Genomic DNA, 112483 nt, shown 5'->3' with positions numbered 1-112483 from the left:
CATGACACCGCAGGAATTGGCCAACCTGGCCCATCTGCGGCGCGCCCGCGACTTCATAGACCGCGAGTACGCGCGTCCTTTGGACGTGCCCACCATGGCAGCCGGCGCCCTAATGTCACCGGCGCACTTCTCCCGCCAGTTCAAGGCCGCATACGGCGAATCGCCCTACAACTACCTGATGACCCGGCGGATAGAACGGGCCATGGCCCTCCTTCGTGCCGGGACCAGCGTTACGGATGCCTGCATGGAAGTCGGCTGTACCTCCCTGGGCTCCTTCAGCAGCCGCTTCACTGAAATCGTAGGGATCACGCCCAGCGAGTACCGCTCCCGGGAGCACCACGCCGTGAAAGCCATGCCGAACTGCATCGCCAAACAGCACACTCGTCCCGACAGGAAGGGCAACACCAACCTGAGCAGGATTGAAGAAGCGCAGGCTCCCAAGCTGCAATAGCGTGTGGTTCATGAACATTTCATTGAAGTACGCACACGTCACTGTCAACGATGTCGATGAGTCGCTCGCCTTCTACCGCGACGCGCTCGGCCTGGAGGTCCGCAACGACGTCGGCTCGGATGGCCAGCGCTGGGTGACCTTGGGCAGCGACGCCCAGCCCGACCTCGAACTGGTCCTCTCCCCGCCGCACGCCGGCCGCTCCCAGGCTGACGGTGACGCCATCCAGGAACTCCTCACCAAGGGCGTCATGCCGATGCTCGTCTTCAGCACGGACGACCTCGACGCCACCTTCGAGAAACTCCGGGCGTCCGGCGCAGAGGTCCTCCAGGAACCGATCGACCAGCCGTGGGGACCTCGCGACTGCGCCTTCCGCGACCCCTCCGGCAACATGATCCGCATCAACCAGGGCTGACCGTCCGGGCACTTCATCGGAGGCTACGGCCCGCACAAGGCGCGACGACGGCGGCTCACCGGCCCGCCGTCGTCGGGCCTTCGACTGCTAGTGGCTGAGCAGCCCGGCGTCCGAAAGTTCCCCGTACTCGTGCGTGGAGGCGATGGCTGCGGTCACGACGTCGGACAGCCGCCGCCGGCGCGCGTACGCCTGGCGCTGCAGCCGCTCGCCTGAACCGCGGCGGAGGATGCCGGTCACCCCGGCCCGCGCCAGCGACAGGTCTCCGGCCCTGCCCAGGGCAGGCTTGATGTGGCGCAGCAAGGCGCCGGCAACTTCCGGAGCAGCAACCGGGCTCTGGTCCTGCGGGTGAAGCAGCTCGCGGTTGATGCCAAAGCGGCTCGCCTTCCAGTTGGCCATGCGGATGACCTGGGTCAAAGCACTCGACGGCGGATCGCCCCGCCGCCATTCAGCGGCCGAGGTTTCCACCAGGGCACGCGCGATCACCGCCAGGGTGAGCGCGTCTTCTGCGTAGAGGCAAACATCCGCGATCCGGAGTTCGACAGTTGGATGGCCCCTGGAAAGGCGGGCGTCGAAGTAGATCATGCCCTCGTCCATGGGAACTCCGGTGCCCAGCAGCGCCCCCAGGACTGCGCGGTATCCATCGGCCGAACCAAATACGTCCATGGGACCGGCAGTAGGCCACCGGTTCCAGATCTGTGTTCGATAGCTCGCGAAGCCGGTGTCGGCCCCCATCCAGAAGGGAGAGTTGGCGCTGAGGGCAAGCAGCACGGGGAGCCAGTGCCGCATGCGGTCCAGGACTCCAACGCCTTCCTCAGGCGACTCGATGGATACGTGGACATGAAAACCGCATGTGAGTTGCTCACGCGAAATCAAGCCGAATTCCGTGCCCATGGCAGCGTAGCGCTGATTGCCCAAGGTGGGCGTCGCATGGAATACCGGCGGGGTAGCCAGCGCGGCCACCCGCGCACCCACGGCTCTGGCCGCCTTGTCGGACAAGGCCCGGCCGGCACGGATTTCAGCCCTGAGCTCAGCAGCCGTCCGGCAAGGGCGGGAGTTGACCTCGATCTGCTCCTGCTTGAATTCGGACTTCAGGGAAGCGGCGTCACCGTCAACATCCCCGCCGTGGGCAGCCGCCACGTCCAGAATGTCTGTGGCGAGGGCCAATGGCATGCCGTCCGAAGGATCGGCAATCAGAAGTTCCTCCTCAACACCAAACGTGCGCACAGACCCACCCCTCCCGCTATGGACTATTCAGAGACGGTGGTTACCCAACGTGGCGCGGAACCTCCATTTGGAAACCACAACGGCAATGCAGGACCTGGGTCTGCAAGTAGACCTCAAGGAGATTGGGGCTTTCAGGATCTTCTGTGCTCCGGGGGGCCGCAATCACGCGTTCAGTAGGACGTCCCAGCGTCATGGGGTCGCCGCAATGCGTGCAGCTGAACCACAGTCCTGCTGCTGCAGTGGAAAGGAATTCCTGTTGGATCTCCGGCACCAGCGTTGCCAGGCGGACGGGGTGGGCGTAGAAGGTATCGCATTCGCTGCAGGTGTAGCTGACGTCGACCACTTCCGTCTGGTGTGGTTCGGCTTCCACCACGGTCTCAACAAAAATGTAGGAATCGGTGCCGCAGACAGTGCACCATGGCCGTACTTCGGCCTGGGCAGGTTCGGGCCCTTGTGAAGGTTTCGGGACAGGAAGGGAACCAAGCGTCATTGCCATTCTCCTTTTACAACTCCAAGGAGCCGCATGCATTGACGCTGCGAGCCGGCCGATGATGGCCACGGCTGAAAGTGCAGTTCTTGGACCATCCGGGATGGCACCACGTCATGAGGCTCCAAGGGCTATCTGCTTAACCCACCTAAAATGTAGTTCACCAGTGGCTTGCGTCACAAGTCATCGGCTGGCCGCAGACCCTCGGGGCGCTGTCCCTCAGGGTTCGAAATGAGCCACGGGTGACTCTTTCGCAACGCTCTTGATCAGCGACTCGGCGACGTCACGCAGCTTCTGGTTCCGGGCGCTTGAGGCCTTTTTGAGGATCTGGAAGGCGTCGTCCTGGCTGCACCTGTTCTGCCCCATGATGATGCCGCACGCGAGGTCGATCACGGTGCGGGACTGCATCGCATCCTGGAGGTCATCGGCGTGCTGCTGCTTTACTCCGATCCGGACTGCCAGGCGCAAAGAGCGTTCGGCCTGGCTGGCATAGAGCTCACAGTCCCGGATGGTGGCCGCGTCAAAAGCGTCGATCCGCGGAGCGAAGAAGTTAAGGGCCGCGGTTGCACCTTCGTCCAGCTCCAAAGGGACACAGAGTGCCGAAAGATGGCCACGGTCCGCGATGACCTTGCAGTAGTCGGGCCAGCGCCCCTCGGTGGAGGTGTCGGGCACATGCACGGTGGCATGGCTACGCATTGCTTCCAGGCATGGGCCGTCCCCGTACGCCTGCTGTACTTCGTCAATCAATCTGGCTTCCGGGGTGCTTCCGGCCACCGTGGCCGTCCGCCTCCGCCTGCTCAATGTGATGCCACAATGCACGTTCACACCCACCGCGTTGGACACTGCCGCCGCGGAAAACACAGCAAGCTCTCCGAGGAATCCACCGACGTCTTCGCTATCGATAACGAGGTCCTGAAGCTGCTCGGGCACCGAAACTTCGTCGGGCGCCGAGGCGGCATCAGGCAGCGCCAATTCAACGTTCATTTCGTCCATGCCTTAGTTTACGATCGCCGGGTCACTGCCTGTCACCCCTTTGGGGAATGACAACAGAATCCTTGCATATGCCGTGCACCTATGTGCACAATCTAGCTACAGTCCCGCATTTTCAGGACCAGGCTTTACAGCTCATGCAGACGGGCGACCCGCATTTTTTGATGTCGAGGTAGACACCCATGCCGGCCCAGCCAGCGTCCAGAGTCCCGGACGAAGCCCACCAACCGCCCGATGAGCGTCTTTGGTGTACCCGGTGCAATACGGACAAGCACCTCTTGGTGAATTCGATCCAGTCCCACTATCCGCCCGCGCCCAACTTGGTGGACGTGGCGTACGAGTGCCATGTCTGCAGGTATTCCTACCAGCAGATCGCGTCCGTCCAGAGGGTTGCCGCGGTACTCAACCGACCCGGTATTTCCCAGGGGGTACTTCAGTTCGGCGGTCAGTATCTTCACTGCGGCGAACCCATGAAGACCAGCAGCTGCGAGCTCCGGAGGATTCAAACTCCCCTCGTCCTGAAACCGGGTGGGCAGCTGCGGATGTACGAGGTTCTCATCAACACGAGGATTCTTGGATGCCGCTGCGGCTTCCGGATGGAAATTCCGGACTGAACGTGACGGGCGCAGCCATGAGGAGCAGCACCAATTCTGAAGCTACAGGAAGGGACAGCATGCACGCAGAATCACAGAAAAGAGAGTCTTCCACTGCCACCCGGGGGCTTGGCCAGCATAACCAGCATGGTCAACCCGGCAAGCACAAGCTGCCGGATCCACCTGACCCGGACAACCTGCCCATCGACTACATGGGGTCCGGATGGGATTCCAGCCGGTACCCTTCCAGCACGCCGCAAAGCCTCCGCCCGACGCATTCGTCCCGGAGAAGGAGCGCTTGATGATGAGCGGTTTCCCCACGGATCCCTCACACCCCGATCCAACCCGGGAACCCGGGCCTACGCCTGAGCCCGTACCGTTGCCGGAACCGGGCCCGCCGCCCGTCCCGGAACCCACCCCGGGACCGGCAGTCCCACCGCCCCCGGGACCAGGGGACCCCCCTTCGCTTTAGGGCTGTTCCGCACCCAACAAGACCGGATCCCGGCATATCCCCCAGTCAGGATCCGATAGAAGGGCATGTCGCGCTACAGGGAGCGCGACATGCCCTTTCGTCGTCTCCGGAGCCCTCCCGGTCCGCGCCCGGACCACCTCGGACGCAGCAGTGATCTTTGTTTATGTTGGTTTCTATTGACTTACCAACATAAACAAAGATAGAGTCAAGCAATTCCACATCGTTGTGACAGCAGTCACGGAAGTGGCCGCAACGAACTTGGCTTTACCGCAATGGAGGGTAAGTGTTCGCAGAAGAACGCCAGCAACTGATCTCCGCACTCGTCGCAGAGCGCGGACGCGTGAGCGTCACGGACCTCGCAGACCGTTTCAGCATCACCACCGAAACCATCCGCCGCGACCTCGCGGCCCTTGAAGTTTCCGGAAATCTCCGCCGCGTCCACGGCGGCGCAGTCCCCTCCGACCGCCTGAGCACCCGCGAGGAAAGCATCCTGGAGCGGGCAGTGCAGCGCCAGGCCGAAAAACTCCGTATCGCGAACGCCGCTCTTGCACTGATCCCGGAACCCACCACCGGCAGCATCCTGCTCGACGCCGGTTCCACCACTGAAACCCTGGCGGACCTGCTGGCCCAGCGGACTCCGTCCACCAATGGGAACGACGAGCTCGTGGTCATCACCCACGCGATTCCGATTGCCGGCAAGCTCTCCTCCACGCAGGGCGTCGCACTCCAGATCCTCGGCGGCCGTGTCCGCGGACTCACGCAGGCCGCCGTCGGGCAGTCCACCGTGGAGGCCGCTTACAGGCTTCGTCCGGACATCGCCTTCGTGGGCGCCAACGGGATCCACGCCGTCTTCGGGCTGAGCACGCCGGATCCCGAGGAAGCCGCGGTGAAAGCCGCTTTCGTCCAGTCTGCCCGCCGCGTTGTAGCCCTGGCCGACTCGTCCAAGCTGGATGCCGAAACACTGGTCCAGTTCGCCACCCTGAAGGATGTTGACACCTTGATTACTGACCAGCAGCCCTCGGCTGAACTTGCGGCGGCTTTGGCCGACGCCGGCGTCGACGTAGTGATCGCATGATCGTCACGCTCACCGCCAACCCCAGCCTGGACCGCACGGTGGAACTCCCGGGCGCCCTGGCCCGCGGCGAAGTTCAGCGCGCGGTGGCCGTCCACCAGGAATCCGGCGGAAAGGGCGTCAACGTTTCCCGGGCGCTCGTGGCCTCCGGCCTCGAAACGTTGGCAGTCCTTCCCGGCGCGGATTCAGACCCCGTCCTGTCCGGACTGCACGACGGCGGCGTGCCCTTTGCGGCGCTGCCAATCGGTCAGGCGCTACGCAGCAACGTCACGCTCACCGAACCGGATGGGGTCACCACCAAGATCAACGAACCCGGCCCGGAGCTGAGTGGCGAACAGCAGGAAGCCCTGATCGGGCTGCTGCTGGAGCGCTCCCGTGGCGCCAGCTGGGTGGTTCTCGCAGGCTCGCTCCCACCAGGAGTACCCGCGGATTTCTACGCCACAATCGCGCGTCGGCTCCGGTCGAACGCTGATGGAACGGCCGCCCCCGGCATCGCCATCGACTCCTCCGGAGCTCCGCTTGCGGCGGCCCTGGTGGGCGATGCCGCAGGAAAGCCCGACCTCCTCAAGCCGAATGCGGAAGAGCTTGCCGAGCTCGCCGCCGCAGCCGGTTTCACCAACGTCTACACAGCTGACGAACTGGAAGCGGACCCGGCCAAAGCCGCCCAAGCCGCTGCCGCCGTCGTCGCCAGCGGTGTAGGCGCCGTTCTCGCAACACTCGGGTCCAAGGGCGCAGTCCTGGTGACCGCAGACGGAGCGTGGTTCGCCACGCATCCGCCGATCAAGGCAGTCAGCACAGTGGGCGCAGGGGATTCTTCCCTTGCCGGCTACCTGCTGGCCGCAACCCAGGGCGGTTCCGCGCAGGACTGCCTCCGTCAAGCCGTGGCACATGGTGCCGCAGCTGCTTCGCTACCGGGCTCCACTGTCCCGGCAGTCCACCAGACAACCCCCGACGCCGTATCCATCACGGCCCTCCAGAAGGAATCACAGTGACCCAGCTGATCACCCCACAATTGGTCACCCTCGACCAAAACCTGGGCGACTCCCCCGCCGACGTCATCCGCGTCCTGGCAGGCAAAGTTGCCGCCTCCGGCCGAGCTTCCGAGGTTGAAGGGCTCTTCGCCGACGCCTTCGCCCGCGAGCAGAAGACGGCGACCGGCGTCCCCGGCGGCATCGCCATCCCGCACTGCCGCTCGGCCGCCGTCTCGGAGCCTGCCCTCGCTATGGCCCGCCTCTCCCACAAGGTGGACTTCGGCGCCAAGGACGGCCCGGCTGACCTCATCTTCTTTATCGCAGCCCCGGACGGCGCAGACCAGGAACACCTGAAGCTGCTCTCCAAGCTGGCACGTTCACTGATTAAGAAGGACTTCACCGCAGCACTCAGGGCGGCAGCCACCGAGCAGGACATTGTGGACCTCGTCGATGGAGCGCTGGCAGACAAGCCGGCTGCTGCGCCCGCCGCTGCGGCTGCTCCCGCAGAAAACACGACGACGACTGCCGCACCCAAGCGCATCGTCGCAGTGACCGCCTGCCCAACCGGCATCGCACACACGTACATGGCGGCTGATTCGCTGGTTGCCGCTGCCAAGGAAATGGGCGTTGACCTGCAGGTTGAGACCCAGGGCTCCTCAGGCGCCAAGCCGCTGGATCCGGCAGTGATTGCTGCGGCCGACGCCGTGATCTTCGCCGTCGACGTCGACGTCCGCGGCAAGGAGCGCTTCGCCGGCAAGCCGGTCATCAACGCTCCGGTCAAGCGTGGCATCGATGAGCCCACCAGGATGGTCGAGGAAGCCCTGGCTGCCGCCATCGACCCCCACGCACGCCGTGTTCCGCACTTCGGTGCCGAAGAGCAGGCTGAGCGTGCCGAGGAGGAAAAGGGCGAGCACATCGGCCAGAAGCTGAAGCGCGCACTCCTCACCGGCGTCAGCTACATGATTCCGTTCGTTGCGGGTGGCGGCCTTTTGATCGCCCTTGGCTTCCTCATGGGCGGTTATCTCATCACCAACTTCGCCGACAAGATCGTTGTTGAAAACAGCATCTTCAACCTTCCCACCGATTTCCCCGAGAACGCCTGGGGTCCGCTGGGTGCCTACATCGGCGCAGTCCTGTTCAAGATCGGCGCCCTGTCCCTCGGGTTCCTGGTTCCCGCACTGGCCGGTTACATTGCCTACGCCATCGCTGACCGCCCGGGTATCGCCCCCGGCTTTGTAGCCGGTGCTGTGTCCGGCTTCATGGGCGCCGGCTTCCTGGGAGGCATCGTTGGTGGTCTCCTGGCCGGCTACGTGGCCTACCAGATCGGCAAGCTGGACGTCCCGCGCTGGCTTCGCGGCCTGATGCCCGTGGTGATCATCCCTCTGCTCGCGTCCCTGGTGGCGTCCGGTTTGATGTTCCTGATCCTCGGCCGTCCGATCGTGGATCTGACCAACGCCCTCAATGCCGGACTTTCCAGCCTCACGGGAGCCGGAGCTGTGGTCCTCGGCATCATCCTGGGCCTCATGATGTGCTTCGACCTCGGTGGTCCCGTCAACAAGGTTGCGTACGCATTTGCCGTTGCGGGCCTCGGTGCTGCGAGTGTCAGCAACCAGGCTCCCTGGCAGATCATGGCAGCCGTCATGGCTGCAGGCATGGTTCCGCCGCTGGCCATGGCCCTCGCCACTGTGCTCGACAAGAAGCTGTTCTCCCTGGCAGAGCGTGAAAACGGCAAGGCAGCCTGGCTCCTCGGTGCATCCTTCATCTCCGAAGGCGCCATCCCGTTCGCCGCAGCCGACCCCCTGCGCGTCATCCCGGCCAGCATGGTGGGCGGCGCCGTCACCGGTGCCCTGTCGATGGCCTTCGGTGTCACCTCCAAGGCTCCACACGGCGGTTTGTTCGTCTTCTTCGCCATCGACAACTTCCTGCTGTTCTTCCTCTCGATCGCCGTCGGCGTGGTCATCACTGCGCTGCTGGTCATCGCCCTCAAGCGTTGGGCCGTGAAGAAGCCGGTAGAGGCAGAAACCACCCCGGCAACCGTCAGCGTTTAGACTTCCCACAAAGCCACCCACCACCACAAAGGAGCACCAATGCCTGAACGTACAGCCACCATCGCTAGCCGCGTCGGCCTCCACGCCCGCCCGGCAGCCATCTTCGCCGAGGCTGCGGGAGACCTGGATATCGATGTCACCATCGCCCGCCCGGGAGAGCCAGCCGACGACGCCATGGACGCCGCCAGCATCCTTTCCCTGATGAGCCTGGGCGCTGCCCACGGTGACGTGGTGGTGCTGCGTGCCGAAGGTGAAGGTGCGGACGCAGCACTGGACAGCCTGGTGAAGATCCTCGAAACGGACCACGACGCCGAGTAGGGACACCCAAACCCCTCAGCGACACGCAAAGAGCCTGGTGCCACCCGGATATGGGTGGCGCCAGGCTCTTTGCATGTCCGAAGTACTTTTGCGCGTCCGGGGTGCTCTGCTTGCCTAAGGTGCTAGGGACCCGCGAGCTCGTCGAGATGGCGCGAGAGCACCCGGAGCATCGGACCCGCCTCCGGGAGTTCACCGCTCCACAATCCGTGCATCGCGATCCCGTCAAGGAGCGCACGCAAGCGCTGGGCTTCATAGCCGGGGTCGCGCCCCGGGTTGAACTGTCCCGCTTCGGCCAGGAGCTGGAGGGCAACGTGACACACGCGGTCCACTCCCTCGCTGAGCCTGATCGCGGCAGGACGTAGTGCACTATCCGTCAGTGAGAGGACACCAAGCTGGACCTGCGCCACGAGTTCCAGCCGCCGTTCCTTGTCGAGAGGAAGCAACTGCAGGAGCAAGCCATCAACCAACGCCCGGCCAGTGAGCTCAAGGGCGGCGATTCGGGCGGTGACCCGGTCCTCAATGAGTTGCAGGCAGAACTCCCGCAGGGCATGTTGCGTGGCAAACGCACGCCGTAGCGAAGCGGCTGCGATGCCCGCTTCCGCTGCCACCCCGCGCACTGAAAGGCCCGAAAGGCCATCACGTTCGAGGACACGCAGGGAAGCTTCCGCAATTGCTGCACTGCGTGCCTCTGCATCGATTCTCCGGGGCATGGAATCAGCGCGACGGCGTAGCAGCGGGCAAGGCGCGGGCAGCCTTCTTCGGCCAGATCGTGTAGCTCAAAGCCCAGAGGAAGTCGATGGCGAAGATGATGCCCAGGATGCGGAAGAAGTCCGAGAGCGCTGCGGTTCTTTCGGCGTCGTTGACGAGGAAGATAATCGCGCCAAGGGTCGCCGCTGCGATGGCAACCGCCAACCCGGTAAGGAGCACATCCCGCCAGCATTTGATGGTGTAGCGGGTTCCAGTGAGACGTTCCGGCGCAGGTCCGCCCGCGAACCGGTGCTGGAAGTGCGCATCGGCCCAAGCCACCATGCGCTTGCCGTACGAGACAGAAACACCGATGTAGACCGCGGCGAGTCCGTGGTGCCATGAGGCTGTACCGCCGCCCAGCAAATCGACGGCGACCAAGGCAAGCAGGATGGCATCAATAACCGGAGCAAGGATCAGGAGGGCTCCGCCCAGGCGGGGACGACGCAGCAGATACCGTGCTGCGAGCCCGGCAAGGATCGCCACCCAGAACGCAACTTCACACACCACGATTGCCAACAGAATCACTTACGGCCCCCAGACGCCACGTCCCATCAATCTTTATTAGTACGAGTGTACTCACAAAAACGACAGGCCTTCTCGAGAGGCACGGTTTAACTCGATGTTTCGCCGTTCAAGTAGGCGGCAACCGACGCTTCCGTTGGCTTGACGTCCTTGAGCTCCTCCGAGAGGTAGCCCTCGATAATCCGCGGATCCACATAGGAGGAACGCGCCACAGAGGGCGTGTTGCCCAAGAGTTCGGACGCCTCTTTGATGGCCCGCACAATGGCTTGCCTGGGGGTTCCCTTATGCCCGGACTTGATGAGGCAGAGGGCGGCGGCCGCAGTGCCTTTCCAGGTCCGGAAATCCTTGGAGGTGTACGCCTCCCCTGAGATGCCCCTGAGGTATTCATTGATCATGGACGCATCCACCGACACCCAGGTGCCGTTGGCCTGGTAAGCAAGCAGCCGCTCCTTGCCGGGACGGTCCGCCAGCGGCTCCAAGAAGGCCGCCAAAGCGGGATCGTGGATGGAGGTATCCCAGAGCTGGCCGCTCTTGCCGGGGAACTTAAGGAAGACGTCAGGGCCCTCCACCCGCGCGTGGCGGCATCGGAGGGTGGTGAGTCCGTAGGAACCGTTCTGCTTCATGTAGACCTCGGAACCTACGCGCAGCGCGCCAAGGTCCATGAACCGTACAGCTGCTGCGAGCGTCTGCTGCCGGGGATCCGCGGCGTCCTGGAGATGGACCGTCACGTTGCGGCGGACCGTTGGCAGCACCAGGCCAAGTTTGGCTGCACGGATGAACTTCTCGGTGTCCTTACGTTCCCGCCACCCAGGGTGATAGATGTACTGGCTCCGTCCGGCAGCATCCACTCCCGTGGCCAGGATGTGGCCATGCTCGTAGGGACTGATCCACACATCGGTCCATGCAGGCGGGATCGCCAGCGCGTTGATGCGCTGGCGATCCTCCTTGCTGACCAGACTGCCGTCAGGGTGGCGGTAGCTGAACCCCGTACCAACCTTCCGGCGGACGATGCCGGGCTTGGAAAGGTCGCTTCTCTTCAGCCGCGGCATGGTCGGCGGGTCTCTCTGTCTTCAGCCGGTCCGGTTGATGCTCAGGCTTCGTCCGGATCGGTAACGGCAGCGCCGGCGTTCATGATCTCTGCGTTGATCATCCAGACCAGCTGCTCAAGGCGGGCGATAAACGCGTGCAGCAGGTCCGCCGTCGTGGGATCTTCCTCGTCCACCTCGTCATGGACGTCGCGCATGGTCTGGACAGCGCGTTCCACGCGGTCGGTAACCAGCTTGACGGCGTTCTTGGTGTTGACCAGGCCTGCCGGGAATTCCTCCAGGCGGGTGCCCTTGGCGATGGTCGCGCTGCGGCCGTCCGGCAGGGCATGGAGGGCACGCATGCGCTCGGCGGTGTCGTCAGCGAACTGGCGGGTGGCCAGGACGAGTTCGTCCAGCTGGAGGTGAAGATCGCGGAAGTTCGGTCCCACGATGTTCCAGTGTGCCTGCTTTCCCTGGAGCTGCAGCTCGATGAGGTCTGTCAGGACGATTTGAAGGTTGTCTGCAAGCTGCTGTGACGCTTTCATGTGTTCCTCTCATGGACTTTCATGTGAGCCAAAAACGCGCCGCAAGATTTCTGCGGCGACTGCCCAATCATCAGGTGACGACTGCAATAAGCCTTTCATAAGGGTGCTTAGTAGTACAATGAGGAGTGTTACTGTTCACAGCTGGCGAACTTCATCATCCGATGAAACCCCGGCTGACAGGGGCAAAGGCACTTCGAGGCGGCGGAACGCCTCCAAGTACCGGCATAACTAAATCGAAGTAAAACCGGAATGCATAGTTGGGAATCGGCGATTATTCAATGATTTCCCCGGAAAGGAATGTGCTGACCATGAATACGCTTCTGATCATTGCTGGTGTAGTAGCAATTGTTCTTCTTCTTGTGGGCGGCTTCTCGCAGGCCCTGAACTGGTTGCTGTGGGTAGGCGTTGTCCTTCTCGTCATCGCGGCCATCGGGTGGCTGCTGAGCTTCATGTCGGGACGCCGGGGCCATACGGTATAACCACCACCGAGGACTTCCGACAGGTCAACGAGGGCTGTACCTGCGCCCATCATTTGCACGCAGGGACGGCCCTCAGGCGCCCTTACCCTCCCTCAGGCTCCTGCCCTGTAGCCTCTGACGGCGGCGCAGCATCCGGATCCTTGGGCGTGGGGAACTCGTCACCCGGCACTTCGGGAACTCCTTCAGCCGGCCGCTCCGGCGTTTCGCGCCCGTCGCCGCTGCCGGGCATCTCCTGTTCGGGAGTCGGCGTACCGTAGCCGCCGGGCTCGCTGTCCGGGTCCACGCGGTGCTCGTCCTGACTCATTTTCTTCCTCCTTGGAAATCCGTTGAGGCCCCGATAAGAGTTCGAGGAATGCTGACAGTCCGACCGTAGTCCGGCACATCCCCGGCGTCCACCACACAGCTGCGGAGGCATGCGAATGGCAGAACAGGAACAAGTTCCCAGAATCGGCAGGAACGAGTCCACGGAAGAACGCATGGACCGCAACTGGATGGAACTCATCCAGGAGCTGCGGGTACTGCAAACGGGCGTCCAGATCCTGGGTGGCTTCCTGTTGACACTGCCGTTCCAGTCACGCTTCGGGGAACTGGACGACTGGCAGCGCGGCCTTTACCTGTTCAACGTGATGGTGGCTGCCCTCACTACAGTGCTCATCGTCATTCCGGTCAGCGTTCATCGGCGGCTCTTCCGCCGCGGGCTCAAGGCCACACTCGTCTCCAGCGCCGACATTGTCACCAAATGGGCCTTGGGAGGCGTCGCGCTACTGATCGTGGGGTCCGCCACGCTGGTCTTCGATTTCACAGCCGGAAGGACCGCAGGCATTGTGGCCGGCGGCTTCATCGTCCTGACGTTGCTGTTGCTGGTGGTCGGCATGCCCCTGTGGCTCTACCGCCGGGGAATGAGCAGCAACGGACACAACAAGGAGGAGTGAGTCGCCCTGGAAGCTGCCACGAACTCCGAAGTATCACATGACCACAAACTCAGGGAAAGGAACCTGAACATGCCGGAAAAGAAGAACCCAAGCATCAAAGACCCTGAACTCTATGAGGAACTGCGCGACGACGGAGCCTCCAAGGAAAAAGCAGCCCGGATCTCCAACGCAGCGGCAGCCCGGGGACGCAAGGACGTGGGTCGTAAGGGAGGCAAATCAGGGGACTATGACGATTGGACCGTCGACAAACTGAAAGCCCGCGCCAAAGAACTCGGCCTGAAGGGTTACTCGGACAAGAAGAAGTCCGAACTCATTTCAATGCTGCGGAACCACTGACCCCGTCGCCCAGCCCCGGCCATGGCAACGTCAGAGCCGGGGCTCCGGCCTTAGTTTCCTGAGCCAGGTCTCCGTCTGGGCGATATGTGCGGCCGTCGCTGTCGCCGCCATGGTGGGATCACGCCGGGCGATCGCAGCCACGATCGCACTATGGCCTGCAGTGCTGTCCCTGCGCACGGCCGCGCCGTCCTCGCCGTCGAAAATGTGGAAATGCCCGCCTCGGGAGCGGAAAAGCCTGACCAGCGCATTCAGCGTCGAGTTGCCGCCCGCACGGCAGATTTCCTCATGGAACTCTGAATCCAGCTCGGAGTATTCGCCGGGGTCGACCGTGGCCTCCATGCTCTCCACAAGCGCGGTCAACTTCGCCAGGACTTCAGGAGTGGCATTGGCAGCCGCCGCCGCAGCGGCATGGGATTCCATGAGACGGCGGATCTCGAAGAGTTCCAGCAGACCGTCCAACGGCAACAGGTCCACCAGCAGGGCAAAGTTCTGAAGGATCACCGTGGGCTCCAGGGACGAGACGTACGTTCCCGAGCCATGCCTGGATTCCATGACGCCCAGTGCCGACATCGCCCTCACTGCCTCCCTGAGGGAACTCCGCGATACGCCCAGCTGCGCCGCCAACTCCGCTTCCGGAGGACATTTCTGACCAGCCGCGAGTTCACCCGAGGCAATTTTGTTCCTCAGGCCCTGCATCGCCGTTTCGACAGCACCCAATACGTCGCCTCCTCCAGATTCCGGTATCACGCTACCGCACCGGGGCGTCCGGGCAGCTGAGTGAGGGCATTGTCATGCCTTCTGTTCAAGACATCGTACCTTTAGACTCAAACATGGGCTGATGAGGCAGGAATATCACCAGAAAACGACAGAGTCATCTTATGACTATTTTGGATTGTCCGTTGTCTTGGTCAAAGCTGTGATGTAACTTACAGAGCGTTGACCCATTCCTCCGACGAAGGACGCCGTGTTCCCAGCACCCCTCACAGTCCCCCGCCCGATGTTGACCCCAGAGGGCCAGCCCGCAATGGCCGACTGGAGCCTTACACCGTCCAAGGTCCACCTCAACCACGGTTCATATGGGTCCGTTCCCCGCGCTGCCCAGGCACATCAGTTGAAGCTCAAGGAGCTTATGGACCAGAACCCCTGTCCGTGGTTCATGGGCCAATTCGAGCTGGTAGCCACGGCGCGACGGGAGATTGCAGAGTTCCTCAGGGTCGATCCGCAACACGTGGCGCTGGTCCACAACGCCAGCGCGGGCGTCAGTGCCGTCTACAACTCACTGGACTTCGCTCCCGGCGCCGAAATCGTGACCACCAACCACGCCTACGGAGCGGTGCTGCAGGGCGCGGAGCGGGTAGCCCGCAGGTGCGGCGGCCAGGTCCGGATTGCAGAGATACCCCTCAAGGCGGATGCGGAGGCAGTTTGCGCCCTGGTCATGGCGGAAGTAACTCCCAGGACAGCTCTGATCGTGGTGGACCACATCACCTCCGCAACTGCCCGGGCCTTCCCCGTCGAGGGAATCGCCCGCGCGGCTTCCCGTCTGGGTGTACCTGTGCTGGTGGACGCCGCCCACGCTCCGGGAGTTCTGGAGTTCCCGGTCCCCGATTTTGAGGGCTTTTGGGTTGGTAACCTGCACAAATTCGCTTGTGCGCCACGAGGCACCGCAGCGTTGGTGGCGCGCGGACCAGAAGCACAGGCACTGGAACCGTTGATCGATTCGTGGGGGTTCCCGTACAGCTTCCCGGAGAACTTCGACCACGTGGGAACCCAGGACGTGACCTCGTGGATGGCGGCCCGGACCGCCTTCGACACCATAGAGGAGCGATACGGCTGGGCAGCTTTCCGCAGCTACGCCAAGGAGTTGTGCGACTATGGCCAATCACTGATCAGCGAGGCATTTGCCAGTGCCACAGGGCAGAACCCGGCAGTGGACGTCGGCATGCCGGTGGGACCCCTGCGCCTGATCCGCCTGCCGGAGGGGCTCGCCACTACCCACGAGGATTCCCACGCGGTCCGCGGCTACATCTCAGACCACCTGGACATCGAAACTGCCATCACCACGTTCAACGGACAAGGTTTCCTGCGGCTTTCGGCCCATTTGTACAACTCCCCCAAGGACTACGAGATATTCGCGGAAAAGGCAGTCCCGGAACTCGTCCGGCTTGCCCGTTCCCTCTAGACCCCACCCGCACCCGCTCAGCCGGTGCAAATCACTTAACCAATCAACGGAGGACCCACGTGAAATCCAGAATTATGGCGTCTGCGGCAGCAGGCCTGGCGGCAGTTCTTGCACTTGCCGGGTGTGGAGGCGGCCAGTCAGCGGCCGATGGCAAGGTCACCTTGAAGATGGTGGAAAGCCTGACGAACCCCACCCGGACGGAAACCCTGAAGAAGCTCATTTCCGGTTTCGAACAGGCCAACCCCGACATCAAGGTGGAGCTCATTTCGCCTCCCACCGATCAGGCGGACCAGAAAATCCAGCAGATGCTCCAGTCCGGCAAGGGCATCGATGTGGTGGAGGCCCGTGACATCACAGTGGGTTCCTTCGGCGCCAACAACTGGCTCTACGACATGACCAAGGACCTCGATGGCTGGGACGGCTGGAACAACCTGACAGACAACGCGGTCACGTACTCGAAGCAAAACGGCAAGACGTACTACATCCCGTACGGTTTCTACGGCCTTTCCCTTTTCTACCGTTCGGACCTGGTCAAGGAGGCCGGATTCGACGGCCCTCCGAACAGTTGGGAAGAGATGGCGAAGCAGGCCGAGGCACTCAACAAACCGGCCGAAAACAAGTTCGGTTACGCCTTCCGTGGCGGCACCAATGCCAACTCCAACGCCGTCGCCATCATCGAGGCATACGTGGCAGACGAGATCGACCGGGAAAACGCCTTCAAGCTGACGAACGGCATGACGATCTTCTCCTCCCCCAAGGCCCAGCAAGCCATGGATCTGTACATTGACCTGTTCAAGAAGGGTTCCCCGCCGTCGTCGGTAGCCTGGGGCTACCCCGAAATGGTGCAGGGCTTCAGCAACGGCTCCACGGCTTTCCTGCTCCAGGACCCCGAAGTCATTGCCACCGTCAAAGAGTCACAGTCCATCAAGCAGGACCAATGGAACGTCGCACCCTTGCTGGTAGGACCAGGCGGCAAGGCAATCCAGCCCGTGGCTTCGGCGGGTTGGGGCATCGCTGAGTCATCCAAGTCCAAGCCCGAGGCAGTCAAGCTCATCAAGTACCTGGCACAGGGAGATGCTGCCACTACGTTCAGCAAGGACAACAGCCTGGTGCCCACACTGAAGTCCGCAGCGCAGGACACCTTCTACAGCACCGGACCATGGGCTGCCTACGTCAAGATGACTGAGAACCCTGATACGTACGTCTCGGCGATCCAGCCCCGCAGCGTCTCCTGGTGGACTGAATGGATCAAGAAGTCCGACGGTGAACTTCAGCGCGTCCTCACGGGCCAGATGTCCACGTCTGACCTGCTGTCCAGTTGGGACAGTTACTGGACCGAAAAGATGAAGGGATAGCTTCCGGTGACTCTCGACGTCAAGCAGGCCGCACCGCCCCCTTCCGGGCGGAAAGCCGCGCGGTCGGAACCGGGCAGGGGCAACCCGTCCAAGCGACGGTTCAGCGGCCGGACAGCGCTGACCCTGCTGGCTTTCCTGGCTCCGGCTGCGGTCTTCGTGGGGATCTTCACGTACTACCCCATGATTGCCGGCAGCCAGATGGCGTTCCGGAACTGGAACCTGAACGACCTTTCCGATACCTCCTGGGTAGGTTTGGGGAACTTCCAGAGCCTGTTCGATGCCCCCGAGTTCGGGACGATTGTCCGCAATACGGTGGTGTGGGTTGTTGGCTCCCTGGTTCCGCAGGTGGTCATTGGCTTCGCGGTGGCACTGTTCCTGAAGCGCCGGTTCCGGATGCGCGGGGCGTACCAGGCCATGATCTTCTTCCCGTGGGCGGTGTCGGGTTTCCTGATCGGCATGCTGTTCCGGTGGATGTTCAATGCGGAGTTCGGGGTGGTCAACGACCTCCTGATGAAGGCGGGGCTCATCAGTTCGCCTATTCCGTGGCTGTCCGACCCCGGCTTCGCGATGACAGCGATCATCATTGCCAACATCTGGTACGGCGTGACGTTCTTCGCCATCATGATCCTCGCGGCGCTGCAGTCGGTGTCCGACGAAATGTATGAGGCAGCCGCTTTGGATGGTGCGGGCAAGGTACGGACGTTCTTCAGCATCACGCTGCCAAGCATTTCGACGACACTGGCGCTGACCATCCTGTTGCGGGTGATCTGGATCTTCAACTTCCCGGACATCATCTTCGCCATGACAGGCGGCGGACCGGCCGACCAGACCCACATCATCACCACGTACATGATCAAAATTACCCAGGAGGGCGACTACGGAAAGGCGTCCGCCCTGGGGTTGATCGTGATGGTCACCCTCATGCTGTTTGCAGCCTTCTACCTCATGGCTGTCCGTTTCCGAAAGGCAGACCGATGATCAACACTCCCTCGCTCTTCGGCCGGGTTTCAAAGGTCGTCTTTTTGGGCCTGTGCCTGATCGTCACCGTCTTTCCGCTGTATTGGATCGTGGTGACATCCCTCAAGGAGCCGGGGGCCATCTATTCGCTGCCCTTGGATTATTGGCCACGGCAGTTGTCGCTGGACAACTACATCGGTCTTTTCACGAAGTCCGACTTTGGCCAGTACATGCTGAACAGCCTGGTGGTAGCACTGGTGGCGTCGTCGGTGGCCACGCTCATCTCGTTGCTCTCCGCGTATGTCCTGGCGAGGTTCCAGTTCTCCGGACGAGGGGCTGTGCTTGGCGCGTTCCTCATCACGCAGATGATTCCCGGGTTCATTGCCTTGGGCCCGCTGTACCTGATGATGACCGACTTCGGGCTGGTGGATTCCAAGACCGGCCTGATCCTGATCTACATCGCCATCTGCATCCCGTTCTGCACCATCATGCTCCGCGGCTTCTTCGAGAACGTCCCCGACGCTTTGGAAGAGGCCGCCATGATTGATGGCTGTTCGCGGCTGAGTGCGCTCTTCAGGGTGATCGTTCCGGTGATGCTTCCGGGCATTGCGGCAAGTTTCGTCTTCAACTTCGTCAACTGCTGGAACGAGTTGTTCCTGTCCGTGACACTCATGAACAGCGACAGCAACAAGACCATCCCGACGGCGTTGGCCGGCTTTATCTCCAGCTTCAACATTGACTGGGGTTCCATGTCCGCTGCCGCGGTTTTGACAGTGGTACCCACGCTGGTGATTTTCGCGTTCGCCAGCAAGTTCATTGTCCAGGGGCTCACTGCGGGCTCAGTCAAGGGCTGAGCCAGGCACGCAAGAAGAAAGCAGCGCCGGTACCTTCCGGCGCTGCTTTCCTCTTGCGTATCAAGCGATTAAATGCCCGACGCCGGACTCACGCCTTTTTCTTCGCCCGCGCCTTTGGCTTGCCGGCAGTTTTGCTGGCGGCAGCGTCGTCGTCGGACGCTTTTTCCTTGCCGCGTTTCTTGTCGAGGCTGCGTTTCAGGGCCTCCATGAGGTCGATGACGTCGCCGCCTTCTCCTTCGCCTTCGACGTTGCCGAAGGTGGCCTCCGTGTCCAGGGCCTCACCCTTTTCGAGCTTGGCTTCGATGAGTGTCTTCAACTGGGCCTGGTAGTCGTCGGTGTATTCATCCGGGTCGAAGTCGTGGGCCATGGATTCCACCAGTGCGGAGGACATTTCCAGTTCCTTGTCGGAAATCTTGATGTCTGTTTCCAAGGACGGGAACTTGGCTTCGCGGACTTCGTCACCCCATAGGAGCGCCTGCAGCAGCAGCACGTCTCCACGCACGCGAAGGGCCCCCAATCGGGTCTTTTGGCGCAGCGCATACTGGACGATCGCGATCCTGTCGGTGTCCTCCAGCGTCTGCCGCAGCAGCATGTAGGCCTTGGGCGATTTGGAATCAGGCTCCAGGAAATAGCTGCGCTCGTACATGATCGGGTCCAGCTGCTCGGCGGGGATGAACTCCACCACCTCTATTTCGCGGCTGTTCTCCTCCGGCAGGGACTTCAACTCGGCGGCGGTGAGGACCACGGTGCGGCCCTCTTCCTCGTAGGCCTTGTCGATGTCCTCGTAAGCTACGACTTCGCTGCAAATTTCGCATTTACGCTGGTACCTGATGCGTCCGCCGTCCTTATTGTGGACTTGGTGCAGGCCAATGTCGTGATCCTCCGTGGCACTGTAGAGCTTCACTGGTACGTTGACCAGACCGAACGCGATAGATCCCTTCCATATAGCCCTCATGCACCCAGTCAACAGCACAACACAGCGGAGGAGAAGAGGTGGCAGGCAAGCAGCAGGAGCGGGTGACCGTGGAAGGCCACGAACTCACCCTCACCAACCTGGGCAAAATCATTTACCCGGAAACCGGGACCACCAAGGCTGAGGTCCTTGAGTACTACGCCACCGTGGCCCCCTTCCTCATCCCCGCCGCGGCCAACCGGCCCGTCACGCGCAAACGCTGGGTCAACGGCGTGGGCACGGCCGAACATCCCGGTGAGGTGTTCTTCCAGAAGAACCTGGAGGACTCAGCGCCACGCTGGATCCCCCGGGCCGCCATCCAGCATTCGGACCACACCAACGTCTATCCGATGGTGAACAACCTGGCCACGCTCACGTGGATGGCCCAGATCGCGTCCCTGGAAATCCACGTTCCGCAATGGCAGGTGGATGCTGCGGGCAAGCCCCTCAGGCCGGACCGCTTCGTCCTGGATCTGGACCCCGGTCCCGGCGCCGGACTGCCCGAGTGCGTGGAAGTGGCCACCCTGGCCCGTTCCATCCTGCAGGACATGGGCATGGAACCTGTCCCCGTCACCAGCGGAAGCAAAGGCATCCATCTCTATGCAGGGCTCGACGGCACGTTGAAATCCGAGCAAGTGTCCGCGTTCGCCCATGAGCTCGCGCGCGCCCTGGAAGCCGATCACCCTGGCCTCGTGGTCAGCGATATGAAGAAGTCCCTGCGCAAGGGCAAGGTCCTGGTGGACTGGAGCCAGAACAGCGGGAACAAGACAACGATCGTGCCGTACTCCTTGCGTGGCAGGGCCCAACCAACGGTGGCGGCTCCCCGGACGTGGCAGGAGCTGGCCTCTCCTTCCCTTGACCAGTTGGACTACACGGAAGTGATGGAACGAGTCAGTTCGGGCAAGGACCACTTCGCGCCCATCTCGGACCGGCACCTGCCGCCCCATGGCGAGGACGACAATGACGACGCCGGCGCGTCCGCTGTGTCGGGCGGTGGCCGCGAGAGCGTGGTGACGGTCGGGAATCGTCTCGCCAAATACGTCGGGATGCGCGATCCGGGCAAAACCCCGGAGCCGTTTCCGTCGTCGTCGGCTGCTTCTGCGGTGTCGCAGGGCCCCGCTTCCTCCGCGCAGCCCAAGCCGGGCGATCCTGCGCCGGCCGGCGGAATCTTCGTGATCCAGGAGCACCACGCCCGCCGCTACCATCTTGACCTGCGCCTGGAGCACAACGGCGTCCTGGCTTCCTGGGCGCTGCCCCGCGGTGTCCCGGAAACGTCCGAGCGGAACAACCTGGCCGTGCACACCGAGGACCACCCCATGGAGTACGCAACGTTCGCCGGGGTCATTCCGAAGGGCGAGTACGGGGCGGGAACCATGACCATTTGGGACCGCGGCGAGTTCACGTGCGAGAAGTGGCGCGATGGCAAGGAAGTCATCGCGACGCTCACGGGCGAGCCGGGTGGTGGGCTGGGCGGCACCAAACGCCTGGCCCTGATCAATACGGGCGACCGCTGGCTGATCCACCTGATGAAGGAACAGCCGGGCGCCAGGCGGACCGCCGCAACCGCGCCCGCAGCGAAGCGCCAGGCCCCGCCGGAACCGGAGTCAGCGCCCGAGCCCAAGCAGGAGCCACAGCCCTTGCGCGACTACGCTCCGATGCTTGCCACGTCCGGGACCACCGCTGATCTTCGCGGCGACAACTGGCTGTATGAGCTCAAGTGGGACGGTATCCGGGCCATCATCACCGGATCCGAGGGCCGGATCCGCCTGATGAGCCGCAACGGGAACGACCTCACTGCGGCCTACCCTGAACTGACGGACCGCGCGTGCTGGCCCGAAGGTGACTTCGTGGCGGACGGCGAAATCGTGGCACTCGGCAAGGGGGCCAGGCCGGATTTCGGCCGGCTGCAGCTCCGTATGAACCTGGTGAAGACGGCCGACATCGAGCGTGCCCGGGTCTCGGTGCCGGTACAGCTCATGCTCTTTGATTTGCTGTACGACGCCGGCGCGGACTTGAGCGGGCTGCCTTTCGTCGAGCGTCGCGAAAGGCTGGACGCGTTCGCCGGACGCATGCCCGGCGGCTGCCCGGTTCACGTTTCCGCCGTGTTGGATCACGACGTCGACGACCTCATGACCAGCGCCGCGGATCTGGGCCTGGAGGGCGTGATGGCCAAGAAAGCCGACAGCCGCTATGTGGTCGGCCGCCGCAGTGCTTCATGGATCAAGCTCAAGCTGGAGCAGAGCCAGGAAATAGTGGTGGGCGGCTGGCGGCCCGGCGCGGGCGCCCGAAGCGGAACTTTCGGGGCGTTGCTGCTGGGCATTCCCGACGGCGACACCTTGCACTACGTGGGAAGGGTGGGCACGGGGTTCAAGGACTGGCAGCTGCGGGACATCATGGAGCAGTTGGAGCCCTTGATGGTGGACGACTCCCCGTTCAAAGACATTCCGAGGGAGGACGCAGCCGGAGCGCACTGGGTGAAGCCGGTGCTGGTGGCCGAGGTGACTTTCGGCAACTGGACAGGCCCTGGCAGGCTTCGTCATCCGGTGTGGCGGGGCTGGCGTCCGGACAAGTCCCCCTCAGACGTCAGCCAGCCCAACCAGGGGGATCGATAACGCTGTACTGACGGGTCAATACGACGTTTGTTGTCCTCCGGTTGGGCTGGCTGTGCTGCTTGGTGCGGCTAGGAGGAGTGTGGCATCTGCGGGCGGCTGGTCCGGTGGATCGCCGTCACGGCTGCTCCCTGGCCCATGCGTCCGTGGGCCTGGTCGCGTTCCTTCGGGTGGCGGCGTTTGCCGTTTCCGTCAGGCCACTGCTTGCTTTGGTCCGCGCCCAAGGCCACGGCAATGGTTGTTGGCTCGGGCATGGGAGCCATGTCCATGGACTCCACCAAGTGGCTTGCAACCTCAGGATCGATGCTCTCAGTATTGTGATTCGCAGTCATGGTTCTTCCTTTCCAGTGCGCCTGTCCGCTGGACTTACCAGCGGACCTTTTTCTCGGTCTTGGCCTGCTTACCGCTCGCGGCCGTGGGTTTGTGCCCCTTACCGGTGCTTTGCCAGCCGGCTGGTGCGCCACCGCCGGACTTACTGGCCAGCATCGCCCTCTGGGCGTCGGTCAGCTTGGATTTGATACCGCCGGCAGCGGGGGTTTTGTTGTTATCTGTCGGGTTGGCAGTCATATGGACTCCTGGAAGTAAGTGAGTCCTGAAGAGACACGTATCCCGTGGCGTTCGGTTCGAGAAAAGGCGTCGACAACGGGAACGGCATGGAGGCAAGCCTCAACAGGCGTGGATTTTTGTCTTCTGTCAGGCAGGGCGTGCTCACAGCAGAGCACGGGCCTGTCTACTCAAAAATCAGTGTTCCCATGCGTCATACCCTAACCGCGATCCTCCATATTTGTGAACCCCTCGGCTAGCATGACTCTCGTGATCCGGACTACGTCGATCGTCGCTGCCCTTCGCGATGCCGGTTGTGTTTTTGCCGAGGACGAGGCCCGTCTCCTGATCGATGCCGCCACCCATCCGGAGGAGCTCAACCGGATGGTGGACCTGCGCGTCGCCGGACTGCCACTGGAGCACATTCTCGGATGGGTGGATTTCTGCGGGACCCGGATAGCTGTTGATCCGGGGGTGTTCGTGCCCCGGCGTCGCACCGGGTTCCTGGTGCGGCAAGCGGCTCTCAAAGCCTGTCGGTCAATCGTTGGGCGCCGTGCCGTCGTCGTGGATCTCTGCTGCGGGTCCGGAGCGATAGGTGCCGCCCTCAACGACATCCTGGGCGGCTGCGAACTGCACGCCGCGGATATCGATCCTGCCGCGGTGGCGTGCGCCAGGCGCAACCTGGAGCCTCGTGGCGGCACTGCTTATCTGGGCGATCTCTTCGATCCGCTCCCCCGCCGGCTGCTGGGCCGGGTTGACGTGCTCCTGGTCAATGCTCCCTATGTCCCCACGGAGTCGATCAGCCTGATGCCTCCGGAAGCGCGGCTGCACGAGCCCGCTGTGGCGCTCGACGGCGGCGCTGACGGTTTGGATGTGCAGCGTCGGGTGGCGCTTGGGGCGCCTGGGTGGTTGGCGCCGGGCGGGTGGCTCCTGATCGAGACGTCGCGGCAGCAGTCCGTCGATACGGCCGCCCTTCTGAGCGCCTCGGGGTTGGTGGCCGACGTGGTGACGGATGAGGATCTCGATGCCACACTGGTGGTGGGGGCTGCACTCGGCCAGGGATGATTCGTCACTTTTAGGGCCGGAAATGGCCCTGTTAAGTGGGCATAGCTAAACAATTTGGTAACAACGCGCCTCGCGGGGCAAAAACCACCCGACTTCCGCGTCCTTACAGGGCAAAAGCCGGTAATGAGATGCAACACACCTAGGCAATTTGCACCCTCTCAGGGGCCAAAAATGGGATCTCAACTCGGGTTTTGGGGCTGAACCGCGTAAAATTGAAACCCTGCCCAGAGCGGGGCAGCAGAAGTCGCAAGCAAATGACCTCCCTAGGAGAAGCCCAAATGCCCACAGACCAAAGCAACACCGTCTCTCCGGATGGCGCAAGGAACGCCACCGGGAACCAGGTATCGGCAGGCCACACCCCGGCCGCCACGAACGCAGCAAACGCAGTAAAGAACGCCGTCAAGAAGACCAAACTTCGCCCGAAGCGCCGACTCAAAGAGTCCGACGTCAACGTGGTAGATAAGCCGATGCTGCGCAAAGCACTCGGCGGCACCATCGTCGGCAACACCATGGAATGGTACGACGTCGGCGTCTTCGGCTACCTCATCACCACCATGGGCCCTGTCTTCCTGCCCGAAGCAGACCCGTCGGTCCAAACACTCTTCCTTCTGGGCACCTTCGCCGCAACCTTCATCGCCCGCCCCCTCGGCGGCATCGTGTTTGGTTGGCTTGGCGACAAGGTGGGCCGTCAGAAGGTCCTCGCAGCAACACTGATGCTCATGGCGGCTAGTACGTTCGCCGTCGGCCTCCTTCCCGGCTACGCGCAGATCGGCATCTGGGCCGCCGCGTTGCTGGTCATCCTGAAGCTGATCCAGGGCTTCTCCACCGGTGGCGAGTACGCCGGTGCCACAACCTTCGTCAGTGAGTACGCTCCGGATAAGCGCCGCGGATTCTTCGCCAGCTTCCTTGATATGGGCAGCTACATCGGCTTCGCCTTGGGCGCCGCCCTGGTTTCGGTCCTGCAGCTCACGCTGGGACAGGCAGCCATGGAGGAATGGGGCTGGAGGATTCCGTTCCTGATTGCCGGCCCTCTGGGCCTCATCGCGGTGTACTTCCGCAGCAAGATCGAGGAGTCCCCCCAGTTCCAGGCCACCCTTGATGCCCAGGAGGCATCGGCCAAGGACGCAACAGCGCAGGATGCCGCTGCTGCCAAGGGCCCCATCGGCATCGTCAAGGCTTACTGGCGCCAGATCCTCCTGGCCATGATCCTGGCTGCTGCAGCAAACATCGTCGGCTACGCGCTGACGTCCTACATGCCGACGTACCTGACGGACTCCAAGGGCTACGACCCCGTCCACGGCACCCTGCTGACCATCCCGGTCCTGGTGGTCATGGCCATCTGCATTCCGCTCACCGGCCGCCTCTCGGACCGTATTGGCCGGCGACCGGTCCTGTGGGTCGGCGCGGGCAGCACCGTGGTGTTCTCCATTCCGGCCTTCATGCTCATTGGCATCGGCGAGATCTGGTCCACGCTTGCCGGCCTCGCACTGATCGCTTTCCCGGTGACGTTCTACGTGGCAAACCTGGCCTCGGCACTGCCGGCCCTGTTCCCCACCTCCAGCCGCTACGGCGGAATGGGCATTGCGTACAACTTCTCCGTTGCGATCTTCGGTGGCACCACCCCGTTCATTGTTCAGGGACTCATTGAAGGCACCGGCAACGACATGATGCCCGCCTACTACCTGATGGGTACCTCGATCATCGGCGCCATTGCCATCTTCTTCCTGCCGGAATCCGCCCGACGCCCGCTGCCGGGCTCCATGCCCAGCGTGGACACCCAAGCAGAAGCCCGCGAACTGGTGGAAACCCAGGACACCAACCCGCTCATCAACCTGGATCAGATGCCGTTCGACGGCCAGCCGACCGATGATGCAGCGTTTGGTAAAGGCAAGTCGGATCTGACCCCCGCGTAGGCCCACTTTGCCTGCAACTTCTGCATAGCGACGCTCACTCCAAGCGTCACGGATAGTTCGCGGCAGCTGCCGCCCACCGCAGCCACCAGCCCCAAGGCGCTCTCCTTGAGGTTGGTGGCTGCGGCTGTTAAAGCCCCGATTGTGCAGCCACTGCCTCGCCGATAATCCGTGCCCCCTCAGGGAATCGACCGGGATTCGGACCGGCGTAGTTGAGCCGGATGTAGGGGCCTTCCGGTTCTGCCGGGAACCACTCGGTCCCGGCCGCAATCAGGACGCCGGCCGCTTCGCAATCCTTGGTGAGCTGCTCGACGTCGAACCCGTCCGGCATCCGCAGCCACAGGTTCAAACCGCCCTTGGGAAGGTGGCTCAGGTGCGCCTGCGGTACGTGCTCGCGGAGGCTGGTGACCAGGAGGTCGCGTCGCGACTGCAGCTGATGACTGAGTCCGCGAAGGTGCGTTTGCCACGCGGGCTGGGTGACGACGTCGAGCGCTGCCGCCTGCAGCAGCCCGCTGACGTACATCGACTCGGCGGCCTGGACGCCCATGATCCGTTCACGGGCGGGGCCGCGGGCGATGATCGCAGCCACCCGGATGGATGGCGAGACGCTTTTGGTCAGGGAGCGGATGTAGACGACGTGCCCGGAGTCGTCCTTTGCCGCGACGGGCACCGACGGCGCCGTGATGCCAAAATCGTGGGCCCAGTCGTCCTCCACAAGGAAAGCCCCGTGGCGCTGAACGATCCGCAGCACTTCCTCGCCGCGTTCCGCGGACCACTGGGCGCCCGTGGGATTGGCGAAGTTGGGCTGCGCATAGAAGAGCCTCGCCCCGGATTCCTCGAAAGCCCTGTCCAGTTCGTCCGGGTCCGGCCCCTCCGGGCCACTGGGGACAGGAATGACGTTCACGCCCGCCTGCCCGGCGGCAAGCAGCGCTCCCCAGTAGCTTGGCGACTCCACCAGCAGCGGCTGCCCATGGCCCACCAGGCCGCGGAAAATCGAGCTCAGTCCGCTTTGGCTCCCGGGAAGAATGACGACGTCGCTCGGCTGGGGAGGCGTGACGCCCACCGGCGTTGAGGTACTGAGCTCCTGCGCGAACCAGGATTGGAGTTCCGGAAAACCCTGCGCCGGGGGCCGCGACAACGCGGCATCGCCCCGGGCTGCGCGGGTCAGCGCGGCGCGGACCTGCCGCTCCGGGAGGAGTTCCCGAGCGGGATAGCCGGAATGGAAAGCGATGACGTCGTTGGAGGCGCTGCGCATGGCGGCGGAGTTCAATGGCCTGGCGGTTTGGGCCGATCGCAGGGCGGCTGTCTGCCAGCCGTAGTCGGAGGGCCTGGCCGTGCGGTAGGCGCGAACGAACGTCCCCACGCCCGGCCGGCTCTCGATCAGGCCTTGCGCAGTGAGGGTTCGCAGCGCTTTTTGCACCGTTACGGGGCTCGCCTGGTACTCCGCGACGAGCTGCCTGGTAGATGGCAGTTTTGCTCCCGGAGCGGCTCCGGCGATCCACTCTTTTACTCGCGAGACGATCCGGGAACTGCTATCGTTGTTCATGAGTCACAATAGTAGCGCTACTACACTTTCGCGGCCAGTGATATCCACCAAGACCTCGACCGGCATCTGGTGGGGGCTGCTCGGCGTCTTGGCATTTTCCTTCACGGTCCCACTGACCCGCGTGGCTGTAGAGGGCATGTCTCCCCTCTTCATCGGAGCCGGAAGGGCAGTGGTTGCGGCCCTCCTTGCCGCGCTGGCACTGGGCTTGACCCGTCAACGCTTCCCCCGCGTCCGTCAATGGTTCCGCTTGGCCGTAGTAGCGGGCGGGATCGTGGCAGGTTTCCCCTTGCTGACGACCTTCGCCCTCACCAGCACCTCCGCAAGCCACGGCGCTGTCGTGATCGCGCTACTGCCCGCCGCCACCGCCACGATAGCGGTGATCCGCGGCCGGGAACGCCCCCGTCCATTGTTCTGGATCCTCACGGCAGTAGGTGTCGTAGCCGCCCTGGTTTTCGCCCTGGTCCAGTCCGGCGGATTCGGCTCCCTGCACTGGGCTGATCTCCTGCTGCTCGGTGCTGTCCTGGCTGCAGCCATCGGCTACGCAGAGGGCGGACTGCTGGCCCGTGAATTGGGCGCCTGGCAGACCATCTCCTGGGCATTGGTGGTGGCCTCCCCCGTCATGATCGTGCTGACACTGGTCTCGCTGGGTTCCGGAATGCCCGCCGCGTCACCCGTCCAGTGGTTGTGTTTCGCCTACCTGGGGGTCGTGAGCATGTTCCTGGGCTTCTTCGCCTGGTACCACGGACTCGCGATCGGCCCCATGGCCCAGGTCAGCCAGATCCAACTGGTCCAACCCGTCATGAGCATCGCGTGGGCCGGGCTGTTGCTGGGCGAGCCGATGACGTGGACCACCGTTGTGGGCGGACTGGCGGTGGTCCTCTGCGCAGGAGCCGCTGTCCGCGTAAGGCTCAACCCGCCGTCGAAATCCTGAACGCACTGAAAGGAAGAAAACATGTACACCCCAGCGCATTTCGCGGCATCCGATGAGGCCATGGCCCATCTGCTCAACCACAGCGGGGCCGCCAACCTTGTCACCATGACGCCGCACGGGCTGCTCGCCACCCTCCTGCCCTTCGTGTACGAACCGGTGGTCGGTGAGCTCGGGGCGCTGCAGGCCCACATGGCCCGGAACAACACCCAATGGTCCTCCCCCGTTACCGGTGAAGCCCTGATGATCGTCCAAGGCGCGGACGCGTACATTTCGCCCTCGTGGTACGCGTCGAAGGCCGAGCACGGCCGTGTGGTGCCAACCTGGAACTACTCCACAGCGCACGTCTACGGTGAGCTTGTTGTTCATGACGACGCCGAATGGCTGGGCCGGCATGTCCGTCGCCTCTCCGGGCAGCACGAGGCCGGCATGCCCCGGCCGTGGACGGTGGATGAAGCACCCGAGCGGTTCATTGCCGGACAACTGAGGGCGATTGTCGGCGTCGAACTCGTGATTACCCGGGTGGAGGCGAAGACCAAACTCAGCCAGAACCGTACTCCAGCGGATGTTGACGGCGTGATTGCCGGGCTCCGTGCCTCCGGCGACGCGGCGAGCGCGGCGGATGTGGAACGGGCGCGGACCTCGTAGACTCGGCGCATGCGCGAGGAAACTGCACAATCCCGGGGGCCTGTCGGCTCGATCCACCATCTGGAAATCTGGGTGCCGTTCCTTGAACGCGCCAGGGAAGAGTGGGGTTGGCTCCTGGGCCAGCTCGGCTACGAGCCGTTCCAGCAGTGGCCCACCGGGTGCAGTTGGAAGCTCGGCGGGACGTACGTGGTGGTGGAACAGACCGATGCCATCACGGGTACGGCCCACCGCCGGACCGATCCCGGGGTCAACCACGTGGCCTTTCACGCAGGCACGCGGGAGAACGTGGACAGGATCCGGTCGCTCGGCGCGGACGCGGGCTGGTACGAGATGTTCGAGTCCAAGTATCCGCATGCCGGTGGTCCGGACCACTACGCCGCCTACCTGCTCAACACCGACAGCTACGAGGTTGAACTCGTAGCTGAATAATTACACCGGAGGAACTGCAGGACGCCACATCGCCACCCGCGGCCAACGGGTCAGTCCCAACTGTGCCTCGTGTTCCATGAGGTGAGTGAGCTCCGGACCCCAGCTGCCGGCGTCGAGCACTTCAAAACCAAGCCGACGATAGTACGGAGCGTTCCAGGGCACATCCCGGAACGTGCTCAATGTTTGCCGTTGCATGCCGTGGCCGCGCGTCCAGATCCGCGCGGCGTGCAGCAGTTCGTGGCCGATGCCCTGATGTGCGTAGTCGGGGTGGACGCTGACCTGCTCCACGTGGCCGTTTCCATCGACGACGTCGGCCAGCAAGTACGCCACCGGATAGTCGAGTCCGTCGACGTACACCCAAGCACGTCCGGCTGCCGCGTAGGCGCCCAACGTTTCCACGGGAAAAGGCTCGTCGTCCGCGATCTGGTCCATGCCGAGCTGCCGGAAAGTCTCCCCCGCGGCGCGCTCGATGTCCTGCATCATCTGCAGGTCGTCCGAGTGGGCCAGCCGGATCATTGCCGTGCGTCCAGCGCGGGAGGAGCCACCAGGAATTTATTACGTTCTTCAATGAGGTTCTGCATGTACCGGGCGAGGACCAGCTTTTCCGCCAGCCGGCCCAGCGGTCCGAACGGCGCCGCGAATTCGATGGTGTCCACCACCAGTGTCCCGCTGCCCTCGGGCCGGAACTCATGCGTGTGGCGGAGGTACTTGAAGGGGCCCTTCACCTGTTCGTCAGAGAACGACGCCGGAGCCTCCATCCGCACGATGCGGCTGGTCATGCGGAACCGGACTCCCAGGTGCCAGGCCTGCCAGGTGACGGTCTCGCCTTCCGAGATCAACCCGGACGTCACCCCGGCGATGGCTTTCTCACGACTCTTGGTCATCGACCCCACGTGGGCGTCGATGTTCCGTGACAGGTCGAACAGCTCCTGCGGCGACATGCTGGAGCGGGTGCGGCAAACGAAGGCGACAGGCATACCTCGATCTTCCCAGACGTTCCCGGTTCGGCATGCCCCGGTTCACTACGGGTTGTGACCGGGCTTATGGCGGCGTACGGACAGCCCTGATAATTTCGAAAGCAAACCCTGAATGATTGGTGGTGTTCCCTGTGCCCGCGCTTCTGATGCACGCCCGCGAACTCCACCGTCTTGGCCCGGCGAACAACGATCGTCTTTCCGCCGTAAGGGTCGCCCTGAGCGTTGCGCTGCCTGGGCTCTTCCTGATCCTCGTCGGCCGCCCCGACCTCATGCTGTACGCAGTTTTCGGTGCGCTCACGGGGATGTACGGCCGCAACGAGCCCCACCAACTCCGGCTCAAGCACCAGGCACAGGCCGCGTTGATCCTGGTGGGCGGACTTACGATCGGTGTTTTCCTGTCCGTGAACCACATCCATTCTTGGTGGCTGGTGCTGGTGGCTACCCTGTTTGCCGGTGCCGGGTCCCTGTACTCGGACCGCGTCCGCCTCAAACCGATCGGACCGTTCTTCGGCATCCTCGCGTTGGGCGCCTGCGCTTCCGTCCCCACCAGCGTGCCCTTCACGACGGCGATACTCATCGGAGCTGCCTCGGCTGCCTTCTCCTTGGTGGTCGGTTTCGCCGGCTGGTTCCGGCGCCGCACCTGGGTGGCCGGTGCTGCGCGGGAAGCCCCTGCCCTCCGGGGCCCGCTTCGCCATGCAGCCCTGGTCCATGCCGCGCGCTACTCCTTGGCGGTGAGCGCGGCCGGCGCCATCGGTGTTCTGAGCGGCAGCGGCCACCCGCACTGGGCCATGGCTGCAGCCGCAGTGCCGCTGGCCGGTGCCGACCTCCCAAGCCGCGTCCACCGGGGCATCCACCGCATTGTGGGGACGTTCCTCGGGTTGGCGGTGGTCGCCGTCGTCCTCTTCCCTGGTCCGTTTTCGCCACTGCAGTACTTCCCCGGCCATTCCGCCCTGGTCCTGGCCGTCGTGGTGATGCTCTGCCAGTTCCCCACGGAGCTGTTCATGGCCCGGCATTACGGCTGGGCGATGGTGTTCTTCACGCCGGTAGTCCTGCTGATCGCGCAGCTTGCGGCTCCGATGGACCCGGGTGTGCTGGTGATGGAACGCGCCATTGAGACGTTCATAGGTGCAGTGGTCGGAATCTCGGTGGCGGTGTTCGTGCGGAAGCCGCGCACCAAGGCACTCCCGGCCTGACATCCACGGGCCCCGTCTTCAGCTGCCTGCGGCATACTGGTTCAATGCAGGCGCCGACTGTCCTGGTCGAAGGCGAAAGCGACCGGCTCGCGGTCGAGATGCTCGCGCGCCGTCGCGGATATGACCTGGACGCGGCGCATGTATCGGTGGTCCCCATGGGAGGCGCCACCAGCATTGTCCGTTACCTCGATATTTACGGCCCGGCCGGCGCAAACCACCGGCTCCTTGGGCTGTGCGACGAGGGCGAGTCCCGTGGCGTTGCCCGCGCGCTGGGCCGGGCCCCACTCGGCGCGGGCCCCTTGGACGAACTCGGATTCCAGATTTGCCGTGCTGATCTTGAGGACGAACTCATACGCTGCCTCGGCATTGATGCCGTGCTCGGTGTCATCGACGCCCAGGGTGAGCTGGCGTCGTTCCGGCTGCTCCAACGCCAGCCTTCGCAACGAGGACAACCGGTTCCGTCGCAACTACGCCGTTTCTTTGGTGGACGCAGCGGGAACAAGATCCGCTACGCGCCCCTGTTGGTGGCAGCCCTGCCAGCGGGCCAAGCTCCGGATCCACTCGCGCGGCTTGTCGACGCGTTGGCGAACGGGAGTTAGGGCTCCAGCGGCCGGCGCGGTGGTCCGGCGGTCAGCTTTGCCGGAAGAACGCGAGCGAAGAAGCTGACCACTTTGTACCGTTTGGTGGGGATGGAAACGCCCTTCCCCTTGGCGTTGTCCGCCAAGCCTTCCCGCACCACACGCTCGGCGGTGAGCCACAGGAAGCGGGGGGCCACCGATTTGTCCATGCCCATGCGGTCGTGGAATTCGGTGTGGGTGAAGCCCGGGCAGACGGCAGTGACCAGCACTCCGGACTTGGCATAGGTCGTGTTAGCCCAACGGCTGAACGTCACCTGCCATGCCTTGGCTGCGGAGTAGGTGCCCCGGTTGGCGAAGGCGGCAACACTGGCCACATTGATGATCCGGCCCTTGCCGCGGGCCAGCATCACTTCCAGCGCAGCATGGCACAGTTCCATGGGCGTTTGGACGTGCAGCCTCAAATGGCGGCGTTCCTCGGCCAATTCGTTGTCCTCGAACGACTTCAAGAGCCCCACTCCGGCGTTGTTGATCAGCACATCCACCGGCCTCGCAGCGTCCCGGAGGCGGTCCGCCACAGCCGCAACGCCGACGTCGGTGGTCAGGTCCGCGGGCAGCACCTCTGCCAGGATGCTGAAGTCGCGTTCAAGCTCCGCGGCTTTTTCCTTCAACCGCTGCTCGTCCCTTGCCACCAAAACCAGGTGGTGTCCCGACTCGGCGAGCTGACGGGCGAACTCGGCACCGAGCCCGGCAGTTGCTCCAGTAACAAGTGCGGTGAGTTCATTGGCTCGATTGGTCATGCGCCCAGACTAGTCTCCGCTTCAGCCCTCGCCGAGAGGGCACTTGATGACAATGCCCGCGAGTGGGATTGCCACTATCTGTCATCTCGGTGCGTAGGATGGATTTTGAAACGATGCAACGCCGCAGAGGATTCCCATGGACAACCACGCCCCATCCCCGCAAGAGCCACTAGTCCTCAACAACAATGGGGCTTGGTGCTGGTTCCAGGATGAGCGGGCACTGATCGATCCCACCAACAACACCCTGCTGCTCGGGTCAGTCGCTTCCCCGGAGGGACCGGGAGGGCTGGACCGCGGAGGGAACATCGAGATCACGGTCCTGGACCTGGCAACGGGCGAGCGAAAAATCAACGTTCTCCATGAACGCCTGGAGTCGGATGACCACAACGCCCCGGCACTCCTGATCCGGCCGGACGGGCGATATGTGGCCATGTACGCCAAGCACAAAACGGACAATTACTCACGGTGGCGGATTTCCGTTCGCCCGCACGATGCTTCCGAGTGGGAGCCTGAGCAGCAGTTCGATTGGACAGAGCTGGCCAATGGCCGCGGCGCGACGTACTCCAACCTTCACGCTCTAACGGCGGAGAATCGGGTCTACAACTTTGTCCGCGCCATCAACGACGACCCCACCCTGATGGTCTCCGACGACGACGGCAGCACCTGGAACTACGGCGGTAAACTCTTCACGCGCCCCAAGATTGGCTACGTCAACGGGTACACGCGGTACGTCTCCAATGGCATTGACCGTATCGACCTCATCACCACGGACCACCACCCGCGCGACTTCAACAACAGCATTTACCACGGCTACATCCAAAGCGATGCGCTCCACGACGCCGAAGGCAACGTGGTCAGCAAACCCGTGATCGGAGCGGCCGGCATCAACCAGACCTCCCTCACCACCGTTTTCGAGGCCGGGTCAACGCTCGACGGCGATACCCTCACCCACGGCTGGACTACCGACCTTCGCAGGCAGGGCACGGAACTCGCCGCGATCGTCACTTGCCGGGCCAACGACGTGAACGGTCCGCTGCGGCGGGAGCAAATGCTCGACGTCGACGATCACCGCCTGCTGTACGCGCGCTTTGATGGCGCGGGCTGGAAGCTGCATCCACTCGCCGTCGCCGGTCCCGGCTTGCTGCCGCACGAGCAGGACTACACAGGGCTGGGCGCCGTGGATCCCAACAACCTGGACAGCGTGTACATCTCCACACCCGTGGATCCGCGGACAGGCTCGGCAACACCGCATTACGAGATCTACCGGGGCACCACGGCTGATTCCGGGGCCAGCTGGCGGTGGAAGGCAATCACCGAAGGGTCCATCGTGGACAACCTCAGGCCCATGGTGGTGCCCGGTGATCCGGCGGTGCATGCGGTGTGTTGGTTCCGAGGATCAATGAAGTCCTCGCAGGCGTACGAAACAGAGGTTGTTGTCCGCCGAGGTGACACTTAATACCAATGTCTGCGCGGCAAAGTCATAGGGTCGTTGCAACGCTCTGATTGATGGAGCGTTTTATGGTCAAGTTGTTCCCCAAGGCTGCGCGTACTGAGTTTCTTGATTTGGTGTGTGCGGGGATGCCTGTTCGTACTGCTGCCCGGCGTGTCGGGGCGGTGCACGCTACCGGGCACAATTGGTGGGTTCAGTCTGGCCTAATGATGACCGTGAACCGGGGTGCTACCGGAGGTCTTGCCGATCCTGCTCCTTCAGTCGGGGGCCCTGGCCGTGCGTTGGGTCTGGAAGAGCGAGGCATGATCCAGATGGGTGTGCGGATGGGCCTCAGTTACGCGAAGATCGGCGCATTGATCGGGCGGGATAAGTCCGTAGTTTGGCGGGAGGTCAAACGCCACACGAGCGCGGACGGGAAGTACTACGCCTCGGTCGCTCACGCCAAAGCGCATCAGGACAGGCGCCGTCCCAAACCCTTCAGGCTGGCCAAGGACGAGGGTTTGTGCCGGCTGATCGGCGTCTGGATGGATGACGGGTGGAGTCCGAAGCTGATCTCCTCGATGTTGGCGTATTACTTCGGTGACGATCAGACTATGCAGGTGAGCCACGAGACGATCTACCAGGCCCTTTACGTCCAAACCCGCGGGAACCTGCGGGCGGACCTGGCCGAAAAGCTCAGCCTGAAACGCAAACAACGCATCCCCCACGGCACTGACCGGCGCGCCAACAGCCCCTATAAAGAGGCCTTCAAGATCAGCCAACGTCCCGCCGAGGTCCAGGACCGGGCAGTGCCCGGGCATTGGGAAGGTGACCTCATCATCGGCGCCAACGGGACAGCGATCGGAACCTTGGTGGAACGCTCAACCCGGTTCACGATCCTGCTGCACCTGCCAGGGGACCACACCGCGGAAACCGTTGCCGCCGCGATGATCCGGGAGATGGCCTCCCTCCCGGATCACCTGCGCCGGTCGATCACCTGGGACCGCGGCACCGAACTGGCCGACTACGCAAAAATCCAGACCGCTCTCGATACGACGATGTACTTCTGCGACCCGCACTCGCCCTGGCAGCGCGGCACCAACGAAAACACCAACCGGCTCCTGCGGTTCTGGTTCGAGAAAGGCACTGACCTTTCAGTGCACACCCCCGAGGACATCCGCCTGGTCGCAGCGAAACTCAACCGCCGCCCCAGACCAACACTGAACCTCGAGACCCCAGCCAACCGGCTAAACCAGCTGCTACAAGCGGCCTAACCCCCAGCGTTGCTCCCACCAACTGACTTTGCCCGACCACGATTGGCATTAACTGTCACCTCGGCCGGACCTGACTACGCGAACTTGGCCAAGGGGTTGGTCAAGCGGCCGGCCATTTGCAGCCCTCCGGAGGGGTCCGAGATGTCGAGCATCTGCTGGTTGTTCCGGAGCTGGAGACGGTTGAGGCAGGACAGCTCGAAATCCGCCGCGAACAGGTCGTGCATGGCGAACTGGTCTGCAAGCTCCGGGTGGCGCTGTTGGTATTCGCGAAGCACGGAAGCCGCGGTCTCCCAGAATTCGTCCTCGGCCAGTGTCCCGTCCTCCACGAGAACCGCGGACAGGAAACGGAAGATGCAGTCAAAGACGTCCGTGAAGATGGCCAGGACCATTTCCTCGGCAGGGATCTCGGCCTTGATGCGCGAGACTTCTTCCGGCAGCTCCAGCCGGTCCCCCATGACAACGATTTCCTCGGCGATGTCCTTCATGATCGCCCGGACCGGCACGCCGTTTTCGAGGATCAGGATCACGTTCTCCCCGTGTGGCATGAAGGCGAGCTCGTACTCGTAGAGGCAGTGGACCAGCGGCACCAGGTAGGCCTCGAAGTAGCGGCCAAGCCATTCGGTGGGCGCCAGGCCGGACCGGGAAATCAGGGCCGAAACCACGGAGTTCCCGGACGAATCCACGTGCAGCAAGGACGCCATGGTGGCCAGCTGTTGCCCGTCCTTAAGCAACGGCAGCGGACTCTCCCTCCACAGGGCCGAGAGCATCTTGCGGTAGGGCGAACCCTTGGCGGAAGCCGCCTCGTAGTAGTGGTTGTGGTAGCCGATGGCAGCGGTTTCACGGATCATGGCCAGGCCCCGGCTCTGGAGCTCCTGGTCATTGCCGATCAATTCCTGAAGCCAGTCGTTGATGGCTGGCGTTGCCTTCATGTACTGCGGAGAAAGGCCACGCATGAAGCCCATGTTCAGCACGGACATGGCCGTCTTCACGTACGCCTTCTCCGGTGAGGTGGTGTTGAAGAAGGTACGGATGGACTGTTGCGCCTGGTAGTTGTCCTCCCCCGTACCCAGGTTCACGATGTGTCGCTGGGCGATTTCTGCCGCGAACGTCACGGTGAGCTTGTTGTCCCACTGCCACGGATGGACCGGCATGAGGAGATAGTCCTCGGGATCCAGGCCGGACGCGGATAGCTCTGCGTTGAACCACGCCAAGGTGGCCGGCCCGAGTTCAGCTTCGAAGTGTGTCCGGTAGTCCAGCCCCGCGCTCGAGGTGAAAACTGCCTTGCTGCGGTGCACTGCGATCCATTGAAGCTTTACGGTTGCCCCGGTTTCCGGCGCGAACGCATGGTAGTCCGCGATCCCGAAACCAAGCCGGCCGTTGTTGGCCACGAAACAGGGGTGGCCTTCGGTCATGCTGTGTTCAATGGCCTGGAAGTCAGCGGCCGGGTCGGTCCCGCCCGTGATGCCCGCTGCCAGTTCGGCCGAGCTGAACGGCTTGCCCTGCTTATACGCGTGGCTGGCCAGCGTGCTGCTGATCTCCTCGAGGTACACCGGCAGCATTTCCATCCGGATGGCCAGTGCCTCGTGAAACTCGGCGATGAAGTCCAAGGCGTCAATGGGCAATTCCCCGCCGTCGCGCAGGCGCACTATGGAATCGGCGAAAACAGACCAGTGCTCAAGCTGCAGCAGCCGTGCACGGAAACGGTATTCGGTGGCGTCATCGTCGCTCATTACGCGGTAAAGCCCAATGCCGGCGCCTTCATCGCGAATAAGCTCCGGCACCAGGATGCGTTCGTGCGAGAACTCCGCGATTGCCTTGCGAACCAGATGGCGGTTTGCTGCCGCCCAGCGTTCAGGGGTCAAGTGCGACACGGAATCAACGGCGGTGGTCGTCGCTTTGTCGGCAGTGGTGGTCACAGGGATTCTCCTCTGGTCGCCGCGGCAGACGCGGCCAGAATCGGGGTCAGGGTGGCGAGGAAATCCTCGCGGGCGCAGAAGCTCAACAGAGCCTTTTTGTGGTCTTCGGCAGGGTCGACGGCGGGCAGGGTCACCACGCCGCGCGGGCGGAAGCCCACCTTTTCGTTGAGGACATGGATCTTGTGGTTGCGGGCGTCAGGCTCGACGACGATCCGCCGGGTTGCGGGGTCCGCCAACAGTTCCGTCATCACGGACTGCATAATGGCCGTGGTGTAGCCCGGTTGCGGCTCACCGACCGGCGGCGACACCAGCAGGTGCATGCCAACATCGCCGGGCTGGACGTCGTAAACGTCCGCCAGCGGCGAAGACTCCGGACGGTACCGCTCCATCAGGAAGGCGGGGACGCCGTCGTCGAGTCCCAGGAACGCTTGGTGGTGACCCGAGGCGGCAATCTTTGAGTATTCCTCCACAACGTCCTGCTCAGTGGCCGAAACCATTCCCCAGAAGCGGGCATACTCCTGGCTCACCCAGCTGTGAAGGACAGGTGCGTCGGCTACGGGGTCCACAGCGCGGAAGGTGAAGCTCATGCCGTCACCCCGGCGTTCTCCGGGACGCCGGCCGGCACGGGAGCGGGCGCTCCAAACTGCTGGAAGGCGATGCTGCGCTCGATCGGGTAGACCTCGCGTCCGGTGATTTCGCGCAGGATGCAGGAGTTGCGGTAGGCGGCCATGCCAAGGTCCGGAGTCACGAAACCGTGAGTGTGGAGCTCCGCGTTCTGGACGAAGATCTCGCCGGGTTCGACGCCGGTTCCATAGTTGCGCTCGACCTCGAAGCGGCCCTTGGAGTCGCGGCGGATGCGGTCGTGGATGCCGCCCAGGAAGGTAGGTTCCTTGTAGCTGTAGCCGGTCGCCAGGACCACGGCTTCGGACTCGAGGCTGTAGTCGCGGCTGTGTTCCTCGTGGTGCAGCTGGAGAGTGTGGGTGCCCGTCGCCGCGTCCCACGCCGCTGCGGTCAGTGTCGAATGGGTGTGCAGCTGCGTGTCCACCATGCCGGAGAGGCTCTTGGTATAGAGGAGGTCGTAGATGTCGTCGATCAGGTCCGAGTTAATGCCCTTGTACAGGTTCTTCTGGCTCTTGATCAGTGAATCGCGCTGCTCGCCCGGCAGCGAATGGAAGTAGTCGACGTACTCCGGCGACGTCATCTCGAGCGTGAGCTTGGTGTACTCCAGCGGGAAGAAGCGCCCGGAGCGGGTGACCCAGTTCAGCTGGTAGCCGTAGACGTCGATTTCCTGAAGGAGTTCGTAGTAGAGCTCCGCAGCGCTCTGGCCGCTGCCCACGATGGTGATGCTGCGCTTGGACTGCAGCTCACTCTTCCTCGACAGGTAGTCGGCGTTGTGGAGGACGAGTCCCCCGGCGTGCACTATTCCTGCACAGGAGTCCGGAATGTACGGGGACGTTCCGGTGCCAAGGACCAGTCGACGGGCGCGAAGCACCTCAGCGCCATCCGGTCCCTGCACCGAAAGGCGGTACACGCCGTCGTCGTAGCTGATATCCAGCACATCCGTGCTAAAACGAACGGACTCAAGCTGGCCCGCGACCCACTGGCAGTACTGGTTGTACTCGGCGCGCAACGGGTAGAAATTCTCCCGGATGTAGAAGCGGTACAAACGGCCCGTCTGCTTCAGGAAGTTCAGGAAAGAGAAAGGCGACGTCGGGTCGGCAAGGGTGACGAGGTCAGCCATGAAAGGAACCTGCAAGTGCGCCGGCTCAAGCATCATGCCCGGGTGCCAGTCGAAGGACTCACGGCGGTCCAGGAACACGCAGTCCAAGTCTTCCAGCGGCTCACTCAGCGCGGCCAGCCCCAGGTTGAAGGGCCCGACGCCGATGCCTGCGACGTCGTAGATCCTGCCGTTGTCAGGGGTGCTCATGCTGCTTCCTCCGTGGTGTTTGCGAGGAGGCTGGCGCCGGTCCTGCGGATCAGTTCGATGATTTCGTGGATGTCCCCCAGGCTGGCTTCAGCGTTGAGGAGGGTGAATTTCAGGTAGTGGCGGCCAGCCACCTTGGTGCCGGCAACAACAGCCTCCCCCGAGGCGAAGATGGCTGCACGGATGGCTGGGTTGAGGATGTCTGCCGCGTCTTCGGCCAGTCGTGAACCCTCAACCTCGGGGCGGTACCGGAACACGAGGGTGCTCAGCTGCGGTGCTGCCGCGAGCTCGAATTCAGGGTCGTCAGCCAGCAGCATGCCCACGCGGCCCGTCAGGTCAATGGCCTCGTCGAAGAGCGCACCAATGGCGTCCGCACCCATGATGCGCAGCGTGAGCCATAGCTTCAGGGCATCGAAACGGCGTGTGGTCTGGATGCTCTTGTCCACCTGGTTGGGGATCTCGGCCTTCGCGGCGCTCTCAGGGTTGAGGTAGTCCGCGTAGTAGGTGACGTGGCCAAGCATGGAACCGTTACGGACCAGGACTGCACTGGAGCTGACCGGCTGGAAGAAGGTCTTATGGAAGTCCACAGTGACGGAATCGGCCAGGTGGATACCGTCCAAAAGGTGCCGGTAACGCCCGGAAACGATCAGGCCTCCGCCGTAGGCCGCATCGACATGCAGCCAGGAATCGTAGGCGCGGACCAGCGCGGCGAGCTCGGAGAGCGGGTCAACCGAGCCGAAGTCCGTGGTCCCGGCGGTGGCCACGACGGCCATGGGTACCAGACCGGCGTCGTGAGCTTCCGCCAAAGCGGCCGCAAGCGCGGCGGGGTCCATGCGGTGGTCTTCGGCAGTAGGAATCGCGATGACGGCGTCAAAACCGAGGCCCAGCATGGAAGCCGACTTCTGGATGCTGAAGTGGCTGTCCGCGGAGGTGAAGATCCGGAGCCGGTCCAGGAGGTGCGGCAGGCGGGCGTCCCCGTTCGCGGCCCGCAGCTTGGAGACGGCGTGGTTGCGGGCGATCAGCAAGGCCTGGAAGTTGGACTGGCTGCCACCTGAGGTGAAGACGCCATCAGCCTCCGCGTTGAAGCCGATGCGCTCAGCGGTCCAATCGATAAGGCGACGCTCGATCATGGTGGCGCCCGCGCTCTGGTCCCAGGTGTCCATGGAAGAGTTCACGGCCGAGAGCACTGCTTCACCCACCAAGGCGGGGATGACCACGGGGCAGTTCAAGTGCGCTGCGTAGCGGGAGTCGTGGAAGTAGACAGCGTCCTTGAGGTAAAGCTCATCGAGTTCCTCAAGGGCGGCAGCGGTGTCAGGCAACGGACGCTCAAGGTCAACCGCGCCGACCTTCGCTTTGAGATCTGCATGCCCCACACCAGTGAAGGGCCGGGCGGTCCGTTGGACCTTGGTGGAGACGGCGTTGACTCCCTGAAGCACCTGCGCCACGTAGCTGGGCGAATTGCGGGCGTTGAACAGCTGGTTTGTGGCAGCGAGGGCCAGCTCCACCTTGGAACCAAAATCCGGTTCCTGAGCGATCCGCTCTTCGACACTGGGTGACGTCACGTCAGCTTCCTTCCGTTTGCGTTGGGGCGCTTGTTAGCAAGGTAAGCCTTACTTAGGTAAGCCTTTCCGTCAAACTTTTGTGACCTATTTCGCTCGGAAGGCGGTTTCTGGGTCCACAACTGCAAGATCGCTCCGTCATTGACTTTTACGGACGGGGTTTTGCGTGGAGAATAGGGCCGCTTTCGGCGGAGACGGCGGGTATTTAGGTCCTTCAGGAGCCGGTACCCCAACCTCGGATCTACGGGGAGTAGAGTGCAGGAACAAGGACATTCCGCGGTTGGGGGACCCATGAAAGACCACGTTCACGAGCGGATCGGTTTCCGCGAAATCGACGAGCATGGCAATGCCGTACAGGCAGTCAGCCCGCATGTTCCGGAGACAGCAGGCCCGCCGCCCAGGCGCCTGTCCGTGAACCCCTTCATCATCGCCCTCTGGGTTCTTGACGCAGGCTTGCTGTGGGTGGGGATCTGGGCCATTGCCACCGCTGCCGCGGCATTGGTCGGGCCCGCTCCGGCGCCGTATCAATCTGCCTCAACGGCCCAGTTCACGTACATGATGTTGTCGAACGCTCCTTACGCGCTCCTGGGCGGCGTTCTGCTCACGGCAGGGCTTCTCTTTTGGCATGCCATCCAGTGGCAAAAAAAGCGGCCAACCGGGTAGTGGATACCTGGTTGGCCGCTTCTCCAAAGGAACAGCGGTCCCGGCTGCTTGAGACCGGCTGCTGGAGCCGCGCGCTAGAGCACCGTGGCCCCGAGGACGCACTTGACGTCCACCCCTGGCTTGGAGACTTCTGCGTTGATGGTCCAGTCGAGAGCTTTGTCTGCTGCGGCATCCTTGAAGGTCTGCTCTCCACGGGCAAGCACGGCAGAAGTCTTTGAATCCACCCAGCTGACGGTGATCTTGACTGCTCCTTTGGCACGGGCCGGAGGAGTCACCGTCCCTTTGGCCGTCACCTTCCCGGGCGCCGTGTCACAGGAGGTCATGGAGGTTGCCTCGATGATGCCAGTGCCCGGGTTCGCCGGCTTTGCCTCGCCTGTGGTGGCGGCTTGGGTTGTGGTCGACGACGGCGGATTGCCCGCTTCGCTGCTTTGCGGCGAAGAGCAAGCGGACAGTGCCGAGACTGCAACCAGCACGCCCACGAGGCCCGCGACTGATTTCTTCATGTGATGGCTACCTGGATCTTTCGTGATGTGTAAATGAACGGACGTGTGCGTGGCAGCCGGGCTGTGAACCCGGCTGCCACGCACACTGCTACCTAGGCCTCGGAACGCTTGCGGCGCCCAGCGAGGAACAGGAAGAGACCCGCGCCAACCACCAGAAGGCTGATGGGCAGCACTGTGAGAACAACACCAGTGCTGGCCAGCGACCCTCCGGACTGATCCGACGCCGACGGCGCGGCCGGCGGGACGGTCGGTGGGAAGGTCACTTCAGCCGTTGCAGGTGGCGTGCTCACCGGCGGTCCCGCGGGCGGAATGCCGGTGGCAGTTGCCGTGTTGGCCACATTGCCTGCGTTGATATCCGCCTGCGTGATGGCGTACGTCGCCGTAGCCGTCACCGTCTGGCCGGGGAGCAGGACTCCCGCATCACCGGGCCAGGCGTAGTTCAAAGCAGACAGACCAGGCATGGAGTCGTTGACCACAACGCCCTTCAGCGGAACGTTTCCGGTGTTCTTCACCGTGAACGTGTAAGTGATCAGATCACCCACATGGGTGGGATCACCTACCGCAGAAGCGTCAGCCGTCTTGGTGAACTCCAAACCTGCCGCCGGGGTCAACGGAGTGTCCGTGGTACCCGGAGGAGGCGTCACCGAGGGACCGGTGGGAGGAGTTCCCGTGGTGGTGGCCGAGTTGGCGACGTGACCGGCATTGATGTCCGCCTGGGTGATGGCATACGTTGCCGTAGCCGTCACCGTTTGACCCGGAAGAAGGGTTCCTGCTGCACCGGGCCACGTGTAGCTCAGCGCAGAGAGTCCAGCCAGGGGGTCGTCGATGGAGACGTTGGTCAACGTGACGTTCCCTGTGTTCTTCGCCGTGAAGGTGTAAGTGATCAGGTCACCGACCTTGGAAGGCGAGTGAACAGCGGAGGCGTCAGCCGTCTTGGTGAACTCCATGCCCGGAGCCGGGGTCAAGGGAGTGTCCGTTTCACCCGGAGGCGGCGTTACCGGCGGACCAACGGGAGGAGTGCCCGTGGTCGTGGCCGAGTTGGCGACGTGGCCGGCGTCGATGTCCGCCTGGGTGATGGCGTACGTTGCCGTAGCCGTCACTGTCTCACCGGGAAGCAGGGTTCCTGCTGCACCGGGCCAGCTGTACGTCAAAGCCGAGAGGCCAGCCAGGGGATCATCAATGACCACATTCTTCAACGTGACGTTGCCGGTGTTCTTCGCCGTGAAGGTGTAAGTGATCAGGTCACCGGCCTTCGACGGGTCATGAACTGCGGAATCATCGGCAGACTTGGTGAACTCCATTGCCGGAGCCGGGGTCAACGGGGTATCCGTCGTTCCCGGAGGAGGCGTCACCGGAGGACCGGACGGAGGAGTGCCCGTCGTCGTGGCGCTGTTAGCCACGTGACCGGCGTCGATATCCGCCTGGGTGATGGCATACGTTGCCGTAGCCGTCACCGTCTGACCCGGAAGCAGCTCACCCGGAGTACCCGGCCAGTTGTAGCTCAGAGCCGACAACCCAGCCAGCTGATCCGTGATGGTCACGTTCTTCAACGTGACGTTGCCCGTGTTCTTCGCCGTGAATGCGTACTTGACGATGTCACCCACCTTGGTGGGGTTCTGGACCCCCGAGGCGTCCGCCGTCTTGGTGAACTCCATCGCCGGAGCCGGGGTCAACGGGGTGTCCGTCGTTCCCGGAGGGGGCGTGACCGGAGGACCGGACGGCGGAGTGCCCGTCGTCGTGGCGCTGTTGGCGACATGGCCGGCGTCGATATCCGCCTGCGTCACCGCGTAGGTTGCCGTAGCCGTCACCGTCTCACCGGGCAGCAGGATTCCTGCAGCACCGGGCCAGGTGTACGTCAACGCCGACAAGCCAGCCAACGGATCCGTGATTGCCACGTTCTTCAGCGTGACGTTGCCACTGTTCTTCGCCGTGAACGTGTAAGTGATCACGTCGCCCACTTCGGCGGGGTTCTGAACAGCCGAGGCATCCGCCGACTTGGTGAACTCCATCGCCGGAGCAGGGGTCAACGGGGTATCCGTCGTTCCCGGAGGAGGCGTCACCGGAGGACCGGTGGGAGGAGTACCAGTAGTGGTGGCCGAGTTCGCAACGTGGCCCGCCTCGATATCCGCCTGCGTCACCGCGTACGTTGCCGTAGCCGTCACGGTCTGGCCCGGAAGCAGCTCGCCTGCGGTGCCCGGCCAGGAGTAGACCAAAGCCGAGAGACCAGCCAACTGATCCGTGATGGTCACGTTCTTCAGCGTGACGTTGCCCGTGTTCTTCGCGGAGAAGGAATACGTGATCACGTCGCCCACCTTGGTGGGGTTCTGGATTGCCGAGGCATCCGCCGTCTTGGTGAACTCCATGCCCGGCTCGGGGGTCAACGGAGTGTCCGTCGTTCCCGGAGGAGGCGTGACCGGAGGACCGGACGGCGGAGTACCAGTGGTGGTGGCGCTGTTGGCGACATGACCGGCGTCGATATCCGACTGGGTGATGGCGTACGTTGCCGTAGCCGTGACGGTCTGGCCCGGAAGCAGCTCGCCCGGAGTACCCGGCCAAACGTAGTTCAGGGCGGACAACCCAGCCAGGGGATCCGTGATGGAAACGTTGCTCAGGTTCACGTTGCCGGTGTTCTTCGCCGTGAAGGTATACGTGATCACGTCACCGACCATGGAAGGATCCTTGACGGCCGACGTATCAGCTGACTTGGTGAACTGCATGGCCGGAGCCGGGGTCAACGGAGTGTCCGTCGTTCCCGGAGGAGGCGTCACCGGAGGACCAACAGGCGGGGTGCCCGTCGTCGTGGCCGAGTTCACCACATGACCTGCATTGATGTCAGCCTGGGTAATGGCATACGTTGCCGTAGCCGTCACCGTCTGACCCGGAAGCAGCTCGCCCGGAGTGCCCGGCCAAACGTAGCTCAGGGCAGACAACCCAGCCAACGGGTCAGTGATGGAAACGTTCTTCAACGTGACGTTGCCGGTGTTCTTGGCCGTGAACGTGTAGGTGATGATGTCACCCACAACCGACGGATCCTGGATCGCCGAGGAGTCAGCAGACTTGGTGAACTCCATCGCCGGAGCCGGGGTCAACGGGGTGTCCGTCGTTCCCGGAGGAGGCGTCACCGGAGGACCGGATGGCGGAGTACCAGTGGTGGTGGCACTGTTGGCGACATGGCCGGCGTCGATATCCGCCTGCGTGATGGCGTACGTTGCCGTAGCCGTGACGGTCTGGCCCGGGAGCAACTCGCCGGGAGTTCCCGGCCAGGTGTAAGCCAGAGCCGACAGACCAGCCAGCGGGTCAGTGATGGAAACGTTGCTCAACTTCACGTTGCCGGTGTTCTTCGCCGTGAAGGTGTAGATGATGCGGTCACCTACTACGGACGGGTTCTGGATACCGGAGGCGTCCGCCGTCTTGGTGAACTGCATGGCCGGAGCCGGGGTCAACGGGGTGTCCGTCGTTCCCGGAGGAGGCGTGACCGGAGGACCAACAGGCGGGGTGCCCGTCGTCGTGGCGCTGTTGGCGACATGACCGGCGTCGATATCAGCCTGGGTGATTGCATACGTTGCCGTAGCCGTGACGGTCTGGCCCGGAAGCAACTCACCGGCAGTACCCGGCCAGGTGTAAGCCAAAGCTGACAGACCAGCCAGCGGGTCAGTGATGGAAACGTTGCTCAACTTCACGTTGCCCGTGTTCTTCGCCGTGAACGTGTAGGTGATGCGGTCACCTACTACGGACGGGTTCTGGATGCCGGAGGCATCCGCCGACTTGGTGAACTCCATCGCCGGAGCCGGGGTCAACGGGGTGTCCGTCGTCCCCGGAGGAGGCGTGACCGGAGGACCGGACGGAGGAGTACCAGTGGTGGTGGCGCTGTTGGCGACATGGCCGGCGTCGATATCCGCCTGCGTCACCGCGTAGGTTGCCGTAGCCGTCACGGTCTGGCCCGGAAGCAGTTCACCCGGGGTGCCCGGCCAGTTGTATGCCAGGGCAGACAAACCAGCCAGCGGATCCGAGATGGAGACGTTCTTCAGCGTGACGTTGCCCGTGTTCTTCGCGGAGAAGGAGTACGTGATCACGTCACCCACCTTGGTGGGGTTCTGAACAGCTGAGGAGTCAGCCGACTTGGTGAACTCCATGGCCGGACCCGGGGTCAACGGAGTGTCCGTCGTTCCCGGAGGAGGCGTCACCGGAGGACCGGACGGAGGAGTACCCGTCGTCGTGGCGCTGTTAGCCACGTGACCGGCGTCGATATCCGCCTGGGTGATGGCATACGTTGCCGTAGCCGTCACCGTCTGACCGGGAAGCAGTTCACCCGGGGTGCCCGGCCAGTTGTAGGCCAAAGCCGAAAGACCAGCCAGCGGATCCGTGATTGAGACGTTGCTCAACTTCACATTGCCGGTGTTCTTCGCCGTGAACGTGTAGGTGATCTTGTCGCCAACTACCGAAGGCGACTGGACCTCGGATGCGTCCGCCGTCTTGGTGAACTCCATGGCCGGGCCAGGGGTCAGCGGTGTATCGGTGCCCGCAGGGGGCGGGGTCACGGCAGGACCTGTGGGAGGGGTACCGGTGGTGGTTGCCGTGTTCGCAACGTGACCGGCCTCGATGTCCGCCTGGGTCACTGCGTAGCTTGCCGTAGCCGTCACGGTCTGCCCCGGAAGCAGTTCACCCGCGGTGCCCGGCCAGGTGTAAGCCAAAGCCGACAAACCAGCCAGCGGATCCGTGATGGAGACGTTGGTCAACTTCACGTTGCCGGTGTTCTTCGCCGTGAAGGTGTAAGTGATCACGTCGCCCACCTTGGTGGGGTTCTGAACAGCTGAGGCATCCGCCGTTTTGGTGAGCTCCATGGCCGGAGCCGGGGTCAACGGGGTGTCCGTCGTTCCCGGAGGAGGCGTCACCGGAGGACCAACGGGCGGGGTGCCCGTGGTGGTTGCCGCGTTGGCCACGTGGCCGGCCTCGATGTCGGCCTGGGTGATGGCGTACGTTGCCGTAGCCGTCACTGTCTGGCCCGGGAGCAACTCGCCCGGAGTGCCCGGCCAGGTGTAAGCCAAAGCCGACAGACCAGCCAACGGATCCGTGATGGAAACGTTCTTCAACGTCACGTTGCCGGTGTTCTTCGCCGTGAACGTGTAGGTGATGACGTCACCCACGACGGAGGGGTTCCGGATAGCCGAAGCGTCCGCCGTCTTGGTGAACTCCATGGCCGGGCCAGGAGTCAGCGGTGTATCGGTGCCCGCAGGGGGCGGGGTCACGGCAGGACCTGTGGGAGGGGTTCCCGTGGTGGTTGCCGTGTTCGCAACGTGACCGGCGTCGATATCCGCCTGGGTGATGGCATACGTTGCCGTAGCCGTGACGGTCTGGCCCGGGAGCAACTCGCCCGGAGTGCCCGGCCAGGAGTAAGCCAGAGCCGACAGACCAGCCAGCGGGTCATCGATGGAAACGTTGCTCAACTTCACGTTGCCCGTGTTCTTCGCCGTGAAGGTGTAGGTGATGATGTCGCCGACGACGGACGGGTTCTGGATGTCGGATGCATCGGCCGACTTGCTGAATTCCATGGCGGGGCCAGGAGTCAGCGGAGTGTCGGTGGTGCCGGGCGGCGGGATGACGGGCGGACCGGTCGGAGGATTACCCGAGGTGGTGGCCGAGTTGGCTACGTGTCCTGCGTCGATGTCCGCCTGCGTGATGGAGTAGGTTGCCATGGCGGTGACAGTCTCGCCCGGAAGCAGAGTACCCGGGGTGCCGGGCCAGCTGTACGTCAGGGTGGAGAGGCCAGCCAGCGGATCGGTGATGACAACATCCGTCAACGCCACATTTCCGGTGTTCGTAGCCGTGAACGTGTAGGTGATCTTGTCGCCCACTACAGCCGGCGACTGAATCCCGGACGCGTCCGCGCTCTTGGTGAACGTCATCGAAGGAGCCGACTGCGCGGTGTTGGTCAGCACGCAGTCAATGTCGGCGCCGGCCACAGGTACCAGCGCCAGGGATCCCTCAAATGCAACGCCGCTTGGCAGATTGGCCTGCAGTCCGTTGGCATCTGTACAGGTGATGGTCTTCGCGTAATCGGACAAGTTGGAGCCACCCGACTCGGTCAGGTAGTAGCTGGCACCAGTGTCAGCGACGTACTTCCCCGTGGTGCCGGTTCCGGTCGAAACGGTGGAGCCGGAACCACTGGTGGTGGAGTTGACGGGGTTGCTGACAACCTGCCCGGTGGCAGAGCCCGAACGGATCTCCATGGTGAACTGATCAGCATCAGACAATCGCGGAGCGTCCAGGGCCTTGCTCAAGGTAATCCGGGGAGCGCGGACAATGAGCGTCGCGTCTGCCGGCGGGTTCAGGTTGGTGACGATGTTTCCCGGACCATTGATGTACGTTCCCTCGGTATCCGAAGTGACGTCAACCGTGATGGTGCATGACTCCATGCCGGCCGCGAGGTCGCCGCCGGTGACGGAGATGGAATTGCCGCCGGCGACCGCCGTCTTGACGAACGGCGCAGTGCCCGCAGCCTGAACACAGGTCCCGCCAATATTGGGGGTAGCTGCGACAACCAGCCCGGCCGGAAGGGTATCCGTAATGGACCAGTCGCTCTTGGCCTTGACGTCGTCAGTGTTGGTTACGGTCAGGGTAACCGTGGAGGTTCCACCCGGCCCGATGAGGGCAGGCGTGAAAGCTTTGTCCAGCTGCGGCGTTACATCCACGATCTGGGGAAGGTCGAAGGTCACATCGTTGCCCGACCCGGTGGTTGCTTCGTTGCGAAGCTCCAAGCCCAACGACGGCGAGGTGCCCTCGGGAATCTTGAACGCGCCGGACTGCAGCTTGGTGACCTGGACTTCCGGCGAGGTGCTGCCGCCGCAGGGGTCAAGACCCGTCCCCAGCACGATCGGTGTGCCGTTGACCAGGAGGCTGAAAGTCTCGCTGGCGTGCGCCGCGTGGCAGTTAACCTCCGCAAAGTACGCCGAGACAGCGTAGTAGTGGCCGGATACGGCTGGGATGGAATTCTTTGTCGTCCGGAACATCACGCCGGGATCGATCACGCCGGAGCTTGCGTTGGTGTACTCGGAGAGAGCCTGGTTGCTGGCGGCTTGGGCAGCAGTTTGGCCTTGAGCGAGGCCAAGCGCCTGAGCCATGGACCGGATCTGGTTCCAGCCTGCCGGTTGGTTCCTGTAGCAACCCAGGTCGGTTGGCGGCGTTGGTGTTGAAGAGTTGAGGATCCATCCGTCGCACTGCCCGCCGGCGGGCGTATACGGGGTATCGGCCGTGTACGTCTCATTGGCGGCGGCGGCGCCTCCGGTGTAGTTCAGGAGGCTGATGGCATTACTTGTCGCGTTCTGGTTGGAGAAATCCTCCGTGTAGACCGGCGTCCCTGGCTGGGTGACGCCCGGGGTTCCCGGCGTGGTTGCCAGGGCTGGCGGCGCCATGGCACCACCCACTCCCAGGGAAATTATGGCTGTAGCGAGCGCACCCGCCAACAGCTTTCTTGGATATGAATGTTTCATTGGCTCTCTTGCCTGTCTGGACCACGCCTGGGATCCGGTCGAGCTTGGAATCCTCGCGTGATGGCTGTGAAATGCGGAAGGCTACTCCCAGTTGCCTTGTGCGCTTCCATAACCATTCGTGACGCAGAAAAGCGCCAAATTTTCCTGACAGCACCAGGGCATAGAGCACCCAACTTCTTAGTGGGCGAAACTCACGAATCGTGACGCGAAATCAGCAAGAATTTTTTCAAGCCGCCAAGAACAGCCCTTTCGGGCGCCTTAATGACTTTCGGGCGCCTTAATGAAAGGTATTGGTGAACGTCTTCGGCACGATTCCTTGCCCGCTGAACTGGTAGTCCAGGGTTCCGCTCTCCGCACCGTCAGGCAGGGTCACGGCGACGACAAAGGTCAACTGCTGCGGGTCCAGCGTGGCTGTGGTGCACCGGATCCGGCGAGCCTCGGATGCGCTGCACTCCCAGCCCTCCGGCACCACTGTCTTCCCTGCTATGAAAGTAGCGTCCGCCGGCAGGGCAAAGACCACTTCTCCGGATGTCGGCGAACCATCCCCGGCCAGGGAAAACTGGACGCCAAGGTCGCGTTCAAGGGGGCTTGGTCCCTGGCTGGCCGAGAACGTCGCCTCAACCGTTTGCGTCAAGGGTGCCGCCGAAGCGGTGGCCTGCGGCGCCGTCGTCGAATAGATGACGCCCGGGTCTACCACAACAGCGCGCCTTCCCGACGGCTCTTCCGGCGGAATCACGACGGCGGGAGGTTGACTGGGGGCCAAAGATGGCACAGCCGTTGGGGCAACGACAGGGAGGAGGGGCGGCTCCACAATGGCACTGGGTTCAGGCGACGCACTGCTGCTTGGAACCGGGGCCGGCGCCGTTTCCTCGGCCGTCGGAATACTGGCAGGAGATTCTGCAACAACTACAGAAGCGGGACCGGGTTCGGGTTGCAGGAACCAGGTGATGACCCCCGCCAGAGCTGCGGCACCCACCACCATGGCCGCCGGGATTTTCCAGGATTGGCTGACTCCGTGAAGGCCAACGACGGCGGCCTTGCCGCCGCCCGCTGCGACACCGCCTCCCGCTGCGACACCGGCGCCTGGCCACCCGACCGCTGCGGCAGCTGCCGGGGTAAAGGCAACGCCCGCAACCAAGGGGAAAAGGATGGCACGCATGCCGCCCTGGACGTCATTGAGTTCCATCAACAACGCGGTGCACTTGGCACAGTCTTCCAGGTGGGCACCCACTTTTTCCTTGGACGTGCGTTTGAGGGCGTTGCGCACATACTTGCCGAGCTGGCTGGCAAATTCGTCGCAGGCCTGGTCAACGCTGCGGCTGATGTGGTGTTGCAGGTAGGCCTGACGCAAACCTTCCCTGGCCCGGATGGCCAAGGATGAGACGCCGTTCGGCGTGAGACCCACCAGTGGCGCAACAGCAGCCGGCTTCAATCCCTCGATATCAAGGTGGAAGAGAACGGCCTGCCAACGTTCCGGCAGCGATTTGAAGGCATTGGCCATGATGCTCGACTCAAGATCGCCAACCACGGGATCGTCATCATGGACGGCCGCGTCCAGGATGGCGTCGTCCGCGGCGGTTTGCGTGAGCCTGGCTTTTCGGTTGCGTTCATGCGCCGTACGCCGCACCACCGTCAGGAGGTAGGAACGGAAAAACTCCTTGGGGCCTTTGCCGTCCTTCAAGGACTGGAAGATGGTGGCAAAGGCCTCTGCGACGACATCATCGGCGTCGCTGGGGTTGTCGGACTGTGTACGCGCGACGTAGTGGGCGATCTGAACGTGCCGCTTGTAGAGGGTGTCAAAGGCGTCCGTGACGCCCTGGCGGACAAGGTTCAGGATATGGGGATCGCTGTCATTTTCGGCAGCCAAAGTTGGGGACGCCCCACCGGCCCCGGACACTAATACTTGATCCATAAACAATAGTGTGACACCAGATTGCATCTTGACTTGAATCACAGGTTACTTAGGACTATAAGGGGCGAAAAGTTTCGTCGAATAAGCGACATAAAACTGTTCCCGCCACCACGAATAAGCGACATAAAACTGTTCCCGCCACCACTAATCAGGCATGAAGTTTCACAACTCCGGCGAAGTGCGACGAGTAGCGCGTTTCAAAGGGCGGTCGTCATTGTCGAGGGCGGTCCGGAGTGTCTCCGCGGGCACCGCAATCCACTCGCGAAGTGCGAAAACACCGTTTTCGCACTTCCGGCATCACGGCAACCGGCCGCTGGTTGCGCAAGCGAAATGCATCACATTGATCCACGGCGCGGACAAGTGCACGGCCGTCCCCGGTGAGACGGTGATCTTCACGGCATGGATCATGAACGACTCCACGTGCCATCTCCGTAACATTCGTCTTATTCCGCGGTCCTTCACGAACGAGGCCATGGAGCCCCTGGTTTATACCTCCAGCCCGGACCGTCGCCATCTGTCAGTCGGCTCCCTGGCCCCGGGCGAAGGCGTCATGCGGAGTTTCTCCTACCGCGTCACGGAGTCGGACCATGTCCACGGCGGCAGCCTGGTAAGTGCCATGCAGGTCAGGGCGTGGTGCCGCGGCCAGGAAGTTGTTGACGAACACGACGCCATCGTGGCGCTCTCGGATGCGCGGCTGGATTGGCTTCCACGGTCATCGCGACCAGGCCTGGGCTACTGGGCTTCAGCAACGGTCACGTCAGTCTCGCCGCGACGAAGGCCGCATTCGCCGAGAGGGCGGACCGACTGACCCGGCGCGGTCAGTTGTTGTCAGGCTCCGCGTCAACCGTAGGCTTTTCTTTCGGCCAGTCGACGTCCTGTTCATATCCCTCGTGCCTTTTCAGGTAACCGGCAATGAACGGGCAATGCGGAATGATGCGCTTCCCCGACGCCACGACGTCATCCAGGGCGAAGTGTGCCAGAACGTTCGCCAGTCCTTGGCCCTTGAATTGGGGTTTCGTCTCCGTGTGGATGAAGTCGATGTGACCGGGCCTGTCCAGGAACTGTGAAATCACCGCCAACTCCCCGTCTACGTGTAACTCGTAGCGGTGGAACTTGTCGTTGCGCAATGTAGTAACGCCGGGGCGGAACGACTCGGCCAGTGAATCCGTATTCTCGGTCATGGTTCGAGATTGGCACGTAAATCGTGTGCTGGCAACGTGGCCGGGGTCGCCTGCCGCGCTTCCGCAGGTTCTGCCTCCGCCGCCGGGGGGACCGGCGTCGGAACCCTGCCCAAAAGCAGGACAGACAGCGCGAAGCACGCCGCTCCCCCACCCAGCAACGCGAGCGTCAGTCCGTTGAAGGCGGCGTCCGCCACTGGGATAAAGACCACGACGGCGGCCGTCACCACGGCGGCCCGCCCCGGGCCTCGAGCATGGCTTGCTGCCATGGGACGATCCTCAAGCCGGCCGAAAAGCATCGTCACCGGGACGAGCAGTGCAACCACGGCGATGAAGACGGGAATGCGGGCCCACCACCACTCTGCGGTCTCGGCCACCGGCCTGGGCACGTCGGTGAGCAACAACAAACCGGCCATGCCAACCAGGAGGGGGAGATGCCATAGATAAACGGTCATGGAGCGGCGTCCCGCCACAGCGATCCCGGCACGGATCCACCGGACGTCAGCGAGCCACCGCAGCCCTGGACCCAGCAGTTGCAGGGTGGCTGTCTGGGAAATGCCCAGCAGAAGCAGGCACAAGTTGGGCGGGTTGATGTTCACCACCATGTTCCCCGGATACACAGCGACTCCGGTGACAAGTCCCAGGAGGAGATTGCTGCAGATGATGGCGCCCACCAGCCAGGTGCGGCTCCGGTGTTCGAAGAAGCCATCGGCCTTGAAGAAGCCCAGCTGCTGCACGGCGCACCATACGAAAATCATGTTGGTAAACGCCAGCACGGGAATGGCGCCGCGGAGGGAATCGACGGCGATGATGAAGGCCACCAGAACCCCGAAAGTCAGCAGCGGTGCACGTTCATGGAATCTTGCCAAGAGGGGGATGCTCAGCTGGGCCGTGAGGTACGCGGCGAGGAACCACAACGGCATCGCAGCTCCGGCAGTCATCAGCTGGATGACTTGCGGATGGACACCCAGCAGCAGCGCGATCCACAACCCTCCCCACATGACGGCGAGCAGGGCCATGGCGGGACGCACCAATCGCAGGAGGCGCAGCTGGGCGAAGTCGAATCCTGTCCCGCCGGCCGTTCTCAACCGCCGCCACGACTGGAGGCCGGTAACACCGCCAAGGACAAAGAAGAGCGGAACGATCATCAGGACCCAGAGCACAGGCGTGAACCAGGCTTGCTCCATGAGGACGTTGCGGGTCTCGACTGTCCCATCCTTGTGCAAAACGGGGCTCACCATCATGCAGTGGGCTGCGACCACCAGCAGCAGGCACGTGAAGCGGACAAGGTCGATCACCGGATCCCTCTGCGCAGCCGTTGGGCTGACCGCAGGAAACGCCTCCCGCTCCATGGCTCTCCCTACCGGGCCGGCACCTGCGTGCTGACTCCCAGTGTGCTGACTCCATTGTCCGCCTCGCGGAGCGGCGGAGCCAGCAGGGTGGCTTCCGCCCTGTCCACATGGTCGCATTCCATGTCTGGACGGGACGCCGAAACAACGGCAGGATCAGACGCATGACTACGTCCATATTCGTGAATCTTCCTGTCAGCGACCTCGAGGCATCCAAGGCTTTCTACACAGCACTTGGCTACACGATCAACCCGAACTTCACCGACGAAACCGCGGCATGCGTGGTTTTCAGCGACACGATCTACACAATGCTGCTTACGCACGACAAGTTCAGCCAGTTCACCAAGCAGCCCATAGCGGATACCAGGAATTCGACGGCGGCCATCGTCGCCATTTCGGCCGACAGCCGGGAAGACGTGGATGCTTTGGCGGGCAAAGCCCTGGAAGCCGGCGGCTCAGAAACCTATGACCCGCAGGATCTCGGTTTCATGTACAGCCGGGCCTTCAGGGACCTCGACGGCCACCACTGGGAAGTGCTGTGGATGGACGACGCCGCAGCCCAGGCAGGGCCGCCGGAACACTAGCCCAGCGTTACAGCCAGGATTCCAAGCACGACGGCGAGCAGCGGCGTCGTGCCTTGGATGGTCGCTGCCCGGAGGTACTTCTTACCGCTCGCCACGAGGACCAGAGACGCAAGAAGCATCGAGCCACAGCTGCTGAAGACGAGGGTCCAACCGACCTGGGGTGCACCCATGGCCACTGCGACAATCCCGACCAATGCACCGATGGCGAGGAAGAGGTTGTAGAAGCCCTGGTTGTACGCCATGGACTTGGTGGTATCCGCTTCGGCCTGGGACGTGATGCTGAATGTCTTCCACGTAGCGGGCTTGGTCCAGGTGATGGACTCCATGGTGAAGATGTAGACGTGAAGAAGGGCGGCAATCGTCGCGAAAATCAGGGAGGCCAGGATCATGGTCTGATCCTAGCCTCCCCGTGTTCCTGCGCTGGGTGTCAGGCGCTGAGCAACTCAAGCGTGGCGCCGGCAAAGGATGCTGCCGAACCGTTCCACCGGGCCAGCAATCCCTGGAGATTCTCGCCGTCTGCCCGGTACGCCGCTGTTTCCGACTCCAACGTGGCCAGGATCCCGGTCCGCAGCTCCGTGTTGAAGTTCACTTTGCCTACCTGCATTCCGGAAGCTTTGGCAAGCTCACTGGCCGGGATTCCGGAGGCGCCGTGGAGCACCAGAGGGACCTCTGTCCGTGCGGCGACATCCTGCAACACATCCCACCGAATGTTGGGCTCACCCGTGTACTTGCCGTGGACGTTTCCCACGGCAACAGCGAGCAATTGCGCACCCGTTTGCTCCACGAAGCCGGCCACCTGCTCCGGGTCGGTGAGACCGGGGACGGAAGCACCGGCGTCGGGCGTTGATGACCCGAACGCGCGGTCCTCGTCGCCTGCCAGTCCGCCCAACTCCGCTTCGATCACGACGTCGGCATGGCCCGCCGCGTCCAGCGCGGCACGGACCTCGCGGACCAGGTGGATGTTGTCCTTGAGCGGCTTGGATGATCCATCGGCCAGGACGGCATCAGCTCCGGCAGCCACAGCTTCCAGGATGACGTTCAGATCCGAAGCATGGTCCAGCTGGACGGACACCGGGACGCTCGCGGAGTCCGCCAGGCCCCGGAGGGCAGTAATGAGCCGTAGGCCGTTGGCGGTGGACGCGGTTTTCGGCGCCACCAACAGGATTACGCCAAGGCGGGCCTCCTCCGCAGCTGACACGACGGCGAGCGCGGTGGTGAAGTCGTAGCAGGTGAAGGCTGGAACAGCGGAGCCGGTGGCCAACGCGGAATTGACCAGGTGGTCGAGTTTCGTGCGCATCAGTGGGCCAGGCCTCCTACCAGGATCCAGGCAACGTACGTCAGGACGAAGCCGGCCAGGCCCAGGATGGTGGTCAGGACGGTCCAGGTCTTGAGGCCGTCGGAGACCGTGAGGCCGTAGTAGCGGATCACGGTCCAGAAGCCGGCATCGGTCACGTGGGACAGGCCGAGCGCGCCGAAACCTATGGCAATCACGATCACTGCGATCTGCGCCGGCGAGTAGCCGCCTTCCATGACCGCTGAGGTGAGCAGGCCCGTCGTCGTGACGATTGCAACCGTCGCCGAACCCTGTGCTGCGCGCAAGGCCAGCGAGATGATGAAGCCGAGCACGATCACGGGCAGGCCCAGGCTGTCCAAGGTGTGGGAGAGCGCGGCTCCGATGCCGGAAGTGCGGAGGACTTCACCGAAGACGCCACCGGCAGCAACCACCATCAGGATGGAAGCGATGGGCGGCAGGGCACCCTCGAAAATCTCGCCTGTTTCCTTGAGGGACCAGTTGCGGCGGACCGCCAGCAGGAAGAACGACAACGCAACGGCGACGAGGAGGGCGAAGAACGGATTGCCGATGAACGAAGCCACGCCGTACCAGTAGTTGTCCTTGGCGATGGTCAGTGTGCCGACGGTGCCGAGAAGGATCTGCACGATGGGCGCTGCGATCAGGAACATGATCAGGCCCGGACGCGGCGGGGCGATTGCGCGGGCACCCGGACCGTCGTGGCCCACGTGGACCAGGGAATCGGAACCGAATTCCTCAACCTGCTGCTTCACGCCGGGGAGGAGTTCGTAGTCCTTGCGGTTCATGATGCTGGCAACCCAGTAGGACAGGAAGCCCAAGGGAATGCAGATGATCAGGGAGATCATAGTGATCAGGCCGATGTCGGCACCGAATACGCCGGCGCCGGCAACGATGCCCGGGTGCGGCGGAACAGCCACATGGATGGACAGCATGATTCCAGCCATGGGCAGGCCGAACTTGATGGGGTGGACCTTGGCGATTTTGGCGAAGGCGTAAACGATCGGAACGAGGACGATCACTCCCACCTCGAAGAACACCGGAATCGCGACCAGGAAGCCGACGGCCGTCAACGCGACAGCAACGCGCTTGGCACCGAGCTTCTCCGTGAAGTGCGTGGCCAAGGACTGCACGCCGCCGGAGACCTCGATCATGCGACCAAGGATGGCGCCGAGGGCAATCAACAAGGCGACCTTGCCCATGGTGCTTCCAACACCGTTGGTCACCACCGTGAAGATGTCCTTGAGCGGAATCTGCGCAGCCACGCCCACCAGGATGCTGACGGCGAGCAGGGCAACGAATGCCTGGATCTTGAAGCGGATGATCAGGACCAGCAGCAAGGCGATGCCTGCCGCGGCGATGGTCAGCAGAAGCGGTGTTCCCAGCTCCACTGCGGGTTTGATGGCAGGGGCATCTGCGGCCCCGGCCATGAGGGAGTTGACGAGGGGGTTCATTGGGGCGGTGTCTCCTTTGACAAACCGGTGCGCACAGCAGACCGGCGGGAGGTGGCGGCGACGGCGAAGGGGGGATCGCCGTCGTCGCGCGTTCTGGGGTGGGTGGAGTTTTTGTACAGCTAATGACCTTTAGGGCGCCCCATGAGGGCGTTAGGTGTACAAAAACTCCCAGGGGTTAAGCGGTGCGCTTGGCGGGCGCTACTACCTTGATGACGGCGGAGTCATCAGCGGCGGCGAGGCCTTGGGCCTGGCCGAGCAGGTAGAGTTGCTCGGCGGCAGCGGCAACGGGTGCGGCGAGTCCGGCGGCCCGGGTTGCCTTGCCTACGATGCCCATGTCCTTGACGAAAATGTCCAGGCGGCTGAGGACCTCGGCGCCGTCTTCGGTGTAGGCCTCGAGGATGCGCGGGCCACGGTTGGAGAGCATGAAGGAACCGGCGGCTCCGGCTTCGAGGGCGGCGAGGGTCTTGGCCTGGTCGAGGCCGAGGGCGTCCGCGAGGGCCATGGCCTCGGCGGCGGCAGCGATGTGGACTCCGCAGAGCAACTGGTTGACGGTCTTCAGGGCCTGGCCGTCGCCGGGCTTGTCGCCCACGATGCTCAATGTGGAGGCCAGCAATTCCAAGGCAGGGCGCGCCTTCTCCAGCGCCTCCGGCTCGGCTCCGACCACGATCAATAGATCGCCTTCACCGGCACGCTTGGGGCCGCCGGACAGCGGAGCGTCAACCAGCGAAACACCGTACTCGGCAAGCTTGGCGACCGTCGCCGGGATGGCTTCAGTTCCCACCGTGCTGCCCAGGATTACGACGGCGCCCGGCTTCAGAACGGCAGCGACACCGTTTTCGCCAAACAGGACGTCGTTGAGCTGCTCACCGTTGCGGACGGCGAGCAGCAGCGCATCTGCGTCCTGCGAAGCTTCGCGGGCCGAGGCGAAGGTCTTGATACCGGCCGCGGCGGCGAGTTCCAGACGGGGCTCGGCAATGTCGAAGCCGTGCACAGTCAGCTCGGACGCGAGCCGGGTTGCCATGGGCAGGCCCATGGCACCAAGGCCCAGGACGGTGACGGTGTAGTTGCTGCTGGTCATGGTGTTCTCCATTGAATTTTGGCTGTTAGAAGGTTGCGCTGAGCTTGCGGGTGACCTGGGTCAGGGATTGGTCGTCGCCCACGTTGCCGGCGAAGACGATGTACGGGATGCCTTTTGCAGGGCCGTCCACCGGCTCCCACAGGGAGACGATGCCCGGGAGCATGGGGCCGCGGACTATCGCGTGGCGGATTTCCAGGCCATGGGCGGCCACGTCCGAGGATGTGATGCCGCCCTTGGCGATGACGAAGCGCGGCGGGAAACTCTTGAGCGTGCGGTTCACGACAGCCACGACGGCGGCGGAGACGGTGCGGGCGATCTTCAGGCTGGCTGCGGCGTCGTCGGTCTTGATGAGCAGGCGGCTGGTGTGGACGATCACGTCACCGCTGCGGAGGGCATCCACGACGTCGGCCACTACCGTTCCGATGTACGCTTCGGCTTCTGCTTCGCCCTGGGTTTTGGTGCCGGCAATGAGCTTCTCGACGTCGATTTCGATGGTCCTCGCCGAGCTGTGCTGTGCCGTGAGGTCGTTGAGTTGCCGCGTGGTGACGCCCACGTGGGAACCCACGACGATCAAGCCTCCGCCCGTGGAGGGAGTGTTGCCCGCAAAGGCCTCTTCGGAGGTCAGCGCGGTGCGGATCTCCTGGCCGATGCGTCCACGGACGAAAGGCGGACCCACGCGGTAGAGGAGCTTCTTGCCGCGGCGTTCTGCTTCCTCCAGGCCCATAGCAAGGGCGCGGAAGTCATTCTCGGTGACGATGTCGGCCACGATCGGGGTGGAGTTGGTGGCGGATTCCAGGGCGTCCGCGATGGCCTTCGCGGAGATGGTGGGGTCCTGGGCGAAAGCACCGGCGCGGATGATGTTCAGGTCCAAGACGATCACGTCGCTGGCGGGGAACCGCCCCTGCGACTTCTCCTCCACATATTTGGCCATCTCTGAATTTGCGAAGCCGAAGCTCGCGTCCTTGGCGAACTCCGTCTCGGCAACGGGGGTGAGGGAACCGGCATCTTCTCCGGTCCCACGCATGTAGTGCACACCGCCGATGGTGACGCGACCGGCGTCGGGGAACGCGGGGACGATCACCACGCCGTCGGTGGTTTCGCCGGTTTCAGCAGCCACGGTGGCGGCGATGACGTCCGGCTCCAGCGGGTAGTGGCCGCGGAGGGTGGAGTCGCTCCGGCTGACGAAACCCAGGCGCAGTCCGTCGGCAGAAGCGGCTGCCGCGAGCGCATTCCGGACGATTTCCTCGTTGCGGGCTGCGGCTTCTGCGGGGTCCAGGCTACGGGTGTTGGTCAGCACATAGACGGCGGGCTTGGTCTGGTTGTCACGGATGTGGGCGAAGGCCCAGGTGAAGTCAGCGACATCCCAGCTGGTCAGCACTGCGAGATCTGCCACGGATTGGGTGCCTGTGGGGTCGTCGTCGAGGACCACCAGGACGCGGGGGCTGCTTGCCGAGGACACGGCAACGGCATCGGCCACGAGCTGAGCAGGAATCTGGACTTCCGCCGGGAAAGCGGCCAGAACGTCGGCTTCAAGGGTCACTGTTCACTCCATCGTGGGAAATCTTTGCTGCGGTTTATGAATGTAAGATGTCAGACATCTAACATTTGAATTAGTGTGACACAACGCTCCCGGCCTGCGCAAGGAGACCAGCGTCACTAGGCTGGGTGCATGGCTGGCAGCGAAGCACCGTTCACATCCGTGGATATCCGCACGCCTGTTGTTTCCGCAGGTGAAACGGCGCCGGCGGTCCTGATCCACGGCTGGGCCTCAACATCCGCCTACTGGGAACCATTGGCCGGAAAGCTGCTCGACGCCGGATACCCGGCATGGATTGCGGACCTCCCCGGCTATCACCCCGGCGAGGTACTCTCCCCGGAGTTCGAATGGACCCTGGAGTCTGCGGCAGCCTCCTTGGCGGCGACCCTCGAAGCCAAACACAGCGGTCCCGCTCACCTGGTGGGGCACTCCCTGGGTGGCAGCGTGGCCCTGACGCTTGCCGCCGGCTTCCCGCAGCTGACGGCAACCCTAACGCTGGTTGGCATGGTTCCGGCGCCGCCCAACGAAGGCTTCCGGTCCATGCTGCAAGCGCAATGGAAACAAGGTTTCATCGACGCCGGAACCAAGGCCCGATGCATGGCAGCCTGGTACGGCGACCCGCCGTACCAGGACGAAGAACTGCTCAGCCGCGGGTTCGATATCCCGTTCGAAGTCCTGGGCCCGAGCGGCGAGGCGGCCATGACCGGCGTCGAACCTTCAGTACCTGGGCGCGTCCACGCTCCGCTGCTGGTGCTGGCCGGAACAGCGGACCGCGTGCGGTCCATGGAACAGATGGCCGCGTTTGTGGACGCGGACCCGCGACGCCGGCTGAAGGCCATTCCCGGGGCGGGCCACAGTGTCCACTGGGAGCAACCGCAACAATGTGCGGAAGCGTTGCAGGAGTTTTGGAAAACCAGCTGGCCACCGCCAGCGTAAGATGTCTGACATCCATCCCGCCCCGGGGAAGCCGGGCGCAGGATGGGCGGATACAGGAATGGGGTTACATGGCACGCAAGTCGCTGGTTGGCGTCGTCGCTGATGAGTTGCTGGACCGGATCATCGCGGGCGAATTTCCACCCGGCACGGTTGTCCCGGGCGAGCTGGAGCTCAGCGCCAAGCACGAGGTGAGCCGCATGACCGTGCGTGAAGCCATGAAGACCCTGGAAGCGCAGCGGATCCTCAGCGTCGAACGAGGCCGGGGCACGTTCGTGAATCCGCTGAATCAGTGGGCATCCCTGGAGGCCGTGCTGCGCGCAGCGTCGGAGGGCACCAAGGATGCCGCGGCGGCCATCCAGTTGATCGAACTCCGCCGCATGCTGGAGACGGGCGCCTGCGAACTGGCCGCCGAGCGTATCTCAGACGACGAACTCATCACGCTCAAAGAGCATGTGGCAAAGATGCAGTCCTCCCACGAGGACAATGACCTGGCCGGTTTCGTTGAAGCCGACCTGGCCTTCCATGACGTGATTCTGCACGCCTCCGGCAACGTCTTCGTGGCCGTACTGTTCGAACCCCTGCACCGCGTCCTGGAGGCACGCCGCCGGGAGACGTCCGCTTTCGCGGAGATCCAGGAACACGCCATCGGACACCATCGGAAGATTGCCGCGGCGCTGGAATCCCGCAACCCCAACGAGGCGCGGCTCGCGATGGACGCGCACATGCAGCAGACGCTGGACGACCTGAAAACATACGTCCTGGAGGCGTAGCTAGCGGCGCAGTGTTTCCGACGGCAACTCCCCGAAGGTCTTCAGATACAGCGCCGAGAACCGCCCCTGGTGCGTGAAGCCGCACGACTCCGCAACCGCCGTCACGCTTTGCTCACGCGGGCCGGCTTCCAGGAGCATTTCGCGGGCGCGATCCAACCGGATGCTCCGCAGCAGGTCCGACGGCGTCGCCCCGGTTTCGGCGCGCAGTGCCGTCTGCAGGGTCCGGACCGAAACGCCAAGGCACTCGGCGATATCGGGCACCGTGAGTTCCTCTGTGGCGTGACGTTCCAGCAGTTCGCGGCATTCCCGGACCAGCCGGCCCTCCGCTTCCGTGTTCCGGGCCTCCTCCGCAGGCGGTTGCATCGCCATCAGCAGCCGGGACACCATGCTGTCCGCCAACAAGCCTTGAACGAACACCGGCGCGGCGGTCTGCGGCCGGCTGATCAGGTCGTCATGAAGCTCGACGACGGACCTCAAGAAGGCGCGACCGGCGGCGCCTGACAGGTCCATGCCGTAGCCAAGCTCCACAGCGCCGTCCCCGTACAGTTGCCCGGCAACCCGTTCCAGCGCCGTTCGCCGCACATAGACGATCAGGTGCGGGCTGCCGCCGTCCCAACTCATGGAGAATGGCCTGTCGATCGGCGGAACAGTGGCCATGTGCGGGCTGGAATCCACTGTGCTGTTCCCCACCCGCATGGACGCATGCCCGGCGAGCGGGATCTGCACCAGATGGAAATCCTGCAGTCCTTCAGGCTCAATGCGGACGTCGGCGCCGTAGTCCAGGAACTCGATGCCCACGTCGCCCCGATGCAGGGAACGCAGCTTCATATCCACTGCCGAGGTCCGGGTCCGCGGTGCGAGCTCGTGGCTGCAGAACAGCTCGGCGATCCTGGCGTGGGCTTCGTCCACGTCAGTTGTGGCCATCGTCGGCCGCCCCCGCAGGACATCGCGGGGAAGAATTTTCACCATTTGGGCACCCACTCCACAGTTCTGCGCTTTTCGGATGATCCCCGCGCTACGTGGATATTCCGGATTTCAACGGCCGCCTAGAGTCGCTTTCAGAACCAGTATGACGCAGCTCACATCACGATAACAGCACTGAAAGCGAGGTGGGACCAGTGAAGAACATCAAGCTCGTGCATGACCGGCGGGACGAGTGGGATCGACACCATTTCGAACTCTGGGCGGCGGAACTTCAAGCCAAGGACGCTCAGCTCACCTCAGCGGCGTGGGTTGGTTGGCACGAAGAAGAGGAAGACCCTGCGTAATCCGGATGACTTTTGCGCTTAGTGGATAGTCCGGCCAACGGCGACTGCCTAGAGTCGCTTATGGATCAACCATGACGGACGTCACATTTCTTCAACATTACAAATACGGGAAAGGTTTGGGCCATGTCAGGACTCGACGGCAGGACAGCAATTGTCACCGGTGGGGCAACCAAGGTGGGACAAGGCGTGGTGACCTCGTTGCGGGACGCCGGAGCCACGGTGGTGGTTGCGGATATAGCTCCCGACGGCGGCACCCTCACCAAAGCACTCGGGGAAGGAATCCACTATTCCCACACGGACATCACCGATGACGCCGCAGTGCGCGAACTCGTGGAGGAAACCGTAGCCCTCCACGGCGGTCTCGACATCCTGGTCAACCTGGCCTGCACCTACAAGGACGATGGCCCGGCATCCGGTCGCAGCGACTGGCTCGAGGCCCTCAACGTCAACCTCGTGAGTGCAGTGGTGGCAAGCAACACCGCGCGCCCACACCTCAAAGCGTCAGGGCACGGCGCCATCATCAACTTCACCTCGATCTCCAGTTCCATCGCCCAAACCGGCCGCTGGCTCTACCCGGCCAGCAAAGCGGCCCTCGTCCAGCTCACGCGCAGCATGGCCGTGGACTTCGCGGCGGACGGCATCCGGGTGAACTCCGTCAGCCCCGGATGGGTGTGGAGCAACATCATGGACACCCTCAGCAACGGTGATCTTGCCAAGACCGATTCCGTGGCCGCCCCTTTCCACGCTCTCAAGCGCGTCGGCCGGCCGCACGAGGTGGGGGACGTCGTCGCGTTTCTCGCCGGCGACCAGGCAAGTTTCGTGACCGGCGCCGATTGGGCGGTCGACGGCGGCTACTCCGCCTTGGGTCCTGAACGCGCCGAAGAAACCATCCCCCTGCTGGCCGCCAAATGACGCCAGGCTCCACCACACTCCATAGAAGGGCAACACCATGACGCAACGCCACATCACCATCGTCGGAGCCGGCCAGTCCGGGCTTCAGCTGGGCATCGGACTGCTGGACGCCGGCTACTCCGTGACCACCATTTCCAACCGCACACCCGAAGAAATCCGGGACGGCAAGGTCGCCTCCAGCCAATGCATCTTCCACAACGCACTGGAGCACGAGCGGGCGCTGGGGTTGGACTTCTGGCCCGATGCCCCCACGGTCGACGGCATTTCCTTCACCATCCCCCACCCCGAACTCCCGGGCGAGAAGGCCATCAGCTGGGCATCCCGCCTGGACAACCATGCCAAGTCCATCGACCAGCGCGTGAAGTTCCCGCGGTTCATGGAAGAGTTCACGGCACGCGGCGGGGAACTAGTTTTCGAAGACGCAGGCGTGGCCGAGCTGGAGAAGTACGCGCAGAACTCGGATCTGGTGATTGTCGCCGCAGGCAAGGGAGACATCGCCCAACTGTTCACCCGCGACGCCGAACGGAGCACCTACGACGCCCCGCAGCGTGCCCTGGCGCTGACCTACGTGAAGGGCCTCAAGCCCCGCGAAGAGTACTCTGCGGTTTCTTTCAACCTCATTCCCGGCGTCGGCGAATACTTCGTGTTCCCCGCACTCACCACCAGCGGCCCCTGCGAAATTATGGTCTTCGAGGGCGTTCCCGGCGGTCCCATGGACACCTGGAAGGGCCTCTCCCCGGAGGAACATCTGGAGAATTCCACGAACATCCTCAAGACCTTCCTGCCATGGGAAGCCGAGCGGGCAACGGATGTGGAACTCACCGACCCCAACGGCGTCCTCCAGGGCAGGTTTGCGCCCACTGTCCGCCACCCGATCGCCACGTTGCCGAGCGGCCGGCAGGTACTGGGCCTGGCCGACGTCGTGGTGTTGAACGATCCCATCACCGGCCAAGGTTCCAACAACGCCAGCAAGTGCGCGGCGTCCTACCTGGACAGCATCATCCGGCACGGCGAACAGCCGTTCGGCGCTGAGTTCATGCAGGCCACATTCGAGCGCTATTGGGATTACGCACAGCACGTTGCACACTGGACCAATGCCCTCCTGGCCCCGCCGCCGCCCCACGTCCTTGAACTCCTGGGCGCCGCCAACAGCGAGCCGGACATCGCCCGCAGGTTCGCCAACGGCTTCAACCATCCGCCGGAATTCCAGGAGTGGTTCATGTCTCCCGACAAGGCAGCCGGCTACTTGGCGAGCCTTTCCGCAGCCAAAGTCTCCTAGCCACGTTTTTTTGGCACAGACAAGCTAAAAAGGACCCATAATGCGAAAGATAGCAATCGTGGGCGCCGGTGAATCCGGTGCCCAACTGGCCCTGGGCCTGCAACGGGAAGGCTACACAGTGACACTGCTGTCCGACCGTTCCGCAGCCCAGATCCGCACCGGGAAAGTCATGTCCAGCCAGTGCATGTTCTCCACGGCCCTGGATGCCGAGGCACAGATGGGGACCGCCCTCACCGAATACTACGAATCCGGAGCAGTCCCGGCCATCACCTCCATCCAGCTCCGGGTGGACGCGGAAGAACCCATCGAATGGGCAGCCCCCTTGGACGGGACTGCCCGCTCCATCGACCAACGGATCAAAAGCGCCCTGTGGATTGAGACGTTCGTCGCTGCCGGTGGCGATTTCCGCATCGAGAAGGTCACCCCGCGCATGCTCGAGGAACTCGCCCGCGACTACGAGCTGGTCATTGTGAGCACGGGCAAAGGCGAAATCGGGCAGATCTTCCCGCGGGACAAGGCAAAATCGCCTTTCGACCGCCCGCAGCGCGTCCTTGCACTGAACTACGTCAAGCCCGACGCCGGTGCTGCCGCCGGCGCAGTGGGTGACGGCGCAGTAGTAGGCGACGCCATCCGCATGTCCATGGCCCCCGGCGTCGGCGAGTTTTTCACCTTCCCGGGCCTGACCGTGTCCGGCCCGTGCCGCATGATGGTGTTCGAGGGCGTGGTGGGTGGCCCCATGGACCGGTGGACCGACGTCGGAAGTCCTAAAGAGCAGCTAGCGCGATCGCTGGCGATCCTGCGCGAGCACTTTCCGCACGAAGCCGGGAACTTCGCCGGAGCCGAACTGACGGATGACGGCGCCACGCTTCTGGGACGCATCACGCCTACGGTGAGGTCCGCCGTCGGGGAACTCGGCAACGGAAAGCTGGTGTTCGGGCTGGGTGATGCCGTGGTCCTCAACGATCCCCTCACCGGTCAGGGTTCCAACAATGCAACCCTGGCTGCAAAGTACTACCTGGACTCGATCGTCCGCCGTGGCCAGCAACCGTTCGACCGCCACTGGATGGAGCGCACTTTCGATGAATTCTGGCGGGGCTGGGGGCAGTGGGCCGTTGAATGGACCAACGATCTCCTGAAACCGCGCCGGGACCACCAGAAAACGCTCCTCAGCGAAGCCGCTGAACATCCCGCGTTGGCGGCGAGCATCGTGAACGGTTTCGACGACCCCCGAACGTCCTACCCGTGGTGGTTTGATCCCACCGCTGCTGCTGACTTCATGCAGGCCAGGAAGGAAGAAGACACCTCGGCCTTCGACGTCCGTGACTTCCGGAGCGCCCTGGGACAATTCGCCACCGGCGTCACAGTGGTCACCACCGTTTCCGCGGACGGCAGGAAGGTGGGCATGACAGCGAACTCCTTCACTTCGGTCTCCATGGATCCCCCGCTGGTGCTGTGGTGCCCCAGCAAACGGGCACCCAGCCTGGGCGATTTCGAGGAAGCCACGCACTTTGCCATCAATATCCTGGCAAGCGACCAGCACGTCCTTTCCCGCCAATTCGCTACCCCGGCCACGGACAAGTTCGCCGGAGTGGAAACCGTGGAAGGCATCGCCGGTGTGCCGCTGCTGGACGGCGCGGTGGCGACCTTCCAATGCCGGACCGTCTCGCGACATGACGCCGGGGATCACGTCATCTATGTGGGTGAGGTGGAAAGCTACAACCACGACGGCGGCGCTCCCCTGGTGTTCCACGGCGGCAAGTACCACGCCACTGCCAGCCACCCTGATTTCTGAGCACTCTTGAAAGGAACGGTTATGGACGAATCCTGTGAGGTCGCGATCATTGGCTCGGGAATCAACTCCCTGGTGGCGGCAGCCGAGCTTGCCCTGGACGGAAAGCGCGTGTGCATCATCGAGCGCTCGGACCGGCTGGGTGGGTTCATCGACTCCTCCGAACGGACCTTGCCGGGCTTCATCCACGACACGTTCTCCTCCTGGCATCCGCTGTTCGTGTCCGGCGGCGCCTATGAAGTGCTGGGCAAGGAACTGCACGCCCGGGGCCTCGAGTATTGCAATACCACCGGGCCCGTGACGGCGAGCGTAGCGGCGGACCCGGCGACGGGGGCGCACCGCGTAGTCATTGCGCACCGGGATCCAGCCGAGACAAGCGCTGCATTCAAGGAGCCCCGGGACCAGGCCGCTTACCTGGCGATGCTCGATGACCTGGGCCGGAACGCCGGAACGGTTTTCGGGGCCTTCGGCGCCGAGCTGCGGTCCTTTCCTGAGGTTGCAAAGATCGCCTTTGGTGCCCTGCGGCGTGGGCGCCTGGGCGCAAACGAGTCATTCATCCGGGACTCCGTGATGAGCGGCCGCAACTACGTCCGCAGCCGCTTTGACGGCTGGGAAACGGACCAGTTGTGGTCGCCGTGGCTCCTGCACGCCGGGCTGGGACCGGACCAAGCCACGGGCGGGGTGATGCTGCCCGTCATGGCCATGAGCATGCACGGTTTTGGGCTGCCCGTCGTGAAGGGCGGGGCATCGCGGTTCGTCGCAGCGTTCGAGTCGCTCCTGAGGGACAACGGCGTCAGGATCATGCTCGGTGCCGAAGCCGAGGAGATCCTGGTTTCAGGCACAGCGGTCACGGGTGTCCGGACGTCACAGGGCAGTGTTTCGGCCGACACCGTGCTGGCCAACGTCTCCCCGCAGGCCCTTTACACGTCATTGCTTCACGAGCCCCCGGCCGCGGCTGCCCAGGCCGCTGAAAAGTACCAGAACGGCCGCGGAGCCATGCAGATCCACTTGGCCTTGGACAAGCCCGTTGAGTGGCTCGATCCCCGGCTCAACACCGTGCCGCTGGTGCACCTCAGCAATGGTTCGGACAGCACGGGAGTTGCCTGCGCCCAGGCCGAAGCGGGACTGCTGCCGGCCGAACCAACGGTTGTGGTGGGGCAGCAATACGTGCTGGATCCGTCGCGGGCACCGGAGGGGAAGGCCACGCTGTGGTTGCAGCTGCAGGAGGTGCCGTTCGCGCCTGTGGGCGATGCCGCAGGTGAACTGGACGTCAGCAATGGGTGGAGTGGCGAACTTAAAGCCGGCTACCTGGAGCGGGTCCTGGCAAGGTTGGAACAGTTTGCTCCGGGGACCCGTGCGAGTGTCCTCGCCTCCGACATCCTGGCACCGACGGACCTGGCCTTGGCCAATCCCAATGCCGTCAATGGGGATCCCTACGGCGGCTCGGCTGAGTTCTTCCAGAACCTTCTGTGGCGGCCTTTCCCGGAGGCCGCCGGACACCGCACGGCCATCCAAGGTCTCTGGCACATCGGGGCTTCAACCCACCCCGGTCCTGGACTTTCGGGCGGCTCCGGACACCTGGTGGCGCAGAAACTGACCGCACCGCCGTCACGATTTTCCCGTATCCAAGAAGCACTGAAACCACGTAAGCGATAGGAGAACAATGTCTGTTCTGGCCGGGCTCACTGCAGCCCTTTCGAATGGTTCGGTGGAGATCATCGACCTCACCACTCCCCTCAGCTCCGAGACGCCCATTTTGAACCTGCCGCAGCCTTTCGCGAACACGGTGGGGCTTTCCGTCTCGCCGGTGAGCAATTTCGACGACGCCGGACCCGCCTGGGCCTGGAACGACGTCACGGTGGGCGAGCACGCAGGAACACACCTGGACGCACCGGTGCACTGGATCACCGGCAAGGACGGCAAGTCCGTGGACCAGATCGAACCGCACCGCCTGGTAGGTCCCCTCGTGGTGATCGACAAATCCGCCGAGGCGGCGCAGGACCCTGATTTTCTCCTGGAACCGGAGCACTTTGAGCAATGGCAGGAAGAGCACGGCGCGTTCCCGGAGAACTGCTGGGTCATCTTCCGGACCGGTTGGGCGGCCCGCGGCGCTGACGCTGACGCTTTCGTCAACGCGGACGACGCCGGACCCCACACTCCCGGGGTCTCTGCTGCAGGTGCCAAGTGGCTCGCCGGAAACGCCTCGATCAGCGGTTTCGGCGTGGAAACCGTGGGCATCGACGCAGGCCAGGCCGGTACCCTCGATCCGATGTTCCCGGTCCACTCGTTCCTGCTCGGGGCGGACAAGTACGGCGTCACGTCGCTGCGGAATGTGGACCGGCTTCCTATCACCGGTGCCACGCTGGTGGTTGCTCCCCTGCCGATCGTTGGTGGCACCGGAAGCCCCAGCCGCGTGTATGCGCTGGTTGAAAAAGACGCGGTGGAGAAGGCATGAGCGGGCAGGTTCGGGTTTCCGCGCTGGTCGGCAGGACCTTGGCGAAGCTCGGTGTCGGACACGTTTTCGGGGTGGTGGGCTCCGGAAACTTCGATGTCACCGGAACGCTCATGGCCGAAGGCATCCCGTTCACCGCGGCCCGGCATGAGGGTGGAGCGGCGACCATGGCGGACGCCTACACCCGGATGTCGGGCAAGGTGGGCGTGGTCACCACACATCAAGGCTGCGGGCTGAGCAACGCCATCACCGGGATCGGGGAGGCCGCGAAAAGCCGGACACCCATGATCGTTCTGACCGCCGACACCCAGGCCGCAGCCATCCGCTCCAACTTCAAGATCGACCAGGACGCCCTGGCCCGCAGCGTGGGCGCTGTAGCCGAGCGGATCCACTCCCCGGCCACGGCGGTCGCTGACACGGTCAGGGCTTTCCGGACGGCTGTGAACGAGCGCCGCACGGTGGTTCTGAGCTTGCCGTTGGACATCCAAAGTGCCACCGCAGCGGACGAGGTGGGTGCCGCCGTCGTGCCTCAACCGCCCAAGGTGCGCCCCGACGCTGGCGCCGTTGAGCAACTGGTGGCACTGATTTCCGCGGCTGAACGACCCGTGTTCGTGGCCGGACGCGGAGGGCGCGGCGCCAGGGACGAAATCCTCGCGCTGGCGCGCCATGCCGGAGCCCTCGTGGCGACGTCCGCAGTGGCGAGCGGGCTGTTCAACGGTGACGCCCACAACTTGGGCATTTCCGGCGGGTTCTCTTCGCCCGCAACGGCGGAGTTCATCAGCGGCGCCGACCTGATCGTGGGCTGGGGCTGCGCGCTGAACATGTGGACCATGCGGCACGGGCGGCTCATTTCGTCCGGCACCAAGGTGGTCCAGGTCGACGTCGAAGACTCCGCCCTGGGTGCCAACCGTCCCATCACTCTGGGGGTGCTGGGCGATTCGGCGCTGACCGCCGGGGATGCCCTGTCCGTACTGGCCCTTTCACAGCCGGAGCCTGTGGAGAAGTACCGTACAGAGGCCAACGCCCTGACCATCAAACAGAGCTCACGGTGGCGGGACGTGGACACTGAAGACCTGTCCACCGCGACCTCCATCGACCCGCGCGTCCTCACCCGCGAACTCGATTCGATGCTCCCTGCCGAGCGGATCGTTGCCGTGGATTCGGGCAACTTCATGGGCTACCCCAGCCAATACCTTGCCGTGCCGGACGAGTTCGGGTTCTGCTTCACGCAGGCTTTCCAGGCGATCGGACTGGGCCTGTACACGGCCATCGGTGCCGCCCTGGCCCAGCCGCATCGCCTGCCGGTCCTGGGTGCAGGAGACGGCGGGTTCCTCATGGGTATCAGCGAACTCGAGACCGCGGCGAGACTGAAGCTGCCGCTGGTGTGCATTGTCTACAACGACGCCGCGTACGGAGCCGAGGTGCACCATTTCGCTTCAGGGCACTCCGAAGCCGAGTTGTCCAGCGTCGTGTTCCCGGCCACCGACATTGCCGCGATTGCCCGGGGATTCGGCGCGGAAGGGGTGACAGTGCGGACCGTAGCTGACCTCGAAGCTGTTCGCCCGTGGATAGCTGCTTACGAAGCCGGGACGCAGGACCGGCCGCTGGTCATCGATGCCAAGATCGCCTCCGACGGCGGTTCCTGGTGGCTGGCCGAAGCCTTCCAGGGCCACTAAGTGCCGGTGTCGTTTTCCGAAGTCGTCTGCACACGCTGCCCTGAAAGTACTGAACTTGTGCAGACGGGTATGGAAATCAGAGTGTCCAAAGTCCCCTGCACGAGGCGTCACACTTTGGTCGAGAGTCCTCTGCACGAAGGCTCCCGGCAGTGCGTTCACTGCCGGGAAGCGATCACGTGGTCGGCGCGGCGCGCTGGATGGCCCGGTAGACGGTGGAGCGAGCGACGCCGAAGAGTTCAGCAAACTCCGTTGTCGTGTGTGTTCCACCCTGATGAAGGCTCAGGAGGTGGGCCTCCTGCCTTTTGGAGAGCTGGGGCTGTCGACCCCGAAGCTTGCCCTTCGACTTCGCCACCGCCATGCCTTCACGGGTCCGGGCGCGAATAGGGGCGGATTCAAATTCCGCGACCATGCCCAGGATGTTGAACCGCAGCTTTCCAACCGGGTCATGGGGATCGTAGATCCTGCCTCCGATGTTGAGGATTACGCCCTTGCGTGTGAGTTCGTCGGCAATATCCCTTGCGTCCGGCAGGGACCTTGCCAACCGGTCAAGTTTGGTGACAACGGAGGTGTCGCCGTTGCGGCACACAGCCACGGCCTTTTCCAGACCGGGACGGTCTCGTTTAGCGCCGGTAAATCCGTGGTCGACGTGGACCATCTCGTCGTCAACTCCCAAGGCATGGAGAGCATGACGCTGGGCGGTGAGGTCCTGACTGCTGGTCGAGCAGCGGGCATAACCGATGGGCATGATTGGGCTGTAGCGTATAAGGCCCCTTCACCGGGCATTAATTCGGGCGGGGTATACGGGAATCCGGCCTTGGCGGAAACACGCAGATTTGGAGAGAGCCGATGGGCAGCGCCGGCACGTCCGGTGGACGACCGGCTAAAGGGCGCCCCCTGTGTAGCCAAGCGTAAAGAGGATGGAGTGCACGGGTAGTCTGAAGCGATGTCCTATGACTTGGCAGTTTTTGGTTCCGAGGCACTCCTAAGCGGAGATGTAGCTACGCGTATCACGAACATCCGCGGCCTGACCGCTGACTTGGACCCCGACATGACGGCTTCTTGCTGGAGTTTCCGCGTCTTTAGAGGTCCCAAGCGAATTTACAGCTTCACGGTCGAAGGACCGTATGAAGATAGCGGCGAAGACACTCCGGAAACGTATGCCGAGATGGTCGTGTTTGGCATCAAGTATCGATACGACATTCTCATCGAAGGGGACGGAGATGCGTCGGGCGTCCCTTCTGCTCAGGCCTTCGCCAAGAAATTGGCCAAATCAGTCAGCGGGTTCGCTATGGATCTGCAGACTGACGAAGTATGGCCGAAGCCGAGGAAGCCTGCGCCCTCCACTGATTGGTATGACTCGCCCGATTGGAGCGATGAGGCAAAGGCGGAGTTCGAGGAAAAGCTCCGCAGCGTCCCTGGCACGGGTTCCGGATACCTGCACAGCAAAGCGATCCGACTCCAAATGGCCGGCGAGCTGAAGGGTGCCAGCGAACTTTGGTTACGGGTGCTGGATGACACGGACGAGTTCGTGGCCATGTCGTCCCATAACGCTGCGCTGGAAGGCTTGGGTGATATTTACGCCAAAGAGAACCCCGAGTTGTCCGCGCACTACTACCGTCGATTGCTGGCAAAAGACAGTCTCCAAATGACAACGGGCATGCAGGCAGTCAAACTTGCCCAAGTCCTCATAACCCGAGGCGAGACCTCCGACCTCGAAGAGGCAGCAGCGCTGCTCGAACGCTGGGCCGAGGGGCCAGATGACCCCTTTGCCGTCAACAACTTCAGATGGAACATGGCTGTTATCCATTTGGCCCAAGCCATCGGCGACCAGGACGCTGCACGCAAGGCTGCACGTCGTGGCTTGGACCTCCTTGGAGTGGGCCCTCAGTTCCCGGCTCAGTTGTGCAGTCAGAAGTGCAGGGATGTGCACGTGAACGACGAAACGGTGGACTGGCTGCAGCAAATAGCTGAATAGATCCCGTGCCAACGGTGGCATAAATTCGTGGCGGACACGCCCGTTAAAGGATCCTTTACCGGACACCCTTCTAGGGCCGGGGCCCGTCGTGGCTAGAGTCGAGACCTAGCTTGGGCCGACCATAGACTTACGGCATGCCGATGCGAATACTTACCCGGGAATGGTTCTCCCAGGCCCCTTACGACGAAGAACGTGAGGACGCGGGGCGCCAGTGGTTAGAGGCCCGACAGTCGGTCCGGCCCGCGCTCCACTCCGGAGCCGAGAAGCTTATTGACGTCGATGTCCATGACGGTGTGATCGACCTACTCCGCCAGGTCGAATGGGGTGTCGTCGAGCTCCGGGCGCTGATTGGCGACAGTCAAGTGGGCTATGAGTGGCTTTATGCCCGCTACCTTGGTGCCACCCTTTCCGTTGTCGAGACGGGTTTTGGCGAGGCCGGCACCGCGTTCGAGATGCTCGGCGACGAACTGACGTCTCAGGATGAGTCTTTCGTTCACAGCGTGATCACGTGGCCGCGAGGCGAGTTCGACATTGAGTTCGCTGCTGTGGACCTGACATTCACTCCCGCGGGTGGTGAGGATCGCATGGCGCTCATCACACGCGAAGAGCCGCCAAACGCGTCTATCAACCAATGAAGAAAAAGTCCGACACTCATGTGTCCAGAAAAGGATCCCTTTGCGGACACCTGATGACGCCGGTCGAGGGTAGGAGGGTCCAGGGGTCTACCAGATGTCCCAGACCACGCCCACGAACCAGTCCGCTGTGTCAGTCCGGGCGTTCTCGTCCCCGAGGGGTTCCAAGATGCATAACAGTGCTCGGGCAAACTTGGGGCCTGGTTCGATGAGATGCGTGTGCGGCTCGAATTCGTTCAGATAGCTCCGGCAGCTGACTTGGGCCAGCTGGAGAGCCTCCGGAGTTCCCCTTCCCAACAACCAGTACGACTCTGCCGTGGCCAAGATCGGCTGCAGCTCAAGAGGTGCCTTTATTTCTTTGATGTAGTGGAGCAGCACCAACATCAAGCCTTTCCATCTGTCTGTTCCCTGGGCGGCCGCGACCTGCTCGCCAGCGGACTGTAGCTCCCGTGAAGTCATTGGTCTGTTCAGATCGGGCATACCGTGGGGTGTTGGGCGGCCGAGGATCTTATCTAGTTCTTTATTGACGATCTGGGCTGCACTGGAGTCCCCGTCATAGTAGTCCTCCCAGAACCCGGGCACTAACCAGCGTGGTGGCGCAAATTCGAGCACGCCACCGTCACCGACTCTGGCCTCCCAGCTCTCTGGAATTGTTTCGTCGATGGTCTTAACGGCTCTTGAATCAAGCCAAGCCAAGTTTCTTTGGTCATCTGCCACTACTTGGATCTCGACCCGCCCGCTGGGGTACGCCAGAATGGAAGTCACCGTATATTCGGTGTCAAGCTTCAGCCAGCCGCTGCCTTCGAAAGGCAGAGCGGCAGCTGACTGGGAGATCTGCGCGTAGATGACTTTCATGACTTTGACTGAGCAGCCGCTAATTCTCGTGGTGTGAGCGGGCTGGTCGGGTGCCCGCCTTTCCAAGCTGCGGATCCTGCTACTTCGTCTGGATCGGACAGGTCTCCTCTGAACGTCTCTTGGGGTAACGACTGCGCTGACATGCCGACAGTCTACGGCCGGTCGATCATCCGGTGGGGATCCTTTACCGGGCCCTGCTGCCTTCGGCGCCCCGCCCGGTAAAGGATCCCTTGCCGGACGTTCCAGTTCAAAGAAGTAAGCCGTCTATTGGCCGGCATCTGCAACGCGGTTTCGCGCCTGTGCGAGCAGCTCGTTGTAATTTGCTTCAAAGGGCGCGACAAGAACTGACTCAAGGTCAGATTGCATGTCCCACAGGACGCGCTGTTCCGCTTGATGACTAACAACTGGGGCCTGACCGTTGTTCAAATGACATAACCATTCGAACAACACCAGTGCCTGGTCTTCGTTGAGTTCAATCCTCACCGGCTCAGACATGTCCTCGTCTCCCTTTCCATCCCGGGACGGTCAGTTTATCGCCGCTGAAACCTACTCATCGAGCGGGCTAACGCCCGGTGAGGGATCCTTCACCGGGCACTCCCACCGAAGCCCCGCAGCGGCTGGAGGGGCAACCCTGTACGAGCGCCAGCAAGCAACCGCCGCCCGGCGGTGGCAGGATGAGAAAGCGCTCGTGAAAGCCTCGCCAGTGAGTGTTTGTTGCTCACTACAGAAGGAAATCTGCAAGGAGGTGGGGTTCCGGATTCCCGGAACCCCACCTCCTTGGATCTCTAACCCTTAGCGAAGATCCTTCTTTGATCGAACTGCTAGGTAGTAGCTCTGCACACAGACAGCGGTCAGCAGGAGCGGCGCCAGGATGATTAGGGACCATTCCTCGAAGGAGAAAGGCGAGCCGTAGCCTCGTTCATCAATGAGCTCGAATCCCAGGCCAATGACTGCCCGTGCCGCTACGAAGATGAACACTATGGTCAAGACCACTGTGGTGACTGAGATGAACTTCTTTAACATAGGACTCTCTCCTTACGTACCTGGCCTCCAGTTACACTGGTGGTTTGCTACTCCGCCGATACTCACCGGGTCGGAATTTGTTCCTCGGAAGCCTTCCAGGTCCCAAGTAGTATTGCCTCCGAATATGCCACTTGCCGAAGGCGCATAGATGGCGTGGCACGCGAATTGTTGCATGTATGTTGGCTGGTCTACTTCTGCTCCAGCTTTGGCTTTCAGTTCATTCCAACCCTCATTGGCCAAATTAAAATGGTCCATACGGTGTCGCCCACAGGATTCCGGCCATCGGCGTGACGTGAATCGTGATGCCACGGTCGTAGCCAACCACGCCCTACCACTGAAAATGATCAATTAAGTCAACGCCGAGCCATGGGTCAGCCAGGACCGGATATGCAACCCCTGGAGCCTGGTGTTCTACAGTCTGGGTGAGAACGCTGCCGTTCAGCTGATAGTGAGTTTTTACGTTTTCCCCTGCGGCATCCTTTGCCCAGGGCGGCGCGACCACCGATCCTCAACCGGACGCCTTCGCTTAGCTCACCAATTTGTGGCCGGCAGCTCGCAGAACATCCCCTAACCACACGAGAGCGTAAGAAATGGCGTGTTCGGGATCTGCCGCGACGCTTCTGATGTTGTCCAGGGATTCAGTGAGCTGACCAATGGTGAGTTCGCTCGGCTGGTCATAGACGTTGTAGATCTCATCAGGTGGGATCGACCAGAAATAGTCCGCATCCACCTCTATGGTCGAGCCATGACGTTCCTCGACCTGCCGCATCAGGACATCGAACGCCTCGCGCAATTCCTGCGTTGTGAATCTCGTTGGATAGTCGGTCATTGAGGTCCTTCGTTCATCAACAAAGCTTCCGCGAGCTGCAGATCTCCAAGCCCCACAAGCATGACACCAATCGTCCTGGACCATGATGTGAGCCGTATTGCCCGGTAAAGGATCGGCTTACGGTCAACGCTTCGTGCCTCCGTCCGGCGGGTGCGGGGCTTGCTTTACTGGGGGCATGGAAATATCCGATAGCGAAGACCGCGCGCTGCATGCTGACGGGCTGACCAACGGTCGCGATCTCGGGGGGCTAAAGCGTAATGATGGGACCTTCACTCCACGCGGGGTCTTTTTCCGCAGTGAAAATATCGATTTGCTCACCCGGAACGGGTGGCAAGGCCTCTACGATACCGGGATCCGCACAGTCGTCGACCTGCGGCAACAACAGGAGCGGGAGTTGGATATCCAGGAGCGTCCTCCGTGGCTCACAACTGTCCACATCGATCTCGACGGCTTGGAGAACACCGGGTTCTGGGGGGGGCTTCTGGGACAACGGCTTGGTAGGCACCGCCCTCTATTTCCTGCCGCACCTCACTGCAATGCCAGAACATGCAGGCTCCGCCCTTTCTGCCATCTTGAACGCGCCGCCGGGCGGCGTCCTCTTCCATTGCATGGGTGGCAGGGACAGAACCGGGATCATTGCAATGCTCCTGCTCTCTGCGGTAGGCGTCCAGCAGGAGGCCATCGTCCACGACTATATGGAAACAGTCCGAGTTGGCGATCTTCGAGCCGCCAGCAGCAACAGGAACAGTGCGGAAGCTCAGCTCAATGAACTCTGTGTGCGCTACGGAACGACCACAGAGGGAGCGTTCCGAGCCGCCCTGACTGGCCTGGACTTGGACGGTTTCATTGTGGCCGCTGGGCTTAGTGAGAAAGACCGCGCCGTGCTTGCCTCTTGGCGCGGGAGTATCGACTGCCGTCCTTCAGGACGCGGAATCTGAAGCTGGACCTACTGTCACACGAATTGCGCGGAGGTGGAGGGCCCCCTTGTGACCGATGGCTATTTCACTCATAAGCTGCAGAAAGGCCAGGAACCGTCACAGAGGGATCATAGATGTTTTGTTCCAAATCTCCTTCGAGGTGCCCGGTGAAGGATCCTCATTTGGGATAGGCATGCGCAATGGAAGGCCGCGCACTGCGTACGCTCATTGAATGGGTGATTTCATTCGATACCAAAGTGCAGTCCCAAACCGGAGGGGACATTTCCCAGGCGTTTTCGCGATGGCCAACGGGCTTCGAAATGAAGGGTTTCTCAGCGAAGCAGACAGGCGATGGCTCGAAATTGCCAATGCCCTTGCGACCGAGAGCTACACGGATCCCACGACACTGACGGCGGATTGCTACGACCCGGAGGTAAACCCCGGCGCCCGCTCTTGGTTCAAAGCCGAGTCCTCACAACTTCTGGAAATGACAACTGGATACTTGCATCTCCTCGACAGGTACGGCGTCCCCTGGATGACACTTCGCACCCGCAGTCCCGGCCGCCTTGTTTACGAGGACGCAGTGCAAGTAGTTGCAGTTCCTCACACTTATCCAGAGCATTGGCCCTTCCAACCCGCCCGATAAAGGATCCCTCAGCGGGGCAGCTATCCCTTCCGAGGCCGCCAACAAAATCCAAGACGGCGATCGCTATGATGTTAGGTCTATACCATGACGAAATCATTAGCTCAGTCGACAAGAATCATCGACGAGTACGCCCATCGCTTGAAGCGACCTACACGCTCGCTTTATGATCCGGGGGCTTCCATTAAGGCCATTGTGGATCCACTGAGGCAGAGGGGTTTGCACGTAAGTGATGAATTGATTGCCCTCTACAGTTGGCACAACGGCACTCATGCAGACGAGGAGACCGTCCTGGGAGACATGCACATTATGCCCGGGTACTACTTTCTTAGCCTGGAAGAAGCCCTTGCAACCTACGACGAGTTTGTCAATACTCTCAACAAGAACCCGGCCTGGTTTCCTTTGCTCTCGGACGGTGCCGGCGGCTACGCTTTCCTAGACTGCTCAGCTTCAGAAACGCAGCCCATCTATGACTTCATGTTCGACGAACCAGATCATAAGGTCATTTTCTGCTCCATCGAAGATATGCTTCGAACATTCGCCGAAGCATACGTTCGCGGGGTCTTTTTCGTGGGTGAAGATGGTTTCCTCGACATGGATTCATCCGAATATGATGAGCTCGCGGCTGAAATGAACCCAAATGCAAACTATTGGTCAGCTATATAGTCGCTTTCCTGCTAAAGACTGCTGACAGCCTTAGCTACAGGAAATTCATGCAGCGAGATCCATATATGGGGCGCACCATCAGGCTAGCCGGCGCGGACTAGCTCGACCGTCAGCATTTCGTCGAGATCTTGGAAGAACTAAAACGGAAGCGGCGAAGACGCAGCAGCCCCTGTAGGCAACGTCCGTACGACGATCCCTTTACGGGCGGGAGGCCGCCTCAACACGACTACCCTTGAGGCTCGGTCACAGTTGTTTGGTACAGGGCTTTTACGAACAGGTACCCAAGGTAAATCCAATCGTCTGCTGATGCTTGCTCGTCGGCAATTTGATTTAGACAGGCGGCGATCGGCATATCCGCAAAGGCGGGCAATAGGTGCGGAACGGAGTGGTCCGCCCATGCGGCGATAACGCCGCGTCGGCTTGCCGACTTTTCCATGCCAGCCCAGATCTCCGGCCCGGCCTCTGGCACGCGTACGTTCGCGAAGTCTCCCGCTCTGGGCCACGACTCCCAGGCACTGTTCAAAGCCGTCTCGAACGCAGGCCTTTCGTTGGGCAGTCGGTTTACGCCGTAGGCCAGGACACCAAGTGCCAAGCCCTCGGCTATCCGCTTGGTCTGTTGACGCGTCGTGACGGATCCCGTCCCTGTGGCATTCTCACCCGCCCCCATTGGCAGCAGCACCGCGGTCGGCTCCAACTGTGGGCGCACCGGCACCCTCCAACTGGCTGGTGGAGGGAAGAGCGGCTTTGCCCACTCTGAATCGCTTTCCGGAGACTCGCCCGTTGAAGGCCCGTTCTCGGGCCAGTTTCTACTGCCACCCATCTTGCGTTGGATCGCTCTGAGGATCCTTATGGTTTCGTCGTCTTGATAGCCGGTGACGATAGACCAGTCCAGCCCAACCCCAACTGTGTTGCTAGCGAAAGCAATCTCGGTTGCCAGCAGGGCCCGGCGCCATTCAGCCTTCGTCAAGGGTCGGCCGGCCCGAATGAACCCACTGATTCGATCGCCTTCGGCAATCAAATCAGCAACGTCACGAAAGCCCATAGCCAAGGCCATGGCCTCCGTGGGGGCCGCTGGCCCCGCCCAGTCGGTCAGTCCTCGCCTCAGTACCTCACGCTCGTCCTCATCGAGGTCGAACTGAACCCTTTCATGCGCACTCACAGCTCATCTTCCATCACTTCGACATACTGCGGCCACCGTCTCCCCGTAACAAGTCCCGGCACCTCAGGCGAATCCCGAATGTGAGATTGAGCCGTCCGGGTCAGCTTCCCTCAATATTCAACAACGACTCGTCAAACCAGACATCTTCGTAGCCAGGTGCCAAGAGGAATCGCCACCCCGCGGGCAGAGCGAGATAGGGAACGGCTTCAGGACACCAGGTCGTCAGATGCTCGACGTGCAACGGATCGAAGAAGTCATCCGCCGTTCCGAGATCTTCACCCCGCCAGATGAACCAGCCACTCGTACCAGCAGCGGCTGAATGCCTCAGCCCGTTGAGGGGATGAACATCTGGCGACCGCACGTTCTTGGAGACTCCCACCTTCACGCCCTGCAACGGCGGTGTAGGGACAGCCGCGAACCTGGCGGTCAGCTGCATCTGGATGAAAAGGATCGAATCGTGCATATCTAGCATCTTCGCCTATGAAAGCGCGCATAGCCCTGCCCGGTGAAGGATCGTTTAGCGGACACCGAATGGCTGGTGGCCGTAGCCAATTAGACTGCAGCTTGAATGGACGTTCTAAGGACGGACCCTTCTACCTGCGGCCGCCTGTGGCCGTCGGTCGCCCCTTTGGCCTGGCCTCTCGGTCATGCCCGGCAGCTGCTTTCTAACTGGCTGTCGCCCTTTGCGAATGGAATACGAATCTCGGGATGGAAACTTCCATAGCAGCTGGGTTGGTCGACGGACCCACCGCGTTCATCTTGTGGCGGTGGCGATACCGTTTCACAACAATAACGGTTGGGTCCTGCGGCGTTTTAGCCGTCCTGAGTCGATCAGGCGTACCCCAAACCTGGTACGTCAACGTACTTGGCGTGGTGATGATGCTAGGCGGGCTTGGCGTAATAGTTCTCATCAACTGGTGTGCGGTGCGGAACCGCGCGGAGAAAAAAGCTGGTTACACAACTGTCCGTCTCGGCAATAGGAAGCTGATGCAGCGAGATCCCTACATGGGGCACATTATCCGGCTAGCTGACGCGAACTACCTCGACCGTCAGCACTTCTCCGGGATCTTGGAAAGAACTAAGGCCGAAGCGAAACGCAGCAGCCCCTCTCGGCAACGTCCGTAAGACGGTGGCTTTCCGAACGCTCCAAGCGTCCGGTGGAGGATCCCTCAACGGGCGGTTGTGCAGACGACTTCGGAAACTGACAGCCGGAGGACCCATCCGGGTAGCAGAAGAGGCCGTTTTGAATGCTCAAAACGGCCTCTTTGCTTGCTTGAGTGTTACGCGTCCACTTCCGTGTTCACGATGTACACGTCGCACGGAGCGCCGTGTGCCACGCTGTTGGCGATGCTGCCCAGGACGCGGCCCAAGCCCTTCATGCGCTTGTTACCCACGACGATCAGCGAGGCGTTGTTGGTCTCGGCGTAGTTGATCAGGGCGTTGGCCGGGTTGCCACGGGCAGCGTAGTACTTGACGCTGCCGGCCGGAACGTCAAGTTCTTCGGAGACCTTACGGGCCACGTATTCCGCGGAGTCGGCCGAAGAGACCGTGATGCGGTCGCTGCCGCTGCCGAATTCTTCAATTCGGTCGTCCGAGAAGCCGCTGATGACGTGCAGTTCGGCACCGAGGGCGGTGGCGAGCTTCGCTGCCGCCATTGCTGCACGCTTGGCCGTTTCACTGTTGTCGACGCCGACGACAATAACTTCTGACATGAGAACTCCTGGTTGTGGGGATTCGCGGGGTGCTGCTGCAAGAAATCTACACTCCATGGCTGCACACCGGGGTGACCCTTTTGTGCCGGGAGTGTTTACTGCATGCGCCAGGGGGTAGGGATAAATCATCGGCACCACCACTTCACTGAAAGGCAGGACCATGAGCGACGCATCATTCGCCCCACAGACCGCCATCGTCACAGGCTCGGATTCAGGGATCGGGCGGGCCACGGCGGTGGCGCTGGCAAAAGCCGGCATGGACGTGGGAATCACCTGGCACTCGGACCAGCAGGGTGCCGAGGAAACCGCCGAGGAGGTCCGCCGCCTGGGACGCAAGGCGGTGGTCCACCAACTGGACACCACCGATGCCCGCGGAACGGCGGCCGCCGTGGACACCCTTGCCAAGGAACTCGGGGGCGTGGATGTCTTCGTGAACAACTCCGGAACCGGCGACGGCACCAAGTTCCTGGATCTCGACTACGAAACCTGGATGACCACGCTGGACACCAACCTCAATGGGGCCTTCGTGGCCATGCAGACGGCGGCCAAGCGCATGGTGAAGGCGGGCCGAGGGGGGCGCATCATCGCCGTCACCAGCGTCCACGAATTCCAGCCCCGCGTTGGGGCCTCGGCCTACGACGCCTCCAAGCACGGCCTGGGTGGGCTCATTAAAACCATGGCGCTGGAACTCGCCGAGCACGGGATTACCGCCAACAACGTGGCGCCCGGCGAAATCGCGACCCCCATGACGGGCCAGGAGGACGAGGATCCCACCCAGAAGGAGCGGCCCGGAGTGCCTCTGGGACGCCCCGGAGACGCACGCGAAATCGCCGCCGTCATCGCTTTCCTTGCCTCCCCGGCGTCAAGCTACGTCAACGGCGCGTCGTGGGCGGTAGACGGCGGAATGCTGCAAATGGGACCCCAGGCCGGCTCGCACATCACCAGCAACGACTGGCGTGAAAGCTAAGCTGCGGGACCTCTGGCCGCACAGGGATCCGTGGGCTAGTCTGCATGGACAGCCCGCCCTGCGGGTCTGATTTCTTTTCCAAAGATTCGTATGACGTTGATGAGGAGCACCATGGCTGGCCACACGTATAGCGTTTCCGAAATTGTAGGAACTTCCACCGAGGGCGTGGACGACGCCATCAAGAACGGCATCGCGACAGCGTCCCAAACGTTGCGGAACCTCGATTGGTTTGAGGTCAAGGAAATCCGCGGTCACCTCGAGGACGGCGCGGTTGCCGACTGGCAGGTCACTATTAAGCTCGGTTTCCGCCTGGAGCGCTGACCGACCTCACCGCGAGCTGACAGTCGATGCCAATGTTTTTGGAAACATTGGCATCAACTGTCATCCCGGCGGGCAGGGGCGGGTTCGGGCACGGCGGCCTCGGCATGGGTGCCCACGTCTCCAAAGTTCAGCAGTGTCAAAGCGTCCGACGACGGCGACCCGGCTTTGGCGGAATAGATCCTCAGCAGCTGGTCGGGGTCGTCCGGGAGACTCAGCGTCTCAAAGTTCAGTTCCAGGTCCCCCACCACTGGGTGGTGCAACCTGACGGTCCCTGCGGCGCGGGTGGCGACCCTGTGCCCGGCCCACCACTGACGAAAGTGTTCGCTGTGGACGGCCAGTTCGCCCACGAGCTGGTTTGTTTCGGGGTCATTCGGGTGCCGGCCCACGTCCATGCGCAAGGCACCGACGGCTTCAGCGGCAACGGTCTTCCAGTCGCGGAACAAAGAACCGGCCGCAGGGTCCAGGATGAGCCAACGGGTGAGGTTGCGCTCAGCGGCCGGCAGCAGGCTGAAATCCGTGAACAAAAGGTGTGCCATCCGGTTGCCTGCCAGGACATCTGCACGCCTGCCAAGGACCATGGCCGGGACGTCACCCACTGCATCGAGCAACTGTTGGAGAGCCGGACGTACCTTTTGGACGGGGCCGGGGCTGCCTGCGGAGCTGGCGCAATGCTCCAGCAGATCCATCATGTGTGCCTGCTCCCCCGCATCCAGCCGCAACGCACGGGCAACTGCGTCGAGGACCGCCCTGGACGGGTGGATATTGCGGCCCTGTTCAAGGCGGGTGTAATAGTCCGTGCTCACTCCGGAGAGCCGCGCCACCTCTTCGCGGCGAAGCCCGGGTACCCTGCGGGAACCGCTGGATTCCTGCGCGCCGGCGTCCTCCGGCTGGAGACGGGCACGCATGATTTTGAGGAACTTACCGAACTCGGCGCTTTGACCCATTGGTCCATTCTGCCGTCCGGGGTGTGTGAAAGGCCACCGTTATGGGTAGGACTACCAGACCTAGGAAAAACAGGATCAGGCTGTATTGCTGACTCTGCCGCCAAAACTGCATAGGCTCAGTACTGAGCCTCCGAAAACGCTTTCTGGAAACCGACTTACGGCCTTAGCCAGAAACCGGAGCGCCACGGCCATAACCATCCCGTCGAAGGAGACCGTCATGCCAGAGCTGACACTGAACAACGGCGTCACCATCCCCCAGCTGGGTTTTGGTGTTTTCCAAGTGCCTGCCGACGAAACGCAGAAGGTGGTGGAAGATGCCCTGGAAACCGGCTACCGCCACATCGATACCGCTGCCGCCTACCGGAACGAGGCAGGAGTCGGCGCCGCAATCAAAGCCTCGGGCATTCCCCGCGAAGAACTCTTCATCACCACCAAGCTCCGCAACGGCGAACAAGGCGAAGCCTATGACGCCTTCCAGCGAAGCAGGGACGCCTTGGGCCTGGAAGTCGTTGACCTCTACCTGATCCACTGGCCGGTCCCGTCACAGGGCCTCTTCACCAAGGCCTGGAAGGAAATGGAGAAGCTGTACCAGGACAAGCAGATCCGGGCCATCGGCATTTCCAACTTCCTGGCCGATCATGTGGACACGCTGCTCCGGGAAGCCGAGGTAGTGCCCGCCGTGAACCAGATCGAGCTCCACCCCACGTTCCAGCAGGCAGAACTGGCCAACAAGTGCCGTGACCTTGGCATTGCCGTTGAGGCATACAGCCCGTTGGGACAGGGAAAAGACCTGAACGCCGAGCAGGTGGCCCTTGTCGCGGCAGCACACGGCACTACCCCTGCACAGGTGATCCTCGCCTGGCACCTCGCGCAGGGAACCATCGTGATCCCAAAGTCCGCAGACTCGTCCCGTATGCGGGAGAACTTCGGTGCGGCGGATTTGAGCCTCACTGAATCCGAACTGGCCGCCATCACCGCTCTTGAAGCAGGCGCGCGGATCGGTTCCGATCCCGCCGTCGCCGCTTTCACCCAGCTCTAAGACCGCAAGCCAAGCACAAAGGACCCAACAGACATGCAGTACACCCACCTGGGCCGTTCCGGCCTGAAAGTTTCACGCCTCTGCCTTGGAACCATGAACTTCGGCCCGCAGACGGACGAGGAAACAGCGCATTCCATCATGGACTCCGCGTTGGACTCCGGCATCAACTTCTTCGACACCGCCAATGTTTACGGGGGCGTGGAGCACCGGGGCTGGACCGAAGAAATCATCGGCCGCTGGTTCGCCAAGGGCGGCGAGCGCCGCGAAAGGACCGTGCTGGCCACCAAGCTGTACGGCACCATGACGGACCGCCCCAACGAGTCCAAGTTGTCCGCGCTGAACATACGGCGCGCACTTGATGCGAGCCTTAAGCGCCTGCAAACGGACTACATCGACATTTACCAGTTCCACCACATCGACCGGGATACGCCGTGGGATGAGATCTGGCAGGCGATTGAGATTGCAGTCCAGCAGGGCAAGATCCTCTACTCGGGCAGCAGCAACTTTGCCGGCTGGCACATCGCCCAGGCGCAGGAAGCAGCGCGCCGCCGGAACTACACCGGCTTGGTGAGCGAGCAGTCCATCTACAACCTTTTCAAGCGCGAATTGGAGCTTGAGGTCATCCCGGCCGCGCAGCAGTATGGCTTGGGCCTGATCCCGTGGTCGCCGTTGCAGGGAGGGCTGCTGGGTGGCGTGCTGAAGAAGGAAGAGCAAGGCGTCCGCCGCACTGAGGGCCGGGCACTTGAGACCCTGAAGAAGCATGAGGACCAGATCCGCCAGTACGAGGATTTCGCTGACGAACTCGGCCATGCACCCGGAGACGTCGCGCTGGCATGGCTCCTCCACCAGCCTGCCGTGACTGCACCGATTGTTGGGCCGCGTACGCAGGAGCAATTGGACGCAGCCATCCGCGCGCTGGATGTCTCCCTGAACGAGGACGCCCTCAAGCGCCTCGATGACATCTTCCCGGGCCACCGCCCCGCCCCCGAAGACTACGCCTGGTGAGCAGCCTCCTTCCGGACAGCCTCGGAGCGGCGGCGGACACGGTCTCGCCGCGGAACATCCTGTTCATCGGCGGGACCGGGGTCATTAGTGCGTCGGCGGCTGAACGCGCCGTCGCGCTGGGCCACCGGCTGACCATCCTTAACCGGGGACGGTCGGCCGGTCGGCCGGTCCCCGATGGGGCGGAGGTGCTGCACGCGGACGTCCGCGATCCGCAGGCTGTGCGTGAGGTACTTCAGGGAAGGGAGTTCGACGCCGTTGCGGACTTCATTTCCTTCACGCCGGATCAGGCGCGGGCCGGCTTGGAGATGTTCCGTGGCAGGACGGGTCAGTACGTCTTCATCAGTTCGGCGTCGGCGTACCAAAAGCCGCCAACCACGCTGCCCATCCGGGAATCCACTCCGTTGAAGAATCCGTTCTGGAAGTACTCGCAGGACAAGATTGCCTGTGAAGAGCTGCTGTTCGAGGCGTACCGCGATCAGGATTTCCCTTTGACGGTGGTTCGCCCATCCCACACCTATGACCGAACGAAGATTGCCATGGTGGGCGGCTGGACTGACATCCACCGGATGCGCGCCGGGATGCCGGTCATGGTGCATGGTGACGGAACCTCGCTCTGGACATTGACCCACAGCCGGGACTTTGCCAAGGCCTTCGTTGGTCTCCTGGGCAGGCCTCAGGCCGTTGGCGAAAGCTACACGATCACCTCGGATGAGTTCCTGCCGTGGAACCAGATTTACCGCTTGTTCGCGCGTGCTGCAGGCGCGGAGGAGCCGGAGTTGTTCCACGTTTCCTCGGAGACCATTGCAGCTCACAGTGCGGAGCTCGGTCCCAACTTGCTGGGCGACCGCTCGCACTCGGTGGTGTTCGACAATTCCAAGATCAAGGCGCTCGTTCCCGAATACCGGGCAACAATCCCGTTTGCGGACGGAGCCCGGGAGATCGTGGCGTGGCATGATGCCCACCCGGAACTGCAGGTGGTGAGTGAGGACTACATGGAGCTGAGCGACAAACTCCATGACTGGTCGCGTCGGTAGCTGTTGCCAAGCAGCAAGCGGCCAGCGTAGAAACGAAGAAACCCGGAGGAGACCCAGCCCATGACACGTGCACCGCTTATCGAACTCAACGACGGCCACAAGATCCCGCAACTGGGCCTCGGCACTTGGCCCTTGAATGACGCCCAGGTTGCCGATGCCGTGGTGGAGGCGGTGAGCCACGGCTACCGGCACATCGATACCGCGGTGAAGTACGGGAACGAGAAGGGCGTGGGCAACGGTATCCGCACATCCGGGGTGGACCGTGGGGAACTGTTCATCACCACCAAGCTCGACGGCGAGTACCAGGGTTCCGGGAGGGCTGTTGCCGGCTTGGAGGGTTCACTGGAACGTCTGGGATTGGACTACGTGGACCTGCTGCTGATTCACTGGCCGCTCCCCCGGCGCGACGAGTTCGTCTCAACCTGGAGAACCTTTGAGGAACTTCAAGCGTCGGGGAAAGCGCGCTCCATCGGAGTTTCCAACTTCAAGCCGGCGCACCTCGACCGCCTGTTCCGGGAAACGGACGTGGTTCCGGCCGTGAACCAGATCCAGCTGAGTCCTTCCGTCCCGAGGTCGGCTGCCCGGGCCTTCAACGAACGCAACGGAATCGTCACAGAGTCCTACAGCCCGCTGGGTGCCAGCAGCGACCTTTTGAATGCCCCGGTCCTGGCGACGGTTGGTGAAAAGTATGGAAAGACGCCGGGACAGGTTGTGCTCCGCTGGCACGTCCAGCAGGGCCTGGTTGCCATACCCAAAACCGCCAACCCCCAGCGCATGAAAGAGAACCTGGACGTTTTCGACTTCGAGCTGGACCAGGACGACCTCACCACGCTTCAGACTCTCGACGGCGGACCAGACGCCGGCGTCGACTCGGACGTGCAGGGGCATTGAGATGACAACGCACGAATCATTGCTCTGGGTTGGCTCCTACACGGCCGACAGGAACGGCCACGGCAAGGGCATCACGGCGCTCTCGGCGGACAGTGAAGGTGGGCTGACGGCCATTGGCTTGGCCGTCGAAGCCAATTCGCCGTCCTTCCTGGCGCTGCACCCGACGCTTCCCGTGGTTTACGCCGTAGCGGAGGAAGGCAAGACGGTGCGGGCTTATCGCCGGAGTGGCGACACTGCGTTGGAGGCTTTCGGCGATCCTTGGCCCGCGGGCGATGCCACGTGCCACGTCGCTGCGGATCCGCAGGGCCGCTTCATCGTGGCCACCTGTTGGGGCGACGGTCAGGTCATCCTCTACCAACTGGACGACGACGGCGCCATCACCTCGCGCAGGAGCGCGGCGGCCGCCGTCGATCCCCACTCTGCTGCAGCCCCCGGAGGTGAGCGGCCAAGCCGCGCGCATTCGAGCTTGATGCTTCCTGACGGCCGGGTAATGACCACGGATTTGGGGCATGACTTGGTCCGTGTGTGGAGGTACGTGCCGGGTGAAGGCCTGCAGCCCGACCACCAGGTGGTCCTGCCTATGGGTTCGGGTCCCCGCCACATGGCGCGCCACCGGAGCGGGACGGTCTTTGTCGACACGGAGTATTCGGTGGAGGTGGCAGCGGTCCGGATGGAACCGGACGGCACTTACGAGCTCGCATCCGTGGTCCCGGCAAGCGCCACGGGAGCCAAGGACGGCGATGCCGGTGCAGAGATCGCTCTCTCCCCGGATGGACGCTTCGCCTATGTGGGCGTGCGGGGTACCAACCGCATCTGCGTCCTGGAGGTCTCGGGCGAAGGCACCGGGGTTGAGCCGCGCGGAGAGGTACCGTGCGGCGGCGAGTGGCCCCGCCATCATCTGGTTCGCGAAGGCTGGCTGTATGTAGCGAACGAAGGTTCGGACGACGTCGTCAGTTTCAGGCTTGACCCGGAAACCGGGCTGCCGGACGGCCCTGTGGGGCGTGCGGAGATTGGTTCACCCAGCATGTTGCTCGTCGCGGGCTAATTGACACCGGGACAGCACTTGGTACCTATGATCCGCTCAGACATTGGTATCAAGCGCCATCCCGGCGGGTCTTCAGGCTGACCAGACCTCGACGTCGTCCGTGCCGCAAATGAGTTTGCGCCCGGTCGGTTCGAGGACTACCCAGAGCAATTCCTGGTGTTTGGACACGTCGTCCACGCGGCCCGTGCCGGCACCCCAAGCGACGTCGTAAATCCACACGGGATCGCCGGCGCTGAGCTCGGCCCATTCGGCCGCAGGCACGTGGCGGTAGCCGGCCGGCCTGTTCAGGATGGAGCTGGTCATGCCGAAACTTCAGCGGCAGCCTGCCGCCGCCATACCGTGGCCACGCCGTTGTGGGCCGGCAGCACATGGCCTTCAGCAAAAACCTGGACGACATCCGGCTCGCAGTCCGGGCTCCACAGTCCCGATGCCGGGCAGTGGGAACCGGTGGGCATGACGCGGGTGGCTCGTTCGCGCAAGAGGGCGATGCTCTTCATCGTTGAAACTCATCCTTGGGTAGTTCGCGGTACTTTGTGAAGCAGATCTCTTCAACCCTATGCAAGCGAGTGACGCTTTGTTATGGACGGCCGCACAACATTCTGAATTATGGATGGGCAAAGGCACAGCAGCCTGAAGCATCAATCCAGACCGACCATTCTGCAAACGCTTCCAGATTTCCTGCAATCAGGGGACTAATCCGACGAATCAACGGCCGCCCACTCTGGATTAACATCACGCAAGCGCTTACAGTTGTGACTTGTCCCACAGCACTGTCGCTAGAGGAAGGCTTCACTTGTCACTCCGCAGCTCCGGATCCCCCAACAACACGTCCTTCAAGAGAAGGGCGGCTGTCGTCCTCATGACGACGGCCGTCCTCACCGCATCTGCGGTACTCCCGGCAGGCGCCGCGCCCGGCGTCTCCGCGAAGAACCCTGACCCCACGGCCCAACACTCCATCCGGGGCGGTGTCAGCAACCAGAACTTCTACTTCGTCATGGCCGACCGCTTCAAGAACGGAACCGCCGGCAATGACGACGGGGGCCTGGGTTCCGATCCCATGGTGTCCGGCTTCGATCCCACCCGCAAAGGCTTCTACAACGGGGGCGATCTGAAGGGCCTGCAGGACCAGCTGGACTACATCCAGGGCTTGGGCACCAACGCCCTCTGGCTCACTCCCAGTTTCAAGAACAAGGCCGTACAAGGTGACGGAACGCCGGCGAACAGCTCCGCCGGGTATCACGGGTATTGGGTCACCGACTTCACCCAGATCGACCCCCACCTGGGCACCAACGCCGAGCTCAAGACGCTCATAGACGCCGCCCACGCCCGCGGCATGAAGGTGTACTTCGACATCATCACCAACCACACGGCCGATGTGATCCAGTACCAGGAGACGTCCTCAGCTCCGTACATTTCCAAGGAAACCGAGCCCTACCGCGCCGCCACGGGCGAGGTCTTCGATGACCGCGATTACGCCGGGACGCAGGACTTCCCTGCCCTGGACGCGGCAACGTCGTTCCCCTATACGCCCGTAGTCCCCGCGGCTGAGAAGGACGTCAAGGTTCCTTCCTGGCTGAACGACCCCACGCTCTACCACAACCGCGGCAACACCAACTTTGCCGGCGAAGACTCCCTGTACGGCGACTTCTTCGGGCTGGATGACCTTTTCACCGAGAACCCCAAGGTGGTCAACGGGATGATGGACGTCTACAAAACGTGGATCAGGGACTTCGGAGTGGACGGCTTCCGCATTGACACCATGAAACACGTCAATGACGAGTTTTGGCAGCAGTTCGGCCCACAAGTGCTCAGCTATGCCAAGGAGCAGGGCAAGGACGAGTTCTTCATGTTCGGGGAGGTCTTCGATACCTCCAAGACCGTCACGTCCAAGTTCACCACCAAGAACAAGATGCAAGCCGTCCTGGACTTCGGCTTCCAAGGTGCAGCCCGCAGCTTCGCATCACAAGGCAGCAAGGCCACCGGCCTGGCAGACTTCTTCAACGGTGATGACTGGTACACGGATGCCGATTCCAACGTCTACCAACTGCCCACATTCCTGGGTAACCATGACATGGGCCGCATCGGCACCTTTATCGCCCAGGACAACCCGGGAGCATCCGACGCGGAACTGTTGGAGCGCGACGAGCTGGCCCATGAGCTGATGTACTTCTCGCGCGGCAACCCGGTGATCTATTACGGCGATGAGCAGGGCTTTACCGGCGCCGGCGGGGACCAGGACTCGAGGCAAACCATGTTCGCCAGCAAGGTCCAGGAGTATTTGGATGATGACCTTTTGGGAACCAACGCCACGCATGCCACGGACAACTTCAACACCGGGCACCCGCTGTACAAAAAGATCAGCGAGCTCGCGGCCCTCGCAGCGGACCACCCCACGCTCCGTACCGGTGCCCAGCAAGACCGCTACGCCGCTGATGGGGCCGGGATCTACGCCTTCTCACGCATCGACGCCAAGGAACAGCGTGAATACATCGTGGCTGTGAACAACAGCGAGACCGCACAGACCGCGGCGATCCCAACGTACGAAGCGAAACAGCCGTTCAAGCTGGTTTACGGTGAGGCCGCCAAGAACGCCAAGTCCGGTCAGGATGCGAAGCTGGCTGTCACCGTCCCGCCGCTTTCCGCGGTGGTTTATGAAGCAGCGGGGCGACTCGCCAAATCGAAGGCCGCACCCGCCGTCGTACTCAAGAAGCCGGTCACGGCGGCTGGGGACGCCACCCGCCAGAAGGTGACGGCCGACGTCGACGGTAACTCGTTCTATGAGGTCACCTTCCAGGCGCGTACTGCAGGTGGCGACTGGGCGTCGATCGGCACGGACGACAACGCGCCGTACCAGGTGTTCCACGACGTCTCGTCGCTGGAGTCCGGCACGTCCGTGGAGTACCGCGCTGTGGTGCTGGACAACCGCGGGCAGACGTCCGCCAGTGAGCCCCGCAGCGGTGTGGTGGGAGAACCGACACAGCCCGAGACCGTCACGGTGGCCGGCAGCCTCAACACCGAACTGGGTTGCACCGAAGACTGGCAGCCGGCCTGCGGGCAGGGGCTCATGAGCTACGAGCCGACGCACCGACTGTGGCAGCTGAATGTCCCCAACCTGCCCGCGGGCACGTATGAATTCAAGGCCGCACTCAACGGCACGTGGGACGAAAACTACGGCGCGGGTGGCGAGTTGAATGGCCCGAACGTCGTGTTCAGGCACCCCGGCGGCGCCGTCACATTCCTTTACGACCACTCCACCAACGTGATCAGCGCGGTCACCGCGGGCCCGCAGCCGGCGGCCGTTTCGGTACCCGGCAGCCTGAATTCCGAGCTTGGCTGCTCGGGCGACTGGATGCCGGACTGCGCCCAGGCGCAGCTGCAGCTGGACCCGGCGGATGGGATCTGGAAGCTGTCAGTGCCCAACCTGGCCGCCGGCAGTTACGAGTTCAAGGCCGCCATCAATGGCTCCTGGGCTGAGAACTACGGTCTCGGCGGCGCGCCGAACGGCAGCAACATCGCCTTGAAGCACGACGGCGGCCCGGTCACCTTCCGGTACGACCCCGCCGGACATCTGGTCACCGTCCGCTAACCCAAAGGAGGGGACAGCAAACGTCGCTCCGGGCTGCCAACTGCCGGGCGGGGTGCCCGGCGCATTGAATGGACAGTGGGCCCACCCGGAATCACAGTGGTGTCCGTGACAACGAAACCAAGGCGTCCGTAAAGGCGCACGTTACGCTCGTCCGAGGTTTCAAGCACCACGGCACCTGCCTCTCGATCTATTCGCGTGAGACCCTCCGAGGCCACGGCCGTACCCAGCCCTTTGCCTTGATGTGCCGGGTCTACGCCCACGGTGGCCAAGGTCCACGCCGGCCCCTTGGGCTGGGGCAAGCTCAGATCAATCAACGCGGTCGCTCGAGAACCCAGCAGTTCCAGAACTTCGATCTGCATATCGGGACCGGGCTCGGGCGCATCAGGAGGAAGGAATGCAGCGACGGAGCGCAGTTGTTCATCCACCAGGACCAATCCATGGGTAAGCGCATGTCCCAGGTAGAGGTACTGCAGCCGTTCGAGTCTCTGTTCATAATCAACGTCAGGAATCGACCATCTCGTCCAAGGGTAAGTCTCAAAGGCAAGGCCAAGTACTCGGGCAGCAACCCCGAGGTCTGCGCCGGTTGCCTGGCGAACCATATCTGTCATGAGAAATGCTCCTAGCGAATAAAGGCCTTCTGCCAAAGTACCTGAGATTACGGCAGCGCCAGTCAAGGTCCCTTCAGGGGATAGCAAACGTCGCTCCGGGCTGCCAGAGCGACGTTTGCTATCCCCCGGATGGGGCTATTTGTAGCTCACGCTCAGAAGCATCGACTTCAACTGGGCGTACTGCGTTGTGTTCATCCAGGCCTTGGCCGCTTCCGGGGTGGCAAAGGTGGGCCGTTTGTTGATGTCAAACTTCACGTAGGCCATCATGAACCCGTTGGGCATCTTGATCTGGTTTGTGCCGGAAGAAGCCTGCCCGGATTGAAGCTCAGAGGACAGCCGGATGTCCATGACGTACGCCGGGGGAGTGTCGGAACGCCCAGTAGCCGTGGGCATTCCACCGTTACCGGAGTTGTAGTCGAAGTTCATGAAGTAGTTCAAGGAGAAACCGAATTCCACCTGGTTTCCTGCTGTATCCGTTACCCCGGGAACCACGGCACGGTCCAGAACTGTGCGGTCCACCAGTCCGGCAGTACCGTCGCCGTAGAAACCGCTGCTCATGAAAGCGACCTCGGCGCCGGTGCTGTCCAAAACGGTGACTCCGTCGGAAGGACCTTGTTCCGGGCGAACGGTCCAGCCCACGGGGTAGGTGAAGGAAACGTGTCCATCCGGGAAAGTGAACGTCTGCGCTGTGTCCACGGGAGCAGGCGGCTGCGTTGGAGCCGTTGTCGGTGCAACCGCCGGAACAGTCGGAGCCGCCGGCGGAGTGGTGACCGGAACAGTCGCCTCGGGAGTGGCCGAGGGCGTGGGTGTGGCTGTGGGAGTAGGGGTGGGGGTAACGGAAGCACTCGGCGTAGGTGCCGGCTCAGTCGGGCTGACGGTCACTGCCGGCGCGGGAGCCACTGTGAGCGGGCCAAAGTTGGCCGCAACCAGGACACCCGCGGTGACAGCCGCAGCACCAAGCAACAACCCGCCCGCGATCCGGGCTTTGCGGCGCTTGCGGTCTTCAAGGGACACCACTCCGGCTGCCGGGTTGCTGTCGCTGAAAACCCGAGGGCCTGTGAGCATGCGCGCCAAAGCTTCTTCAGAGTTGACCTCGGTGCGCTCGTCCGCAAGCGGGTCAATCGCTGATATCTGGTTCTTGATCGGATCCATTGTCTTCAGACCCCCATCTTTTGTGTAGTCGTTTCGGCGCCGGAGGGCAGCTGTTTCCGGAACGCGGTCCGGGCCCGGTGCAGACGGACCTTGGCTGCTGATTCACTGCACTGCAGCACTCCGGCGATGTCAGTGGTACCCAGTCCGTCCCAGTAGGCCAGCTGCAGAATTTCGCGGTCCTGCACCCGCAAGCGGTCCATCGCATCCTGTACCGCGACGTTCCCGGAGTCATCCCCGAAACGCTCCACCGCCGTCGTGCGCAGCTTTTCCTGCAGAGCCTGCTGCCGGTCGCGGCTGCGGTAGGCATTACCCACAAGGTTGCGCGCTATGGCGAGCAAGTATCCGAGTTCCGGCCGGGTATCATCCGACCATTTTTGCCATACGACCCGAAAAACGTCGGCGGCGATCTCTTCAGCAATCTCCGCCGACTCGACGCGTCGGCGCACGAACCTGAAGACGGATGGATAGCTGTCTTTGTGAATGGCGATGAACGCCAATTCGCGCTCGGAAAGCACGATTTCCCCCTGAAAAGTAGAGCCCTGAACTGCAGGATACTTGTATAGTTTCCGGCCAGGCCGCCGGGGTTACACGTGGCGGTAGGTTTCTTCTCAACGCCATCACGATAGATTCAAGACACCGAATCCCGAGCGAAAGCGTGGCACAGCAATGGTGCAGACAGGACCCGCGGCAGAATGGGCCCGCAAACAGGTTGAGCTCGGGCGCGTGCCCGTTGCCGTGCTGGGGATCGCCTCCAGCCAGGGCATCGAGGACATTGTGGCGTTCGGGACCGACGGCGGCAGGCAGGCAACAGCCGAGGACCACTTTGCGCTGTTCTCGGTGACAAAGCCGGTCACTGCCCTGACCGTCATGCGGCAGGTTGAGCTTGGGAAGTTGTCACTGGGCAACACGCTGGGTAACGTCCTCCCGGACTTCGGCGCAGGCCGCACGGACACCGTAACGCTGGAGCACCTTCTCAGCCACCGCTCCGGGATTGCTGATCCGGCGCTCGACGGCGGCGCTCCCCTCCGCGAGGACCTCACCTCCGCCGAACAGGCCTTCTATGCGGGTTCCCTTGTCCAGTATTGCAATATCGCTTTCGAGGGCGCCGCGGCCATGACCGAGTGGGCTGACGGACGCCCGTTCGAGGAGCAACTCCTGTCCCTGGCCGGTGACACAGGTGCCGGCGGCCTGACGTTCGGCACCGACTGCAACCCGCACAGAATCCACGGCACCGATGCCGCGGGTTTGAACGTGGATGCCATGTATCGGAAGAGGCATCCGGGTGCGGGGCTGTTCGGTACGGCAACGGACCTGCTCAACCTGGGTTCCGAGCTTCTGGGGCAGACCGGGAAGGCCGTTCACCCCGCCACGCTGGCTGCGATGCGCCGTCCACGGACCACTGAGGTTTCCCACATCACCACCCGGCCCAAGCCCCTCCGCCACACCGGGCTGGGATTCCAGCTGCCCGCCAACGAGTCTGAGCTGCTGGCACAGGGAATCTACGGCCATCCCGGGTGGGCCGGGACGGAGTGGTGGATGCTCCCCGAACAGGACCGCTGCGTCGTGTTTCTGACCAACGTGCTGGACACCCCGGATCTCGGCGTGGACACCACCGAGCTGTTCAACGCGGTAGCGGTTTCCTAGGACCCGGCCGTGACGCTCCGGCCACGCCAGGCGGACACGGCCCACACCAGCACGAACAGGCCCACCAGGATCAGGCCTGCGTCGCCGAGGTCGATCTCCCCCAGCCAGGTTGTCAGGGGATCCTCCAACCCGAACGCGGAATCGACGAAGCCGCCGAGCGTGATCACGGAGATGAACAGCGCCGAGACGGCCGAAATGCCCGTGATGACAGCGTTGAAACCGAGCTTGCGCTGCGGGTTACGGATGGCGGTTTTGTACATCTTCATCATGGCCACGCCGTTGGCGGAATCGCACAGGGTCATGGCTGCTGTGAACGCGAGCGGGAGGGCCATCAAGGCCAGCGGCGAGACTCCGGCGAGTGACGCCGTCGTCGTGAGGACCAGCAGCCCGATGGTGGTGGCGGTGTCGAAGCCCAAGCCGAACAGGAAGCCGATCACGTAAATGTTCCGCGGCCGCTCCACCTTCGACAAGGGCTTGGCGAGCAGCCGGGCCACCAGGCCTTTTGCTTCCAGGTCTTCTGGGCGCACGTCCCCGCCGGCCTGGACTTTCCGGTATGCCTGCGTGGCGCGAACAAATGCGGAGCCGTTGAACAGTCCCATGGTCAGCAGGAACAACCCGGACACACCGCTGCCGATGAGGCCCAGGATCTTGTTGCCCGTGGTGCCGTCTTCCATGAACTGGCCGATCAGCGTCGCCCCGGCCACTACCAGCACTCCCGCGAGGATCACCACGGAGCTGTGCCCCAGGCTGAACGCGAATCCCACGCTCACGGGGTCCTTGTGCTGCGCCACGAATTTGCGGGTGGAGTTGTCGATCGCGGCGATGTGGTCCCAGTCGTAGCTGTGCTTGATGCCGGCCACGTACGCGGTAATCACCAACCCGAGCGCCAGCGGCTGGGCGCCACCGGCGGAACCAAACAACAAAAGCACGACGGCGGCAACGTGCAAAGCGGCCACGGCACCAAAAGTGAACAGCAGCCGGGTCCGCAGGGACAACGTTTCCCGCTCCCGGTACATGGTGGCGAATTCGGTCAGCGCAGTCATCAGTACTTCCTCAGGTTCAAGGGCGCCTGTCCGTACCACCGGTCGCGCAGAACGCCCGTACAAGCACCCAGCAATGTGTTGAGTTCCTCGGTGCTGTTCGACAACGATCGCAGCACAAGCCCGGTGGTCCCGGCAATAGTCGCGGTCAAAGAAACTCCGGTATACGCGTCAAAATCTCGGGCAATTCGGGCCAGTTCATCAGCAAGCTCCTGGTTCACCCGCGGATTTACTACCACCAACGATCCCAGGTGGCTGAAACCCTCCATGAACCCCATCCCGGTCACATCCCCCAGGGGCGGCCGGATCAGGAGATTATCCAGGGCCAGCAGTTCGTGGTGCTCCCCCGTTCGGACGTGGATCTCGTTCCGCAGTCTCACTTCTTCGAACTTGAAGGATGCCCCGTCCGGCGACCACCCCGGAGTGACCACCTCAGCCATGACAAGGCACGACGCCGGGTGGAGACTGATGCGCGAATTCTGCCGATAGCTCGCCTCTCGATAGGCGATCAACTGATCGGGCACCAACTCCAGCCGCGCGCCTTCCCCCAGTTTGATACTCATCCGCTGCTCAGCGAACGACCCCGGAGTCCGGTACACCTTGGTGGCCGACTGCGTGGTCAACAACAGATCAGCCCCCGCCTCAACCTCCACGTCAATGACGAACACATCCGCCCCCAGATACGCCCCGCCGGGATTGACCATGACGTAGCAAACCTGCCCGGACCCATCCAAGTAATGCGGCCTGAGCACCCTCAAAGCGCCCTCATGAAACTGCCGCGAAGCAACGGACCGCCCACCCCGCACACTAACGCCCAGCTCCAACCGCCCCCGCACAGGGCGCTCCGGGAAAGCCAACCCAGCGTGGGGCCCCAGGTTCCCCACAACGTCTGAGCCGAAATCGACCTGCGTCGTCGTGTTCATACGCGTATCTCGCGTGGTGTCGTAACCACCGAGGCGGCGGAGCCGGGGATAAGGAACTGGCCTTTTGCCGCGGCAATGCGGGTGGGGCGATCCGCGAACGCGGATGAAGGGGGCCGCGGCGTGGCGGGCATCGCGGAGCGGGCACGGCCCCCTTCATCCGCGGGCGCCGCCCAAGGTGACTTAACCGCCAACTCGCATCGGTTCATTGGGCCAAGTCGAGCATCAGGACATCGCGTCGGATCCAGTTCAGGACGTCCTCGAGCCCTTCATCCGTCTTGAGGTTCGTGAAGCAGAACGGTTTGTTGCCACGGAATTCCTTGGAGTCGCGCTCCATGATGGAGAGGTCTGCTCCGACGTGGGGTGCCAGGTCCGTTTTGTTGATGATGAAGAGGTCGGACTTGATCATGCCTTGGCCGGCTTTGCGCGGGATCTTTTCGCCTTGGGCGACGTCGATGATGTAGATGGAGAAGTCGACGAGTTCGGGGCTGAAGGTGGCGGAGAGGTTGTCGCCGCCGGATTCGACGAAGATGACCTGGAGCTCCGGGTGCCGGGCTTTGAGTTCTTCGATGGCCGCAGTGTTCATGGAGGTGTCTTCGCGGATGGCGGTGTGAGGGCAACCGCCTGTTTCGACGCCGATGATCCGGTCCTCGGGGAGGATGCCGTTGGCGGCGAGGATTTTGGCGTCTTCGATGGTGTAGATGTCGTTGGTGATGGCGGCCATGGAGATGTCCCGGCTCATGTGGCGGGTGATGCGTTCGACGAGCTGTGTCTTGCCTGCTCCGACGGGTCCGCCGATTCCGATTTTGATGGGTTCAGTCATGTCTTCTGTCCTTTGCACTAACTAGCTCATGAACATGCGGGCGCGTTGCCGTTCGTGCCGCATTTGTGAAATTTCCAGTCCGGGGCTGACTGCCCCAAAGTCGTCCCAGCACAGCTGTGCTACATCCCGGCCGGCGGCAGCAACGGCGTCGTGTGCTTGGCGAAGTACCCGCTGACCGGCGTTCTGCCCGAGCGGTATGGCGCGCACGGCGTTCTGCGTCAACGAAGTAACCGTGGCAAACAAATAAGCGGAAAGCGCCGCTTCAAAAGGAACGCCGAGCGACCGCGCAATAACCCCAAAAGCCAAAGGCTGATGCCCCATGGCGCCGCCCTCACGAACGAGCCCCCGATAAGCCTCCAACTCCCCTGACGGAAACACCTCCCCGCCAATCTCAAGCAACCGTCCGCCCATCTTCAAAGAAGCCTCCCGAACCTCCCGAGCCAAGAGCTGCCCGGTAAGAACAGAATCCAACAGGCCCACATCCACCCCCTCATAAAGGAAACGCAGAGCCAACCCATCCGAATAAACCAACTGCTGCCCCACAAAAGCGCTCAACCAAGTACCGAAAGTGACCTCATCCCCCACAAGCCCCCGATCGATATAGCTCTCAAACCCCAAAGAATGAGCAAACGCCCCCGTCGGCAAAGCCGAGTCGGTCAACTGTTGAAGAGCCAGCTGATACGTCGCGCTCATCGAGTGCCGTCAAGGGTGAGACGACAGCCAGCCGCGCCGGATTTTTGGGCCGCGGCGTGGAGGGCATCGCGAAGCGGGCACGGCCCAAAATCCGGGGCGGCGCCCCAGCCGCCACCGGCTTCGGGCAAATGATTAGTGCGAGTGCTCAGCATGGCGGAAGGGCACCGGCATGACCCGCTCTTGCCTGTCGTAGGGGACGCCGACGCTCTTCAGATAGTCCTCTACGGTGTGGTCGTACTGGCACACCATGACTTCGGCTTCATATTCGGATGCGGCATCAAAGAATTGCGCCTGCAGATGCCGGTTGCCGAGCGAGTGCGCAACCACGCCCATTTCGTGGATGCTCCTTGGCGCTATCACCAGGACGTCCGTTGGCAGCACGGAGATGACGATGACGTTGTGGTCGTCGACTGCCAGGATGTCGCCGTCGCGGAGGTCGCCGGAGCCGCTGGGCAGACGGATGCCGAGTTCGTTGCCGTGGTCGGTGGTGACCCGTTGGATCCTTTTGACGAGGAGGCTGCTGGGGAGGACGACTTTTTCCGTGTGCCTGCCCGCGTAGCTGCCTGCGGGCTGTTCGTGGACGTTGCCCAGGATTTGTTCGATGATCATCGGGCTCCTAAAAGAGGAAGTAGCGCTGCGCCATGGGCAGGACGTCGGAGGGCTGGGAGGTGACTTCTTCGCCGTCGACCGTCACCTTGTAGGTTTCGGGGTCGACGGCGATGTCCGGGGTTTCGCCGTTGTATTTCAGGTCCGCTTTGGTGAGGTTGCGGATGCCGGACACGGGCTTGATGATGCGTTCGAGGCCGAGTTCGGCGGGCACTCCGGCGTCGATGGCTGCCTGGGACAGGAAGGTGATGGACGTTTGCTGGAGAGCCTTCCCGTAGGTGGCGAACATGGGCCGCATGGTACGGGGTTGGGGCGTGGGGATGGAGGCGTTGGAGTCTCCCATCAGCGCGTAGGCGATCTGGCCGCCTTTGATGACGAGTTCGGGTTTCACGCCGAAGAACGCGGGGTCCCAGAGGACGAGGTCCGCGAATTTGCCTTCTTCGACGGAACCGATCACGTCTGACATTCCTTGGGCGATGGCCGCGTTGATGGTGTATTTGGCGACGTAGCGTTTGAGGCGGAAGTTGTCGGAGCCGACGGAGCCGTGGGTGGTCCCGGTTGGATCCGTCAGCACTCCCCGTTGCCGTTTCATGGCGTCGGCTACCTGCCAGGTGCGCGTCACTACTTCGCCTACCCGGCCCATGGCCTGGGAGTCCGATGACGTGATGGCGAAGATGCCGAGGTCGTGCAGGACGTCTTCGGCGGCGATGGTTTCGGCCCGGATCCGGGAGTCGGCGAAGGCCACGTCTTCGGGAATGTCCGGGTTGAGGTGGTGGCAGACCATGAGCATGTCCAAGTGCTCTTCGATGGTGTTGCGCGTGTACGGCAGCGTGGGGTTGGTGGAGGCGGGAAGTACGTTGGGCAGCCCGGCGATTTTGATGATGTCCGGGGCGTGGCCGCCGCCTGCGCCTTCGGTGTGGAAGGTGTGGATGACCCGGCCGTCGATCGCCCGGATGGTGTCTTCGACGAAGCCGCACTCGTTGAGGGTGTCGGTGTGGATGGCCACCTGGATGTCGTATTCGTCGGCGACGCGCAGCGACATGTCAATGGATGAGGTGGTGGAGCCCCAGTCCTCGTGGACTTTCAGTCCTACGGCACCTGCTCGGATCTGCTCTGCGAGGGGCTCGACGGCGGACGCGTGGCCTTTGCCGAACAGGCCGATGTTCACGGGGAGCCCTTCGGCGGCCTGGAGCATCCGCGAGATGTGCCAGGCTCCGGGGGTGATGGTGGTGGCTTTGGTTCCTTCGGCGGGGCCGGTGCCGCCGCCGACCATCGTGGTGATGCCGTTGCAGAGGGCCGCAGGGACCTGTTCCGGGGAGATGAAGTGGATGTGGGTGTCGATGCCGCCGGCTGTGAGGATCTTCCGTTCGCCGGCGATGATCTCCGTGCTGGCGCCGATCACGATGTCCACGCCGTCAGTGATCTGCGGGTTCCCGGCCTTGCCGATCTTGAAAATATGCCCGTCTTTGAGCGCGACGTCGGCTTTGTAGATCCCGGTGTAATCCAGGACCACCACGTTGGTGATCACGGTGTCCGGGATGTCTTCAACGCGGGTCAGTTGGCCGTTTTGGCCCATGCCGTCGCGGATTACTTTTCCACCGCCGAACACTACTTCTTCGCCGTGGACCGTGAAGTCCTTCTCGATCTCAAGGAACAGTTCGGTGTCCGCCAGACGGATGGCATCCCCGGTGGTGGGTCCGTACAGTTCGGAGTATTGCTTGCGGGAAATCTCGAAGCTCACTGGTGGTCCCTTTCCGCTGCGACGCCCGGGCGGGGTTCACCGGCAACGTCAGTGCCGCCGTCGAGCTTTCCGTTGACTGCGTTGCTGAGGCCGAACACTTCGCGTGACCCGGCGAGTTCAATCAGCCGGACCGTTTTCCTGTCCCCGGGTTCGAAACGCGCGGCGGTGCCCGCCGGGATGTCCAGGCGGCGGCCGTACGCGGCGTCGCGGTCGAATTCCAAGGCGCGGTTTGCTTCGGCGAAGTGGTAGTGCGAACCGATCTGAACGGGCCGGTCGCCGCGGTTTACTACCTCGACGGCGATCGCCTCACGGCCGCTGTTGCAGGCGATGGAACCTGGCTGGAGCCTGTATTCACCGGGGATCATGGGGGCTCCTAACGGATGGGGTTGTGGACGGTGACGAGCTTGGTGCCGTCAGGGAAGGTGGCTTCGATCTGGACGTCATGGATCATCTCCGGCACGCCTTCCATCACGTCGTCCCGGCTGAGGAGGGTGGTTCCGTAGCTCATGAGTTCGGCCACGGTTTTGCCGTCGCGGGCGCCCTCAATGAGCTCATAGCTGATGACAGCCACAGCTTCGGGGTAGTTCAGCTTGAGCCCTCGGCCTTGTCGGCGCCGTGCAAGGTCGGCGGCCACCACGATCATGAGTTTTTCCTGCTCACGGGGCAAAAGGTGCACGGCATCTCCTTGTGGCTGGGCACAGCTGGGACTGATGTGACCAGCGTAGGGAGTGGAAGTTTCAGGCACGTTTCCAATCCGTCTCAGGCGGGGGTCGAATAGGACCGAATTGACCTCAACTATTGTTGAGGTTCTAGCATCGGATACTGTGCGCCCAGCGGCGTCATTCCGAGCAAGTTCCACCAAAGGTATAGCGATGACCCACCACAATCCCCTGCCGTCCCCGGCCGTCGGCGAGCTCTTCAGGTCCGCGTTCCGCGCGCACCCGGCGGGAGTCGCGATCGTCACTGCCTCCGGTCCCGAGGGCGCGGTAGGGCTCACGGCGTCTTCGGTGGCATCCGTCGCGGTGGATCCGCCAACGCTCGCGTTCTCAGTCACCGGCGGCCGGTCGGCGTCGGTTATCGCGGCCGCGCAGTCGATCGTGGTGCACCTTGTGGGGGCCGGCCAGTTGGAACTGGCGCGCACCTTCGCAGACCCCGCAGCCCCGCGCTTCACACAGGACATGGACTGGGAGTTGCTGCCTACCGGCGAGCCCTTCCTCCGGGAAGCCCAGTGGGCGCTGCGCTGCGACATCATCCACCGGGCACCGCTGGGAGGCTCTGTGCTTCTGGCCGCGACGGTCCTGGACATCAGGGCTAACCCCGGCGCCTCAGCCCCGTTGGTTTACCACAACCGCGAGTTCCACACGCTGCTCGAAAGCTTCTCTGCGTTGCGCTTGTAACCGGCCCAACGCCTTGGGTCGAGAGCGTACTCTACTGCTTCTTTTGAATTGGACGAGCCAAGCGGTGCTTCATCCCGACAGCACCGCCTGGCCCCTGTCGACCCGATGGAAGACTCGTCGCTCCCAGGGCCTTATGGTCCTACTTGTACCAGACTGCTACGCCACCGTGGTGGGAACACGTGCCCCGGTGGGTAGCTGAAAACGACAATGTTCCGTCGTTGCACAAAGCCGTAGCACCTCCACCCGGTACCTGGGCCGGCGCCGGGGCAGGAGCGGCCGGAACCGGAGCAGGGGCTGCAGGCGCTGGCACAACCGGGGCTGGCACTGCGGGCGCGGCAGGAACAGCGGCTTGAGCAGGTGCGGGCTCCACAGTTACCGGCACGGCAGCCTTCGCGGGCTCCGACTCAGCGACCACTGTCGTTGCAGGGGTGGCGGTTGGTGGCGCTTTCTCGTTGGTGGGCGCAATCTGGTTCGTGCAGTTCTCCAGCACCTTGGCCATGGCGTCGTGTTCGGCCTGGGTGACCCACAGGTTGTAGGTGGCCTTGACCGAAATCTGACGAGCTACATAATCGCACCGGAACGGTTTGTTCGGGGGAAGCCATGTCGCGGCATCGCCGTCGCTCTTTTGGGCATTTGTTGGACCGTCAGTGGATTGGAGGTTCATAGGGTCGTTAGCGAAGGCGGTCCGCTGTTCAGGGGTGAGCTGCTGGGCACCCTTTTGCCAGGCATCCCCGAGGGCCACGACATGGTCGATCTGCACGGCGGCGCTCGTGCTCGATCCTCGTACGAAGCTGATCGTCTTTGACGTGTAGGGGTCGCTCAGTACGCCTGACTGGATCTTGCAGGGGACACTGTTAGTGAACGTGACTTGTGTGAGGTCGCGTTTGAGGATGTCGTTACGCGTATCGCAACCATTTCGATCCACATCAGCCCATGCCTGACCGAACTGATTGCGGTCAAAGCCTGTCTTTGGCGCCCTTCCCTTGACCGGAAGCGTTGCCAGAAGGTCGAGGGCTTTTGTGGCGTAAGTCGGCTGGGAACGGGGTGGCGTGTACGTGGCTGTAGCCGCGACCGCAGTTGTCGTGTCAGGGTCCAAGGGCGCCCCAGCGTCCTGTGGCGTCGGAGACGGAGTGGGCGTAGACGATGGGCTTTCGTTGGTTGAGGCGAGTTTCTGCGCCTCCTCAAGGCCTTGAGAAGCTTCGAGTGATGCAGACGACTTGACGGGAGTGATCGCTGCACCGACGAACATAAGGACGAGTGCGGATACGAGAACGATGGCGCCGGCCTTTCGGCCGCCCCGGACCAGAGCCCACGAACGGCGGCCGGTGACCAAGACATACAGTCCAGTCCCAAGGCCGAAGAGAGCCAGCATGACCATGACTCCGCCAAAGCCGGATGAAAACGCCGCGCTGACAATGAAGACTAAGGCGAGGATGCCCACAATAATGGTGGACTTAGGCAGCCGGAACGAACTCGTTCCCGGCGGTTTGTGGTTGGACACTAAAGAGAGACCCCATTTCAAAATCGGGCAGCGTACCTCGCCGCCCCGGCTCGGAGCAATGCCCGAGCCCAAAGGGATCCTAGTATTGGAATTACCAGATTAATATTCGCCGCAGAACTATGACATCTGCAGTGACAAACAGTCAGGCAGCCAGCAAGAGTGGGCCTTCCTCCGGCCTAGTTGTTGCGCCCCCGCGCCGCCACGGCCCACGTCTCCACGACGGACCCATCGCGCACCACCGTGACCTCGTCCACGAGGTTCATCGCCAGGCACACGTGGTTCGGAATCACCCTGAGCCTCGTACCCAGAGCCGGAAGATCCGACGAGTCCGGCCAAACGACCGTGGCGTGGTGCTCGGACAGTGCGGTTACCTTCGCTTCGGGGTACTCCGGGAGCCGGCCGTATCCGGTGGCCCAGTCCGGACGGTCACTGCCCAGGACCTTGCTGCCCGCGTCCACCACAACCCGGCGCACATTTCCGCCGGCTGCCTCGTGGCGGCTGACCACAGTTGCTGCCACGGTCAGGGAGATGTCCTCCCAGGCACACCGTTCGAGTTCCAGTTGCTGGGCGTCGCCGAAAACGTAGACGCCTGGACGAAGCTCGGTCGCCACAGTTTCACCGTCAATCAATGCAGTGGGCGTGGAACCGCCGCTGATGGTGGTCACCTCGAAACCTGCGGACGTCAGGGCCGTCGCGGCCAGGCCGAGCGCCTCATTCTCGTTGCTTGCCGCGCCGGTCGGCATGCCCGGCTTGTAGCTGTGTCCGGGGAACGTGAAGACGCCCTGAACGCTCAGTCCGGCTGCAGCCGCGGCCTTGGCAACATCCACCACTTCGTCAGGCAGCACGCCGCTGCGATGGTGTCCGCTGTCCACTTCGATCAGCACCTCCACGCTCGCCGCATCGGCTCCGAGGTGGTGCCCCATCGCCGTCGCGCTTTCCGCTGAATCGACGCCGACAGCAAGGCGGCATGCGGCCGTCAGGGCCCGAAGACGGTCCGCGTGGGAGGCTTCGACCCAGAGCGGGTAGGCGATGAAGATGTCCTTGACTCCATCCGCCGCGAAGACTTCGGCCTCGCCGATAGTCGCCACCGTGATTCCAATGGCGCCCGCCGCAAGCTGCTTGCGCGCGATTTCCAACGTCTTGTGCGTCTTCACGTGCGGGCGGAGGTTGAGTCCTCTGCTGAGCATGGCGGCAGCCATCCGCTGGATATTCCGGTCAAGGATGTCGGCATCGATCATGACGGCAGGGGTGACGACTTCAGCGGGAATCACGTTCATTCCTCAAACACTAACGGCCTACGGCGCGGACTGCCTGACCCGCAGCTCGAACGCCGCCTCCGGCTGCTGCACGGCGGGAGCGGCCAGGTTGCTTTCGATCCGCTCGATCAGAAGTTCGACGGCGCGCTCCGCGATTTCCGTACGACCGGGCGCCACCGTTGTCAGCGACGGCGAGGCAAACCGGGCCTCCTCGATGTCATCGAAACCGGCTACGGCAATCTCCCCGGGAACTTTCCGGCCGCGAAGCAGGAGTTCGTGGAGCGCTCCCAAAGCAATAACGTCGTTGAGGCCGAAAACGGCGTCGAATTCCGCGCCCTCGTTCAACAGCTTCGCCACCGCCTCAGCGCCCCCGTCCCGCCGCCACTCGCACCGCACCACCAAGGCGGGGTCGTACTCCACCCCGGCATCAGCGAGCGCAGCCTTGTAGCCGCTGAGGCGCAGGCCGGCACTGCCGGTTGTGTCGCCGTCGTCGGCGCCCAGGACAGCTATACGACGGCGACCACCCGCCAACAGGTGCGAGGTCACCGCCGCGGCGGCCTCGTAGTTCCGGATGAGGACCATGTCCAGGCGCGGGTCCTGCACGAATTCGCCCAGGAGGACCAACGGCTTCTTGCCGGCAGCGGCGATGATCTGCTCGGCGTCGAGCGCGAGCGGGATGAACAGGAGGCCGTCGGTGAGGCTGCGGAACTGCCCTTGGAGTGCCGCCTTCTCGTGTTCTGCCTCGTTGCCGGACTGCTCCACCAGCACCCGGTAACCGCGGGCCCACGCCGCCTTCATGATGTCCGATGCCAGTTCCGCGTAGTACGGGATGGAGAGGTCTGCCAGGACCAGGCCGAGCATGCTGGTCTTGCCCGACCGGAGGCTGCGGGCTGTGAGGTTGGTTTCGTAGCCGAGTTCCTCGATCGCATCAAGGACGCGTTGCTTGGTGGCAGCGCGGATGAACTCGTAGTTGTTGATGACGTTGGAGACCGTCTTCAACGAGACTCCGGCGGCGCGTGCGACGTCGTTCATGGTGACGGCCATGCAGGGGCTCCTTCGTTGCGTTTTCATACATCGTTGCAGATGGAGCGGCTTCCGGGCTTTGACCGACCACGAGTGCAATGCCTCTTGTTCCGTCACACATCGCTCATCCCCTTGCAACGCCCCTGCAACAAACATGCGCAATGCTGGGGCGAATGGAAGGCGACAGCCGAGGGGAGCAGACATGAGCATCGCAAACAGGGACTTGTTCCAGGCCCTGAAGACACAGGCAAGCCTGGCGCAGGCATTCGGAACCATGCCGGGCAGCCAGGAGGAACCGCACCCGTTGAGCCCGGGCAGCTACGTCGAGGCATGGCACAACGGACGGCTCTACCACCGGGGAACCGTGGTCAAGACAGTGGCAGGAACGGACCTCTTCTGGCTCAATGACCACACCGGAAGCCGGCGGCTGCTGGACATGGAGTCCATGGAGATCGTGACCGTCGACGAGCCGGCTCCGGAGCCCGCAGCGCAGGCACCGGAACCAGCCACCGTCACACCTATTTCCGCGTACCCCATGTTCCACGACGGTACGCAGCAGATCGCCTAGTTTCCCACTGTTCAGGACGCCCCGTGGTGTCCTGGCCGCCCTGTGTTGCCCTAGGACTCCAGCGTTGCCCTAGGACTCGAGGGACAACCTGATCATGGTCCAGCTCACGGGCGGAAGCCCGGCGGTGAGGCGGCCGCCGTCGAGCTTGACGCTGACGTTTTCGGACGGCAGGACCGACGTCGAATCGTCCGCCGTCGCCTGCCAGTACGGGTCCTTGTTCGTGTACGTGATGGCCTCGATAACCTTCTGCGCGTTGAGGCTTCCGACGGCGGCGTCCAGGGTCAGCGCGTCAGTCGCCGAGCGGTTCACGGCGAAGACGACGGCCTCCTTGGCATCGGCGTCATGCGTTGCCACCGCTGACAACGCGCTGAAGGCGGGCGTCTTTTCGCTGCCCAGCTGCGGCGATTCGACGGCGAGGTTCAGCACATCGCCCGAGGCATGTTGCGACGTGAGCGCGAACGGGTGGAACGTTGTCTGCTTCCAGGCACGGCCACCGGGCTCGGTCATGATGGGCGCGATCACGTTGACCAGTTGAGCAAGGCTGGCTGAATGGACGCGGTCCGTGTTGCGAAGCAGCGTTATCAGGAGGTCACCCACCACCACGGCGTCCGCCACTGTGTAGCGGTCCTCCAGCAGTACCGGGGCGACCGGCCAGTCATCACCGGTGGGTGCCTTGGATTCGTCCCGGGACATGTGCCAGACGTTCCACTCGTCGAAGGAAATATTGACCTGCTTGCCGGATTTCGTTGCAGATTTCACGTGGTCGATGTGGGACACCAGGTCCTTGATGAAGGCCTCCATCCTGTGCCCGGCGGACAGGTGTTCCTGCAGATCTCCGAAGTCCTCGAAGTACTGGTGGGCTGAGATCAGGTCCACGAGTTCGTAGGTTTCGTTGAGGACCACACGCTCCCATTCGCCGAATGTGGGGAGGTCCGGGCCGGAACTTCCACACGCCACCAGTTCCAGGTCCGGGTTCACCATGCGCATGGCCCGGGCTGTTTCAGCCGCAACCCGGGCGTACTCTGCGGCCGTTTTGTGGCCGATCTGCCAGAAACCATCCATCTCGTTGCCCAAGCACCACATGTTGATGTTGTGGGGCTCGACGGCGCCATTGGCCTTGCGCTGTTCGGACAGGGCCGTACCGCCCTTGATGTTGGAGTATTCCAGCAGGTCCAGGGCTTCCTGCGTTCCCCTGGTGCCCAGGTTCACTGCCATCATGGGCTCGACACCGGCCTTTTCGGACCATTTGGCGAACTCGTCCACGCCCACCAGGTTGGGGTCGCTGGAGTGCCAGGCGAGATCCAGGCGGGTGGGGCGGTCTTCCTTGGGACCCACCCCGTCCTCCCAGCGGTAGCCCGAAACGAAATTCCCTCCGGGGTAGCGGACGGTGGAGACGCCGAGTTCCCTGGTGAGCTCCAGGACGTCGGTACGGAATCCGTCCTCGTCAGCCTGCGGGTGCTCCGGTTCGAAGATTCCTGTGTAGACGCAGCGGCCCAGGTGCTCGACGAAGGCCCCAAAGGTTTTTCTCCGTACCGGACCGATGACAAATGCGGGGTCGATGGTGATTTTGGCGGTGTTGTTCTGGTCTCCCAAGGCATGGGTCCTTGTCTGCTGGGTTGTTCGGGGCTTACGAGTCAATTTACAACGTTATAGAACCATGCTGTCGATGTATCGATGCCGAGTCAAGGACTTTCTTTGCTTTGCGCGGCGCTTGCGCCGTTCTGCATCGGGAATTCGCACCGAGCGGGTTGGGAGCGGCCTAGGCTGGAGTCCATGTCATCCGGGATCACTGCGTCCGCCTATTCCGCCCGCGCGGCCGAGTACACCTCGCTGTTCGGGTCCATCAGCAGCACCAACACCGACGATCGCGCGCTCGTCCAGGACTGGGCCGGCAGCCTTGACGGGAAAGTCCTCGACGCCGGCTGCGGCCCAGGCCAGTGGACGCACTTCATGCACTCGATTGGCGTGGATGCCGAGGGCGTGGACCTGGTGCCTGAGTTCATCGAGACCGCCCGGCAGCGCTACCCGGACATCCCCTTCACGGTGGGTGACCTCCAGGTTCTGCCGACTCCGGACCAGTCACTCGCCGGGATCCTCGCCTGGTACTCCCTGATTCACACTCCCCCCGAAGACATCGGCGCGGTCCTGGACGAATTTGCCCGATGCCTCAGGCCCGACGGCGGCCTCCTGCTGGGATTCTTCGAGGGAGTCACCCTGGTGGTCTTCCCGCATGCCGTGACGCCCGCCTATTTTTGGCCCGTGGAGGAGATGGCCGCCCGGCTCCAGGATGCGGGCTTTACCGTGACCAGCACACACTCCCGCGCAGACCCCGGAGTCCGTCCGCATGCCGCCATGGTTGCTCGGCGGGCGAAACCCTGACGCCCATGCTGTCCTTTGCGCCGTTCACTGCTGCGGAACGGGAGTGAGGGCCAAGACCGCCAGGCCGTGGGCGGACAACAAAAAACAGGCCGGAGACTCAGCGTCTCCGGCCTGTTTTGGAGGGTGGGCCCTGTGGGGATCGAACCCACGACCCACGGATTAAAAGTCCGATGCTCTACCAACTGAGCTAAAGGCCCTCCAGCTGTTGAAACAGCCATAAATACTGTACCCCAAGGTCAAGGCAGGTATGGAACCGAAGGCGCGCTGCGGCGTCGTTACCTTCTTTGTGCGGGAAGTCGACGACGACGCGCGGCAGCTGCGGCGTGTCGGTCTCAGGGCGGCGGCAAAGCGGGTAGCGAAGGCCCGCCCCGGCAACAGCGGCCCAAGGAACCGTTACTCGACCCCACCAGAGCACAGGAGTACGGTGAACTCATGAGCGAACAGCCAGGATCACGTGCGTACGGCGGAGCAAACAGGCACCACAAGCCCAAGCCCTTCGCCCCCATCGATTTCGAACCGTTCGCCGGTGGGGCAGACCCGGCACGCGTTTCCGAGGCAGCGCACCTGGCTGCCCAGGCGCTGGTGAAGCGCGGCCGCGACAGCGACGACCCCAAAGTCACCCGCAGGCTGGTGAAGCTGGCCGATGAGCAAGGCCTCGAAGCCATCGCCGAGATGTGGGCTGAAAGCCCTGCCCGAAGCCTGCCGGGCGCCCTCTGGCGGCTGTATGCCCTCCGCGCCGCAACCATCCAGAACCCGGAGCGCATCTCCGTGTACTTCCGCGCCGGTCGCGATACCGCGCAGGTTTCGAACGTGGTGGCAGGGGCGGCTGAGCCGCCGGGAGCCGACGAGATGAAGACCATGGCTGACGCGATTTTGTCGGGCGCCTTCGACGGCGAGTTCGACGTCGCGCTGGAACGTTCGGCTGCGTTCTGCCGCGTGGTGGCACTCGGCCAGGCGACACTTGCCGACGGCGCCGAACACACCAATGAGGGCCACGCGAGCAAGCTCACCCGAAACTCCCACCAGCTGGTGAAAACCGCGGAAGACCTCGAACATGCCGCAAACGCGTGGCGGCTTGGAGAGCTGGACTAACGCAGCAGAAGGGCGAAACGTACCCACGCCCGGCCCGGACTGTCAATGTTGACTTAGCCAGCCAGACGGGGAAAACTAAAACTGGTGTCGAACCGCGAAACCCCCGGGCTTCAACTTATAGCCGCTTCGAGCGGCCTACCGCCGAGAGGCGTATCCGGTTCGGCACCATTTTTATGCCCGAACGCAGTTTGCCCGGGCCTGTCCTGAAACGGGCCCGGGCAAACGCGGCAGGAACTACTTCAAAGTGACCGTAGTTTCGGCGGTTTCCTTCTTGTCGTGATCCAGGTCGCCGGCCGCGTCCTGCGGCGTCATGGTGGCCTTGATCTCGGTTTCCTTGCCTGCGGTGTAGGCGAAGTTCTCGGCGATGTTGAACGACTCACCCGGCTTCAGCACGAACGGGTCCTTTTCCTTCAGCTTGATGCCTGAGCTGGTGAGGCCGTGCTTCTTGAAACCGTCGCTGCTGGAATCGGACGGCATGCCGCCAAGGTACTTCCAGTCCGTGTACTTCGCAGAGGGCGTCACCAGCGAGTGGCTCAGGGGGATATCCGCCGAAGAGGTGTTGGTGACCACGTAGTTCACGTAAACAATCGGAGCGCCCTTCTTCAGCAGGTTCTCCTTGGTTTCCTTGTCCACGAACATGCTGTCCTTGGATGCGACGTCCGTGGCCACCTGGAAGACATCCACGGAGAAGCTGTCACCCTTCATGCTGCCCAGCTTCTCGCCGGCGTCCGAGATGGGAAGCGCCCAGGCGGCAACCTTGTAGTCTCCCGAGGAAGTGCCTTCGGAGGCAGCAGAAGAAGCAGAGGACGACGACGACGCTGAAGGCGAAGCGGACGACGACGAGGACGACGATTCGGAGCCGGCCGGCGTCGGGCTCGACGCAGCGGGTCCACAGGCACTCAAGGCGAGCATCCCGGCAGCCGCCAAGCCGGTGATCTTCACAACATTGTTGAAACGCATAATTCCCCCATTGATTGGATTAAATATTTGTCTTGCCAAGTGTTGCATGGATGTGCAGCACCTCGCGATGGGGACAACTTCCCGCAACGTTCCCGCGCGCATCCCGCAGCTCGCCGCCGGACCGGTAAAGTTGGGAGCGAAACGGGTCGCGTCAAGTCAAGCGGCCTGCGCCCACCCGTCCCCAGCCCGGAAGCGACATGAAGCTGCGCCTTTTCCCCCAGGAACCTGCCGGGCTCGTACTGCTCGCACAGATGGCCGGCGTCATCGTGGCAGCCACCGGAACCCTGTCCGAGATTCTCGGCGCCCCCGCCGGCGAGCACGACCGCCTTGCCGAGGAACTGCACGAGCATGAGTCGAAATCCCTGGACCTGCACTTCGCACTCCTGACGCACATGCGCACCAGTTTCGTGAACCCCCTCCCCCGCGAGGACATGTACACCTTGTCGCGCCACCTC

At 62.9% G+C, this 112483-nt stretch carries 113 protein-coding genes, 1 tRNA gene and 1 pseudogene (1 of these 115 running past the window's edge); 55 read left to right on the top strand and 60 right to left on the bottom strand.

Going from position 1 to position 112483, the window contains the following annotated elements; all coding sequences use genetic code 11:
- The first annotated feature begins 1 nt into the window (after nt 1).
- Together HMI60_RS05680 and HMI60_RS05675 are read left to right on the top strand one after the other, a co-directional pair.
- Nucleotides 2-451, top strand: coding sequence for a helix-turn-helix transcriptional regulator (locus HMI60_RS05680; protein WP_018778925.1), 450 nt, complete (start codon nt 2-4; stop codon nt 449-451).
- Nucleotides 452-461: 10 nt separating this feature from the next.
- Nucleotides 462-863 carry a VOC family protein gene (locus HMI60_RS05675; RefSeq protein WP_026267320.1) on the top strand — a complete coding sequence of 134 codons (402 nt, stop codon included), beginning with the start codon at nt 462-464 and terminating at the stop codon, nt 861-863.
- A gap of 87 nt (nt 864-950) precedes the next feature.
- Here the strand turns inward: HMI60_RS05675 and HMI60_RS05670 are convergent, their stop codons facing one another.
- The 3 genes from HMI60_RS05670 to HMI60_RS05660 form a co-directional block, all read right to left on the bottom strand.
- Nucleotides 951-2087, bottom strand: coding sequence for a glutamate--cysteine ligase (locus tag HMI60_RS05670; protein WP_193590715.1), 1137 nt, complete (start codon nt 2085-2087; stop codon nt 951-953).
- Nucleotides 2088-2127: 40 nt separating this feature from the next.
- Nucleotides 2128-2577, bottom strand: coding sequence for a hypothetical protein (locus tag HMI60_RS05665; protein ID WP_193590714.1), 450 nt, complete (start codon nt 2575-2577; stop codon nt 2128-2130).
- 216 nt (nt 2578-2793) lie between these two features.
- Nucleotides 2794-3558, bottom strand: a complete 765-nt coding sequence (locus HMI60_RS05660) for a GAF and ANTAR domain-containing protein (protein ID WP_370584097.1) — start codon at nt 3556-3558, stop codon at nt 2794-2796.
- Between the two features lie 287 nt (nt 3559-3845).
- Here HMI60_RS05660 and HMI60_RS05655 point away from each other — a divergent pair, with 287 nt between their 5' ends.
- The 5 genes from HMI60_RS05655 to HMI60_RS05635 all read left to right on the top strand — a co-directional run bounded on the left by HMI60_RS05655 (nt 3846) and on the right by HMI60_RS05635 (nt 9038).
- Entirely contained in the window at nt 3846-4178 is a 333-nt protein-coding gene (locus HMI60_RS05655; RefSeq protein WP_227453659.1) for a hypothetical protein, read from the top strand.
- Nucleotides 4179-4912: 734 nt separating this feature from the next.
- Nucleotides 4913-5704 carry a DeoR/GlpR family DNA-binding transcription regulator gene (locus HMI60_RS05650; RefSeq protein ID WP_018778931.1) on the top strand — a complete coding sequence of 264 codons (792 nt, stop codon included), beginning with the start codon at nt 4913-4915 and terminating at the stop codon, nt 5702-5704.
- The gene (locus HMI60_RS05645) at nt 5701-6693 is read left to right on the top strand and encodes a 1-phosphofructokinase family hexose kinase (RefSeq protein ID WP_039239324.1); all 993 of its coding nucleotides are present in this window, start codon (nt 5701-5703) and stop codon (nt 6691-6693) included. The genes HMI60_RS05650 and HMI60_RS05645 overlap by 4 nt, the downstream gene beginning before the upstream one ends.
- The gene (locus HMI60_RS05640) at nt 6690-8720 is read left to right on the top strand and encodes a fructose-specific PTS transporter subunit EIIC (RefSeq protein WP_193590712.1); all 2031 of its coding nucleotides are present in this window, start codon (nt 6690-6692) and stop codon (nt 8718-8720) included. Before HMI60_RS05645 ends, HMI60_RS05640 begins: the two co-directional genes overlap by 4 nt.
- A 39-nt stretch (nt 8721-8759) precedes the next feature.
- A complete protein-coding gene (locus HMI60_RS05635; protein ID WP_018778934.1) occupies nt 8760-9038 on the top strand; it encodes an HPr family phosphocarrier protein in 279 nt (92 codons plus the stop codon).
- A 122-nt stretch (nt 9039-9160) separates the two neighbouring features.
- On the opposite strand, the gene HMI60_RS05630 is transcribed toward HMI60_RS05635, so the two are convergent.
- From HMI60_RS05630 to HMI60_RS05615, 4 genes are all read right to left on the bottom strand, one after another.
- Nucleotides 9161-9748 carry a TetR/AcrR family transcriptional regulator gene (locus HMI60_RS05630; protein WP_193590711.1) on the bottom strand — a complete coding sequence of 196 codons (588 nt, stop codon included), beginning with the start codon at nt 9746-9748 and terminating at the stop codon, nt 9161-9163.
- A gap of 4 nt (nt 9749-9752) precedes the next feature.
- Nucleotides 9753-10310 (bottom strand): hypothetical protein, encoded by a 558-nt coding sequence (locus HMI60_RS05625; protein ID WP_193590710.1) that lies wholly within the window; start codon nt 10308-10310, stop codon nt 9753-9755.
- An 86-nt stretch (nt 10311-10396) separates the two neighbouring features.
- Complete coding sequence (locus tag HMI60_RS05620) at nt 10397-11356, bottom strand: DNA topoisomerase IB (RefSeq protein ID WP_189076406.1); 960 nt, start codon at nt 11354-11356, stop codon at nt 10397-10399.
- A gap of 41 nt (nt 11357-11397) precedes the next feature.
- Nucleotides 11398-11877: a Dps family protein gene (locus HMI60_RS05615; protein ID WP_014920468.1), complete on the bottom strand. Its 480-nt coding sequence runs from the start codon at nt 11875-11877 to the stop codon at nt 11398-11400.
- 308 nt (nt 11878-12185) lie between these two features.
- On the opposite strand from HMI60_RS05615, the gene HMI60_RS05610 reads away from it, so the two are divergent.
- Complete coding sequence (locus HMI60_RS05610; protein ID WP_018778938.1) at nt 12186-12356, top strand: hypothetical protein; 171 nt, start codon at nt 12186-12188, stop codon at nt 12354-12356.
- Between the two features lie 82 nt (nt 12357-12438).
- Here the strand turns inward: HMI60_RS05610 and HMI60_RS05605 are convergent, their stop codons facing one another.
- Nucleotides 12439-12660 carry a hypothetical protein gene (locus HMI60_RS05605; RefSeq protein ID WP_018778939.1) on the bottom strand — a complete coding sequence of 74 codons (222 nt, stop codon included), beginning with the start codon at nt 12658-12660 and terminating at the stop codon, nt 12439-12441.
- A 115-nt stretch (nt 12661-12775) separates the two neighbouring features.
- Between HMI60_RS05605 and HMI60_RS05600 the strand changes: the two genes are divergently transcribed.
- Together HMI60_RS05600 and HMI60_RS05595 are read left to right on the top strand one after the other, a co-directional pair.
- Entirely contained in the window at nt 12776-13288 is a 513-nt protein-coding gene (locus HMI60_RS05600) for a DUF6328 family protein (protein WP_018778940.1), read from the top strand.
- A 69-nt stretch (nt 13289-13357) separates the two neighbouring features.
- Complete coding sequence (locus HMI60_RS05595; RefSeq protein WP_055977300.1) at nt 13358-13624, top strand: Rho termination factor N-terminal domain-containing protein; 267 nt, start codon at nt 13358-13360, stop codon at nt 13622-13624.
- Between the two features lie 30 nt (nt 13625-13654).
- On the opposite strand, the gene HMI60_RS05590 is transcribed toward HMI60_RS05595, so the two are convergent.
- A complete protein-coding gene (locus HMI60_RS05590; protein WP_018778942.1) occupies nt 13655-14341 on the bottom strand; it encodes a FadR/GntR family transcriptional regulator in 687 nt (228 codons plus the stop codon).
- 280 nt (nt 14342-14621) lie between these two features.
- Between HMI60_RS05590 and HMI60_RS05585 the strand changes: the two genes are divergently transcribed.
- The 4 genes from HMI60_RS05585 to HMI60_RS05570 are packed head-to-tail and all read left to right on the top strand — an operon-like array spanning nt 14622 to nt 18969.
- Entirely contained in the window at nt 14622-15803 is a 1182-nt protein-coding gene (locus HMI60_RS05585; protein WP_227453658.1) for an aminotransferase class V-fold PLP-dependent enzyme, read from the top strand.
- A 59-nt stretch (nt 15804-15862) separates the two neighbouring features.
- Nucleotides 15863-17158 carry a sugar ABC transporter substrate-binding protein gene (locus HMI60_RS05580; protein WP_227453657.1) on the top strand — a complete coding sequence of 432 codons (1296 nt, stop codon included), beginning with the start codon at nt 15863-15865 and terminating at the stop codon, nt 17156-17158.
- Nucleotides 17159-17164: 6 nt separating this feature from the next.
- A complete protein-coding gene (locus tag HMI60_RS05575; RefSeq protein ID WP_110505953.1) occupies nt 17165-18136 on the top strand; it encodes a carbohydrate ABC transporter permease in 972 nt (323 codons plus the stop codon).
- Complete coding sequence (locus HMI60_RS05570) at nt 18133-18969, top strand: carbohydrate ABC transporter permease (protein ID WP_039239318.1); 837 nt, start codon at nt 18133-18135, stop codon at nt 18967-18969. The genes HMI60_RS05575 and HMI60_RS05570 overlap by 4 nt, the downstream gene beginning before the upstream one ends.
- A gap of 88 nt (nt 18970-19057) precedes the next feature.
- Here the strand turns inward: HMI60_RS05570 and HMI60_RS05565 are convergent, their stop codons facing one another.
- Entirely contained in the window at nt 19058-19924 is an 867-nt protein-coding gene (locus tag HMI60_RS05565) for a Ku protein (RefSeq protein WP_026267323.1), read from the bottom strand.
- Nucleotides 19925-19962: 38 nt separating this feature from the next.
- Here HMI60_RS05565 and HMI60_RS05560 point away from each other — a divergent pair, with 38 nt between their 5' ends.
- Nucleotides 19963-22533 carry an ATP-dependent DNA ligase gene (locus HMI60_RS05560; protein ID WP_193590709.1) on the top strand — a complete coding sequence of 857 codons (2571 nt, stop codon included), beginning with the start codon at nt 19963-19965 and terminating at the stop codon, nt 22531-22533.
- Nucleotides 22534-22601: 68 nt separating this feature from the next.
- Here the strand turns inward: HMI60_RS05560 and HMI60_RS05555 are convergent, their stop codons facing one another.
- Nucleotides 22602-22862, bottom strand: a complete 261-nt coding sequence (locus HMI60_RS05555; protein ID WP_039239316.1) for a hypothetical protein — start codon at nt 22860-22862, stop codon at nt 22602-22604.
- A gap of 34 nt (nt 22863-22896) precedes the next feature.
- Nucleotides 22897-23097, bottom strand: coding sequence for a hypothetical protein (locus HMI60_RS05550; RefSeq protein WP_039239315.1), 201 nt, complete (start codon nt 23095-23097; stop codon nt 22897-22899).
- 237 nt (nt 23098-23334) lie between these two features.
- On the opposite strand from HMI60_RS05550, the gene HMI60_RS05545 reads away from it, so the two are divergent.
- Both HMI60_RS05545 and HMI60_RS05540 read left to right on the top strand, forming a co-directional pair.
- Nucleotides 23335-24138, top strand: coding sequence for a putative protein N(5)-glutamine methyltransferase (locus tag HMI60_RS05545; protein WP_193590708.1), 804 nt, complete (start codon nt 23335-23337; stop codon nt 24136-24138).
- A gap of 278 nt (nt 24139-24416) precedes the next feature.
- Nucleotides 24417-26051: an MFS transporter gene (locus tag HMI60_RS05540; protein ID WP_193590707.1), complete on the top strand. Its 1635-nt coding sequence runs from the start codon at nt 24417-24419 to the stop codon at nt 26049-26051.
- Between the two features lie 127 nt (nt 26052-26178).
- Here the strand turns inward: HMI60_RS05540 and HMI60_RS05535 are convergent, their stop codons facing one another.
- The gene (locus HMI60_RS05535; RefSeq protein ID WP_193590706.1) at nt 26179-27594 is read right to left on the bottom strand and encodes a PLP-dependent aminotransferase family protein; all 1416 of its coding nucleotides are present in this window, start codon (nt 27592-27594) and stop codon (nt 26179-26181) included.
- Between HMI60_RS05535 and HMI60_RS05530 the strand changes: the two genes are divergently transcribed.
- The 3 genes from HMI60_RS05530 to HMI60_RS05520 are packed head-to-tail and all read left to right on the top strand — an operon-like array spanning nt 27593 to nt 29599.
- Entirely contained in the window at nt 27593-28525 is a 933-nt protein-coding gene (locus tag HMI60_RS05530) for a DMT family transporter (RefSeq protein ID WP_079582376.1), read from the top strand. The two genes, HMI60_RS05535 and HMI60_RS05530, sit on opposite strands and share 2 nt — an antisense overlap.
- A 21-nt stretch (nt 28526-28546) precedes the next feature.
- Nucleotides 28547-29170, top strand: coding sequence for an FMN-binding negative transcriptional regulator (locus HMI60_RS05525; RefSeq protein WP_079582377.1), 624 nt, complete (start codon nt 28547-28549; stop codon nt 29168-29170).
- A gap of 9 nt (nt 29171-29179) precedes the next feature.
- Entirely contained in the window at nt 29180-29599 is a 420-nt protein-coding gene (locus HMI60_RS05520) for a VOC family protein (RefSeq protein WP_018778956.1), read from the top strand.
- Here HMI60_RS05520 and HMI60_RS05515 read toward each other — a convergent pair whose 3' ends face one another.
- Nucleotides 29600-30115, bottom strand: a complete 516-nt coding sequence (locus HMI60_RS05515; RefSeq protein ID WP_039239309.1) for a GNAT family N-acetyltransferase — start codon at nt 30113-30115, stop codon at nt 29600-29602.
- Nucleotides 30112-30576, bottom strand: a complete 465-nt coding sequence (locus tag HMI60_RS05510) for an SRPBCC family protein (protein WP_193590705.1) — start codon at nt 30574-30576, stop codon at nt 30112-30114. Before HMI60_RS05510 ends, HMI60_RS05515 begins: the two co-directional genes overlap by 4 nt.
- A gap of 122 nt (nt 30577-30698) precedes the next feature.
- Between HMI60_RS05510 and HMI60_RS05505 the strand changes: the two genes are divergently transcribed.
- Complete coding sequence (locus HMI60_RS05505; protein ID WP_227453709.1) at nt 30699-31769, top strand: FUSC family protein; 1071 nt, start codon at nt 30699-30701, stop codon at nt 31767-31769.
- Nucleotides 31770-31813: 44 nt separating this feature from the next.
- Complete coding sequence (locus tag HMI60_RS05500; RefSeq protein ID WP_193590704.1) at nt 31814-32368, top strand: TOPRIM nucleotidyl transferase/hydrolase domain-containing protein; 555 nt, start codon at nt 31814-31816, stop codon at nt 32366-32368.
- On the opposite strand, the gene HMI60_RS05495 is transcribed toward HMI60_RS05500, so the two are convergent.
- Nucleotides 32365-33144, bottom strand: coding sequence for an SDR family oxidoreductase (locus tag HMI60_RS05495; protein ID WP_110505943.1), 780 nt, complete (start codon nt 33142-33144; stop codon nt 32365-32367). The two genes, HMI60_RS05500 and HMI60_RS05495, sit on opposite strands and share 4 nt — an antisense overlap.
- Before the next feature lie 136 nt (nt 33145-33280).
- On the opposite strand from HMI60_RS05495, the gene HMI60_RS05490 reads away from it, so the two are divergent.
- Both HMI60_RS05490 and HMI60_RS05485 read left to right on the top strand, forming a co-directional pair.
- On the top strand, nt 33281-34600 hold the full coding sequence (locus tag HMI60_RS05490; protein WP_193590703.1) for a BNR-4 repeat-containing protein: 1320 nt from the start codon (nt 33281-33283) through the stop codon (nt 34598-34600).
- Nucleotides 34601-34662: 62 nt separating this feature from the next.
- On the top strand, nt 34663-35847 hold the full coding sequence (locus tag HMI60_RS05485) for an IS30 family transposase (RefSeq protein ID WP_039243563.1): 1185 nt from the start codon (nt 34663-34665) through the stop codon (nt 35845-35847).
- 74 nt (nt 35848-35921) lie between these two features.
- On the opposite strand, the gene HMI60_RS05480 is transcribed toward HMI60_RS05485, so the two are convergent.
- Genes HMI60_RS05480 through HMI60_RS05465 form a run of 4 tightly spaced genes read right to left on the bottom strand, consistent with a single transcriptional unit; the run spans nt 35922 to nt 41249 of the window.
- Entirely contained in the window at nt 35922-37763 is a 1842-nt protein-coding gene (locus tag HMI60_RS05480; protein WP_110505941.1) for an IucA/IucC family siderophore biosynthesis protein, read from the bottom strand.
- The gene (locus HMI60_RS05475) at nt 37760-38350 is read right to left on the bottom strand and encodes a GNAT family N-acetyltransferase (RefSeq protein WP_193590702.1); all 591 of its coding nucleotides are present in this window, start codon (nt 38348-38350) and stop codon (nt 37760-37762) included. Before HMI60_RS05475 ends, HMI60_RS05480 begins: the two co-directional genes overlap by 4 nt.
- On the bottom strand, nt 38347-39690 hold the full coding sequence (locus tag HMI60_RS05470) for a lysine N(6)-hydroxylase/L-ornithine N(5)-oxygenase family protein (RefSeq protein WP_193590701.1): 1344 nt from the start codon (nt 39688-39690) through the stop codon (nt 38347-38349). The genes HMI60_RS05475 and HMI60_RS05470 overlap by 4 nt, the downstream gene beginning before the upstream one ends.
- Entirely contained in the window at nt 39687-41249 is a 1563-nt protein-coding gene (locus tag HMI60_RS05465) for an aspartate aminotransferase family protein (protein WP_018778977.1), read from the bottom strand. Before HMI60_RS05465 ends, HMI60_RS05470 begins: the two co-directional genes overlap by 4 nt.
- Before the next feature lie 288 nt (nt 41250-41537).
- Between HMI60_RS05465 and HMI60_RS05460 the strand changes: the two genes are divergently transcribed.
- Nucleotides 41538-41909, top strand: coding sequence for a hypothetical protein (locus HMI60_RS05460; RefSeq protein WP_018778978.1), 372 nt, complete (start codon nt 41538-41540; stop codon nt 41907-41909).
- A gap of 74 nt (nt 41910-41983) precedes the next feature.
- Here the strand turns inward: HMI60_RS05460 and HMI60_RS05455 are convergent, their stop codons facing one another.
- The 3 genes from HMI60_RS05455 to HMI60_RS05440 all read right to left on the bottom strand — a co-directional run bounded on the left by HMI60_RS05455 (nt 41984) and on the right by HMI60_RS05440 (nt 51811).
- Nucleotides 41984-42412, bottom strand: coding sequence for a hypothetical protein (locus HMI60_RS05455; RefSeq protein WP_055977230.1), 429 nt, complete (start codon nt 42410-42412; stop codon nt 41984-41986).
- Between the two features lie 92 nt (nt 42413-42504).
- Nucleotides 42505-49821, bottom strand: coding sequence for a DUF11 domain-containing protein (locus HMI60_RS21000; RefSeq protein WP_227453656.1), 7317 nt, complete (start codon nt 49819-49821; stop codon nt 42505-42507).
- Between the two features lie 355 nt (nt 49822-50176).
- Nucleotides 50177-51811 carry a sigma-70 family RNA polymerase sigma factor gene (locus tag HMI60_RS05440; protein ID WP_193590700.1) on the bottom strand — a complete coding sequence of 545 codons (1635 nt, stop codon included), beginning with the start codon at nt 51809-51811 and terminating at the stop codon, nt 50177-50179.
- 406 nt (nt 51812-52217) lie between these two features.
- On the opposite strand from HMI60_RS05440, the gene HMI60_RS05435 reads away from it, so the two are divergent.
- Nucleotides 52218-52619 (top strand): hypothetical protein, encoded by a 402-nt coding sequence (locus HMI60_RS05435; protein WP_155845952.1) that lies wholly within the window; start codon nt 52218-52220, stop codon nt 52617-52619.
- Between the two features lie 10 nt (nt 52620-52629).
- Here HMI60_RS05435 and HMI60_RS05430 read toward each other — a convergent pair whose 3' ends face one another.
- Nucleotides 52630-52992: a GNAT family N-acetyltransferase gene (locus HMI60_RS05430; RefSeq protein WP_018778983.1), complete on the bottom strand. Its 363-nt coding sequence runs from the start codon at nt 52990-52992 to the stop codon at nt 52630-52632.
- Entirely contained in the window at nt 52989-54341 is a 1353-nt protein-coding gene (locus HMI60_RS05425; protein ID WP_193590699.1) for an acyltransferase, read from the bottom strand. Before HMI60_RS05425 ends, HMI60_RS05430 begins: the two co-directional genes overlap by 4 nt.
- A 161-nt stretch (nt 54342-54502) precedes the next feature.
- Here HMI60_RS05425 and HMI60_RS05420 point away from each other — a divergent pair, with 161 nt between their 5' ends.
- A complete protein-coding gene (locus tag HMI60_RS05420) occupies nt 54503-54922 on the top strand; it encodes a VOC family protein (RefSeq protein WP_018778986.1) in 420 nt (139 codons plus the stop codon).
- Here HMI60_RS05420 and HMI60_RS05415 read toward each other — a convergent pair.
- The 5 genes from HMI60_RS05415 to HMI60_RS05395 form a co-directional block, all read right to left on the bottom strand.
- A complete protein-coding gene (locus tag HMI60_RS05415; RefSeq protein WP_039239292.1) occupies nt 54919-55311 on the bottom strand; it encodes a DUF1304 domain-containing protein in 393 nt (130 codons plus the stop codon). The genes HMI60_RS05420 and HMI60_RS05415 overlap by 4 nt on opposite strands.
- 38 nt (nt 55312-55349) lie before the next feature.
- Nucleotides 55350-56219, bottom strand: coding sequence for a class II fructose-bisphosphate aldolase (locus HMI60_RS05410; RefSeq protein ID WP_193590698.1), 870 nt, complete (start codon nt 56217-56219; stop codon nt 55350-55352).
- Nucleotides 56219-57685: a GntP family transporter gene (locus HMI60_RS05405; protein WP_018778989.1), complete on the bottom strand. Its 1467-nt coding sequence runs from the start codon at nt 57683-57685 to the stop codon at nt 56219-56221. Before HMI60_RS05405 ends, HMI60_RS05410 begins: the two co-directional genes overlap by 1 nt.
- A gap of 175 nt (nt 57686-57860) precedes the next feature.
- Entirely contained in the window at nt 57861-58763 is a 903-nt protein-coding gene (locus tag HMI60_RS05400; RefSeq protein ID WP_039239290.1) for an NAD(P)-dependent oxidoreductase, read from the bottom strand.
- A gap of 25 nt (nt 58764-58788) precedes the next feature.
- Complete coding sequence (locus HMI60_RS05395) at nt 58789-60303, bottom strand: four-carbon acid sugar kinase family protein (protein ID WP_110505932.1); 1515 nt, start codon at nt 60301-60303, stop codon at nt 58789-58791.
- Between the two features lie 129 nt (nt 60304-60432).
- Here HMI60_RS05395 and HMI60_RS05390 point away from each other — a divergent pair, with 129 nt between their 5' ends.
- Together HMI60_RS05390 and HMI60_RS05385 are read left to right on the top strand one after the other, a co-directional pair.
- Complete coding sequence (locus HMI60_RS05390) at nt 60433-61236, top strand: alpha/beta fold hydrolase (RefSeq protein ID WP_110505931.1); 804 nt, start codon at nt 60433-60435, stop codon at nt 61234-61236.
- Nucleotides 61237-61304: 68 nt separating this feature from the next.
- Nucleotides 61305-62006, top strand: a complete 702-nt coding sequence (locus HMI60_RS05385) for a FadR/GntR family transcriptional regulator (protein ID WP_039239287.1) — start codon at nt 61305-61307, stop codon at nt 62004-62006.
- On the opposite strand, the gene HMI60_RS05380 is transcribed toward HMI60_RS05385, so the two are convergent.
- Nucleotides 62007-62975 (bottom strand): AraC family transcriptional regulator, encoded by a 969-nt coding sequence (locus tag HMI60_RS05380; RefSeq protein WP_110505930.1) that lies wholly within the window; start codon nt 62973-62975, stop codon nt 62007-62009.
- 149 nt (nt 62976-63124) lie between these two features.
- On the opposite strand from HMI60_RS05380, the gene HMI60_RS05375 reads away from it, so the two are divergent.
- The 7 genes from HMI60_RS05375 (at nt 63125) to HMI60_RS05345 (ending at nt 71382) form a co-directional block, all read left to right on the top strand.
- Nucleotides 63125-63274 (top strand): hypothetical protein, encoded by a 150-nt coding sequence (locus HMI60_RS05375; protein WP_179128464.1) that lies wholly within the window; start codon nt 63125-63127, stop codon nt 63272-63274.
- 123 nt (nt 63275-63397) lie between these two features.
- Nucleotides 63398-64186 carry an SDR family oxidoreductase gene (locus HMI60_RS05370; protein WP_110505929.1) on the top strand — a complete coding sequence of 263 codons (789 nt, stop codon included), beginning with the start codon at nt 63398-63400 and terminating at the stop codon, nt 64184-64186.
- A gap of 37 nt (nt 64187-64223) precedes the next feature.
- Complete coding sequence (locus HMI60_RS05365) at nt 64224-65465, top strand: styrene monooxygenase/indole monooxygenase family protein (protein WP_018778997.1); 1242 nt, start codon at nt 64224-64226, stop codon at nt 65463-65465.
- Nucleotides 65466-65505: 40 nt separating this feature from the next.
- Nucleotides 65506-67257, top strand: a complete 1752-nt coding sequence (locus HMI60_RS05360; protein WP_193590697.1) for a flavin reductase — start codon at nt 65506-65508, stop codon at nt 67255-67257.
- Between the two features lie 21 nt (nt 67258-67278).
- Nucleotides 67279-68910 (top strand): NAD(P)/FAD-dependent oxidoreductase, encoded by a 1632-nt coding sequence (locus HMI60_RS05355; protein ID WP_110505926.1) that lies wholly within the window; start codon nt 67279-67281, stop codon nt 68908-68910.
- 7 nt (nt 68911-68917) lie between these two features.
- Nucleotides 68918-69709 (top strand): cyclase family protein, encoded by a 792-nt coding sequence (locus HMI60_RS05350; protein WP_110505925.1) that lies wholly within the window; start codon nt 68918-68920, stop codon nt 69707-69709.
- On the top strand, nt 69706-71382 hold the full coding sequence (locus HMI60_RS05345) for a thiamine pyrophosphate-binding protein (protein ID WP_193590696.1): 1677 nt from the start codon (nt 69706-69708) through the stop codon (nt 71380-71382). The genes HMI60_RS05350 and HMI60_RS05345 overlap by 4 nt, the downstream gene beginning before the upstream one ends.
- 172 nt (nt 71383-71554) lie before the next feature.
- Here the strand turns inward: HMI60_RS05345 and HMI60_RS05340 are convergent, their stop codons facing one another.
- On the bottom strand, nt 71555-72127 hold the full coding sequence (locus HMI60_RS05340; protein WP_193590695.1) for a recombinase family protein: 573 nt from the start codon (nt 72125-72127) through the stop codon (nt 71555-71557).
- Between the two features lie 198 nt (nt 72128-72325).
- Between HMI60_RS05340 and HMI60_RS05335 the strand changes: the two genes are divergently transcribed.
- The gene (locus HMI60_RS05335; protein WP_193590694.1) at nt 72326-73357 is read left to right on the top strand and encodes a hypothetical protein; all 1032 of its coding nucleotides are present in this window, start codon (nt 72326-72328) and stop codon (nt 73355-73357) included.
- A gap of 134 nt (nt 73358-73491) precedes the next feature.
- Complete coding sequence (locus tag HMI60_RS05330) at nt 73492-73992, top strand: hypothetical protein (RefSeq protein ID WP_193590693.1); 501 nt, start codon at nt 73492-73494, stop codon at nt 73990-73992.
- 87 nt (nt 73993-74079) lie between these two features.
- Here the strand turns inward: HMI60_RS05330 and HMI60_RS05325 are convergent, their stop codons facing one another.
- The 5 genes from HMI60_RS05325 to HMI60_RS05305 all read right to left on the bottom strand — a co-directional run bounded on the left by HMI60_RS05325 (nt 74080) and on the right by HMI60_RS05305 (nt 76696).
- Nucleotides 74080-74844, bottom strand: a complete 765-nt coding sequence (locus HMI60_RS05325; protein ID WP_193590692.1) for a hypothetical protein — start codon at nt 74842-74844, stop codon at nt 74080-74082.
- A 264-nt stretch (nt 74845-75108) separates the two neighbouring features.
- Nucleotides 75109-75339 carry a hypothetical protein gene (locus HMI60_RS05320; protein WP_193590691.1) on the bottom strand — a complete coding sequence of 77 codons (231 nt, stop codon included), beginning with the start codon at nt 75337-75339 and terminating at the stop codon, nt 75109-75111.
- 297 nt (nt 75340-75636) lie between these two features.
- A complete protein-coding gene (locus HMI60_RS05315) occupies nt 75637-75867 on the bottom strand; it encodes a hypothetical protein (RefSeq protein WP_193590690.1) in 231 nt (76 codons plus the stop codon).
- Nucleotides 75868-75879: 12 nt separating this feature from the next.
- Nucleotides 75880-76176 (bottom strand): DUF2599 domain-containing protein, encoded by a 297-nt coding sequence (locus HMI60_RS21250; RefSeq protein ID WP_227453655.1) that lies wholly within the window; start codon nt 76174-76176, stop codon nt 75880-75882.
- Nucleotides 76177-76393: 217 nt separating this feature from the next.
- Nucleotides 76394-76696 carry a hypothetical protein gene (locus HMI60_RS05305; protein ID WP_039239265.1) on the bottom strand — a complete coding sequence of 101 codons (303 nt, stop codon included), beginning with the start codon at nt 76694-76696 and terminating at the stop codon, nt 76394-76396.
- Nucleotides 76697-76871: 175 nt separating this feature from the next.
- Between HMI60_RS05305 and HMI60_RS21160 the strand changes: the two are divergent.
- The 3 genes and pseudogenes from HMI60_RS21160 to HMI60_RS05295 form a co-directional block, all read left to right on the top strand.
- Nucleotides 76872-77081, top strand: a pseudogene (locus tag HMI60_RS21160) (tyrosine-protein phosphatase); the annotation flags it as partial.
- A 151-nt stretch (nt 77082-77232) separates the two neighbouring features.
- Nucleotides 77233-77634, top strand: coding sequence for a tyrosine-protein phosphatase (locus HMI60_RS21155; protein ID WP_255520239.1), 402 nt, complete (start codon nt 77233-77235; stop codon nt 77632-77634).
- A gap of 709 nt (nt 77635-78343) precedes the next feature.
- Nucleotides 78344-78922, top strand: a complete 579-nt coding sequence (locus tag HMI60_RS05295) for an SMI1/KNR4 family protein (protein ID WP_193590689.1) — start codon at nt 78344-78346, stop codon at nt 78920-78922.
- Nucleotides 78923-79148: 226 nt separating this feature from the next.
- Here the strand turns inward: HMI60_RS05295 and HMI60_RS05290 are convergent, their stop codons facing one another.
- The 3 genes from HMI60_RS05290 to HMI60_RS05280 all read right to left on the bottom strand — a co-directional run bounded on the left by HMI60_RS05290 (nt 79149) and on the right by HMI60_RS05280 (nt 81793).
- Nucleotides 79149-80081: a hypothetical protein gene (locus tag HMI60_RS05290; protein ID WP_193590688.1), complete on the bottom strand. Its 933-nt coding sequence runs from the start codon at nt 80079-80081 to the stop codon at nt 79149-79151.
- A 100-nt stretch (nt 80082-80181) separates the two neighbouring features.
- A complete protein-coding gene (locus HMI60_RS05285) occupies nt 80182-80544 on the bottom strand; it encodes a hypothetical protein (protein WP_039239260.1) in 363 nt (120 codons plus the stop codon).
- A gap of 817 nt (nt 80545-81361) precedes the next feature.
- Nucleotides 81362-81793, bottom strand: coding sequence for a universal stress protein (locus tag HMI60_RS05280; RefSeq protein ID WP_018780363.1), 432 nt, complete (start codon nt 81791-81793; stop codon nt 81362-81364).
- Nucleotides 81794-81953: 160 nt separating this feature from the next.
- On the opposite strand from HMI60_RS05280, the gene HMI60_RS05275 reads away from it, so the two are divergent.
- Both HMI60_RS05275 and HMI60_RS05270 read left to right on the top strand, forming a co-directional pair.
- Complete coding sequence (locus HMI60_RS05275) at nt 81954-82760, top strand: SDR family oxidoreductase (protein ID WP_193590687.1); 807 nt, start codon at nt 81954-81956, stop codon at nt 82758-82760.
- 111 nt (nt 82761-82871) lie between these two features.
- Nucleotides 82872-83081, top strand: coding sequence for a dodecin (locus HMI60_RS05270; RefSeq protein ID WP_011773002.1), 210 nt, complete (start codon nt 82872-82874; stop codon nt 83079-83081).
- A 53-nt stretch (nt 83082-83134) separates the two neighbouring features.
- Here the strand turns inward: HMI60_RS05270 and HMI60_RS05265 are convergent, their stop codons facing one another.
- Nucleotides 83135-84025, bottom strand: a complete 891-nt coding sequence (locus tag HMI60_RS05265) for a helix-turn-helix transcriptional regulator (RefSeq protein ID WP_039239255.1) — start codon at nt 84023-84025, stop codon at nt 83135-83137.
- 217 nt (nt 84026-84242) lie between these two features.
- On the opposite strand from HMI60_RS05265, the gene HMI60_RS05260 reads away from it, so the two are divergent.
- Genes HMI60_RS05260 through HMI60_RS05240 form a run of 5 tightly spaced genes read left to right on the top strand, consistent with a single transcriptional unit; the run spans nt 84243 to nt 89039 of the window.
- Nucleotides 84243-85064, top strand: coding sequence for an aldo/keto reductase (locus HMI60_RS05260; RefSeq protein WP_018780205.1), 822 nt, complete (start codon nt 84243-84245; stop codon nt 85062-85064).
- Between the two features lie 33 nt (nt 85065-85097).
- Nucleotides 85098-86069 (top strand): aldo/keto reductase, encoded by a 972-nt coding sequence (locus HMI60_RS05255; RefSeq protein ID WP_193590686.1) that lies wholly within the window; start codon nt 85098-85100, stop codon nt 86067-86069.
- The gene (locus HMI60_RS05250; RefSeq protein ID WP_193590685.1) at nt 86066-87103 is read left to right on the top strand and encodes an NAD-dependent epimerase/dehydratase family protein; all 1038 of its coding nucleotides are present in this window, start codon (nt 86066-86068) and stop codon (nt 87101-87103) included. Before HMI60_RS05255 ends, HMI60_RS05250 begins: the two co-directional genes overlap by 4 nt.
- Before the next feature lie 60 nt (nt 87104-87163).
- Nucleotides 87164-87994: an aldo/keto reductase gene (locus tag HMI60_RS05245; protein WP_018780208.1), complete on the top strand. Its 831-nt coding sequence runs from the start codon at nt 87164-87166 to the stop codon at nt 87992-87994.
- 1 nt (nt 87995) lies between these two features.
- The gene (locus HMI60_RS05240; protein ID WP_193590684.1) at nt 87996-89039 is read left to right on the top strand and encodes a beta-propeller fold lactonase family protein; all 1044 of its coding nucleotides are present in this window, start codon (nt 87996-87998) and stop codon (nt 89037-89039) included.
- A gap of 72 nt (nt 89040-89111) precedes the next feature.
- On the opposite strand, the gene HMI60_RS05235 is transcribed toward HMI60_RS05240, so the two are convergent.
- Nucleotides 89112-89342 (bottom strand): hypothetical protein, encoded by a 231-nt coding sequence (locus HMI60_RS05235; RefSeq protein ID WP_018780210.1) that lies wholly within the window; start codon nt 89340-89342, stop codon nt 89112-89114.
- Nucleotides 89339-89536, bottom strand: coding sequence for a hypothetical protein (locus tag HMI60_RS05230; RefSeq protein ID WP_064723466.1), 198 nt, complete (start codon nt 89534-89536; stop codon nt 89339-89341). The genes HMI60_RS05235 and HMI60_RS05230 overlap by 4 nt, the downstream gene beginning before the upstream one ends.
- Before the next feature lie 362 nt (nt 89537-89898).
- Between HMI60_RS05230 and HMI60_RS05225 the strand changes: the two genes are divergently transcribed.
- Entirely contained in the window at nt 89899-92625 is a 2727-nt protein-coding gene (locus HMI60_RS05225; protein ID WP_227453707.1) for an alpha-amylase family glycosyl hydrolase, read from the top strand.
- Here HMI60_RS05225 and HMI60_RS05220 read toward each other — a convergent pair.
- From HMI60_RS05220 to HMI60_RS05210, 3 genes are all read right to left on the bottom strand, one after another.
- Nucleotides 92622-93233, bottom strand: coding sequence for a GNAT family N-acetyltransferase (locus HMI60_RS05220; RefSeq protein ID WP_193590682.1), 612 nt, complete (start codon nt 93231-93233; stop codon nt 92622-92624). The two genes, HMI60_RS05225 and HMI60_RS05220, sit on opposite strands and share 4 nt — an antisense overlap.
- A gap of 135 nt (nt 93234-93368) precedes the next feature.
- On the bottom strand, nt 93369-94385 hold the full coding sequence (locus HMI60_RS05215) for a hypothetical protein (RefSeq protein WP_018780214.1): 1017 nt from the start codon (nt 94383-94385) through the stop codon (nt 93369-93371).
- Between the two features lie 5 nt (nt 94386-94390).
- Nucleotides 94391-94900, bottom strand: a complete 510-nt coding sequence (locus HMI60_RS05210) for an RNA polymerase sigma factor (RefSeq protein WP_193590681.1) — start codon at nt 94898-94900, stop codon at nt 94391-94393.
- 151 nt (nt 94901-95051) lie between these two features.
- Between HMI60_RS05210 and HMI60_RS05205 the strand changes: the two genes are divergently transcribed.
- On the top strand, nt 95052-96029 hold the full coding sequence (locus tag HMI60_RS05205) for a serine hydrolase (RefSeq protein WP_193590680.1): 978 nt from the start codon (nt 95052-95054) through the stop codon (nt 96027-96029).
- On the opposite strand, the gene HMI60_RS05200 is transcribed toward HMI60_RS05205, so the two are convergent.
- The 8 genes from HMI60_RS05200 to HMI60_RS05165 form a co-directional block, all read right to left on the bottom strand.
- Nucleotides 96026-97072, bottom strand: coding sequence for a HoxN/HupN/NixA family nickel/cobalt transporter (locus HMI60_RS05200; RefSeq protein WP_193590679.1), 1047 nt, complete (start codon nt 97070-97072; stop codon nt 96026-96028). The genes HMI60_RS05205 and HMI60_RS05200 overlap by 4 nt on opposite strands.
- Entirely contained in the window at nt 97072-97992 is a 921-nt protein-coding gene (locus HMI60_RS05195) for an urease accessory protein UreD (RefSeq protein ID WP_193590678.1), read from the bottom strand. Before HMI60_RS05195 ends, HMI60_RS05200 begins: the two co-directional genes overlap by 1 nt.
- Nucleotides 97993-98194: 202 nt before the next feature.
- A complete protein-coding gene (gene ureG, locus HMI60_RS05190) occupies nt 98195-98812 on the bottom strand; it encodes an urease accessory protein UreG (RefSeq protein ID WP_064723471.1) in 618 nt (205 codons plus the stop codon).
- Between the two features lie 21 nt (nt 98813-98833).
- Nucleotides 98834-99505 (bottom strand): urease accessory protein UreF, encoded by a 672-nt coding sequence (locus HMI60_RS05185; protein ID WP_018780220.1) that lies wholly within the window; start codon nt 99503-99505, stop codon nt 98834-98836.
- 132 nt (nt 99506-99637) lie between these two features.
- A complete protein-coding gene (gene ureE, locus HMI60_RS05180; protein ID WP_193590677.1) occupies nt 99638-100114 on the bottom strand; it encodes an urease accessory protein UreE in 477 nt (158 codons plus the stop codon).
- A gap of 7 nt (nt 100115-100121) precedes the next feature.
- Entirely contained in the window at nt 100122-101852 is a 1731-nt protein-coding gene (gene ureC / locus HMI60_RS05175; RefSeq protein ID WP_193590676.1) for an urease subunit alpha, read from the bottom strand.
- Complete coding sequence (locus tag HMI60_RS05170) at nt 101849-102217, bottom strand: urease subunit beta (RefSeq protein ID WP_018780223.1); 369 nt, start codon at nt 102215-102217, stop codon at nt 101849-101851. The genes ureC and HMI60_RS05170 overlap by 4 nt, the downstream gene beginning before the upstream one ends.
- Before the next feature lie 8 nt (nt 102218-102225).
- Nucleotides 102226-102528, bottom strand: coding sequence for an urease subunit gamma (locus tag HMI60_RS05165; RefSeq protein WP_018780224.1), 303 nt, complete (start codon nt 102526-102528; stop codon nt 102226-102228).
- 196 nt (nt 102529-102724) lie between these two features.
- On the opposite strand from HMI60_RS05165, the gene HMI60_RS05160 reads away from it, so the two are divergent.
- Nucleotides 102725-103249: a flavin reductase family protein gene (locus HMI60_RS05160; protein WP_193590675.1), complete on the top strand. Its 525-nt coding sequence runs from the start codon at nt 102725-102727 to the stop codon at nt 103247-103249.
- Between the two features lie 139 nt (nt 103250-103388).
- Here the strand turns inward: HMI60_RS05160 and HMI60_RS05155 are convergent, their stop codons facing one another.
- From HMI60_RS05155 to HMI60_RS05145, 3 genes are all read right to left on the bottom strand, one after another.
- Nucleotides 103389-104750, bottom strand: coding sequence for a DUF1524 domain-containing protein (locus tag HMI60_RS05155; protein ID WP_227453654.1), 1362 nt, complete (start codon nt 104748-104750; stop codon nt 103389-103391).
- Between the two features lie 176 nt (nt 104751-104926).
- The gene (locus HMI60_RS05150; RefSeq protein ID WP_193590674.1) at nt 104927-106027 is read right to left on the bottom strand and encodes a D-TA family PLP-dependent enzyme; all 1101 of its coding nucleotides are present in this window, start codon (nt 106025-106027) and stop codon (nt 104927-104929) included.
- Between the two features lie 18 nt (nt 106028-106045).
- Complete coding sequence (locus HMI60_RS05145) at nt 106046-107050, bottom strand: LacI family DNA-binding transcriptional regulator (protein ID WP_193590673.1); 1005 nt, start codon at nt 107048-107050, stop codon at nt 106046-106048.
- A 181-nt stretch (nt 107051-107231) separates the two neighbouring features.
- Here HMI60_RS05145 and HMI60_RS05140 point away from each other — a divergent pair, with 181 nt between their 5' ends.
- The gene (locus HMI60_RS05140; RefSeq protein WP_018780228.1) at nt 107232-107597 is read left to right on the top strand and encodes a hypothetical protein; all 366 of its coding nucleotides are present in this window, start codon (nt 107232-107234) and stop codon (nt 107595-107597) included.
- A 69-nt stretch (nt 107598-107666) separates the two neighbouring features.
- Here the strand turns inward: HMI60_RS05140 and HMI60_RS05135 are convergent, their stop codons facing one another.
- A complete protein-coding gene (locus tag HMI60_RS05135; RefSeq protein WP_018780229.1) occupies nt 107667-109190 on the bottom strand; it encodes an alpha-N-arabinofuranosidase in 1524 nt (507 codons plus the stop codon).
- 180 nt (nt 109191-109370) lie between these two features.
- Between HMI60_RS05135 and HMI60_RS05130 the strand changes: the two genes are divergently transcribed.
- Nucleotides 109371-109976: a class I SAM-dependent methyltransferase gene (locus HMI60_RS05130; RefSeq protein WP_193590672.1), complete on the top strand. Its 606-nt coding sequence runs from the start codon at nt 109371-109373 to the stop codon at nt 109974-109976.
- 124 nt (nt 109977-110100) lie between these two features.
- Here the strand turns inward: HMI60_RS05130 and HMI60_RS05125 are convergent.
- Nucleotides 110101-110173: transfer RNA gene (locus tag HMI60_RS05125), tRNA-Lys, on the bottom strand.
- A 235-nt stretch (nt 110174-110408) separates the two neighbouring features.
- Here HMI60_RS05125 and HMI60_RS05120 point away from each other — a divergent pair.
- Nucleotides 110409-111068 carry a hypothetical protein gene (locus HMI60_RS05120; RefSeq protein WP_018780231.1) on the top strand — a complete coding sequence of 220 codons (660 nt, stop codon included), beginning with the start codon at nt 110409-110411 and terminating at the stop codon, nt 111066-111068.
- A 234-nt stretch (nt 111069-111302) separates the two neighbouring features.
- Here the strand turns inward: HMI60_RS05120 and HMI60_RS05115 are convergent, their stop codons facing one another.
- The gene (locus HMI60_RS05115) at nt 111303-112028 is read right to left on the bottom strand and encodes a hypothetical protein (RefSeq protein ID WP_018780232.1); all 726 of its coding nucleotides are present in this window, start codon (nt 112026-112028) and stop codon (nt 111303-111305) included.
- A gap of 197 nt (nt 112029-112225) precedes the next feature.
- On the opposite strand from HMI60_RS05115, the gene HMI60_RS05110 reads away from it, so the two are divergent.
- Nucleotides 112226-112483: the beginning of a DUF47 domain-containing protein gene (locus HMI60_RS05110; protein ID WP_018780233.1), read on the top strand. 360 nt of this gene lie beyond the right edge of the window; only the first 258 of its 618 coding nucleotides appear in the window; it begins with the start codon at nt 112226-112228; its stop codon lies beyond the right edge, outside the window.

The sequence above is a fragment of the Paenarthrobacter sp. YJN-D genome (assembly GCF_015040335.1).
In the GTDB taxonomy this organism is placed as follows: Bacteria; Actinomycetota; Actinomycetes; order Actinomycetales; family Micrococcaceae; genus Arthrobacter; species Arthrobacter nicotinovorans.
This window is presented reverse-complemented; position numbering and strand designations above follow the sequence as displayed.

Coding starts and splice junctions, on each gene's coding strand:
- HMI60_RS05495 (WP_110505943.1), bottom strand. CDS start 33,144: ATGACCAATCGAGCCAATGAACTCACCGCACTTGTTACTGGAGCAACT.
- HMI60_RS05185 (WP_018780220.1), bottom strand. CDS start 99,505: ATGAGCGCGACGTATCAGCTGGCTCTTCAACAGTTGACCGACTCGGCT.
- HMI60_RS21155 (WP_255520239.1), top strand. CDS start 77,233: ATGCCAGAACATGCAGGCTCCGCCCTTTCTGCCATCTTGAACGCGCCG.
- HMI60_RS05475 (WP_193590702.1), bottom strand. CDS start 38,350: ATGAGCTTCACCTTCCGCGCTGTGGACCCCGTAGCCGACGCACCTGTC.
- HMI60_RS05355 (WP_110505926.1), top strand. CDS start 67,279: ATGGACGAATCCTGTGAGGTCGCGATCATTGGCTCGGGAATCAACTCC.
- HMI60_RS05205 (WP_193590680.1), top strand. CDS start 95,052: ATGGTGCAGACAGGACCCGCGGCAGAATGGGCCCGCAAACAGGTTGAG.
- HMI60_RS05325 (WP_193590692.1), bottom strand. CDS start 74,844: ATGAAAGTCATCTACGCGCAGATCTCCCAGTCAGCTGCCGCTCTGCCT.
- HMI60_RS05335 (WP_193590694.1), top strand. CDS start 72,326: ATGTCCTATGACTTGGCAGTTTTTGGTTCCGAGGCACTCCTAAGCGGA.
- HMI60_RS05265 (WP_039239255.1), bottom strand. CDS start 84,025: ATGGGTCAAAGCGCCGAGTTCGGTAAGTTCCTCAAAATCATGCGTGCC.
- HMI60_RS05380 (WP_110505930.1), bottom strand. CDS start 62,975: ATGGTGAAAATTCTTCCCCGCGATGTCCTGCGGGGGCGGCCGACGATG.
- HMI60_RS05410 (WP_193590698.1), bottom strand. CDS start 56,219: ATGCGCACGAAACTCGACCACCTGGTCAATTCCGCGTTGGCCACCGGC.
- HMI60_RS05675 (WP_026267320.1), top strand. CDS start 462: ATGAACATTTCATTGAAGTACGCACACGTCACTGTCAACGATGTCGAT.
- HMI60_RS05115 (WP_018780232.1), bottom strand. CDS start 112,028: ATGCGTTTCAACAATGTTGTGAAGATCACCGGCTTGGCGGCTGCCGGG.
- HMI60_RS05390 (WP_110505931.1), top strand. CDS start 60,433: ATGGCTGGCAGCGAAGCACCGTTCACATCCGTGGATATCCGCACGCCT.
- HMI60_RS05120 (WP_018780231.1), top strand. CDS start 110,409: ATGAGCGAACAGCCAGGATCACGTGCGTACGGCGGAGCAAACAGGCAC.
- HMI60_RS05235 (WP_018780210.1), bottom strand. CDS start 89,342: ATGACCAGCTCCATCCTGAACAGGCCGGCCGGCTACCGCCACGTGCCT.
- HMI60_RS05350 (WP_110505925.1), top strand. CDS start 68,918: ATGTCTGTTCTGGCCGGGCTCACTGCAGCCCTTTCGAATGGTTCGGTG.
- HMI60_RS05605 (WP_018778939.1), bottom strand. CDS start 12,660: ATGAGTCAGGACGAGCACCGCGTGGACCCGGACAGCGAGCCCGGCGGC.
- HMI60_RS05455 (WP_055977230.1), bottom strand. CDS start 42,412: ATGAAGAAATCAGTCGCGGGCCTCGTGGGCGTGCTGGTTGCAGTCTCG.
- HMI60_RS05550 (WP_039239315.1), bottom strand. CDS start 23,097: ATGACTGCCAACCCGACAGATAACAACAAAACCCCCGCTGCCGGCGGT.
- HMI60_RS05230 (WP_064723466.1), bottom strand. CDS start 89,536: ATGAAGAGCATCGCCCTCTTGCGCGAACGAGCCACCCGCGTCATGCCC.
- HMI60_RS05160 (WP_193590675.1), top strand. CDS start 102,725: ATGACCCACCACAATCCCCTGCCGTCCCCGGCCGTCGGCGAGCTCTTC.
- HMI60_RS05340 (WP_193590695.1), bottom strand. CDS start 72,127: ATGCCCATCGGTTATGCCCGCTGCTCGACCAGCAGTCAGGACCTCACC.
- HMI60_RS05490 (WP_193590703.1), top strand. CDS start 33,281: ATGGACAACCACGCCCCATCCCCGCAAGAGCCACTAGTCCTCAACAAC.
- HMI60_RS05320 (WP_193590691.1), bottom strand. CDS start 75,339: ATGTCTGAGCCGGTGAGGATTGAACTCAACGAAGACCAGGCACTGGTG.
- HMI60_RS05145 (WP_193590673.1), bottom strand. CDS start 107,050: ATGGCCGTCACCATGAACGACGTCGCACGCGCCGCCGGAGTCTCGTTG.
- HMI60_RS05140 (WP_018780228.1), top strand. CDS start 107,232: ATGAGCATCGCAAACAGGGACTTGTTCCAGGCCCTGAAGACACAGGCA.
- HMI60_RS05555 (WP_039239316.1), bottom strand. CDS start 22,862: ATGACTGCGAATCACAATACTGAGAGCATCGATCCTGAGGTTGCAAGC.
- HMI60_RS05660 (WP_370584097.1), bottom strand. CDS start 3,558: ATGAACGTTGAATTGGCGCTGCCTGATGCCGCCTCGGCGCCCGACGAA.
- HMI60_RS05515 (WP_039239309.1), bottom strand. CDS start 30,115: ATGATCCGGCTGGCCCACTCGGACGACCTGCAGATGATGCAGGACATC.
- HMI60_RS05330 (WP_193590693.1), top strand. CDS start 73,492: ATGCCGATGCGAATACTTACCCGGGAATGGTTCTCCCAGGCCCCTTAC.
- HMI60_RS05345 (WP_193590696.1), top strand. CDS start 69,706: ATGAGCGGGCAGGTTCGGGTTTCCGCGCTGGTCGGCAGGACCTTGGCG.
- HMI60_RS05260 (WP_018780205.1), top strand. CDS start 84,243: ATGCCAGAGCTGACACTGAACAACGGCGTCACCATCCCCCAGCTGGGT.
- HMI60_RS05440 (WP_193590700.1), bottom strand. CDS start 51,811: ATGGATCAAGTATTAGTGTCCGGGGCCGGTGGGGCGTCCCCAACTTTG.
- HMI60_RS05370 (WP_110505929.1), top strand. CDS start 63,398: ATGTCAGGACTCGACGGCAGGACAGCAATTGTCACCGGTGGGGCAACC.
- HMI60_RS05630 (WP_193590711.1), bottom strand. CDS start 9,748: ATGCCCCGGAGAATCGATGCAGAGGCACGCAGTGCAGCAATTGCGGAA.
- HMI60_RS05600 (WP_018778940.1), top strand. CDS start 12,776: ATGGCAGAACAGGAACAAGTTCCCAGAATCGGCAGGAACGAGTCCACG.
- HMI60_RS05535 (WP_193590706.1), bottom strand. CDS start 27,594: ATGAACAACGATAGCAGTTCCCGGATCGTCTCGCGAGTAAAAGAGTGG.
- HMI60_RS05610 (WP_018778938.1), top strand. CDS start 12,186: ATGAATACGCTTCTGATCATTGCTGGTGTAGTAGCAATTGTTCTTCTT.
- HMI60_RS05305 (WP_039239265.1), bottom strand. CDS start 76,696: ATGACCGACTATCCAACGAGATTCACAACGCAGGAATTGCGCGAGGCG.
- ureE (WP_193590677.1), bottom strand. CDS start 100,114: ATGATCATCGAACAAATCCTGGGCAACGTCCACGAACAGCCCGCAGGC.
- HMI60_RS05255 (WP_193590686.1), top strand. CDS start 85,098: ATGCAGTACACCCACCTGGGCCGTTCCGGCCTGAAAGTTTCACGCCTC.
- HMI60_RS05365 (WP_018778997.1), top strand. CDS start 64,224: ATGACGCAACGCCACATCACCATCGTCGGAGCCGGCCAGTCCGGGCTT.
- HMI60_RS05425 (WP_193590699.1), bottom strand. CDS start 54,341: ATGGAGCGGGAGGCGTTTCCTGCGGTCAGCCCAACGGCTGCGCAGAGG.
- HMI60_RS05585 (WP_227453658.1), top strand. CDS start 14,622: ATGTTGACCCCAGAGGGCCAGCCCGCAATGGCCGACTGGAGCCTTACA.
- HMI60_RS05620 (WP_189076406.1), bottom strand. CDS start 11,356: ATGCCGCGGCTGAAGAGAAGCGACCTTTCCAAGCCCGGCATCGTCCGC.
- HMI60_RS05130 (WP_193590672.1), top strand. CDS start 109,371: ATGTCATCCGGGATCACTGCGTCCGCCTATTCCGCCCGCGCGGCCGAG.
- HMI60_RS05315 (WP_193590690.1), bottom strand. CDS start 75,867: ATGTTAAAGAAGTTCATCTCAGTCACCACAGTGGTCTTGACCATAGTG.
- HMI60_RS21000 (WP_227453656.1), bottom strand. CDS start 49,821: ATGGCGCCGCCAGCCCTGGCAACCACGCCGGGAACCCCGGGCGTCACC.
- HMI60_RS05270 (WP_011773002.1), top strand. CDS start 82,872: ATGGCTGGCCACACGTATAGCGTTTCCGAAATTGTAGGAACTTCCACC.
- HMI60_RS05280 (WP_018780363.1), bottom strand. CDS start 81,793: ATGTCAGAAGTTATTGTCGTCGGCGTCGACAACAGTGAAACGGCCAAG.
- HMI60_RS05500 (WP_193590704.1), top strand. CDS start 31,814: ATGCAGGCGCCGACTGTCCTGGTCGAAGGCGAAAGCGACCGGCTCGCG.
- HMI60_RS05295 (WP_193590689.1), top strand. CDS start 78,344: ATGACGAAATCATTAGCTCAGTCGACAAGAATCATCGACGAGTACGCC.
- HMI60_RS05245 (WP_018780208.1), top strand. CDS start 87,164: ATGACACGTGCACCGCTTATCGAACTCAACGACGGCCACAAGATCCCG.
- HMI60_RS05680 (WP_018778925.1), top strand. CDS start 2: ATGACACCGCAGGAATTGGCCAACCTGGCCCATCTGCGGCGCGCCCGC.
- HMI60_RS05385 (WP_039239287.1), top strand. CDS start 61,305: ATGGCACGCAAGTCGCTGGTTGGCGTCGTCGCTGATGAGTTGCTGGAC.
- HMI60_RS05545 (WP_193590708.1), top strand. CDS start 23,335: ATGACTCTCGTGATCCGGACTACGTCGATCGTCGCTGCCCTTCGCGAT.
- HMI60_RS05195 (WP_193590678.1), bottom strand. CDS start 97,992: ATGAACACGACGACGCAGGTCGATTTCGGCTCAGACGTTGTGGGGAAC.
- HMI60_RS05225 (WP_227453707.1), top strand. CDS start 89,899: ATGACGACGGCCGTCCTCACCGCATCTGCGGTACTCCCGGCAGGCGCC.
- HMI60_RS05285 (WP_039239260.1), bottom strand. CDS start 80,544: ATGCACGATTCGATCCTTTTCATCCAGATGCAGCTGACCGCCAGGTTC.
- HMI60_RS05435 (WP_155845952.1), top strand. CDS start 52,218: ATGAACGACTCCACGTGCCATCTCCGTAACATTCGTCTTATTCCGCGG.
- HMI60_RS05540 (WP_193590707.1), top strand. CDS start 24,417: ATGCCCACAGACCAAAGCAACACCGTCTCTCCGGATGGCGCAAGGAAC.
- HMI60_RS05595 (WP_055977300.1), top strand. CDS start 13,358: ATGCCGGAAAAGAAGAACCCAAGCATCAAAGACCCTGAACTCTATGAG.
- HMI60_RS05520 (WP_018778956.1), top strand. CDS start 29,180: ATGCGCGAGGAAACTGCACAATCCCGGGGGCCTGTCGGCTCGATCCAC.
- HMI60_RS05565 (WP_026267323.1), bottom strand. CDS start 19,924: ATGAGGGCTATATGGAAGGGATCTATCGCGTTCGGTCTGGTCAACGTA.
- HMI60_RS05635 (WP_018778934.1), top strand. CDS start 8,760: ATGCCTGAACGTACAGCCACCATCGCTAGCCGCGTCGGCCTCCACGCC.
- HMI60_RS05530 (WP_079582376.1), top strand. CDS start 27,593: ATGAGTCACAATAGTAGCGCTACTACACTTTCGCGGCCAGTGATATCC.
- ureG (WP_064723471.1), bottom strand. CDS start 98,812: ATGACTGAACCCATCAAAATCGGAATCGGCGGACCCGTCGGAGCAGGC.
- HMI60_RS05150 (WP_193590674.1), bottom strand. CDS start 106,027: ATGAACGTGATTCCCGCTGAAGTCGTCACCCCTGCCGTCATGATCGAT.
- HMI60_RS05215 (WP_018780214.1), bottom strand. CDS start 94,385: ATGGATCCGATCAAGAACCAGATATCAGCGATTGACCCGCTTGCGGAC.
- HMI60_RS05400 (WP_039239290.1), bottom strand. CDS start 58,763: ATGACCAGCAGCAACTACACCGTCACCGTCCTGGGCCTTGGTGCCATG.
- HMI60_RS05220 (WP_193590682.1), bottom strand. CDS start 93,233: ATGACAGATATGGTTCGCCAGGCAACCGGCGCAGACCTCGGGGTTGCT.
- HMI60_RS05240 (WP_193590684.1), top strand. CDS start 87,996: ATGACAACGCACGAATCATTGCTCTGGGTTGGCTCCTACACGGCCGAC.
- HMI60_RS05510 (WP_193590705.1), bottom strand. CDS start 30,576: ATGCCTGTCGCCTTCGTTTGCCGCACCCGCTCCAGCATGTCGCCGCAG.
- HMI60_RS05665 (WP_193590714.1), bottom strand. CDS start 2,577: ATGACGCTTGGTTCCCTTCCTGTCCCGAAACCTTCACAAGGGCCCGAA.
- HMI60_RS05485 (WP_039243563.1), top strand. CDS start 34,663: ATGGTCAAGTTGTTCCCCAAGGCTGCGCGTACTGAGTTTCTTGATTTG.
- HMI60_RS05615 (WP_014920468.1), bottom strand. CDS start 11,877: ATGAAAGCGTCACAGCAGCTTGCAGACAACCTTCAAATCGTCCTGACA.
- HMI60_RS05200 (WP_193590679.1), bottom strand. CDS start 97,072: ATGACTGCGCTGACCGAATTCGCCACCATGTACCGGGAGCGGGAAACG.
- HMI60_RS05360 (WP_193590697.1), top strand. CDS start 65,506: ATGCGAAAGATAGCAATCGTGGGCGCCGGTGAATCCGGTGCCCAACTG.
- HMI60_RS05405 (WP_018778989.1), bottom strand. CDS start 57,685: ATGAACCCCCTCGTCAACTCCCTCATGGCCGGGGCCGCAGATGCCCCT.
- HMI60_RS05275 (WP_193590687.1), top strand. CDS start 81,954: ATGAGCGACGCATCATTCGCCCCACAGACCGCCATCGTCACAGGCTCG.
- HMI60_RS05415 (WP_039239292.1), bottom strand. CDS start 55,311: ATGATCCTGGCCTCCCTGATTTTCGCGACGATTGCCGCCCTTCTTCAC.
- HMI60_RS05570 (WP_039239318.1), top strand. CDS start 18,133: ATGATCAACACTCCCTCGCTCTTCGGCCGGGTTTCAAAGGTCGTCTTT.
- HMI60_RS05470 (WP_193590701.1), bottom strand. CDS start 39,690: ATGAGCACCCCTGACAACGGCAGGATCTACGACGTCGCAGGCATCGGC.
- HMI60_RS05525 (WP_079582377.1), top strand. CDS start 28,547: ATGTACACCCCAGCGCATTTCGCGGCATCCGATGAGGCCATGGCCCAT.
- HMI60_RS05645 (WP_039239324.1), top strand. CDS start 5,701: ATGATCGTCACGCTCACCGCCAACCCCAGCCTGGACCGCACGGTGGAA.
- HMI60_RS05460 (WP_018778978.1), top strand. CDS start 41,538: ATGAAAGACCACGTTCACGAGCGGATCGGTTTCCGCGAAATCGACGAG.
- HMI60_RS05170 (WP_018780223.1), bottom strand. CDS start 102,217: ATGATCCCCGGTGAATACAGGCTCCAGCCAGGTTCCATCGCCTGCAAC.
- HMI60_RS05430 (WP_018778983.1), bottom strand. CDS start 52,992: ATGACCGAGAATACGGATTCACTGGCCGAGTCGTTCCGCCCCGGCGTT.
- HMI60_RS05420 (WP_018778986.1), top strand. CDS start 54,503: ATGACTACGTCCATATTCGTGAATCTTCCTGTCAGCGACCTCGAGGCA.